101 protein-coding genes and 1 pseudogene (2 of these 102 cut by a window edge) are annotated in these 115,343 nt (G+C 46.2%); 46 read left to right on the top strand and 56 right to left on the bottom strand.

The features are described 5' to 3' along the window. Positions 1-1,732 carry the 3' portion of an FAD-binding and (Fe-S)-binding domain-containing protein gene (locus tag F3I09_RS18170; protein WP_149696458.1) on the top strand. It extends 1,199 nt beyond the left edge of the window, so only the last 1,732 of its 2,931 coding nucleotides appear in the window; the start codon falls outside the window, past its left edge; its stop codon occupies positions 1,730-1,732. Positions 1,733-1,805: 73 nt separating this feature from the next. On the opposite strand, the gene F3I09_RS18175 is transcribed toward F3I09_RS18170, so the two are convergent. Both F3I09_RS18175 and F3I09_RS18180 read right to left on the bottom strand, forming a co-directional pair. Next, positions 1,806-2,690, bottom strand: coding sequence for an inositol oxygenase family protein (locus tag F3I09_RS18175; RefSeq protein ID WP_149696459.1), 885 nt, complete (start codon positions 2,688-2,690; stop codon positions 1,806-1,808). A 415-nt stretch (positions 2,691-3,105) separates the two neighbouring features. Continuing rightward, a complete protein-coding gene (locus tag F3I09_RS18180) occupies positions 3,106-4,797 on the bottom strand; it encodes a sodium/sugar symporter (protein WP_149696460.1) in 1,692 nt (563 codons plus the stop codon). Between the two features lie 164 nt (positions 4,798-4,961). On the opposite strand from F3I09_RS18180, the gene F3I09_RS18185 reads away from it, so the two are divergent. After that, a complete protein-coding gene (locus F3I09_RS18185; RefSeq protein ID WP_149696461.1) occupies positions 4,962-5,999 on the top strand; it encodes a hypothetical protein in 1,038 nt (345 codons plus the stop codon). A 204-nt stretch (positions 6,000-6,203) separates the two neighbouring features. On the opposite strand, the gene F3I09_RS18190 is transcribed toward F3I09_RS18185, so the two are convergent. Next, positions 6,204-7,169, bottom strand: coding sequence for a (-)-gamma-cadinene synthase (locus F3I09_RS18190; RefSeq protein WP_149696462.1), 966 nt, complete (start codon positions 7,167-7,169; stop codon positions 6,204-6,206). Between the two features lie 30 nt (positions 7,170-7,199). Then, positions 7,200-7,715 carry an isopentenyl-diphosphate Delta-isomerase gene (idi, locus tag F3I09_RS18195; protein WP_149696463.1) on the bottom strand — a complete coding sequence of 172 codons (516 nt, stop codon included), beginning with the start codon at positions 7,713-7,715 and terminating at the stop codon, positions 7,200-7,202. A 309-nt stretch (positions 7,716-8,024) separates the two neighbouring features. On the opposite strand from idi, the gene F3I09_RS18200 reads away from it, so the two are divergent. From F3I09_RS18200 to F3I09_RS18215, 4 genes are all read left to right on the top strand, one after another. After that, positions 8,025-8,504 carry a GAF domain-containing protein gene (locus F3I09_RS18200; protein ID WP_149696464.1) on the top strand — a complete coding sequence of 160 codons (480 nt, stop codon included), beginning with the start codon at positions 8,025-8,027 and terminating at the stop codon, positions 8,502-8,504. A gap of 24 nt (positions 8,505-8,528) precedes the next feature. Further along, complete coding sequence (locus F3I09_RS18205; protein ID WP_149696465.1) at positions 8,529-9,296, top strand: tyrosine-protein phosphatase; 768 nt, start codon at positions 8,529-8,531, stop codon at positions 9,294-9,296. Between the two features lie 10 nt (positions 9,297-9,306). Then, a complete protein-coding gene (locus F3I09_RS18210; protein ID WP_149696466.1) occupies positions 9,307-10,587 on the top strand; it encodes a nucleotide sugar dehydrogenase in 1,281 nt (426 codons plus the stop codon). Between the two features lie 318 nt (positions 10,588-10,905). Then, complete coding sequence (locus F3I09_RS18215) at positions 10,906-11,598, top strand: response regulator transcription factor (protein ID WP_188133857.1); 693 nt, start codon at positions 10,906-10,908, stop codon at positions 11,596-11,598. A 1,226-nt stretch (positions 11,599-12,824) separates the two neighbouring features. Here the strand turns inward: F3I09_RS18215 and F3I09_RS18220 are convergent. After that, on the bottom strand, positions 12,825-13,667 hold the full coding sequence (locus tag F3I09_RS18220) for a ThuA domain-containing protein (protein WP_223233287.1): 843 nt from the start codon (positions 13,665-13,667) through the stop codon (positions 12,825-12,827). 111 nt (positions 13,668-13,778) lie between these two features. Between F3I09_RS18220 and F3I09_RS18225 the strand changes: the two genes are divergently transcribed. The 3 genes from F3I09_RS18225 to F3I09_RS18235 all read left to right on the top strand — a co-directional run bounded on the left by F3I09_RS18225 (position 13,779) and on the right by F3I09_RS18235 (position 16,109). Beyond that, complete coding sequence (locus F3I09_RS18225) at positions 13,779-14,126, top strand: SWIB/MDM2 domain-containing protein (RefSeq protein WP_149696468.1); 348 nt, start codon at positions 13,779-13,781, stop codon at positions 14,124-14,126. 482 nt (positions 14,127-14,608) lie between these two features. Continuing rightward, positions 14,609-15,526: a polysaccharide deacetylase family protein gene (locus F3I09_RS18230; RefSeq protein WP_149696469.1), complete on the top strand. Its 918-nt coding sequence runs from the start codon at positions 14,609-14,611 to the stop codon at positions 15,524-15,526. Next, complete coding sequence (locus F3I09_RS18235) at positions 15,477-16,109, top strand: class I SAM-dependent methyltransferase (RefSeq protein WP_149696470.1); 633 nt, start codon at positions 15,477-15,479, stop codon at positions 16,107-16,109. Before F3I09_RS18230 ends, F3I09_RS18235 begins: the two co-directional genes overlap by 50 nt. A 71-nt stretch (positions 16,110-16,180) precedes the next feature. On the opposite strand, the gene F3I09_RS18240 is transcribed toward F3I09_RS18235, so the two are convergent. From F3I09_RS18240 to F3I09_RS18360, 25 genes are all read right to left on the bottom strand, one after another. Then, on the bottom strand, positions 16,181-17,062 hold the full coding sequence (locus tag F3I09_RS18240; protein ID WP_149696471.1) for an FkbM family methyltransferase: 882 nt from the start codon (positions 17,060-17,062) through the stop codon (positions 16,181-16,183). Between the two features lie 186 nt (positions 17,063-17,248). Continuing rightward, positions 17,249-18,883 (bottom strand): gliding motility-associated C-terminal domain-containing protein, encoded by a 1,635-nt coding sequence (locus F3I09_RS18245; RefSeq protein ID WP_149696472.1) that lies wholly within the window; start codon positions 18,881-18,883, stop codon positions 17,249-17,251. 177 nt (positions 18,884-19,060) lie between these two features. Then, entirely contained in the window at positions 19,061-20,824 is a 1,764-nt protein-coding gene (locus F3I09_RS18250; protein ID WP_188133858.1) for a DUF4838 domain-containing protein, read from the bottom strand. A 52-nt stretch (positions 20,825-20,876) separates the two neighbouring features. Continuing rightward, complete coding sequence (locus F3I09_RS18255; protein WP_149696474.1) at positions 20,877-22,019, bottom strand: DegT/DnrJ/EryC1/StrS aminotransferase family protein; 1,143 nt, start codon at positions 22,017-22,019, stop codon at positions 20,877-20,879. Between the two features lie 36 nt (positions 22,020-22,055). Beyond that, complete coding sequence (locus tag F3I09_RS18260) at positions 22,056-22,673, bottom strand: sugar transferase (protein ID WP_149696475.1); 618 nt, start codon at positions 22,671-22,673, stop codon at positions 22,056-22,058. Then, complete coding sequence (locus tag F3I09_RS18265) at positions 22,660-23,925, bottom strand: glycosyltransferase family 4 protein (protein WP_149696476.1); 1,266 nt, start codon at positions 23,923-23,925, stop codon at positions 22,660-22,662. Before F3I09_RS18265 ends, F3I09_RS18260 begins: the two co-directional genes overlap by 14 nt. 2 nt (positions 23,926-23,927) lie before the next feature. Then, positions 23,928-25,823 (bottom strand): alginate lyase family protein, encoded by a 1,896-nt coding sequence (locus F3I09_RS18270; protein WP_149696477.1) that lies wholly within the window; start codon positions 25,821-25,823, stop codon positions 23,928-23,930. Then, the gene (wecB, locus tag F3I09_RS18275; protein ID WP_149696478.1) at positions 25,820-26,938 is read right to left on the bottom strand and encodes a non-hydrolyzing UDP-N-acetylglucosamine 2-epimerase; all 1,119 of its coding nucleotides are present in this window, start codon (positions 26,936-26,938) and stop codon (positions 25,820-25,822) included. Before wecB (F3I09_RS18275) ends, F3I09_RS18270 begins: the two co-directional genes overlap by 4 nt. A gap of 36 nt (positions 26,939-26,974) precedes the next feature. Next, on the bottom strand, positions 26,975-29,140 hold the full coding sequence (locus F3I09_RS18280; protein WP_149696479.1) for a bi-domain-containing oxidoreductase: 2,166 nt from the start codon (positions 29,138-29,140) through the stop codon (positions 26,975-26,977). Between the two features lie 3 nt (positions 29,141-29,143). Continuing rightward, the gene (locus tag F3I09_RS18285) at positions 29,144-30,136 is read right to left on the bottom strand and encodes a glycosyltransferase (protein ID WP_149696480.1); all 993 of its coding nucleotides are present in this window, start codon (positions 30,134-30,136) and stop codon (positions 29,144-29,146) included. A 15-nt stretch (positions 30,137-30,151) separates the two neighbouring features. Further along, positions 30,152-31,294, bottom strand: a complete 1,143-nt coding sequence (locus F3I09_RS18290; RefSeq protein WP_188133859.1) for a glycosyltransferase — start codon at positions 31,292-31,294, stop codon at positions 30,152-30,154. After that, complete coding sequence (locus F3I09_RS18295; protein ID WP_188133860.1) at positions 31,281-32,501, bottom strand: O-antigen ligase; 1,221 nt, start codon at positions 32,499-32,501, stop codon at positions 31,281-31,283. The genes F3I09_RS18290 and F3I09_RS18295 overlap by 14 nt, the downstream gene beginning before the upstream one ends. After that, complete coding sequence (locus F3I09_RS18300; protein WP_149696483.1) at positions 32,498-33,031, bottom strand: acyltransferase; 534 nt, start codon at positions 33,029-33,031, stop codon at positions 32,498-32,500. The genes F3I09_RS18295 and F3I09_RS18300 overlap by 4 nt, the downstream gene beginning before the upstream one ends. Beyond that, positions 33,028-34,134 (bottom strand): glycosyltransferase, encoded by a 1,107-nt coding sequence (locus F3I09_RS18305; RefSeq protein WP_149696484.1) that lies wholly within the window; start codon positions 34,132-34,134, stop codon positions 33,028-33,030. Before F3I09_RS18305 ends, F3I09_RS18300 begins: the two co-directional genes overlap by 4 nt. A gap of 55 nt (positions 34,135-34,189) precedes the next feature. Next, complete coding sequence (locus tag F3I09_RS18310) at positions 34,190-35,317, bottom strand: polysaccharide pyruvyl transferase family protein (RefSeq protein WP_149696485.1); 1,128 nt, start codon at positions 35,315-35,317, stop codon at positions 34,190-34,192. A gap of 157 nt (positions 35,318-35,474) precedes the next feature. Then, positions 35,475-36,992 (bottom strand): oligosaccharide flippase family protein, encoded by a 1,518-nt coding sequence (locus tag F3I09_RS18315; RefSeq protein WP_149696486.1) that lies wholly within the window; start codon positions 36,990-36,992, stop codon positions 35,475-35,477. Then, positions 36,989-38,179 carry a non-hydrolyzing UDP-N-acetylglucosamine 2-epimerase gene (gene wecB, locus F3I09_RS18320; RefSeq protein WP_149696487.1) on the bottom strand — a complete coding sequence of 397 codons (1,191 nt, stop codon included), beginning with the start codon at positions 38,177-38,179 and terminating at the stop codon, positions 36,989-36,991. The genes F3I09_RS18315 and wecB (F3I09_RS18320) overlap by 4 nt, the downstream gene beginning before the upstream one ends. Positions 38,180-38,186: 7 nt before the next feature. Then, entirely contained in the window at positions 38,187-39,542 is a 1,356-nt protein-coding gene (locus F3I09_RS18325) for a nucleotide sugar dehydrogenase (RefSeq protein WP_149696488.1), read from the bottom strand. Between the two features lie 52 nt (positions 39,543-39,594). After that, positions 39,595-41,988, bottom strand: coding sequence for a polysaccharide biosynthesis tyrosine autokinase (locus F3I09_RS18330; protein ID WP_149696489.1), 2,394 nt, complete (start codon positions 41,986-41,988; stop codon positions 39,595-39,597). A 13-nt stretch (positions 41,989-42,001) separates the two neighbouring features. Continuing rightward, positions 42,002-42,856: a polysaccharide biosynthesis/export family protein gene (locus tag F3I09_RS18335; protein ID WP_149696490.1), complete on the bottom strand. Its 855-nt coding sequence runs from the start codon at positions 42,854-42,856 to the stop codon at positions 42,002-42,004. Between the two features lie 77 nt (positions 42,857-42,933). Then, entirely contained in the window at positions 42,934-44,658 is a 1,725-nt protein-coding gene (locus tag F3I09_RS18340) for a nucleoside-diphosphate sugar epimerase/dehydratase (protein ID WP_223233288.1), read from the bottom strand. Between the two features lie 1,037 nt (positions 44,659-45,695). Further along, positions 45,696-45,968: a hypothetical protein gene (locus F3I09_RS18345; RefSeq protein ID WP_149696492.1), complete on the bottom strand. Its 273-nt coding sequence runs from the start codon at positions 45,966-45,968 to the stop codon at positions 45,696-45,698. Between the two features lie 223 nt (positions 45,969-46,191). After that, on the bottom strand, positions 46,192-46,521 hold the full coding sequence (locus tag F3I09_RS18350) for a hypothetical protein (RefSeq protein ID WP_149696493.1): 330 nt from the start codon (positions 46,519-46,521) through the stop codon (positions 46,192-46,194). Positions 46,522-46,689: 168 nt separating this feature from the next. Continuing rightward, positions 46,690-47,262 (bottom strand): hypothetical protein, encoded by a 573-nt coding sequence (locus tag F3I09_RS18355; RefSeq protein ID WP_149696494.1) that lies wholly within the window; start codon positions 47,260-47,262, stop codon positions 46,690-46,692. A 211-nt stretch (positions 47,263-47,473) separates the two neighbouring features. Continuing rightward, entirely contained in the window at positions 47,474-47,836 is a 363-nt protein-coding gene (locus F3I09_RS18360; RefSeq protein ID WP_149696495.1) for a LytTR family DNA-binding domain-containing protein, read from the bottom strand. 24 nt (positions 47,837-47,860) lie between these two features. Here F3I09_RS18360 and F3I09_RS34605 point away from each other — a divergent pair, with 24 nt between their 5' ends. Both F3I09_RS34605 and F3I09_RS18365 read left to right on the top strand, forming a co-directional pair. Beyond that, entirely contained in the window at positions 47,861-47,992 is a 132-nt protein-coding gene (locus F3I09_RS34605; RefSeq protein ID WP_255479770.1) for a hypothetical protein, read from the top strand. Positions 47,993-48,398: 406 nt separating this feature from the next. Next, entirely contained in the window at positions 48,399-49,415 is a 1,017-nt protein-coding gene (locus tag F3I09_RS18365; RefSeq protein WP_149696496.1) for a GntR family transcriptional regulator, read from the top strand. Between the two features lie 7 nt (positions 49,416-49,422). On the opposite strand, the gene F3I09_RS18370 is transcribed toward F3I09_RS18365, so the two are convergent. Continuing rightward, positions 49,423-49,713 carry a hypothetical protein gene (locus F3I09_RS18370; protein ID WP_149696497.1) on the bottom strand — a complete coding sequence of 97 codons (291 nt, stop codon included), beginning with the start codon at positions 49,711-49,713 and terminating at the stop codon, positions 49,423-49,425. A 206-nt stretch (positions 49,714-49,919) separates the two neighbouring features. Between F3I09_RS18370 and F3I09_RS18375 the strand changes: the two genes are divergently transcribed. From F3I09_RS18375 to F3I09_RS18385, 3 genes are all read left to right on the top strand, one after another. Next, positions 49,920-50,240, top strand: coding sequence for a helix-turn-helix transcriptional regulator (locus F3I09_RS18375; RefSeq protein WP_149696498.1), 321 nt, complete (start codon positions 49,920-49,922; stop codon positions 50,238-50,240). Further along, entirely contained in the window at positions 50,237-50,740 is a 504-nt protein-coding gene (locus tag F3I09_RS18380) for an SRPBCC domain-containing protein (RefSeq protein ID WP_149696499.1), read from the top strand. The genes F3I09_RS18375 and F3I09_RS18380 overlap by 4 nt, the downstream gene beginning before the upstream one ends. Before the next feature lie 62 nt (positions 50,741-50,802). Continuing rightward, on the top strand, positions 50,803-51,180 hold the full coding sequence (locus tag F3I09_RS18385) for a DoxX family protein (protein WP_149696500.1): 378 nt from the start codon (positions 50,803-50,805) through the stop codon (positions 51,178-51,180). A gap of 214 nt (positions 51,181-51,394) precedes the next feature. On the opposite strand, the gene F3I09_RS18390 is transcribed toward F3I09_RS18385, so the two are convergent. The 4 genes from F3I09_RS18390 to F3I09_RS18405 all read right to left on the bottom strand — a co-directional run bounded on the left by F3I09_RS18390 (position 51,395) and on the right by F3I09_RS18405 (position 55,155). Beyond that, complete coding sequence (locus F3I09_RS18390; RefSeq protein WP_149696501.1) at positions 51,395-52,117, bottom strand: superoxide dismutase; 723 nt, start codon at positions 52,115-52,117, stop codon at positions 51,395-51,397. A gap of 21 nt (positions 52,118-52,138) precedes the next feature. Then, positions 52,139-53,296, bottom strand: a complete 1,158-nt coding sequence (locus F3I09_RS18395; protein ID WP_149696502.1) for a chromate transporter — start codon at positions 53,294-53,296, stop codon at positions 52,139-52,141. A gap of 108 nt (positions 53,297-53,404) precedes the next feature. Further along, a complete protein-coding gene (locus F3I09_RS18400) occupies positions 53,405-54,244 on the bottom strand; it encodes a chromate resistance protein ChrB domain-containing protein (RefSeq protein ID WP_149696503.1) in 840 nt (279 codons plus the stop codon). 287 nt (positions 54,245-54,531) lie between these two features. Next, on the bottom strand, positions 54,532-55,155 hold the full coding sequence (locus tag F3I09_RS18405; protein ID WP_149696504.1) for a DUF4142 domain-containing protein: 624 nt from the start codon (positions 55,153-55,155) through the stop codon (positions 54,532-54,534). A gap of 278 nt (positions 55,156-55,433) precedes the next feature. On the opposite strand from F3I09_RS18405, the gene F3I09_RS18410 reads away from it, so the two are divergent. After that, complete coding sequence (locus tag F3I09_RS18410; protein ID WP_149696505.1) at positions 55,434-55,655, top strand: dodecin family protein; 222 nt, start codon at positions 55,434-55,436, stop codon at positions 55,653-55,655. An 86-nt stretch (positions 55,656-55,741) separates the two neighbouring features. Here the strand turns inward: F3I09_RS18410 and F3I09_RS18415 are convergent, their stop codons facing one another. Beyond that, complete coding sequence (locus tag F3I09_RS18415; protein WP_149696506.1) at positions 55,742-56,389, bottom strand: YdcF family protein; 648 nt, start codon at positions 56,387-56,389, stop codon at positions 55,742-55,744. A gap of 181 nt (positions 56,390-56,570) precedes the next feature. Here F3I09_RS18415 and F3I09_RS18420 point away from each other — a divergent pair, with 181 nt between their 5' ends. Then, entirely contained in the window at positions 56,571-57,494 is a 924-nt protein-coding gene (locus F3I09_RS18420; RefSeq protein ID WP_149696507.1) for a 1-phosphofructokinase family hexose kinase, read from the top strand. A 285-nt stretch (positions 57,495-57,779) separates the two neighbouring features. On the opposite strand, the gene F3I09_RS34610 is transcribed toward F3I09_RS18420, so the two are convergent. Next, a complete protein-coding gene (locus tag F3I09_RS34610; RefSeq protein WP_255479771.1) occupies positions 57,780-57,914 on the bottom strand; it encodes a hypothetical protein in 135 nt (44 codons plus the stop codon). A gap of 51 nt (positions 57,915-57,965) precedes the next feature. Here F3I09_RS34610 and F3I09_RS18425 point away from each other — a divergent pair, with 51 nt between their 5' ends. The 4 genes from F3I09_RS18425 to F3I09_RS18440 all read left to right on the top strand — a co-directional run bounded on the left by F3I09_RS18425 (position 57,966) and on the right by F3I09_RS18440 (position 61,856). After that, positions 57,966-58,802 carry a hypothetical protein gene (locus F3I09_RS18425; protein WP_149696508.1) on the top strand — a complete coding sequence of 279 codons (837 nt, stop codon included), beginning with the start codon at positions 57,966-57,968 and terminating at the stop codon, positions 58,800-58,802. Positions 58,803-59,007: 205 nt separating this feature from the next. Further along, positions 59,008-60,444, top strand: coding sequence for a L,D-transpeptidase family protein (locus F3I09_RS18430; RefSeq protein WP_188133861.1), 1,437 nt, complete (start codon positions 59,008-59,010; stop codon positions 60,442-60,444). A 180-nt stretch (positions 60,445-60,624) separates the two neighbouring features. Further along, a complete protein-coding gene (locus F3I09_RS18435; protein ID WP_149696510.1) occupies positions 60,625-61,656 on the top strand; it encodes a hypothetical protein in 1,032 nt (343 codons plus the stop codon). 11 nt (positions 61,657-61,667) lie between these two features. Then, positions 61,668-61,856 (top strand): hypothetical protein, encoded by a 189-nt coding sequence (locus F3I09_RS18440; RefSeq protein ID WP_149696511.1) that lies wholly within the window; start codon positions 61,668-61,670, stop codon positions 61,854-61,856. Here the strand turns inward: F3I09_RS18440 and F3I09_RS18445 are convergent. After that, complete coding sequence (locus F3I09_RS18445) at positions 61,853-62,956, bottom strand: site-2 protease family protein (RefSeq protein WP_188133862.1); 1,104 nt, start codon at positions 62,954-62,956, stop codon at positions 61,853-61,855. The two genes, F3I09_RS18440 and F3I09_RS18445, sit on opposite strands and share 4 nt — an antisense overlap. A gap of 174 nt (positions 62,957-63,130) precedes the next feature. Here F3I09_RS18445 and F3I09_RS18450 point away from each other — a divergent pair, with 174 nt between their 5' ends. From F3I09_RS18450 to F3I09_RS18465, 4 genes are all read left to right on the top strand, one after another. Continuing rightward, positions 63,131-63,784: a BON domain-containing protein gene (locus F3I09_RS18450; protein ID WP_149696513.1), complete on the top strand. Its 654-nt coding sequence runs from the start codon at positions 63,131-63,133 to the stop codon at positions 63,782-63,784. A gap of 11 nt (positions 63,785-63,795) precedes the next feature. Then, a complete protein-coding gene (locus F3I09_RS18455) occupies positions 63,796-65,763 on the top strand; it encodes an amylo-alpha-1,6-glucosidase (RefSeq protein ID WP_188133863.1) in 1,968 nt (655 codons plus the stop codon). Continuing rightward, positions 65,760-69,977 carry an alpha-glucan family phosphorylase gene (glgP, locus tag F3I09_RS18460; protein WP_149696515.1) on the top strand — a complete coding sequence of 1,406 codons (4,218 nt, stop codon included), beginning with the start codon at positions 65,760-65,762 and terminating at the stop codon, positions 69,975-69,977. Before F3I09_RS18455 ends, glgP begins: the two co-directional genes overlap by 4 nt. 108 nt (positions 69,978-70,085) lie before the next feature. After that, on the top strand, positions 70,086-70,922 hold the full coding sequence (locus F3I09_RS18465) for a universal stress protein (RefSeq protein ID WP_149696516.1): 837 nt from the start codon (positions 70,086-70,088) through the stop codon (positions 70,920-70,922). A gap of 139 nt (positions 70,923-71,061) precedes the next feature. On the opposite strand, the gene F3I09_RS18470 is transcribed toward F3I09_RS18465, so the two are convergent. Then, positions 71,062-71,505 (bottom strand): Hsp20/alpha crystallin family protein, encoded by a 444-nt coding sequence (locus F3I09_RS18470; RefSeq protein ID WP_149696517.1) that lies wholly within the window; start codon positions 71,503-71,505, stop codon positions 71,062-71,064. Positions 71,506-71,745: 240 nt separating this feature from the next. Here F3I09_RS18470 and F3I09_RS18475 point away from each other — a divergent pair, with 240 nt between their 5' ends. Next, positions 71,746-72,804, top strand: coding sequence for a response regulator (locus F3I09_RS18475; protein ID WP_149696518.1), 1,059 nt, complete (start codon positions 71,746-71,748; stop codon positions 72,802-72,804). A gap of 2 nt (positions 72,805-72,806) precedes the next feature. Here F3I09_RS18475 and F3I09_RS18480 read toward each other — a convergent pair whose 3' ends face one another. From F3I09_RS18480 to F3I09_RS18505, 6 genes are read right to left on the bottom strand one after another with little or no spacing between them, the layout of a single operon-like run. Further along, positions 72,807-75,458 (bottom strand): cation-transporting P-type ATPase, encoded by a 2,652-nt coding sequence (locus tag F3I09_RS18480; RefSeq protein WP_149696519.1) that lies wholly within the window; start codon positions 75,456-75,458, stop codon positions 72,807-72,809. Continuing rightward, complete coding sequence (gene ppsA / locus F3I09_RS18485; protein ID WP_149696520.1) at positions 75,448-77,859, bottom strand: phosphoenolpyruvate synthase; 2,412 nt, start codon at positions 77,857-77,859, stop codon at positions 75,448-75,450. Before ppsA ends, F3I09_RS18480 begins: the two co-directional genes overlap by 11 nt. 10 nt (positions 77,860-77,869) lie before the next feature. Next, the gene (locus F3I09_RS18490; protein ID WP_149696521.1) at positions 77,870-78,709 is read right to left on the bottom strand and encodes a universal stress protein; all 840 of its coding nucleotides are present in this window, start codon (positions 78,707-78,709) and stop codon (positions 77,870-77,872) included. A gap of 16 nt (positions 78,710-78,725) precedes the next feature. Then, on the bottom strand, positions 78,726-79,565 hold the full coding sequence (locus F3I09_RS18495; RefSeq protein WP_149696522.1) for a universal stress protein: 840 nt from the start codon (positions 79,563-79,565) through the stop codon (positions 78,726-78,728). A 52-nt stretch (positions 79,566-79,617) separates the two neighbouring features. After that, positions 79,618-81,366, bottom strand: a complete 1,749-nt coding sequence (locus tag F3I09_RS18500; RefSeq protein WP_149696523.1) for a DNA polymerase III — start codon at positions 81,364-81,366, stop codon at positions 79,618-79,620. Further along, positions 81,353-81,880: a hypothetical protein gene (locus F3I09_RS18505; protein ID WP_149696524.1), complete on the bottom strand. Its 528-nt coding sequence runs from the start codon at positions 81,878-81,880 to the stop codon at positions 81,353-81,355. The genes F3I09_RS18500 and F3I09_RS18505 overlap by 14 nt, the downstream gene beginning before the upstream one ends. Before the next feature lie 182 nt (positions 81,881-82,062). On the opposite strand from F3I09_RS18505, the gene F3I09_RS18510 reads away from it, so the two are divergent. After that, entirely contained in the window at positions 82,063-82,278 is a 216-nt protein-coding gene (locus tag F3I09_RS18510) for a DUF2892 domain-containing protein (RefSeq protein WP_149696525.1), read from the top strand. 44 nt (positions 82,279-82,322) lie between these two features. After that, on the top strand, positions 82,323-83,144 hold the full coding sequence (locus F3I09_RS18515) for a universal stress protein (RefSeq protein WP_149696526.1): 822 nt from the start codon (positions 82,323-82,325) through the stop codon (positions 83,142-83,144). Positions 83,145-83,240: 96 nt separating this feature from the next. Here the strand turns inward: F3I09_RS18515 and F3I09_RS18520 are convergent, their stop codons facing one another. Beyond that, the gene (locus tag F3I09_RS18520) at positions 83,241-83,702 is read right to left on the bottom strand and encodes a pyridoxamine 5'-phosphate oxidase family protein (RefSeq protein WP_188133864.1); all 462 of its coding nucleotides are present in this window, start codon (positions 83,700-83,702) and stop codon (positions 83,241-83,243) included. A 149-nt stretch (positions 83,703-83,851) separates the two neighbouring features. Here F3I09_RS18520 and F3I09_RS18525 point away from each other — a divergent pair, with 149 nt between their 5' ends. The 5 genes from F3I09_RS18525 to F3I09_RS18545 are packed head-to-tail and all read left to right on the top strand — an operon-like array spanning position 83,852 to position 90,051. Continuing rightward, complete coding sequence (locus F3I09_RS18525; protein ID WP_149696528.1) at positions 83,852-84,892, top strand: zinc-dependent alcohol dehydrogenase family protein; 1,041 nt, start codon at positions 83,852-83,854, stop codon at positions 84,890-84,892. After that, a complete protein-coding gene (locus F3I09_RS18530; RefSeq protein ID WP_223233289.1) occupies positions 84,885-85,904 on the top strand; it encodes a zinc-dependent alcohol dehydrogenase family protein in 1,020 nt (339 codons plus the stop codon). The genes F3I09_RS18525 and F3I09_RS18530 overlap by 8 nt, the downstream gene beginning before the upstream one ends. A gap of 10 nt (positions 85,905-85,914) precedes the next feature. Then, a complete protein-coding gene (locus F3I09_RS18535; protein ID WP_149696529.1) occupies positions 85,915-86,796 on the top strand; it encodes a DUF6544 family protein in 882 nt (293 codons plus the stop codon). Further along, the gene (locus F3I09_RS18540) at positions 86,783-87,556 is read left to right on the top strand and encodes a TIGR00730 family Rossman fold protein (RefSeq protein ID WP_149696530.1); all 774 of its coding nucleotides are present in this window, start codon (positions 86,783-86,785) and stop codon (positions 87,554-87,556) included. Before F3I09_RS18535 ends, F3I09_RS18540 begins: the two co-directional genes overlap by 14 nt. Positions 87,557-87,558: 2 nt before the next feature. Beyond that, on the top strand, positions 87,559-90,051 hold the full coding sequence (locus F3I09_RS18545; RefSeq protein ID WP_149696531.1) for a cation-translocating P-type ATPase: 2,493 nt from the start codon (positions 87,559-87,561) through the stop codon (positions 90,049-90,051). Positions 90,052-90,060: 9 nt separating this feature from the next. On the opposite strand, the gene F3I09_RS18550 is transcribed toward F3I09_RS18545, so the two are convergent. Next, positions 90,061-92,148 (bottom strand): LTA synthase family protein, encoded by a 2,088-nt coding sequence (locus F3I09_RS18550; protein ID WP_149696532.1) that lies wholly within the window; start codon positions 92,146-92,148, stop codon positions 90,061-90,063. Positions 92,149-92,277: 129 nt separating this feature from the next. Between F3I09_RS18550 and F3I09_RS18555 the strand changes: the two genes are divergently transcribed. The 6 genes and pseudogenes from F3I09_RS18555 (at position 92,278) to F3I09_RS34790 (ending at position 101,570) form a co-directional block, all read left to right on the top strand. Then, positions 92,278-92,952 carry a response regulator transcription factor gene (locus tag F3I09_RS18555; protein WP_149696533.1) on the top strand — a complete coding sequence of 225 codons (675 nt, stop codon included), beginning with the start codon at positions 92,278-92,280 and terminating at the stop codon, positions 92,950-92,952. Beyond that, entirely contained in the window at positions 92,949-93,995 is a 1,047-nt protein-coding gene (locus tag F3I09_RS18560; protein ID WP_149696534.1) for a HAMP domain-containing sensor histidine kinase, read from the top strand. Before F3I09_RS18555 ends, F3I09_RS18560 begins: the two co-directional genes overlap by 4 nt. Positions 93,996-94,047: 52 nt before the next feature. After that, complete coding sequence (locus tag F3I09_RS18565; protein WP_149696535.1) at positions 94,048-96,447, top strand: outer membrane beta-barrel family protein; 2,400 nt, start codon at positions 94,048-94,050, stop codon at positions 96,445-96,447. Between the two features lie 139 nt (positions 96,448-96,586). Next, positions 96,587-97,831, top strand: coding sequence for an exonuclease SbcCD subunit D C-terminal domain-containing protein (locus F3I09_RS18570; protein ID WP_149696536.1), 1,245 nt, complete (start codon positions 96,587-96,589; stop codon positions 97,829-97,831). A gap of 4 nt (positions 97,832-97,835) precedes the next feature. After that, positions 97,836-98,582: pseudogene (locus F3I09_RS34785) on the top strand (AAA family ATPase); the annotation flags it as partial. Positions 98,583-101,252: 2,670 nt separating this feature from the next. Continuing rightward, positions 101,253-101,570, top strand: coding sequence for an SbcC/MukB-like Walker B domain-containing protein (locus tag F3I09_RS34790; protein WP_370512664.1), 318 nt, complete (start codon positions 101,253-101,255; stop codon positions 101,568-101,570). Here the strand turns inward: F3I09_RS34790 and F3I09_RS18580 are convergent. After that, a complete protein-coding gene (locus F3I09_RS18580; protein ID WP_223233290.1) occupies positions 101,567-102,511 on the bottom strand; it encodes a lysophospholipid acyltransferase family protein in 945 nt (314 codons plus the stop codon). The two genes, F3I09_RS34790 and F3I09_RS18580, sit on opposite strands and share 4 nt — an antisense overlap. Positions 102,512-102,869: 358 nt before the next feature. Between F3I09_RS18580 and F3I09_RS18585 the strand changes: the two genes are divergently transcribed. Then, a complete protein-coding gene (locus F3I09_RS18585) occupies positions 102,870-103,238 on the top strand; it encodes a hypothetical protein (protein ID WP_149696538.1) in 369 nt (122 codons plus the stop codon). 8 nt (positions 103,239-103,246) lie between these two features. On the opposite strand, the gene F3I09_RS18590 is transcribed toward F3I09_RS18585, so the two are convergent. From F3I09_RS18590 to F3I09_RS18600, 3 genes are all read right to left on the bottom strand, one after another. Further along, entirely contained in the window at positions 103,247-103,666 is a 420-nt protein-coding gene (locus F3I09_RS18590) for a response regulator (RefSeq protein ID WP_188133865.1), read from the bottom strand. Between the two features lie 127 nt (positions 103,667-103,793). Next, positions 103,794-105,593, bottom strand: coding sequence for a hypothetical protein (locus tag F3I09_RS18595; RefSeq protein WP_149696540.1), 1,800 nt, complete (start codon positions 105,591-105,593; stop codon positions 103,794-103,796). 33 nt (positions 105,594-105,626) lie between these two features. Next, positions 105,627-106,034 carry a hypothetical protein gene (locus F3I09_RS18600; RefSeq protein ID WP_149696541.1) on the bottom strand — a complete coding sequence of 136 codons (408 nt, stop codon included), beginning with the start codon at positions 106,032-106,034 and terminating at the stop codon, positions 105,627-105,629. A 109-nt stretch (positions 106,035-106,143) separates the two neighbouring features. Here F3I09_RS18600 and F3I09_RS18605 point away from each other — a divergent pair, with 109 nt between their 5' ends. After that, complete coding sequence (locus F3I09_RS18605; protein WP_149696542.1) at positions 106,144-106,662, top strand: DinB family protein; 519 nt, start codon at positions 106,144-106,146, stop codon at positions 106,660-106,662. On the opposite strand, the gene F3I09_RS18610 is transcribed toward F3I09_RS18605, so the two are convergent. Beyond that, on the bottom strand, positions 106,613-107,746 hold the full coding sequence (locus tag F3I09_RS18610) for a hypothetical protein (RefSeq protein WP_149696543.1): 1,134 nt from the start codon (positions 107,744-107,746) through the stop codon (positions 106,613-106,615). The two genes, F3I09_RS18605 and F3I09_RS18610, sit on opposite strands and share 50 nt — an antisense overlap. Positions 107,747-107,871: 125 nt before the next feature. Between F3I09_RS18610 and F3I09_RS18615 the strand changes: the two genes are divergently transcribed. Together F3I09_RS18615 and F3I09_RS18620 are read left to right on the top strand one after the other, a co-directional pair. Continuing rightward, entirely contained in the window at positions 107,872-109,332 is a 1,461-nt protein-coding gene (locus tag F3I09_RS18615; protein WP_149696544.1) for a hypothetical protein, read from the top strand. 237 nt (positions 109,333-109,569) lie between these two features. Next, on the top strand, positions 109,570-110,013 hold the full coding sequence (locus F3I09_RS18620; protein ID WP_149696545.1) for a hypothetical protein: 444 nt from the start codon (positions 109,570-109,572) through the stop codon (positions 110,011-110,013). A gap of 12 nt (positions 110,014-110,025) precedes the next feature. On the opposite strand, the gene F3I09_RS18625 is transcribed toward F3I09_RS18620, so the two are convergent. After that, on the bottom strand, positions 110,026-110,514 hold the full coding sequence (locus F3I09_RS18625) for a hypothetical protein (protein WP_149696546.1): 489 nt from the start codon (positions 110,512-110,514) through the stop codon (positions 110,026-110,028). Between the two features lie 303 nt (positions 110,515-110,817). Between F3I09_RS18625 and F3I09_RS18630 the strand changes: the two genes are divergently transcribed. From F3I09_RS18630 to F3I09_RS18645, 4 genes are read left to right on the top strand one after another with little or no spacing between them, the layout of a single operon-like run. Beyond that, positions 110,818-111,372, top strand: coding sequence for a phage tail protein (locus tag F3I09_RS18630; protein WP_149696547.1), 555 nt, complete (start codon positions 110,818-110,820; stop codon positions 111,370-111,372). A gap of 42 nt (positions 111,373-111,414) precedes the next feature. Further along, complete coding sequence (locus F3I09_RS18635) at positions 111,415-111,966, top strand: phage tail protein (RefSeq protein WP_223233291.1); 552 nt, start codon at positions 111,415-111,417, stop codon at positions 111,964-111,966. A gap of 32 nt (positions 111,967-111,998) precedes the next feature. Then, complete coding sequence (locus tag F3I09_RS18640; RefSeq protein WP_149696549.1) at positions 111,999-112,580, top strand: phage tail protein; 582 nt, start codon at positions 111,999-112,001, stop codon at positions 112,578-112,580. Between the two features lie 10 nt (positions 112,581-112,590). Continuing rightward, the gene (locus F3I09_RS18645) at positions 112,591-113,499 is read left to right on the top strand and encodes a methionyl-tRNA formyltransferase (protein ID WP_149696550.1); all 909 of its coding nucleotides are present in this window, start codon (positions 112,591-112,593) and stop codon (positions 113,497-113,499) included. On the opposite strand, the gene F3I09_RS34615 is transcribed toward F3I09_RS18645, so the two are convergent. The 3 genes from F3I09_RS34615 to F3I09_RS18650 form a co-directional block, all read right to left on the bottom strand. Further along, on the bottom strand, positions 113,500-113,631 hold the full coding sequence (locus F3I09_RS34615; RefSeq protein ID WP_255479776.1) for a hypothetical protein: 132 nt from the start codon (positions 113,629-113,631) through the stop codon (positions 113,500-113,502). It abuts the gene before it with no gap. Positions 113,632-113,718: 87 nt separating this feature from the next. Then, positions 113,719-113,847 carry a hypothetical protein gene (locus tag F3I09_RS34620; RefSeq protein WP_255479778.1) on the bottom strand — a complete coding sequence of 43 codons (129 nt, stop codon included), beginning with the start codon at positions 113,845-113,847 and terminating at the stop codon, positions 113,719-113,721. Positions 113,848-113,900: 53 nt separating this feature from the next. Further along, positions 113,901-115,343, bottom strand: partial view of an asparagine synthase-related protein gene (locus F3I09_RS18650; RefSeq protein ID WP_149696551.1) — the 3' portion only. It continues 396 nt past the right edge of the window; the window shows 1,443 of its 1,839 coding nt (coding positions 397-1,839); its start codon lies off the right edge, out of view; the stop codon is at positions 113,901-113,903.

Consider the following 115,343-nt stretch of genomic DNA (forward strand, 5'->3'; position numbering starts at 1 on the left):
AAAAGCCGTTCCTGTCATCGAGGATACCGCTATCGATATCGATGACCTCCCGGCTTATATCCGCGATTTCAACGATATCCTGAAGCAATATGGCCTCTACGCCGTCCATTATGCACATGCCGGTAGCGGCGAAATTCACCTCCGTCCTATCATCAACCTGAAAACGGAAGAAGGTAATCTCCTGTTCAGGAAGATCGCGGAAGAAATAGCCACCCTGGTAAAGAAATATAAAGGCTCCCTCAGTGGAGAACATGGCGACGGCCGTCTGCGTGGTGAATTCATCCGCCAGATGATCGGTGAGAAAAACTATACCCTCTTACGTGAGCTGAAATACACCTGGGACCCCGAGAATATCTTCAATCCAAATAAGATCGTTGATACCCCCAGCATGAACAGCATGCTGCGGTATGAACCCGGACAGAAAGTTCCTCAGCTGAAGACCGTATTCCACTTCCCGCAACAGACCGTTCTCCAGCATGCGGAACAATGTAATGGCTCCGGCGACTGCCGTAAAACAGAAAAAAGCGGTGGTACCATGTGCCCCAGCTACATGGCTACCCGCAATGAAAAAGACACTACCCGTGCCAGGGCGAACATCCTCCGGGAATTCCTGACGCATTCCAATAAAGAGAACCGTTTCGATCATAAAGAGATCTATGAAGTACTGGACCTCTGCCTGGCTTGTAAAGGCTGTAAGTCAGAATGTCCTTCTAACGTAGATATGGCCAAACTGAAAATGGAGTTCCTCCAGCATTATCACGATGCCAATGGTGTTCCGTTCAGGGCAAAACTGATCAGCAATTTCAACCGCATGAATGGCCTGGCCGCTATAGCGCCGGGTATTTATAACTGGATGGTGAATACGCCGCTTACCGGTAACCTGATTAAGAAAACTTCCGGCTTTGCACAGAAACGCTCCCTGCCGGAACTGCAATCCACTACGCTCAGAAGCTGGTTCAAAAAACAGTGGCCCCGTGAAAAGACGCCGCTATCTGCCGTTAAGAAAAAGGTATACCTGTTCTGCGATGAATTTACCAATTTCAACGACACGCATATCGGTATTAAGGCCGTTAAACTGTTGCACCGCCTGGGCTATGATGTAGAAATGATCGAACATCCTGAAAGCGCCCGCGCCTGGATGTCAAAAGGATTGCTGCGTAAGGCCCGCAACTTCGCAGAGGAAAACGTACGCATCTTCAGTGAGATCATTAATAACGATGTGCCATTACTGGGCGTAGAGCCTTCAGCCATCCTCAGCTTCCGGGACGAATATCCTGACCTGGTAAGGGAAGAACTGAGAGAAAAGGCTAAGAAACTTTCTCCGGATGTATTCCTGATAGATGAATTCCTGAGTAAAGAAGCTGCTGCCGGCAATCTCCCTGCCACGCTCTTTACCAGTGAGAAAAAGCAGATCAAACTGCATGGTCACTGTCAGCAGAAGGCATTGTCCACCCCACTGCACAGTAAAAATATCCTGTCACTGCCCGCTAACTATTCCGTGGAGATCATTCCTTCCGGCTGTTGCGGTATGGCCGGTTCTTTTGGATATGAGAAAGAGCATTATGACCTTTCTATGCAGATCGGTGAGCTGGTATTATTCCCGGCGGTGCGTAATGCAGCGGAGGAAACGATCATTGCAGCCCCCGGCACCAGCTGCAGGCACCAGGTAAAAGACGGCACCGGCCGTAAATCCATGCACCCGGTGGAGATCCTGTATGATGCATTAGTATAACAGCACTTTGTTACAACATAAAAGGCAGACCCATCACAGGTCTGCCTTTCCGTTTTTAAACACAAATGGCAATTTATAACCTGATTGTAACAGGTAAATATTTTGCTATAAGATCCTCATAGTATGGCTTTAATTCGCTTATTACAGGAGGTTTAGGACTCTTTGAATAGAGGTCGTACGGATTGAATTTCTTCACCCATTCAAACATTTCATAGTCATGCTCATTCATCAGATGCGCGTAGGCGTCCTCACGATGCTGTGCGTAGAAAGAGTGATAACGGATCATGTATAACGCCGGTTCAGGCAGATAATCCTTCATCATCTGGTAAAGATATTCGTCATGTCCCCATGACATGTCCACTTGATTCAGTCCGCAGTTGGGGCTATATACCCCGTATTTGGTATTATAACGTTCATCCTTTGCATCAGGATTGTCGGCAAAGAATTCAGGATATACTATTTTATCGGAGTGCTGGCAGCCTACCGGGAAGGTATCTCCCACTACGGCCCATTGCGGTTCCCCAAAAAGGCAAAGCACCTTGCCCATATCATGGATGAAGCCGGTCAGTACGAACCAGTCAGGATGACCGTCGGCCCTGATCGCTTCCGCCGTCTGCAACAGGTGTTGTAACTGATCCAGTTCAATGTCCGGATCAGAATCGTCCACGAGGGTGTTCAGGAACTCCATTGCACCCCAAACCGGCATTTCCTTTCTGCTGAAAGCCAGGAACTCTTTCTTCTTCTCCTGCACGAAATCGTAAGTCTGATATTTATGATTCAGGCGGTAGAACTCGCGCACGGTGTCCCTGCCCGGATTGTCATAATTCCTGTATTCCTCTTTGGATCTGGCCGTTTCTGCAACCCCTGGCTCGGGATAGCGCAATACCACATCATCTTCCCATTGTTCTATACTCTGCAATGGATTTAATTCTTCACCAGAAAAGTTGTTTGCATTCATAATTCGTGGATAATTGAAATGTTGGAGAATAGATCGTCTGCACTTCTAATTTACATATTTCAATCGATTTCCACAAATAATATATGCGGGTAAATATGCTCTCAGGTGGATGACCATTGTGGCCTCCGGAGAGGGTCTGTATTCGGTATGTATTCGGTAGAGATCCGGTGGAGACCATAGCCTACAGGCTCCTTACTATAGCTTTACAGGCACTGTTCTATAGCGTTCGCTATAGAACAGCAGGTGTAATGCATGACTATAGCGCCTATAGCTAGGGCGTCGCAGTATAGTCGAAGCGAATCTCATGCGAAGTCTGACCGGATTTGTACCACGGGAGTAGATCATGTCTTACAAAAAAGGCGTCCTGATACAGTTATCAGAACGCCTTTTTATAAACATATAGTCTGTTTAACGGCTACCAGAATACAGTATACAAAGCTGCCAATACACCCATGATGATCACGCTTCCTACAATAAAGCCCGGAGAGCTCTTGAACAAAGACCGGTCAATCTCTATCACACGTTTCTGCAACTTGCTCCTGCTGTCTACCAATGTGATGATGATCATCAGCGACACAAGCACTACAAACACCATGGTCATACGGTCGAGGAACGGAATTTCATATACGCCGTTTTCATTAGGCACCGCCAGCCCCAGGTTATACAAGGGAGACAGGTCCATCCATAAAGGCAGGAACTTCAGCAGGGTAGATAATGGTATGGTCAGCACTGCCGCTGCCAGGGCAGCTTTCGAAGTGGTCCGTTTCCAAAAGAAGCCCAACAGGAAGATCGCCAGTACCCCCGGGGAAATAAAGCCCACATAGTCCTGTATAAACTGGTAGGCCTGATCCAGCGTGGTTAAGGCCGGAGCCACCAGGCTGGCTATCACCATGGCTACGATCACCGTGATACGGCCCACTTTCACCAGCTGCTTTTCAGAAGCCTCTTTGTTGAAATAACGGTGATAAATATCCAGCGAGAAAATAGTAGAGATACTGTTTGCCTTACCCGCCAATGATGCAACGATTGCAGCTGTTAATGCGGCAAAGGCCAGTCCTTTCAGTCCTTCCGGCAGCAGGTTCATTAAGGTCGGATACGCCTGATCCGGTTTTATCACGCCTGCAGCGTTGCGAAGTTCCTCGTTGAACACACCTTCCTGGAACAGCACATAAGCGGTAATACCCGGCAGTACGGCTATCACAGGGATCAACAGTTTCAGGAATGCAGCAAACAGAATACCGCTGCGGGCTGTTTTGAGATCAGCTCCGAGGGCACGCTGAATGATGTACTGGTTACATCCCCAGTAATTCAGGTTATTGATCCACATACCGCCTATCAGTACAGACAGACCTGGCAGGTCCTTATAATAGTTATGTTCTTTCGAGAAGATCATGTGGAAATGGGAATCTGCCTTTTCACGCACCAGTGATAATCCTTTCAGGATATTCTCACCATACCCGAAATGAGTGGATACCATGCGTAAAGCCAGGTAGGTAGTAGCCAGTCCGCCGACGATCAGTACAAACACCTGTATCACGTCTGTATAACCGATCACCTTCATCCCTCCCAGCGTCACAATCACGGCAAAAACAGACAGGCCGACGATACACCAGAGGAATGGTATACCGGAAATAGCAGTGATGGCCAGCGCACCCAGGTAAATAATGGATGTCAGGTTCACAAATACGTATACCAGCAACCAGAAAATGGCCATTATAGTGCTCACAGTGGAATTATAACGTTCCAGCAGAAACTGTGGCATGGTGTAGATCTTATTCTTCAGATACACCGGGATAAAAAATACCGCCACAATAATGAGCGTGGCGGCAGCCATCCATTCATAGGTGGAAATAGCCAGTCCGAGGGCAAACCCCGATCCCGACTGTCCTATAAAGTGCTCCGCCGAAATATTGGAGGCGATCAGGGAGGCCCCTATCGCCCACCAGGTAAGAGAACCTTCGGCCAGGAAAAAGTCTTTGGTACTGGTTGTTTTTGCCCGCTTACGCTGGTAGATATAGTAACCATACCCGGCCACAATAACGAAATAGACTAAGAATACCAGGTAGTCCCAGTACTTTAAGTGGTGTGTATCAGTCAATTGATTCATATCTGGAAATTAAAATCCGCAGATAGCTGTCTGCAGACCGTGGCATTAAGTTAGATAGTATTAAAAGCTGGGCAAGATACTCAAATAAGCATTATTTCAATAGTCTGCCGATATAAATGACAGTATGCCCTGAACCGGTGGACGATTTTTACATATATTTAGGCATGTTAGAAGTAGATAAAAAGGAAGCACACCTTCTGCAGAAGGCTATCCGCCAGTGGGAATCTGAATCGCTGATCACGCCGGAGCAGGCAGGCAGGCTGAAAGAGACCTGGCAGGTCAGGGAGGGCGACTGGCAGGTAGTGACGCTGTATATCTTCATTGCAGCCATCTCCTGCGCCCTGATGGCCTTCGGGTCGCTGGTGCTGGACGAAAAATGGATAGAGGTTTTACGCCTCAGATTTTCCCTCACAGACGGCATTATCTCCACACTATTTGCGGCACTGACCGTATCCCTTTGTTTTCACGGCTACCGCCGCCAGCATAAACACCCTGAATATTCCCTTAACAGGGAGCTATTCTGGCTGCTACCGGTGCTGAGTGTTGGTGTCAGCGTAGTATACCTGGGAAAGACACTGCTATATCTTAACGGCAACTACGGCGTATTCTGGCTGTTGGCCACCGCCACATACGGCATTCTGGGGATCTTGTTGTCCTCCCGTCTGCTCTGGACGGCCACCCTCATATGCCTGATACCGGCTTATGTAAAACTGACCTACTATATCTCCGGCGGCGACTACTTCCTGGGCATGAACCTCCCCTGCCGGACCATCTTACTGGCATTTATCATGACCGGCCTTCATCAGTTGTTCCGCAATAATCGTTTATACAAACAGGTGAAAGATATCACATGGACCGGCAGCTGGCTGTTGTTGCTCCTTTCCGGCTGGATGATCTCTATTTTTGGTAACTCGGCCTCCTGGGAGGAATGGCAACACGTAAGACAGGTGCAGTTGCTCTGGTGGGTAGCGGCATTTACAGTATTATGTGTACTGGCGCTGATCTGGGGTATTAAAAGACATGATGCCATGGTCAGGGATATAGCAGTGTTATTTTTGTTGCTGGACCTGTATACACGGTATTTTGAATACCTCTGGGACCGTACGCACAAAGGCGTGTTCTTCACTATTCTGGCCTTGTCTTTCTGGTGGATTGGCAAGCTGCTGGAAAAGAGAATGAGAAAAGCGAAGAACCAGGGATGAAAATCAACCCAGGCCTGGCCCGGGGCTACAAACACGCAGCCCGTCTGAAGCGGACTGATTGCATCATGCACCACCTCCGCAGGAGGCCCATGTTTGTAACCCCGGGTTCGTAACCCCGGGGTCGGGATGCCAGATTTTTACACCATCGCGACGCACGTTGGTACGTGGGTCTCACATCCCGACAATTCCAATCTCTGATCTGATTTATTTCCCTATCAGGACTTCCACTTCTCTCACCTGATACCTGCCGGTATCATGAAAGCTCCAGTCATAATTTGCCGTAATCCAGGAACGTAGTACAGACAGGAACCTTTCCAGTTCCTGATCCAGTTCAGCGCCAAAGGAAGGCAGCAATTTCTCCAGGGCGGTAAACAGTTTCACTTCTTCATTGTGCATCCGCACAGTTTCATCTACGGCTTCCTGTAAGGAGATATTACGTTCATGCCTGAGTACTAAAACGAGATTGTGTACGTCTCCCTGCCGGGCTTCTTTGGCGCAGGAGAAGATATCGTTGGCCCAGCATACAATGTTATTGCAGGCCAATACGAGACGTTGTACGATAAAATGTTGCAGGATGTGAGCGGGTAGATATACTTTTTCAATGATCTCTATCGCTTCCACATCGGCGAACAATGCTCCGGTATAAGGGCGCATGGTGACGTATTCCGCAACGGTAGGAGTAACGCCTGCAGCCCTGTTACCTGCTTCCCAGTGGCAGGAGGTAAAGTATTCTTCCATACTGCGGATAAATCTTGCCTGCCATGCGGCGTCTCCAATGGCTTGCATACGATCCCATATGTCGGTGAAACTCCTGCCCAGAATAGTGTCAATAGGTGTATTATGTCTCAGAATGTTCATGAAGCCGTCTGTCACCTGTTCCAGTGAAACTGCTTTCCTGCCCAGTTGTGCTTCATCGCACTGATCGTCCAGCATGAACAACCAGGTGTTGAAGTTGGCAATGATACACAGTTCATGAAAGTCGGCATGCGGAAAGGCGCGGGCGGCAAGCCAGGCGAAGCGTGATCTGTCGAACCGGGCTAAAGCTTCAGGGCTTGTAATAAATCCGAAGGATTGTACCCATTGGCGGTTCTGTTCGTGAGCTGCTGTTACAAATTGGTTAATAGAAGAGGGAAACGGATAGGCTATCCGTGGCAAGGTGATCGTTGGCATAGTAAAATGGTTAAGAGGTGAATAGGGCCATCAGACCCTTAATTGGTCAATAACTCTTGGAAAAGCCAGCCTGAACCAGCTGGTAAACTGCTCCGGCACCTCTGCCATTAACCGGATAATTTCGTTTACGGGTAAATAACTATATGCATGCACTTCCCTGGGATCGGGGTTGATAGCACCGTTGTAAGTGCCTGCCCATACATGGTCATACTCATGTTCAATAAGACCATTGTCAAATTCTGTGCGGTAAGTAAATTGGAATAGTTCGCGTAAGGGACAGTCAAATCCCATTTCTTCTGAAAGACGCCGGTGAGCCGCGGCTTCCACAGTTTCACCTGGTAACGGGTGACTACAGCAGGCATTCGTCCATAAGCCGCCGGAATGATACTTATCAAGTGCACGCTGCTGTAACAGCATGTCGCCCTGATCATTCAAAATAAACACGGAAAAAGCCCTGTGAAGTAAGCCTTTCTCGTGAGCCTCCATTTTTTCCATCAATCCTGTTTCCTGATCCAGCTCATTCACCAATATAACCTGTGCTTTCATACAATGACAAATATATGGTTCATAATTTATGTAAACGAATTCCGGCTGGCATAAGTACACTTATAGCAGCAACATACCGTTGCCCGGCGGGGAGTGGATGCTCATCATAAGAGGTGTCTTTTAAGGTGACGTTTGAATTTTGGTTGCTGGATTTTCAATAGGGATATTGCTGACGGCAGCGGTGGGTTAAAACTTACAGTTTCAAATTACGCATTTATTTGTTCATTTTATCTTTTCCGTTTGTTCATTTTATCTCAGGGCTGCTGCCCTTTTGCATCGCTCCCTGCAAGTTTCATTATATTTGCATCTATGGCAGAAGATCTGAGCATAGTAAAAGGAGATAAAACAGCAGAATATAAGTCTATTATTCCGCAGATAGACGCATTGATAACCGGTGAACCGGACCTGGTGGCCAACCTGGCTAATACAGCCGCCGCATTAAAAGAGCAATTCGGCTGGTTCTGGGTAGGTTTCTACCTTGTAAAAGGCGATGAACTGGTGCTTGGCCCCTTCCAGGGTCCTGTGGCCTGTACGCGTATCAAAAAAGGGCGTGGCGTATGTGGCACCAGTTGGGCAGAAGCCAGAACCCTTGTTGTACCCGATGTGGAAGCTTTTCCAGGTCACATTGCCTGCAGCAGCCTGTCAAGATCGGAGATCGTGGTGCCCATCATCCGCAATGGCCAGGTAATTGGCGTACTGGATGTAGACAGTGAGCACCTGAATCATTTTGATGAAACTGACCGCGTCTTCCTGGAAGAGATAGTCGCATCCCTCAACTTTGAAGTGTAACTTAGCAGACCAGATCCACTGATTATGTTCTTTTTCCGTAAAAAAACTGATAGCGCAACTGCACATATTCCATTCCTGGCAGGAATAGAAACCGATATACACTCACACCTCGTACCGGCTGTGGACGATGGCGTGCAGGATGTGGAAACGGCTGTCCAGTTCATTGATGCATTACATGAACTGGGTATCAAAAAGGTCATTACTACTCCACATATCATTGTAGACCGCTATCCCAACTCGGCAGAGACCCTTGCGGCTCCTTTCCGGGAAGTAAAAGAGGCCCTCAAAGCCAAAGACAGCCCTGTGAGCTATCACCATGCTGCAGAATACTACATGGATGAATATTTCGAGGAGCTGATGAAATCCTCCCGCCTGCTTACTCTCAACGGAGAGTTGCTGCTGGTAGAAATATCTTTCATGTGTGCGCCGCCTCAACTGCACCAATGGCTGTTTGAGCTGTCGGCACAAGGCTACCGCCCTATACTCGCCCATCCTGAGCGGTATAACTATTACCACCAGCAAACAGACGAATACCTGACCTTCAAACAAAGAGGCTGCTACCTGCAGGTAAATCTTTTGTCGCTGGCGGGCTATTACGGTAAACATATCCAGAAAGCTGCCGAGTGGATGATCGAAAACCAGCTGGTGGACTTCATCGGAACAGATCTGCATCACGATAAGCACCTCCAGGCTATCAGAGCCATTGCTAAAGACAAAAAACTGGTGAAACTACTGGAAACCTATCCGTTTAAAAATAATACACTCACGACAACGGCTCAGGCTATAAAATAATCTACTCTACATGATAGCAGTTATTGGTCTTGGCTACGTTGGTCTGCCGCTGGCCATCGAGTTTGCCAAACAATACGACGTGCTGGGATTTGATATCAATGAAACCCGTGTGCAGGAACTCAGCAATGGCCAGGACAAAACCCGCGAAGCCAGCATAGAAGACCTGAAAGCCGTCATCCGGCAGAGACAACAACCGCATACCACTACCGGGCTGCGCTTCTCTTCGGATAAAAATGACCTGAAGGCCCATCAGGTCTTTATCGTTACCGTTCCCACTCCTATTGATGAATTTAAGTCGCCCGACCTGACCTTCCTGCTCACCGCATCAGCTATGCTGGGCAGCATCCTCAAGCCAGGCGATATCGTGATATATGAGTCTACCGTTTACCCCGGTTGTACAGAAGAAGACTGTGTGCCCGTACTGGAAAAATCGTCCGGACTGCGCTATAACCGGGATTTCTTTGTAGGCTATTCTCCCGAACGCATCAATCCGGGCGATAAGGTCAATACCCTGACGAAGATCAAAAAGGTAACCAGCGGTTCCACACCGGAGATCGCCACCCGTATAGACGAACTATACGCCTCTATCATAACGGCAGGTACGCACAAGGCGCCCAGCATCAAAGTGGCGGAAGCCTCCAAAGCAATAGAGAACGCACAACGCGATATCAATATTTCCTTTGTGAATGAACTGGCCCTGATCTTTGACCGTATTGGTATTGATACCAATGATGTAATAGAAGCGGCAGCCACCAAATGGAATTTCCTGCGTTATAAACCCGGCCTGGTGGGCGGGCATTGCATAGGCGTAGATCCTTATTACCTGGCGCATAAAGCAGAGTCCCTGGGCTACCATCCACAGGTGATACTGTCCGGCAGAAGGGTCAATGACCAGATGGGCTATTTTGTAGCCAATAAGATCGTTAAACTGATGATCGAAAAAGACCATAAGATCAAAGGCGCCAAAGCCCTGATCATGGGCATCACCTTTAAAGAAAACTGCCCTGATGTACGTAATACCCGTGTAGTGGACATCTATCATGAGCTAAAACAATACGGGCTGGACATTACAGTATATGATCCATGGGCCGATCCGGAGGAAGTAAAACGGGAATACGGTGTGCAGATCACGACACAGTTACATGGCAATGAAGTGTATGACGGTATAGTCATAGCAGTGGCACACCGGGAATTCCTGGAATTTGACTTCAAAAAACACGCCCGCAACAATGCAGTTATTTTCGATACAAAAGCCTGTATAGACCGCGATCTCGTAGATGCAAGACTGTAATACGGTCGCAGTCATCACTATATGAAAAAAGGCAATATCTGGGTGGTATTGCCTTTTTTGTATACTAAATCAATCAGTTGTAAAAAGATTTCTTTAACTTTACTTACGTCCCACTGCTTTTATCCAGGGGCTTAAAAAATCCCGTATCTTTTTTCCAAAGCCTCAATCAGATTGTTATTATTACTATTCGACCTTATCATGCAAGGCTTAAAGAGCTAGCCAATTTTTTAAACCATTAGAAGACGAGTCATTAACCTAATAAAGCATTCCCGCAGAATGGCCTTTTGCAGCTGTTTTACCGGGGATAAACCATGTACCATGAATACACCTTACCCAGCAGCCTCCGGCACACATGAGGCTCCCCCATCGAAAATCCTGTTGGTAACAGGAGATGCAGCTATTTTGCGCAAATTCCGTCAGCAGTTAATGCCAATTTATGATGTGATAACGGCCAACACCGTTGCAGAAGGCGTCCAACTGACTAACAAACAACGACCAGATCTAATCCTGTGTGACGTATTGGTAACCGATACCTCCGGTTATCAGTTTCTTATTACCCTCAGAGATGATCCAAGCCTGAAACATCTGCCTTTTATTCTCTTTAACCGGCTCAATGTCTCTCCTAATGTGAGAAAGGGCATGAACCTGGGTGCGGATGATTACCTGGTATATCCATTCAGCGGCGAAGAACTACTTAAAAGCATTCAATCCCGTCTGAGCAGGTATCATCATATCAGGGAGACCCTCGGCCCCGTTAAAGAGGCGATAATACCCCCTATTCATGCCGATGGCAGAGGTACCGTCATCAATGAACGATTAAGTAAAACAGAAGCCAAAATCCTGGATATGATAGCACGGGGCATGAGCAGCAGGGACATTGCGTCCTTTAAATGCATCAGTGTACGCACCGTGGATAATCACAGGCATAATATCACCAAGAAATTACAACTCTCAGGTCCCAACGCCCTTGTCAAATTTGCGATCGGCTACGGGGGAACACATTCCCGGTAAATTCTGCAACAATACGAATGTAAACCTTCCGTCGTCCCGGGTTGATACCGGGGGATTTCGTCGTTCCCGGGGTTGCCACCCCGGGAACAAACACACGGCGGGTACAAACACACGGCGGGTACAAACACACCCGGGCACAAACACACCCCGGGGTTACCACCCCGGGCTACAAACACGCGGCACCTGACGGAGCCGAATGCAGCGGATTTCCCGTCCCCGGGGTTACCACCCTAGGCTACAAACACGGCATCTAACGGAGCCGAATGTGCGGATTTCCCGTCCCCGGGGTTGCCACCCCGGGCTACAAACACGCGGCACCTGACGGAACCGAATGTAGCGGATTTTCCGTCCCCGGGGTTACCACCCCGCGCTACAAACACACGGCACCTAACGGAGCCGAATGTAGCGGATTTCCCGTCCCCGGGGTTACCACCCCGGGCTACAAACACACGGCACCTGACGGAGCCGAATGTAGCGGATTTCCCTGCCTTTACTATGCCTCTACCATGCCTTTAAAAACTTGATATAACTTTAAAAGTAAAAGAGCGTTCCGCAGAACGCTCTTTTTTATGCAGAGGAATATTAAGAATGGTCGCATAGATCAGCTCCGTCAGGAGCTGCGTGTTTGTAGCCCGGGGTGCAACCCCGGGGTGTGTTTGTAACCGGTTTCAACCCGGGGGGGATATATAAAAAAAAACGGCCAACCATGAATGGAAAGCCGGTCTTTCATCCATTGTTTGTTAACCCCAGTTATCGAATCCTATTTGGTATCTGGTAACTGGGGCTACCCTCACAAGGATTGTTAATGCAATATTAAGACTTTGTTAATTAGAAAGTTGTTAATCCTTGGTTAACGAAAATTTATTCTTGCATCATCTTCATAATACGAGCTGACACGTTTGTTGGATAGTGGAAATCCCTGGTAAATGACTGCGTGATTATGCATGATGGTTTTTTGCCAGATTCACAGCATTTTTTCACTTTTTCCATTTATTACGACTAACGGTTCCCGCAATCGTCAATACATTCTTAGTTTGATTTTTCAGCTCAGGCAAATCATCGTTTTTGCGTAAATAATGTTCGGAAAAACGTAAAAACTTACAATACACTGACAGAACAAAGGACATATCCGGGTTATAAAATGTACATATCTGTTGTACTGCAGCCATATTGGCCTTTACAGCATGGCTTTCCGGCCCCTGGATAGTCATCTCCGCGGCATCCTGCTACTTCCCCGCCGCCCAGAAAATGGCATTACGGAATAAAGTAAGGTAAGCCCCGTTCTCAAACAGGTCAGGTGAATGCCCCATGAAAATATAGACATTGCGGGCTTTGTAAGCTGTATTTGTCCATATAACAGGGTGATCGCCCATTTTCTTTTCAGAAGCGGGTTTATACGAGCTTTCGTCCACGCGGGCCAATACATGCACGTTGGGACGTGGGCTTCTGTCGTAGGTATACCATTCCTCCGTCTTTACATTAAACACTGCGGGTACACCTTTCAGCACAGGATGCGCAGCATCTTCCACATGTACATCCCCTGCCGCAAAATCAGCGATGTAATCTTTGAAGCGGATCTTTCCCATAAATTCATAAAACCAGGGCCATAAGCCATATCCGTCAAACTCTCCCAGCAATGTGGCATGATGAAATCCTATCCAGCCACCCTTTCCCTCAGATATATACTGTTCAAATGCTTTCACCGCCGCTGGCTTCCAGGCATAGGGAGGATAGTCCAGCTGGATGAACAACTGATATTGCGCCAGGAAAGCACTATCTATCTTATCACTGTTATTAATGTAATCAATGGCAAAGCCACTGTCGGCCGCCAGCTTGTCCAGCCATCCCTTTGCGGCCTTTGAATAAGCAATATGATGCCCACCGTTTTCCGCCAGTGCCAGCACACGGAAACGGGGTTTAACGGGTTGCATGGCCAGCAAAGAACACAGGACGGCCATAACGGGAATGAAGAGGATCTTCCGGAAAACAGGTTGAAACATGGTTATTGTGATGAATGTGATCTTTACAAAATAACACATCCGGCCCAATAATGCTATACCCGCGAGCATATCCTCATACGCTGTTTAGCGCCTTCATCCGGCGGAACATATCTCAGGCCTGCCAATTGGGGCATAATTTTTGGGCTCCTTGATTATTACAATCATAAAAAAGGTTTACAAATGCCTACTTCAAAACAAACAACAGCAAAGCAAACAGCAAAAAGCACTACAAAGGCAGCTCCGGCTAAGGAATCTGCGGAAAAGAAACCAGCCAAAGATGCCGGTGGCAAAGGGCTCAAAGCACCGTTGACACCTAGTCCGGAGTTAGCAGCTGTTATTGGCAGCAATCCGCTGCCCAGAACTGAAATGACTAAAAAGATCTGGGATTATATTAAGGAACATAATCTGCAGGATACTCAGAACAAACGTATGATCAATGCTGACGAGAAACTGAAGAAGGTTTTCAACGGTAAGAGTCAGATCTCAATGTTTGAACTGGCCAAGGAAATGAATCAACACGTGAAATAATTGTCAACCCCTTATCTCATTAATACGAGGGTTCCTTGTTGTATTATGGGTTGTTACTTACACACCAGTGCAGGTAACAACCCATCAATAAGTTGTTGTTTGTACCTCTCTTGTCGTTATACATTGCGCTTTAAGCGCCTGCCCGAATTTCCCGTTACCACTACATTATCGGGCACCCTCCTTACACAACTATTCAGGCGCCTGTCACAGACCTTCATTCCCTGTTTTTACAGCTGAGCCTATATCAATATGCGTTCCCTCTCCTGCAGTACATGGCCTGCTAAAGCATTCTATCCTACGCATTAACATGGCGTTAACTAATTTCTAAGAAAAAAAAATTTCCTTTGTAAGCATCAACCTTATCGCGAATTATCAGCACCTTATTTGTAACACCAGAACATAAGAACCAAAGCTAAGTATCATTATCACCGTATCCTGAATCAGCGTGTAATATCTATAATTCCAACAAGCCTCAAAATATTATGAAACACAGCTATACCCCCACGTTTACGCTTTCCATTGACTGGGAGGATTTTGGTCAGCTATTATGCAGAGATCATTGCGCCATGATCACGCAACCACTTAAAACGATTGACAGGCAAACCAACATTATTCTCGACATTTTATCCCAGACAAACCAGAAGGCTACTTTCTTTATCCTGGGTATGCTGGCGCAATACCGCCCAGACCTGGTAATGAAGATTGCCAGCCAGGGACACGAAATTGCCATGCATGGCCAGCATCACTTAAACATGCGGAGCCTCAGCAAAAGGGATGCGTACAAAGACCTGTCAGATTCCTATAAACTGATCACCGATATTATAGGAGCGCCTGTCTATGGTTACCGGGCCCCCTATTTTTCTATTGATGAAAGTAATATGTATGTGCTGGAAATACTGTCTGAACTTGGGCTTATCTACGACAGCAGTATCTTCCCGATTAAGCTTAAACGGTATGGCATCGCCAATTTTAATACAAACGATATGCTGTATGAATTACCTAATGGCAGATCAATCGTTGAACTTCCATTGACGGTAATAGAAAAGAACCGCAAGAAGATACCGGTAGCCGGTGGTGGTTATATGAGGATCTTTCCCAAGTTTTATTTAGATCGTGTTTTCAGGGAACTGAACAACAGGCAACAGAATGTAATGCTGTATCTGCATCCTTATGAATTCGACACACGGCATATCAATTGCAGGGAAAATTATCCTCCAGGCACCAGCTACTCCAAAACCAAAACTTTTCTTACCAATGTGCGCTGGAACCTGTTCAGAAGTTCCATCCTGCCTAAAATAAGTTCTTTACTTGAAAGTTATAATTTCATTACCTGTTTAAAAAAAGCTGAGAATGTCAAAAAACGTACACACAGCCCAACAGTACTGGGATGTCCGCAGTGACTTGTTTGCCAATTATTACAAAAAACCCTCTTTCTTCGACAAACTATTCAGGCAGGCTGTTTACACACGTACGGCTGTTGCACTGAAAACAATACAGGAATACAATCGCCCCACTGTGTTGGATATAGGTTCCGGACCGGGAGTAAACAGTGTTACCTGGCTAAAGAACTCAGATGCTTCTTTCCTGCTGGGAATTGATTTTGCAGAATCGATGAATGAATATGCAAGAAGACATGCTGCCGCTGAAGGCGTTGCCGATCGTTGCAAATTCATTGAGGGAGATTTCATGAAGCATGATCTGGACCGCAAAACTTTTGATGTATCTGTAGCGGCAGGTGTATTGGATTATATTGAAGATGCCCGTTCATTCATCAAGAGAATGGATGCTGTTACTAACAAAGCGTTTGTCGTGTCCTGGCCAAAAAATGGGCTCAGAATGGCGCTTCGCCGGTATCGCTATACCTGTTCTGTTTATCATTACAGTGAAAAAAGCATACGGGACCTTCACGCCAGCTGTAACATTAAAAACATCGAAGTAGTAACTACCGGCGCAGGTTGGGTAACCATTGCGAGGAAAAAATAAATTACGTTATGCAATATTAAGCCCGCCAGGTATTTGACCAGGCGGGCTTTAATGCTATTTGCCTCAGCGTCTCAGATCACCTGATTCCTGAGATATACCTTATCTGCAGTTGCTAATCTGTCTTTCACAAAACTTATATCCCTGATGTAGATGGTATTAAAATCACCAAAGGTTTTGCATCTGCACAACTCCTTCTTAAACGGATCATAAGTATAAGGAAGAAATCCATATTCCAACAGCGCCTCATGATTCTTTCTGTTCTCCACACCATACCGCTCACTCAGACCGTTTAGTTCGATAATGATCGCTTTCAGACTTTCATTCTGCAATGTATGTTTCGCGCCTCTCAACACTTCCGTTTCAAATCCCTCCACATCAATTTTTAATAGTATAGGGGAGTGATTTTCCAGTACATTGTCAAGTGTGTCTATATTGATCTCTACTGTATCTGCGGCCTCCTCTCCCACTACCACGTGATTGGTAGTATCCAGGGAGGTTGTAAAATTCACTACACCGGCAGCAGATCCCAATGCGATATTTAAGGCATGGACCCTATCCCCCATATCATTAATGCGGATATTCGCCAGCAACTTTGCATAAGTGGACGGAGCAGGTTCAATGGCAATCGTATCCGCTTCTACATGCCCGGAAGCCAATACTGTATATCCGCCTACATTTGCCCCTACGTCAACAAAAAGGTCTCCTGACCGCAATAAGTGCAGTAAAAAGGCCATGTCATGGAATTCATGAAGACCACAATATAAATTGCCTGTAGCACCGGACATTCCCTTTTGTACAATCAATTTCGACTTTACAGTGAAGGGATAAATGACCGGATACGGCGTCAGTCTGGAGGAAATCTGCCAGCCAATAAAACGGCAGATGGTCTGGAACTTGCGATCTGTACTTAACGGATGTTTTGCCAGAAATTTTAAAGTAGTAAGAAGACTCATGGGATTGGTTTCTAATATGGAATTTAAACGGGGTAAAAAGACAAAATATAACAATCCTCTCGCGTGGTTTACGTATCAGAAGATATTCCTTAATTTCTGAGAAAAATTTGCATTCCTACTTCAAACTACGATAAATTTCCGAACCGGAAAACTTTTTTCCAGCCCGGAAATACTTCCGTTCAGTGCCTATCTGATCAATACAAGCGTACCCTGTTGCTTTACCGCTTGCTTCTTACTATCAGTATACGTCAGCGCCCACACATAACTGCCTGCCGGTAAAAAGCTCCCTTTCTGTGCACCATCCCAGCCTGTCTCCGGATCATTTGTTTCAAATATAAGATTCCCCCATCGTCCGTAAACAGCCAGTCTGAATGCTGTTACCGCATCATTTACCTTCACCCTGAACACATCATTGACCCCATCTCTGTTCGGACTAAAAGCAGTGGGAATATACACGGCGCAATCCCTCGATTCCATTGCAATACCGGCCTGACCTTCCACTGTGCAGCCATGACTGTCAGATATTGTAAAATTATACCAGCCTGCTCCCAGTTGGTGCAGTGTACTGTCGGATTGCGTAATATTCCTTGCAGGAATACTATACACATAAGGAGGTGTTCCACCTGTAGCCGTCAGGATGATCCGGCCGTCCTGCACGCTGCTGCAGCTGGTATTCTTTATCGAAATCTCTTGCAGGGAAAGTGCGGGGGGCTCAGTAATGCGGATATCTTCTATCCTGTTGTAACAGCCATTCTCATCTTCTACTTTCATAGTATAATTGCCTGCCCGCAAATGATAAAATACAGGTGTGCTGACGCTCTGCTCAGCGTTGTTCAGATAATAACGGTATGGCGGCTGTCCGCCCGTTGTATGGATCTGCAAACGGTTCTGATCATCTCCATTGCATAAAGCGCCCGTCGCCGTAAAGGAACTTGTCAGATCGGACTCCGCTATTTGCACTTTTCCTGAGATCTTCAGACCATTTTTTGCCGTTACCTTCACCTGGTACTCCCCGGCAGCAAGATGTGACAGCTGATTGGTCGTTTCCCCGCCCGGCAGCCACTCATATGTAAAAGGCCCTGTCCCGGCAGTTACCTTCACTGATATATTCCCTGTATTGCCACCCTTACAGGTATTCGTTGCGGCAATAGTAATCTGTGGCCCCTCTGTCAATTGTGGAGATAAATTATCTATCAGCGCCACCACTCCATACTTACTATTACATTGCGCGGAAGATACCGTGGCGTAAATAGCCAGGTATTTGTAATCTGCCGACGGATTCAGATTAGCTGAATAACGCTTCCATGCGGTATGATAGAACTCGCGGGAATTCCATAACAGCTCAGCTGTATCTCCGGGCGCATTTCCCCCGTAAACCGAGACGTTACCATAACATCCTTTGTAAACATAAGCAGCATAATAAGCAAAATCGAATGACATATTATAAGACCTGCCTCCCCGCATTACAGTTGTCAGTGCCTGCGCAATACCTTCCAGATAGCCGGGTCCGCTGTGCAAGCCTACATAAGACTTACCATCTGTGGGCGGCACATATACTTTATACATACCCGGTTGCACATCCGGTGTCTGTGCGGCAATGACCCAGCCCGCGGGCGCTTTATTATCCTTGGGCTTATCTTCCAGCGAAGGATTGACCAGTGGTATATCCTGTGCTGCAACAGGACGGACTGACACGCCGGCAATAAATAAACAAAAGAGAAACTTCAGGCCGGTACAGGTTATTTGAGTTCCTCCAACAAGGAATGAGTTACGTCTGCGCACGGCTTCCCATCGCCGGGACAGACGGACAATGATTTTCATAGGTTCATAGGATAGGTCTCTTACTACTTCACATCCATAGTAAGAAGGATTAATTAGTCTGGAACAATCGTATTAATCAAATATACAAAAGTTATTATATAACTCTTTCCCCAGACAATTAATATTTTAAATTTTACAATACATGAACAATGGAGTCTCAGCTTCTTTTGGGAGGCATCACCAGTCATTACCTGCCACTGTGGCCCTGGAAAGAATAGAATTGGCCGGTAGGGAATAGAGGAGGTCGCTCTTTAATGATTGCAGTAATTCCAGTCTTTGCCTGCCTTCCGGAGAGTTCCCTCTCCCTTGCTGATATTTCTTATACGCTACCACAGACAACCTGTAGACAGTCCACATCTGGGTCAACCTGGTCACCAGCTGTTTTTGCTGATCTGTTTCTGCCAGTTTATAAGCGTCGGCAAGCAATTTATCGGATTGAGTAAGGTAATCATCCGGCACTGACTGTAAATAAGACGGATTAAAGAAAGTGATCCTGCTTTTGGTGTCGGAGTTACCACCATTGGCGAATACGTCCTGCGACCAGAACTTTTCCCATATTGCATAATAAGCCTTCAGCTTAGGGCCGCCCTGTTTGCCGGCAGCATTCCTGCACCAGTCGTCCAGCAGCGCGTCTACATCCTGGTTAGGATTCCATAACAACTTTCCTATTATCCAGCCTTTAGGCCCCTCTCCCCAATTCGGGTACAGCTCACCGTAATAGTACTTTACTTTGTGTGCGCTACCCCATGCGAGGTATTCTTTCATAGAATGAAACAAAACCCTCGGCAGCAGATATGTAAGACCATAAATATAGTCATACCAACCCAGTGACTCCGCTGCCTGCGCCCAACGCTGTGTTAAATCCTGATCCGTCTGTCTCAGTGCCCTGGCGCCCCAGCGCGCCCTTTCATAAGCAATAAAAGGAATGATATCCTTATCAACTTTTTTATCTGAAGGAGGTTCTGCTACCGACGTATATGCGAGTACGGGGTATTTTTTCCCGGGATATACCTTCCTGACCTTACTCACCACATCATTTGCCCAGGCATAATACCCGTCGGAAAAATTAGTAAAACCCATCACATTCTTCTGTCCCAGGCCCCGGGCATTGGAATTGCCTGATTCATTGAAATTGCCGGAATCGTTAATGCCGAGGGAATAATTCGTCGCATCCTTATGCTGATCAAACCAATTGATAATTTCTTTTGACGCGGCATCCGCAATACCGGCGGCACCAAAATCAGGCTGCCAGGATTGGTCGCTATTGGTTGTAGGTAAAACCTTCTTTCCCTTTACCATCGGATAAAATTCAGGATGGGACCTGGAAAACTTCTCCGGCGGAAACAGGTTCTTCAGGTTATGCGAGGCATCTAACCTGCTTCTCAGCCTGTTGAACCTACCCCATTGATTCATCGGAACAGTATTTTTATCTATCCAGATGGGAGAAATTGCGCGCGACAAAAAGACGGGGTTTTCGACAATCTTAACAGCAGGGATCTGCAGTGTATTCAGTTTAGGTATCACCGTTCCCAGATCCGTTGGCAGCAACCATCTTACGCCTACGAATCTTTCCAGGAAATCATATACCCCAAATTCTGTCCCCCAGTCACTGCCACCAAGGATAACAAAATTATTCCCATCAACTGATTGCAGAAGGAAACCATCGTCATCCAGGTCAACATTACCGATGCGGGTATAAGCACCTTTACCAATATACAGATTGGAAGTTCCCTGCCCCGGGTTTCTGATAGGCAGGGTAGCGCCGGTACTTTTTTGCAGATACTGCTGTAGCGTCTTCGCCGCAGTCCGCACCTGGTCGCTGGCGTCTTTTGCCACAACGATCCCAGATACGGCCACATTGTTTTTTACAAGAATAAGCCCCTGTGCGCAGCTCATAAAAGCGCCTGACAATACTGCCAGTAATAAAAATGCTTTTTTCATGTTCACGTTTTTTTTACGCAACCACATCTTTATCATACCGGCATCTATCCGCCTATACCTTCTGCGGCTGCATTACTTCATTGAATACATTAATTACCCTGTTCAGGTCATTCTGAGTAAGGTTTGATCCGCTGGGCAAACAAAGCCCCTGGTCAAACAGTCTTTCTGAGGTCCCGTTCGTATAAGCAGGTGCGGTTTCAAATACCGGCTGCAGGTGCATCGGTTTCCACAGTGGTCTTGACTCAATATTCTCCTTTTCCAACGCAATTCTCAGTTCCTCCCTGGTCACACCGTTACTTTCGGCAGGATTGACCAGTATTGTAGTCAGCCACCTGTTGGAATAAAATCCTTCCGGTTCCATAACAAAAGTAATGCCCGGAAAATCAGATAGTTGGTTTAAGTAATATTCATGATTAGCTCTTCTTTGCGCTACCCGCTCGCTGAGCACTTCCATCTGCCCCCTGCCGATGCCTGCGCATACATTACTCATCCGGTAATTGTATCCTATCTGGCTATGCTGGTAATGTGGTGCGGCATCCTTGGCCTGTGTGGACAGGAACCTGGCCTTTTTGATAAGTTCTTCATCATCTCCTGTAAGCGCTCCACCACCACTGGTGGTGATGATCTTATTGCCGTTAAAACTGAGTATCCCTAAGCGGCCGAATGTGCCACAGGCTTTCCCCTGGAAAGAAGCACCCAGCGCTTCCGCTGCATCTTCCACCACCGGGATGTCGTATGCAGCTGCAATGGCCAGTATTTCGTCCATTTTTACAGGCATACCGTATAAGTGTACAGGAATGATCGCCTTAGGCTTTTTACCGTTGGCAATCCTGTCTTTAATGGCTTCTTCCAGCAGTGCAGGGTCCATTCCCCAGGTATCTTCCTCACTGTCTACAAACACAGGTATGGCCCCCTGATAAACAATAGGATTGGCGGAAGCAGCAAATGTCATGCTCTGGCAGATCACTTCATCCCCTCTTTCCACGCCCAGTAAAATAAGTGCCAGGTGTAAAGCCGCTGTCCCGGAAGATAATGCCGCCACATGACCTGCACCTGTATAAGCTGCCAGATCGCGTTCAAACCCGTCCACATGAGGTCCTAAAGGGGCTATCCAGTTGGTTCTAAAAGCCTCCTGTACATATTCGAGTTCCTTATTTCCCATATGGGGAGATGAAAGCCAGATTTTTGTATTCACAAGTGTAATGTTTAAAGTCTTCGTATCGTTTTTCAACTATTGTGCATCATTCCCGGTAAACTTCTCCATAGAGACTGATGATGCGGAGCTTATGCCTTCGGATTGTATTACCTTCTGTACCGTCATCCGCAGGATCTTTACATCCAACGCAAAACTGACATTATCTACGTACCAGGCATCATACGCAAAGCGCTCAGACCAGCTGATGGCATTCCTGCCATTCACCTGCGCCCAGCCGGTAATACCGGGCTTCACATTATGCCTTTTCCGCTGTACATCATTATACAATGGCAAATATTCTACCAATAAGGGGCGTGGGCCTACCAGGCTCATATCTCCCTTCAAAACATTCAACAGCTGGGGGAGTTCATCCAGGGAGGTTTTTCTTATAAACTTCCCTACCGGGGTCAGCCTCGCTTCATCGGGCAGCAATTGCCCGTCGGCCGCCCGCTTATCATTCATGGTTTTAAATTTCACCACTTTGAATACCCGCCCGTTCCTGCCGGGCCTGGCCTGAAAAAAGAAAGGCTTTCCTTCATTCGCCAACCAGAGGAACACGGTAAGCAAAACAAGCAAGGGAGATAGCGCCAATAGCGTGATAAACGCTATTGCAGCATCCAGCAAAGGCTTTATCATCTTACTATACAACTGCATTACTCAGACTACCGTTTTTTAATATTTTCTGTTGTATGAAATCTATATACCGCAATGCCAGCACCTGCCTGTCAAAATTCTGCTTTGCATAAGCAAAACCGCTTTCTCCTTCTCTCTTAATCCTGTCAGGCTGTAACAGGTATTCCCGGATGATGCGATTGTACTCAGCAATATTTTCAGGCTCTACATAAGCGCCCGCTCCTGCTGTTTCCACCAGCCCCCTGGATACGCCATCAATAGCCATCAGGATAGGTTTTTTACAGGCCATATAATCAAACGTTTTATTGGAGTAAACTGTTTTGAAGGTATCTGCTTTCTTCAGAACGGAAGTACCCATTTCAGACGCCAGTATGTATTTAAACACATCCCGTTTAGGAACCGGATCCAGGAAGCGTACATTCTTTACCTTCATCTCATCGGCTACCTGCTGCAGGCGTTTTTTATCCATTCCCTGCCCTATCAGCAGGAACAGTACAGGCGTATCTTCCAGTTGTTTGCCCGCTTTCAGCAGCTGTTCCAGGTCATTGGCTACCCCGTGTGCACCCACATAAGTGATCACAAAATGACCATTTAACCGATGCTCTTCCCGGAACGCATCCCTGTCAAAAGTATCCAGCAGATTGTCTGACAAGGTGAAGTCTGCTGCATTGGGAATAAAGATCAACTTGTTCTCCGGTACGTTCTTTTTATCCCTCAGGGTATTGTAAAACGCAGGGGTCAGTACATTGATCAGCGCCGCCTTCCGGTAGATGAAACTTTCAAACCAGTAGGCCAGCTTAATGATCATTTTATTTTTAAGCACGCCCGAATCAATAGCCGATTCCGGCCAAAGGTCTCTTACTTCAAACAGGAAAGGCACTCTTTTGGCCCTGGACAGCACATACCCGGAGAATCCCACAAACAAAGGCGGCGAAGTAACGATCGCCACATCAAATTCTCCTTTTACTTTAAATAATCCTGCCCACATAGAAGAGAACATAAAACAGAAATAACCCCATAAACGTCCCAGGAAGTTACGGTTGTAGGACTCAGATACATGACACCTCCATACCGTCACATCTCCCTGCTGTTTCTTCACGAAATATTTCTTCTTGTACTCCGCACGTTTCTCCGATCCGTTGGCATGCATCATTCCGGCCAGCACCGTTACGCTATGTCCCTGATCAGTCCATGTCTTTGTTATTTCATTCCACCGGGAGCCTCCGGGATCGTCTTCCTCTAAAAAATACTGGTGAATCAGTAAAACCTTCATAACTATCTATTTAAACTTATATCTGTGATGATTGCATACTGGTCTGTGGTAAATATAAGCTCCCGGCTTTCTTCCCTCACGCCATACAGCGAAGAATAAGCCCCTTTTCTCTCCTCTGCCTTCAGTATATTTCCCTGCTTGTCCCCGGCCTTCCAGGTAATTGCTTCCGGCAACACAGTATGCCATAGCTGACGCATTGCCAAATGTGCCGGCTTGTTCGTGATGTAGTCTTCCACCCGCCAGAGCGGCGCGCCTTTTTTTTTCTTCACCACACGCCTGTGTGTAATATCCGGTCCGGCATGCTGAAAGGCAGAGATAGTTCCGTCCCAGATATACTCTTCCTTCGTTTCATACAGCACCGCATTCCTGCATTGCGTCCAGTTATACCAGATAAACCGCGCACCTTTCTCCATCTGGTCATAGTCTTCCAGCATCACCGTGTTATGGGAAGCAGTCCCCATGAAATACCGCAACGTCTGTTCATTGGTGTTGTACTTATAACTACCGGCGTCCATCAGGATGTTCTCTCCCTTATACCAGATATCCAGATGAAGGTTATCTGCCTGGGAAGGCCGGTCACGGTGACTGCCGCAACGCAGGAACGTGACAGTATCCTGTTCCCGGCAAACGTAATAACCACCGTCAGGATAGCTGAACAAGCCCTTATACTCCTTCGGCGTCACTTCTTTTTCAGCAGGCACTTTACCATACCAGTATACATCCTCATATGTTTCCGGGAATGCCGCATCAACGTCCAGCAATACCGCTAATGCCTGTAACTGCGGCCGGTAATCGCGGTACTGCCGGCTATTCAGCCGGAAGAAAAGCGCGCCGTCATTAGCGCCGTAGTTAGGTAACCAGCCATTGCTGTCGTTCATACATGAACGCAGGAACTGCAGCGATTTCTCTGCCCTTTCTGCTACCACAGCAGGAAAGGCTTCATCATTCAGCTCCGCCAGGCGGATGGCCCACGTTAACAACTGAACTACCACCCGGTGATAGTTCATTGAGAACTGCAGGTAGCTGCCATCAGGATAGATCTGGTACCCTATCTCCTGTATGAACCATTTCCGGCCCTTTTCTTTCCAGTTCGCAGCGCCCGGGAATGCGGGATATAACAGGCCTCCCAGGTAAAGGGCAAGCGTTTCCGTGATCGCGTGATTATTTCTTACGGCAATCCGGGAGAAGTTGATATTCTCATACACATGATGCAGCTGCCAGTAAATAGCATGCTGGATCTCTTCAAACACCTGTTCTGTGAGGTGTGCTGAATTGCGGTAATAATACAATGCAAAGGTCCAGTTCAGCACCCGCAGGCTTATTTCCTGACTACATTTATAATGAGGCCCGCAATTGACTTTATTTGCCTTTATCCAGGATAGGATATGCTGCAGCACAAAAGCGGCGCAATCGTCCTTAAAATGATAATCATAGCGGATAATATCATACAGATAAGCGAACCTCGCCTTTTCCCATACAAACTTGATATCGCCAGCCTCCTTTGAGTAATCTTCTATCTCTGTCCAGTGTTTATCGCGCTCATACACAAAACCACTATCCGGGTTCCTCATCCAGTCACTGTCAATACCCAGGTCTATCACCTTCCCATTGAAGAAAGGCAGTTTACCGGCCTTAATATCCTGGTAACGGGTAGCTAGTTCCGCCTCCGGATTACGGGGAATGGCCAGCTCTTCCCTGCTGCCGAAAAAGAATTGTACGGTCTGATTCTTCCAGCTGTCCAGTGACAGGTATTTAACTTTAGCCGGAGTGCCCGGAAAGCGCTTTTTAAGCCGTCCGGTTCTCCTGTTAAGTTCATAGACGGACCGGAATGCAATATACCTCCAGCCCATGTTGTGCACCACCCTCATACCTTTCTGCAAGGTCTTCCAACTACTCATATCGCACGGCTATATTTTTCAGTGTCAGCAAATATTTCCATCAGGCTTCCGATAATCCGCTCAGCGGCATGCCCATCCCATAAAGGAGGTATGCTTCCCTTTTTCCACTCGCCCCTGAATAATCTTTCCATCGCAGGTTTGATAGCACGGGGATCTGTACCCAGCAATTCATTGGTACCCAGCGTACACGTCTCCGGCCGTTCGGTAGTATCTCTTAAGGTCATACAGGGTACGCCCATCACCGTTGTCTCTTCTGTGATGCCACCGGAATCGGTGATAACAACTTTTGCATTTTCCACCAGGTAGTTAAACTCCAGGTACCCCAAGGGTTCCACCAGGTGGAGATTAGGATATGTCAGCCGGCTGTTCTCCAGGTTCCTGGCTGTACGGGGATGAACAGGGAAGATCACGGGCAGTCCGTTGCTATTGTTCATGATCTCGCTGATCAGTAGCGACAGGTTTTCCTGCACGTCCACATTGGCAGGACGGTGCAGGGTCATCACCAGGTAGCCCTGCGGCTTTAATCCTGCCGTTTCGAAGATGGCGGGAGGTGCAAACCGGCTACGCTGTTTCAGTAGGGTATCGATCATCGTATTGCCTACAAAAATGATCTGCTCATCCAGCTTCCCTTCCCTCCGCAGATTAGCGTTTGCTATGTCGGATGTTGTAAAGAAATAGTCAGTGATCGCGTCCGTTACCATACGGTTGATCTCTTCCGGCATGGTGATATCCCCCGATCTTATCCCGGCTTCCACATGGGCCACCTTTACCATCAGCTTTTTGGCAACGATGGAGCAGGCCAGTGTTGAGGTAACATCGCCTACCACCAGCACAAGGTCTACGCGGTGTTCCATCAGTTCCTTTTCAAAACGCACCATGATATTGGCCGTCTGCTCTGCCTGGGAACCGCCCCCTGCTTCCAGGTTCGCATGCGGTTCCGGTATGTTGAGCTGTTCGAAAAAAGACTGGCTCATGTTCTTGTCATAATGCTGACCTGTATGTACCAGCCGGTAATTGATATCCTCTCCCTGTTGCTGCCTGTCCCTGATGGCGGCAATGATGGGGGCTATCTTCATGAAATTGGGCCTGGCTCCGGCAATAAGAGTTATTTTCATTCAGTAATGTTTATTGACAGATGAACAACGTGCTGTTTATTGAAGTGCTTCCGCCGGTTCTGTGGCAACGGGTGCGGCGACTTTGACCTGGTCCAGTCTCACCCATCCGCTCTGTTGCAGGCTTCTTACAGCCGCAAAACTGGCGCGTGTAGTATTCACGATCTCATCAAACGGGATCAGGGGCGCTCCGCCATTTCTGATACTGTTGATCAAAGCCTGGAACTGCGCTTTATGCCCCTTGTCCAGCGTTGTCTTTAGTTTGGAGAAACCTCTGAAGCCGTAGCCGGTAGTCTGCTTATAATTATCGATAACGGCAGTCCTGTCCTGTGAATAGACTTCGATCCTTTCCTTAGGATAAGCTTTTGACCCGTTTGAGAAATAGTTGATCACACCTGTAGACCCGTTCTCATACTGCAGCAGTATGGAGGCGTTATCCGTATTCTCTGCAGGATGTATCCCCATAGCGTTCATACAGACCGCCGTGATCTTACTGCCGGTCAGGTAGGTAATGAGATCAATAAAATGGCAGGCTTCGCCGATAATGCGGCCGCCACCCACCTTCATATCATGTACCCATACATTCGAAGGAATAGCGCCTGCATTCATGGTAGCAATAACATTCATGGGTGTATTCCCTACCAGCTGTTTTACCTTCTGTACATGGGGGGAAAACCGGCGGTTAAAACCTACAGTCAATGTCACCGAGCCATCGTATGCATCGATGACCTGGTCCAGCTCATCTTCATTCAGTGCCAGGGGCTTCTCTACAAACACATGTTTTCCTGCCGCCAGGGCTTTCAGCACCATCGCAGCATGTGTATTATGACGTGTTGTGATCATCACGCCGTCTGTTTCCCTGTCTCTCAATATCTCCTGGTAATCCGTCGTACTGAGCGCTATTTTATATTTCTTCGCCAGCGCGGTTCCTGTAATACCGCCTGCACTTGCGATATACTTGATATCCGCTTTCGCCTTTTCCAGCGCCGGCAGCATGGTCATTTTCGTAAAGTTGCCCGCACCAATAATGCCCCATACTCCTTTCTTTCCTGCAAAAGAAATAGCAGGCAACACATACACCGTATGCCGGGGATCTGCATCTTCACTGTATACAAGGATCGATGCAATAGCACGGCTTTTACCGATACTGCCATATACCCTGTCATATTCATCCAGCGGTACTCTTTCCGTGATCAGCGAAGCCACATCCAGTTTACGGGAAGAAACTGCCTGTAAAATGGCTTCAAAGTTTCTCTTCTCTGTCCATCTCACAAAAGGCAGCGGATAATCTACTCCCCGCTGTTCATACTCTTCGTCATATCGTCCCGGACCATACGAACACGATACCTGGAAAGTGAGCTCTTTTTCATAAAACTCAGCCCGGCTGATGTTCAGTCCTATAACACCTACCAATATGATCCTTCCGCGTTTGCGGCTCATCCTGGCCGCCTGAGATATGATCTCGTCTGTTTTTGCAGAAGCAGTGATGATCACACCGTCTGCGCCGCGTCCCTGTGTCTCATCAAGTACTGATTTCACTACATCTGCGCCTTCCGCAGGATTGATACCTATAATCCCTTTCTTCCTCGCCAGCGCGATCTTCTCAGCATCCAGGTCAATGCCTATTACCCGGCAGCCGTTGGCCAGCAGCAATTCGGCGGTGATCATCCCTATCAGCCCGAGCCCTGTTACCACAATGGTTTCTCCCAGTGTAGGATTACAAAGCCGGATGCCCTGCAGTCCGATGGAGCCGATAACAGTAAATACCGCTTCATCGTCAGATACATTTGCAGGTATAGCGGCTACCAGGTTCTGTGGCACACATACGATCTCGGCATGCGGACCATTGGATGCCACCCTGTCGCCTACTTTAAATTCGCTGACGCCTTCTCCCACCGCTATCACTTTCCCCACATTACAATATCCCAGCGGTAGCGGCTGCGCCAGTTTGTTAAATACCGCCTCCAGCGTCGGCATCAGTCCTTCCGTCTTTATCTTCTCCAGCACCTGCTTTACCTTATCAGGTTGCTGCCGCGCTTTCTGGACAAGGTTCGCCTTGCCAAATTCCACCAGCATTCTTTCCGTACCAAGTGAAACAAGACTTCTTGTTGTCCTCACCAATACCTGTCCTCTGGCTACCTGTGGCGCAGGTACTTCTTCCAGGATGGTTTCACCTGTCTTGAAGGATTGAATCAGTTGCTTCATATGCTATTTTAAATAGTCTACAATTTCTTTGATCTTATTTTCTACTACGAGTGTTGTCGATTTAAGATGATCGCCTTTCAGTATCTGCTCTATGCTATCGGCTATTGAACGTGGCTCCATGGGATCGAATACGAGCGTCGGATTAACTACTTCAAAAACGTAGGGCAAATCAGATGCTACAACATCACAACCACATTTCACGGCTTCAATCAACCCTAATCCGAAACTTTCGCAAAGAGAAGGATACACCAGGTACTTATGCTGGCTGTACAGATCATAAGCATTTACAAACCCATGATTAACCAGCTTCAATCCCATATTCCTGTACGCTTCAATTGTATTGACCAACTCACTGTAATTGCCGGTAACCGTTAAATGCAGCTCGGGGAACATACTCCTCTCTGCCAGCATACGCCAGGCCTGCAGCAGGTTCTTATGATTCTTGTGCGTATTACCGTTGCTGATGAACACAAAAGATTCCTGTCTGCTGCCGTTCCCATTACACTGTGCTACATAATAGAATGGCGCTACGATCACCTTGTCAGCCTTCACACCTTTCTGCGCGAGTAACGCTTTCACTTCATTCGTCTGAACGATGAAATAATCCGTATTCCGGCTTAAAAAAGTGATCAGTCTTCCTTTGATCGTTTTCAGCACTTTCTCTTTCAGCCCATAAGTGGACGGATAACTGAGCAGGGAAACATTATGGAAATAAGTAAAGACCTTTGCTTTCAATCGTAAAGTTGGCGGCAGGTTACCAAAGCAAAACACCTTATCGAATTGCTTACCGCGTTGCCTGTAAAACCGGTGCCTTTCTGCCAGCGATCCTTTCATAAAAATCTTACGGTCCGCTGCAATAAATTCATAGTCTCCTTTGCACCTGGCATCGAATAGATAAAAACAGTCCAGCCCTGCACTGTTGATCTCAGATACGAGATAATCCAGTAAGACCTTTCCACCACTATTATTAATAAACACCGCGTCTAATAATATCATTTGCGTCTTTTATTTTTAACCGTCAACAAACGTTCCTCTCTTCTTTCCTTTTCTCCAGGGCGCCTGTGGGGCAGCCCCATTCCCATACACGCAATGGATGATATCCAGGAAATAATCGGCTGCATGCCCGCCCGACAAACATTCAGACCAGCGCCTGATCTTTTCCCTGGCGCCGGCGGGTACTTTTCCGGCGCTGATCCGTTTATTCATCTCTTCCGATAGCCGGTTGACATCGCCTGCCCGGATGACTGTACTGAAATTGTGATCTCCCAGTAATACAGAAGCACCACAATGGTCTGTACAGATAACAGGAGTACCTTGTTGCAGCGCCTCATTAATCACTGCGCCCCAGCCCTCTTTCAGTATACTGGGCAGCACAAACAGATCATGTTGCCCCATCAGCTTTATAACCGTACCATTCTCCTGGAAACCGGAGAATTTCACATTAGACAGGGACAGCTCATCCACCAGGCTTTTTAACATGGGCGCTTCCGGACCATCTCCTATTATATTCAGTTCACCATTACTGTTCTTTACGTTCGACCAGGCCTTTATAAGGGTATGCACTCCCTTGTTAGGCACCAGTCCTCCTGCGTACATCACCCTGAAAGCTGTATCTTCTGCTGCCGTTACAGGAGGCGTAGCCTGTACAAAATATCCCCATTCAAAGAGCTTATCTTTTTTATACCCGGCTTTGCTATACACTTCCATTCCTTTGCTGCCTATGGCAAGAATGAAATCAAACCTTCTTCCATATCGCAGCCGGTGATAGATGCTGCGCAGATACCTGATTTTACCTTTCAGTCCCAGCCAACTATATGGCTCAGCCATAATACCCACATTATGCCGGTGGCCTGTCAGATAGGCAAAGGCATTGCTGAAAAGCGGTTCACTATCAAAACCACTGAAAATATGATAGGTGTTTTTGTCTGACGACGCTACAATCTCATCGATCACTGTCTGCTCCGGCGATACGATCAGTTTCACCCGGCCCATATCAGGAATTGTCCAACCCATTCTTTTCCGCTTCTCTTCTATAGCAACAACTGTCACCAGTACCACCTCCACATTCACCTTCAATGAAAGGCAATGCAGGAAGCAAGACTGGTGTACACTCACCATATTCTGCCAGAAAACAAACTTTCTATTCATAGACATGCGCATAACTATTTTCTCCGGTATGCAATTCAACACGCGATTTTATATAGTAATCGAACTGAATATTGGCTACACAACACCAAAACAGGCTTGTCATCAATTCATTGATCCCGATCAGATAGGACTCTACAAAAGCCGTGATAAGAATACTGATAACAATAAACAGATAGGTACGCAGCTCTTCCCTTTTATTCCTGAAGAAGTCAATCGCATACTTCACACAGTTCCAGAACAGTATAAAAATGAAAATGGCCCCGAATACCACTCCCATCATGATGCCCAGCCCCAGGTAGCCATTATGCGGATTACTGGTAATGTTATTATTGCTGAACTTAGGGTCTGTCCAGCCATATCTTGCAAGACCGTGTCCTCTCATCAGTTCATCCTCAAAGGTTTTCAGTCCCCATCCATACGCATACTCCCTGTTACGGAATATGTTCTCCTTTCCACTAATGCTTGCCATCAACCTTGAGATGGAGTTATTGGCATCCATCGAGCCGATATAGGAAATGAAGTAGGGCAACAGCAACAACAAGGGTAACAGCAGCAGCAAATACTTATATGCCGGTATCTTTCTGAGATCAGAGAAGAACCAGGCCACTACATATACAATAAGGGCCGCCCTTGATCCGGTCATCAACACAACATAGGTCAGATAGATCATCGCAGGTATGGCAATGATCTTTCTGAAGAACTTATTTTGCAGTATGATACCAAACGCAATAGCGGCAAGTGTACCTGCACTGTTTGCATTCATGAATCCAAAACTCAGCCTGAAGGTTTCTGAATCCACCGTCTGTGAAAAAGAGCCGTACACCAGGCCAATGAGGATCAATATTGCCAGCCCCTTTAAACACTTCCGTTTATATTCATCTGTGTTAAGCGCCATAAACAGCGCGAACATCATGAACAACAGTGTTTTGGATACCAGGTACACCAATGACTCATCTTTCAGCGGGTCCAGGAAGATGTAGTACACGATAAAAAGCAAGGTCAGCGCTGTAAACAGCCTGAACTGAACAAACAATGAGAACAACTTTTCCCTTTTCAGAAAGAACAGGAAGAACACCAATCCGGCAATTACGGGCACGAAAAGGACATCCCCATCCAGAAAGCTGAGATGGGCGTACTTTAACGCGAAATTTAAGATGATGAATACGATACAGACGATGTTTATACCGCTCTTCACAAAGTTTCGTATACTCATGCCTTTTCCCATATCTTCAGAACGTTATCATATTTTTTAATAATCTTTGCAGGATTACCTGCTACTACACAATAATCAGGAACATCTTTCGTCACCACAGACCCCGCGCCGATAATAGCGCGGTTACCAATGGTAACACCTCCCAGTATAATAGACCCGATGCCCACCCATACACCATTGCCGATCACAATGTCCTTACCAAATCCTTCTCCTGCCATTTTATCCCCATCAGGGGTCAGTTCGTGCGTACCGGTAACGATCGTCACCCTGGAGGAAATATCACAGTCCCGTCCTATCCTGATGTGGCTGTCGATAGCACCCACCAGGAAAGTATCTTCACCGATGAAGGTATTGTCGCCTACCTGCAGTTCAAATGGCCCTGATACTTTCAGTCCCATGACCCTTACGTTGATGCCCAGCTTAGCACCTGCAAACGCCAGCAGCTTTCTCTTCAGACTGAACATCCGCGTACCGGGCAAGGCGCGTACCACCTTGTTGATAATAAACAATCTGCCGGGTCTCAGACTCATCTTACAATGTTTTTTATGATTGAATCCAGATCTACGCTGTTATAGAATGTCGCAGCATTTGAAGCATACTCACCATAATCAGAAAAGATCTTTCCCATTGTATCCTTCACGGAGTCCACACAGTTGAAATCCGTACAAAGGCCCGCCCTGTAATGTTCCACCGTGTATTTTAATCCAGGTATGTCATTACACAGCATGGGTTTTGAAAACATCGCATATTCCCATATCTTATTAGGTGCGCAGTAGATGTTATTCAGATCAATAAAATCATATACTACGATACCTATATCCGCCAGTTTCGTGATTTCCAGGTGCAAAGGCGCATCTATGAAAGGAATATGGATGATATTGGGATTGATCTCCTTTAAGGTATCTATATAGTCAAAGTCCTTTCCTACGATGAGGAACACAAACTTCGAATCATTCTCAAATGTGGCTTTGGCAATGGTATCCAGCCTGCGGTAATGTGTAATGATTCCCTGGTAAAGAATGATTTTCTTTCCCTTGCTGATCTCCTCTTTTACTTTCTGCACCAGCGGGCCGTTAGTCCCATTAATACTGCCTCCTTCCACTGGCTTGAAGTACGGCTTATTAGGCAATACATAAGGCGTATTCTTCAGCTTCCACCTTACCCTCAGAATAGCAGACCTGTTATATTCTGCTGTTACAATCTTATATGCATATTGAGAGAGACGTCTCAGCAGAAAATTATAGACAGGCACCGCATCATACAGTTCCAGCAGGCACATCACAAACTGGTAGCCTTTCAGTTTAGTACCAAGGCTCACCGCTGTATCTCCTGTGGCGATCCACAAAAGATCATGCGGTGTGCCGTTAATAAGCTGAAATACTTTCTTCCTGAAGTAATAAACGGATAAGATCTTTGATGTTCCTCTGTTCTGCAGCCGTAGATTCTCTATGGAAAGATGTTTACATTCTCCCAGGAGAAAAGCCTCACTTTCCTTACTGATATCACCGCAGATTAACTTTACGCTTTCATACAATTTTGAGAGCCCGAGCACCACATTTAAAACGGGTGCGATAAACGATGGATTACCCTTACATACGATAACAGCCGATTTGTATGACGTCTCTACTTTCATTTATTATGGTTAGTTTATATCACTTTATTACTGCAGGTTTTTCATTTAAAGACGTTTACAGCTCACATAAATACTGATGTAATGAGTCGAACATTTCGTCCGCCTTTCTCCGTAACGAATTCACGGAAGGGGAACAATCAAAGTTCTGCTCATCAAATACCCTCATCGCCTGCTTCAGATCGTCTGCTCTGAACGGCATATCCCACAACCTGAAGCCTTTCACCTGTTCTGCCAGTATGCCCAGCTTCGGTTCTATACCGATACAAACAACAGGCTTATTCAGTACAGCAGCCATTACTCCTCCGTGATAACGCGCCGTAATAAAGCCATCAAAAGCATTCAGCCTGTCCATGAACTGCTCTATACGGTTCTGGAACGGGTCCCATTCCAGGCAGGGATACCCATTTTCGCTGATGATTTTCTTCCATTCCACATCGCGCAAACTGGAAAAAATGATGAACGTGAATTCGTAACCGGCATTCTTCTGCTCATCAACCATCCTCAGTAATGCATTCTGGTACTCATTACCTCCATTTTCATATTTCCAGTCCCTTACTATCACACCTATCTTCCTGCGCTTTTGTCCTGCATGATTGTCCTTTCCATTTTTGCGAATAACTTTATCATAATTCAGAAAGCTCGAATAGCATATGTCTGCTCCTTCATTCACATTGTATCCCCAATCCTTACAATAAGACGCCGATGTAGCATCTCTTACATATAACATGTCCATCTGCCCTACCAACGTTTTCACTTCCTCTATCTTACCATTCTCCGGGTTGAACGGACCAAGCCCCAACCCAAGTCCCACGGACTTCTTTGCAGGCACCGTTTCTTTCCGTGAAAATTTGCTCCTGATCTTTTTTATCAGTAGTCCCGGATTATCCGTCAGCAACTTCCAAAAGAGTCTCAAATAAAATCCTCCTTTATTGGAATGGAATAAAAAGAACTGCGTACCTCCTCCATAGATCAATACGTCAGCCGTCGCCTTTTTGTTATCATTTGCATCCACATATCCAGACTTCCTCAATAACCGATGGCAGTAGTCGCTTGAGCTGCCGCAAAAATCAACATTCAGCCCCAGGCCATTCGTCAAAAAAAAATTCTCAATAGTACACATCAAAGCATCATCTCCAAAATTCGCTTCACCGTATGCACCTTTTACTACTACATTTTTTCTCATGGTATAATAATTAACAAACTGCGTTTAATAATAGTATTTCGCCAATCAGGCATTCGCGAATACAGGTTTATATTAAACACAATTTGTCTTTAAAAAACTTTAGTTCGCTTTAGACTCTGTTGATTGGCATTAACGTTACCCCTCACGACACGTTTACTCACTGAACAGTGTGACGTTTAAATGTCCTGATCAGCAAAAAAACTATTGCTCCCAGCACAGATAGTAATATGAAAATTCTAAGTGCGATCCCGATCTCGGTAAAGATCATCAGCGCTGCCGATAACAGGATCAGCAGCCATATTGATATACTTTCGAACGACCAGACAAAGTCCTTCTCGCACAACTTTCTTGAGGTATAAAACGGGATGAACACAAGCGTGTTCAGAAAATAGGCAATTGCATAGGCGCCGGAACGTCCGATAGCACCATAGTGTTTCAAAAAGTGCATACTGACCAGGGCCATTATACCCCACACTACATTTGTTATCAGGCTCCACCACATGTATCCCCTCGCGGTAAAGTTCCGCGCAATACCCTGTCGGTGTGCAACAATCACAGTGGTGAACATCACCAGTACGATAGAGCTTTTCAACATATCTCCGGCGTAATCACGGCCGAACAGCAGGTTACCCAATTCAGGAATATACATGAACGGAAGTGATATAAAAATCCCAACAATCCAGGGCAGGTAGTTGTTCGCCATCTCAAACTTCTTGTTCGTATTCTCCAGGTTCTTGACCACATAAGGTAAAAAGGCCTGCCCTATCATGCCATTGATCACCGTTACTACCAGCATAATATTTAAGGCCGCGTTATAGATACCCAGTTGCTGATAACCTTCGGGAAGCTCCACCAGGAATGCATTACAAAACCAGTTCACCGGTAGTACCAGCCCGCCGCTCAACACTGCCGGCAAACTATAGGAGAACAGGACGTTTAGCTCCTTTGTAAAACCACGCTCATTTACATTTATGCCATAATCACCCGCTGCCTTTCTCACTTCAAAAAAGCCAATGATGCAGATCACAATGGCATTGCTGGCTAAAGCAATCACCGCGCCTGCCACACCGAAGGTCAGGGAAAGTACAATAGCCACAGGGATGTTAATCAATCCTCCTACCAGGTTGATCCTGGAAATGCTCTTAAACTTCTCCAATCCCAGTAGTATGCCATTCTGTACCCCATTTACAGAGTAGAACAGAATAGCAAGCCCTCCCAATTGCAGATCCCTTATGAGTTCTGTCGATTTCAAAGAAACTGATGCCAGCGGCTTTGCATAAATAAAGATCAGCCCAGCCACTACTATACCTGTTACCCAGGATATCAGATATGACATCCTGATAATACGCCCGGCCTTGATCTTATCTTTCACGCTGAATTCTGAAACAAATTTCGTCGCCGTTACGCCAAGCCCCAACCCGGCAAACGTAGAGAACATATCTACCGTAGACCGGATCATTCCCAGCTCCCCAAAGCCCTGCTTCTTCAATATCCTGGCTATTGCCACATATGTCAGAAAGATCAGTAACCTGGACCCGATAGTTCCGATAAAACTCCAAATGATGCCCGAAGACACCTTCCTGGCAAGGTCTGAGCTCAGGTTCCCTCTGATGAAGCCAGTAGCTTTCTCTGGTAGGATACCTGCCACTCTTGAAATTAGCACGCTGCGGTTCATAATGCCTGCAATTCATTTATATGCGCTACAATCCTTTCACACGATCTTCCATCCCCGTAGGGATTTACCGCATTCGACATACTCTCATATGCCTGACGGTCAGTAAGAAGGCTATTCACGTACTCGTATATTTTCGTCTTGTCTGTCCCTACCAGCGACACTGTTCCCGCTGCCACAGCTTCCGGCCGTTCGGTGGTATGTCTCATCACGAGAACCGGTTTTCCCAGTCCCGGCGCCTCTTCCTGGATGCCTCCGCTATCTGTAAGAATAAGATAGCTGCGGTTCATCAGGTAAATAAAAGGCAGGTATTCCAAAGGCTCGATAATAAACACATTGGGCAATTGCTCATTCATCAGTATATCCGCCACCGGTTTCCTTACATTCGGATTAAGATGTACAGGATAGATGAAGTCAACATTGCTGTGTTTCTCCGCCAGCTCTTTGATAGCGCCGCAGATATTGAGGAATCCGTCTCCGAAATTCTCCCGGCGGTGCCCGGTTATCAGGATCATCCGTCTACCTGCAGTACCATTCTTCAGCTGCCATTCATTTATCAACTCCACTGAAATACCCATCTTCCCCAGCTCACATTCTGTCTCCTGTTTCAGCTGCTCGTCGGTCAGCACCCTGTGCAGCACCAGGTACAGGGCATCGATCACCGTATTACCGGTTACATATATCCTGTCATCCGGTACCCCTTCTCTCAGGAGGTTTTGCCTCGCGGTTTCCGTTGGTGCGAAATGACAGGTCGCCAGCCGTCCCGTTAAACTCCGGTTCATTTCCTCAGGCCATGGACTGTAGATATTATGTGTTCTCAGCCCTGCCTCCACATGTGCCACAGGGATCTGCCTGTAAAAGGCAGCCAGTGCGGCAGCGGTGGACGTTGTTGTATCGCCATGCACCAGCACCAGGTCTGGCGTCACTTCATTCAGCACGTTTCTCATGCCTTCGAGCACCCTGATGGTTACATCCGTCAGGTCCTGGCCCTGTTTCATGATATTCAGATCATAATCCGGCGAGATGTCAAATATCTTCAGTACCTGATCAAGCATCTCACGATGCTGGCCTGTCACACAAACAATCGCCTCAAACTCTTCCGGTTGGCTCATCAGTTTTTTTACCAGGGGCGCCATTTTAATGGCTTCGGGCCTTGTGCCAAAAACAATCAATACTTTTTTCTTCATCATACTTGCTTTACAACCTTGCATCCACAAGATCCCTGTTAAGACAGGCTTTTGTATCGAAAATGACACCGTTATTCCTGATGATTTTCTTATAGTCCAGCTCTAAAAACTCCTGGTGAGCTACCGCTACGATAATAGCATCATAAACAACAGAACTGCCTAACTTCTTAATAATGTCTACGCCGTATTCATGATATACAGTTTCTTCATTCGCCCATGGATCGTATATGTCCACATCCAGTCCGAACTGCTCCAGTTCATGGTAGATGTCTACCACTCTTGTATTCCTTACGTCAGGACAATTCTCCTTGAAAGTGATACCCAGTATCAGGGCCTTGGAGCCTTTTATTTTGTGATCCTTTTCGATCATCAGTTTCACCACCTTGTTGGCCACAAACTGTCCCATCGTATCATTCACTCTTCTTCCGGACAGGATGACCTGCGGATGATAGCCCAGTGATTCCGCCTTATGCGCCAGGTAGTAAGGGTCCACACCAATACAGTGACCTCCCACCAGTCCCGGTTTATACTTCAGGAAATTCCATTTGGTGCCGGCAGCTTCAATAACATCATTGGTATCTATTCCTATTTTGTCAAAGATCAGGGCCAGTTCATTGACGAATGAGATGTTGAGGTCACGCTGTGCGTTCTCAATCGCCTTGGAGGCTTCCGCCACTTTGATGCTCGGCGCTTTATGGGTGCCGGCTTTAATGATAGAGCCATAGAGGGCGTCTACAACAGTGGCAATCTCGGGGGTGGAACCGCTGGTGACTTTCTTTATTTTAGTCAGTGTATTGACCTTGTCGCCGGGGTTGATCCTTTCAGGGGAATATCCAACAAAGAAATCCTTATTGAGTTTTAAGCCCGAAACTCTTTCCAGTACAGGCACACAATCTTCCTCTGTACAGCCGGGGTATACTGTAGATTCATAGATGACGATATCGCCTGGTTTCAGGGCTGCACCGATCATTTCTGAAGCCTTCAGCAATGGCTTCAGGTCGGGCGCCTTAAACTGGTCAATAGGTGTAGGTACTGTAACGATAAATGTATTGTAGTCCCTGAGCTCTTCTCTATTGAAAGAAAAACATAATCCTTTGCGGGACTTTCCACTTTTTTTCTTCAGGTTCATCGCTTCCAGCAACTCTTCCATATCCGCCTCTTTCGTGCGATCATGGCCTTCACTCAACTCTGCAATGCGTTCCTGGTTGATATCAAATCCCATTACATTATAATGCTTCCCAAACTCAATTGCCAGGGGCAGTCCAACATATCCTAACCCTATTATGGCAATGCTGCGTTGTGCTATTTTTGTTTCTGTCTCCACAGCTATCTGAAGCTGATTAATTTCTTCTACAACATTGTTCATAAAAAACAGATTAATAAAGATTTTTAGAAAAAATTTCCGTTGACATAGACTTCTATTTTTTTGCCAGCGAACGTTTCACCTTGGATATTAAACCATTGGTAGAGCGTGCTGTATCCGAATAACCATAGCCGTAACCATACCCATATCCATAACCATAACCGTATCCGTAACCGCTACCGATCTTCACATCGTTCACAATGATGTTCATCTTAGGCAGTTTGCCGTTGAGGTGAAGATCCCTGGAGAGCAGCATCTGCTGCTTGAAGGTATATCCTTGTCTTACCAGGTACAGCGTTGCATCAGCAAAACGTCCCAGTAGCTGAGCATCCGTTACAAGGCCTACAGGTGCAGTATCCACAACGATGTAGTCAAAACGCTGTCTCAGCTCGCGAAACAACTTTTCTGTAGCAGGCAGCAGCAGCAATTCTGCAGGATTTGGCGGAATAGGACCGGAAGAAACGATGTAACAGTTCTCATGAAAGCCGGAAGGCTTGATCAGTTCTTCCATATTTGTTTTCCCGATCACGTAGGTACTGAAGCCGAACTGGTTCACCAATCCCAGCTGCTCTGAGATCTTCGGTTTACGAAGGTCCATTTCCATGAGTACGACCGACTTTCCGGAAAGTGCCAGTACAGAGGCGATATTGGTCGCCACAAAAGATTTTCCCTCGCCACTCATACTGGAAGTAAGCAGGATCACCTGTCCCTTGTCGCCCAGTATAAACTGAAGGTTTGTCCTGATAGCCCTGAACTGTTCCACCACCGGCGCAACAGATCCTTTACGTACCACTACCAGTTCCTTATGATCGGAGTGTCCGACCTCAGCCAGGATAGGAACAGGGGTATTGTTGACAATATCTTCCCGGCTTCCAATTCTGCGGTTGAAGAGATCTTTGAGATATAATGCAATGGCAGGGATCGCCAATCCTCCTATCAGGGCGAACAGATAGATCATAGTCCTCTTCGGGGCAAATGGAGCAGACTCGCTCTTAGCCGGGTCTATGATCCTTGCCATAGCCAGGTTGGACGATTTGGAGATGGCTGACTCTTCGCGTTTCTTCAGCAGGAACAGGTACAGTTCCTGTTTTACAGCCTGTTGTCTTGAAAAGTCCAGGAACACTCTTTCTTTGCCCGGCACCTGTTTGATCTGGCTGTTGATGCCGCCCATACGGGCTTTCAGCTGATTAATACTGATCACGACACCGCTTTTCAGAGAAGCGACATTAGAGCTCAGGTCAGCCCTCAGGGAAGCCAGTTGCTCATCTAAATTCTTTATAAAAGGGTTTGTTTCTGTAGTGGTCATCAGGCTGCGCTGCCTGTCCAGCTGCATGGCATTATATTTCTCCACAATGGAAAGGAAGGTAGGATCCTGCACTACCAGGGAAGAGGGTACGATGCGTTTATTATTACTCTGGTCTTTGATATACTGTTCAATAGATTCTACTATACTCAGCCTCACCTCCTGTTCTGTGAGCTGCTTGGTAATGTCTTCCGTACCGGATACCAATACTTTAGCCTGCTCTCCCAGGTCAGCCAGATCGTTCTCCTGTTTGAACTGCTGGATCTGTTTTTCGACGCCCGACAGTTCACTGCTCACCAGCACCAGGCGGTTATCTACGAACGCGATAGTGCTGTCCACAATCCTGTTCTTGTCCTCCACACTGGCCTGCAGGTATTTCTCAATCAGCTTGTTGAGGATGATCTCCCCTTTCCTGGGTATAGTAGCCTCTATGCCGAGATTGATCACACTTACCTGTTTATTCGGTATTTCCACGTTGATCTTCTTCTGGAAGGCGGCCACTGCATTATCGAATGAGGTAACGTTGATGACATATTCTTCACCCACCAGATCGAACTGTTTGTTCCTTGTGATACATAAGATGCCTTCAGCGAGCTGGATGGTATCGCCCCAGCTCAGGGACTTTTCAGTATCGCCGTTCCTGAAGAGGAATTTATTTTCATCGACCGGTTTTAAAATATACCGCACATTTTTGAGGGTATCTTTCAGATATATCCAGTTAGCGGTAAACGGCACATCCAGCACTTCTGCTTTCTTGAGATGACCTTCTACTACATAGGTAACATTCAGTTTCAGATCCCTTACTACCTTTTCAATGATAGATCTTGATTTCAGGATTTCCACTTCATTGTCGACGTTACTTTTTGTACTGAACAATTCCAGCTGATCCAGTATTTCCTGGCCCTGTATGTCGCCGCCCTTCTTGTCGTCTTTCACCAGGATCTTTGCATTGACATTAAACCTGGACGTTGCATATCTCAGGTATGCCCATGCCAGCGTACAGGTCAGTAACAGGCATACTACGAACCAATACCATCTGTTGCGGAGCTTTTCCAGGATGTTTTGTACATCAAGCGTATTGTCAGGTAAAAGCTCTGCTTCTATCTTATTATTTACTGCACCGTTAATGTGATTCCTACCACTCATATTATGGGATTAATTATAATTTAAGTCTGGTTGCAAGAACAACTATGAGAGACAACAGAGACACTGCAATTGTGAAATTCCTTGTTTTTGCAACATCTGTAGACTCAACTTTTGTTTTGTTCGGCTCAACGTATATAACATCTCCCTGGCGTAAATAGAAATACGGGGAAGTGAACATTTTGCTATCGTTGAGATTAAAACGTATGAATTCTTTTTTCACGCCTGCATCTCTTATCAGCAGGATATTCTCTCTCCTTCCATAGATGGTGAGATCTCCCGCCATCCCGAGCGCATCGAGCAGCGTTACTTTTTCATTGGGCATGATGTAAGAAGATGGTTTTGTCACTTCACCCAATACAGTGATCTTAAAATTGACGAAGCGGACGTTTACGACAGGATCTTTATAGTATTCAGCAGCTTTGCCCCTGACCTCGTCTCGTACAACGTCAGTGGTCTTTCCTTTTACGAATACTTTCCCGATCAGTGGCAGCACCACATATCCGTCTTTGTCAACGAGGTATCCGCTGATGGAGGAATTAGAAGAACCAGTGCCTGTTGCACTGCCCGGCGATAGCGGGCTTCCGTCTATAGGCCAGGTAGCGGTATTCTGCTGATTCAGCAAAGCTGTTGCAGAAGGATCGAGTGTTTGTATGCTTACCTGTAAAATATCGTCGGGTTGTATGGGAGGTGTGTAAAAAGTAGCCTGATCAATGGCTGTCTTTCTTACTGAATCAGGAATATCTTTGAAATAAGCAATATTCTTAGGGCTGGAACAAGATGTAAAATATAAAGACATAGCGCCTGCCATCAGTAGAAGCAGGTAAACTCCAGGTTTTGTAGTGCGACTCCCGCGGTTAATAATCCTCATTATAAAATTAACTGTTTAAAAAAGGTCTACCACCGGCATACCATTGGGTATGCGGATAATAATGTATTGATTGATTACTATAGTTTTATCTTATCCTTATCCAGTTGTTCGAACGCAGAATTTCTACTGATAAATTCCGGTACGAGTTGTTTCATCAGAACTACTGTAGGGGTGATGTAATGCTTCTGAGCAGAAGCAATTAATTTTTCGATGTGCTCATTCACTTCAACAAAATCGTATTCACGAACGCGGGCTATCATGATTTTCTCATGATAGGTACTGAGTGTATTTTCTGCATTGTTCAACAGTTCTTCATATAGTTTTTCCCCCGGGCGTAATCCTGTAAACACTACCTGTATATCTCTGCCAGGCTCTCTGCCGCTCATGCGGATCATCTTATTGGCCAGATCAGCTATTTTCACCGGCTGCCCCATATCGAATACAAATATCTCGCCACCTTGTCCCATTGCTCCAGCTTCCAGCACCAGCTGGCAGGCTTCGGGAATGGTCATGAAGTAGCGGGTGATGTCCGGATGTGTAACAGTAAGCGGACCTCCTTTCTCCAGTTGCTGTTTGAATCGCGGTATAACTGATCCGTTAGATCCTAATACATTACCGAACCGTGTTGTGATAAACCGTGTGGGCGGCATACCATATATCGGACCTGACTTTTTATATTGACGGTTAACGTGGTTATTGTAAGACTGTGTAAATATCTCGGCTATCCGTTTGGAAGCGCCCATGACATTGGTAGGATTCACTGCTTTATCAGTAGAGACCATTACAAATTTCTCCACCCCAAATTCGACTGATAATTCCGCCAGCGCCTTCGTACCCATTACATTGTTCAGCACGGCCACAGAGGGGTTCTTTTCCATCATAGGCACGTGTTTATAGGCGGCAGCATGATATACCACAGAGGGTTCATATACTTCAAACAACTGCTGCATACGGATGCGGTCGCAGATATTTGCGATATAAGGTACAACCGGTATATTAGGCGCCATCTCTCCTATTTCCAGTTCGAGTTCATGCAGGGGTGATTCTGCTTTATCGCACATCACAAGCACAGCGGGCTCCAGTTTAACCAGCTGTCTCACCAGTTCACTACCAATAGAGCCGGCAGCTCCTGTTACGAGAATCGCTTTGCCTCTTGCTTCACGGCTGACCTGTTCGTTATTGATACTGATAACGGATCTGTCCAGCAGGTCTTCAATTCTGATGTCCTGCAATTTGGCGGGACTCCATTCAGCGTTTATCCATTTATGAACAGGTAATACCTTCTGCACTTTAATGTTCAGCGCGATGCAATTATCGACAATATCGCTGAGTATCTGTGCATCAGGAGCTTCTTCTGCAACGATGAGCAAGCGGACTTTTTCCTGCCTCATCAGTCTTTCGAGCGAGCTTCTGGAAGTGCCGTAGATAGCCAGTCCATCCAATCGTTTACCCGTACGGGTGAGTTTATCGTCCAGGAATCCGGCAACGCGTATACAGCCTGTTTGATCTTCACTGATAGCCTTCCGCACCATCAACCCGGAATGGCCTGCGTTATATATAACAGCTTTGGTTTTATTGATAGTGCCGTACCTGTTATAATAGTGGAAAGCCCATTTTACAAAGAGCCTGTACGATAGCAGGAAGAAGGTGTTGATGAAGAAATTGATAGTGATAACAGATAGGGGAATCATGTTCACCTCGGTGTACGTAAATGCTGCAACGTTTATATAGTAATAAATAACAGCACTAACGAGGCTCACACATGAAATGCGCCCTATATCAGCCATACTCGTATATCTCACAATGCCTGTGTAAGTACGAAACAATAGCGATAACAATAAATTCACACTCACAATAACCAATACAATATCCTGCATGGGGTATCGACCAAAGTCTTCGAGGTTAAAGTTAAGCCTGAGTAAAAAAGACAAGCTCATTGCAACAATCGAACACCCGAGGTCTAATAACAAAATCAGCCAGGATGGGGTAATCCATGATCTCTTAGTCATCGGTTTAATTAGATAAGGTTAAAACTGTATCAGTATTTCTTTTTTCAATAACTCGGAATCTCTTAAAACAGTGTGTTTTTCAGTATTTTATGTTCTAACCTGTGTGCAAAATAAATACATAATGTTAAATTTTGTCCAGTTTATAGATGAGTTTGACCACATGTTTTTATCTCTAATATTTATATTCTATAATATTAAAAACACATTGATTCATACAATTCTTCTATACTGTTTGCTATCGGGCTTTTATTTACAGAACGTCATTTCAATCTTTCGGAACTAACAAATACGCCTAATTTAATATTCCGTATTAATACGTACCATTAAACCGACATAATCGCCGGTTCACGTATATCCAAGGGCAAAACATATCCAGATGGCGTATGCCACCTTACATAGGTCCTTACCCTTAAGAATATGGTATTACCGTGAAGCAATGAGTTTTCCATGGCACGCTAGTTAAGTTGACTAATTGGTTATGTACTAGCACTCTAAAGGCGTTATGAGCAGACTTTAAAGTAATGCTTGCTATTCAAGTGATTTGGTGAGACAGTTGAAACAAACACTATACCAAAAAGCAGCCATGCCAATTCTTTCTCAAGGCTACACTTGATAACAACTATTAAGGAGTGTTTGTTTTGGAGAATAAAAAAACCGTTAGCTCATCCGTTGTCTTTAAACAAAAAGGATTAACGAATAAAGAAATAAACAAATTCAAATTATTGCTTGTATAAACACCTGGGGCTATCTGAAAAAAAATTACCCGGTGCGTTTTACGCTCCGGGTAAAGTTTACTACAAAAAAATATATGTCTTAACGTTATTCCACAGTTAGTGTGCCGGTATAGCCACAGGTTTTGTCCTGATAACTGGAATAGCGTCGTTGGCGATTATCTGTTTGTTCTGAGGTTTATGCCATACATAACTTCTCTTCAGACAGGAGTAGCAGATATATCTGCGGATAGGGAATACACCCAACACATATTTAACAAAGAAACCACGGGGTACCCTGTCTTCAAGAACACCGTGTTTACATTTAGGGCAATCATGCAATTCAATACGCTCCACGTTGGAAGATGAGCCCTGTAGCAAAATGTAACTCATAGGTAATTAATTAGTCTGGTAAGGGATGGTAGTCAGTTCACGAACTACTTCACAAAAGTACGAATAATATTATTATTGAATTAATTTAATTTCTACTTTGAGAAGTACTTTATATGCATAAAGTTCGAAATTAGTTGCCACGGTCAATTGTTCATTCTCAAGGAAATTCTCCTGCTGGAGCCGCAGGTTTTGGGGGTATTTTAAAGAAATGAGTATGAACTGCTTAGGATACGGATATAGAAAGATAAATGTCTCTCAGCGCCAGGGCGTAAGCGCCGGTTCCATTCCGGGTCTTTTTTGCCTCATAGAAGGCTTTTCGGGCCGGATCTACTAATACGAGTAGTGCCTGCTGGCTCGCCATTTTAAACCTTTCCCTTACCGCTATCTGCTTTTCTGTGGGCGGCGTTGTGCCCGGTCCTCTTTTCCGGCCGGCAACCGTTTTACCGTTCCGTTGGCTGAAGGTGATATTTCCAACACTACCGGATGCACCCTCAAATATCAGGCTGTACAGAGGCACGCCGTTCAGTGATAAGTTTGATCTGTTTACTAACATGATTTACAATTTTAGTGTCATAAAATGCGCCCCGGCCGAAACCGGGACGCTGTTTTAATAATGCACACATTTAAACCTCTGGCGGACGAATTACCAGGTAAAAGGGGCGTGTTGATTACCGGACGGCATACGCGCCCTGTCTTCTATTACCTCGTCACGCCTTTACGATTACGGAATAGTAAACTCACGCGTGGTCTGATTGCCGGGCATATCTGTGGCCGTAATGGTGATACGGGTACCTGTAACCGCCGGATTCGCGACAGTGGCAGTGTATTTCCAGTCTTTGCTGTTACCGCCCGCCGCTGTAGCCTCTCCTTCTTCAAGCAGGACATTGGCGGCAGATCTGATTTCGACCCAGACCTTATCGAGTGTGAAAACGTCTTTCGCCTTGATCGTGATAACATCTCCAACGAGGCCTTTGTATTTGCCAGTTACCACGCGGCGTACTTCCGGGAAAGAATGGGCATCTTTTAATGCCAGGGCATAAGCACTCATGCCGAGTTTTACAGCGGCTTCATTGTAAGCTGCTTTTTTTGCCGGATCCTGCAATACGCCTAAAGCGTAATTTGCGGCATCTTCAAACTTTTCCCTGACTGCAATCTGCTCTTCAGTCGGCGGCAGGGAACTTCCCTTTGATTTTCTGCTGATGATCGTTTTACCGTTGCGCTGACGCAAGGTCATCTGTTTTGCGATTGTACCTGATACTCCTTCGATGAAGAAGTTTGTTTTATTGATTGCCATGTTATTTCATTTTTATTGTTACGAAAATGGATTGCCAGGCAAGCACTGCGAACGGGTGAAACAACAGGCGTCTCTCTGTCGTTTCAGACGCAGCCCCGTTTTGCGGTGATTGCTGATGCAATGTTAGGAAGGATTTCGACACGGTTTTAAACCATGTATATAAGAGCCTTTAATCCCGATATAAGACCCCTTTATCACGACATAAAGGCCTTTAATCCCAGGAGGAATTTGAATCGGTATCATCATCACAAGCCTGTAATGTCCTGAACCTTCTAAAAAAATCCTTTTTATAATTTTCGCCAAAAGGAACTTCGACGTTTCCCATTACTATTAAGTCTACGCATACCTTCTCCACATGCTCCAGGGAGATAATGTAGCTTCTATGTACACGGCAGAACATGTCTTCAGGCAATTGTTCCTCAACCTGCTTCAGGCTTTGTCTTAGGAGTATTTTCCGGTTATCGGAGAGTTTTATGGTACAATAATTAAGTTTTACTGAAATGTAGAGGATATTCCTGGTGAGGATCACCTCATGATTATCAGCGTCGCAGGTTATCAGTATGCGGTCTTTCATAAGTGTTGTTAATAGAGGTGATGAATGCAAGGGAAGAATGAGAAGAAAGGATGGTGCGTGGAGATAGTCGTAGTCGTAGTCGTAGTAGGGGTAGTTGTAGTAGAGGTAGCAGGCTTAGGTTGGTTAGGGAATACAGCAGGGTTTGAGGGTTCATAATGGATTTAGCAACTGGGGTGTGTTTTGCTGTACGTGTCATGATTTTGAAGTTTTAATTTTTTAATGATTTAAATAACTATAAGAGCTTCATCAGAAAGGAATTTTGAATTAGGTTGATATCCAAAAATAATGGAAATAATAATCTGAAGATCAATTTCATATATATTTTTTACACCACATAATTATGTGGGCTTGAATTTTATGTGGCCCAAAATTGGTCTGCATGTAACCCGGATACAACTAGCATATGACCTGCATCTTCCTCCGTCTTTCTTCCGTTAAAGACGGAGGAAGAACGGAGGAAGAACGGAGGAAGATGCAAGTTTGATGTAAGTTTGATGCAAGTTTGATACACTTCTGATACATCCCATTTTTACAATTCCGATTTCTTTGCTATTTTACCATAATGAAAGGCTTGCAAATAGATACCAGCAGCAAAATTCCCGTTTACATGCAGATCGCGGATTCCATTATGGCAGCAGTTCGCGATGGTATTCTGACCCGGGATCAACAGATCCCTTCCATTAACGAGTTAAGTGAACAATATTTGCTTTCGCGTGGCACGGTAGAGAAGGCTTATAAAGAGCTGCGGGATAAGAAGGTTATTATCTCAGTAAAAGGTAAAGGATATTTTATCAACCGGACAGACGTTGTCATCCCGCTTCGTATATTATTAATCTTCAACAAGATCAGCAATTACAAAAAGCAGGTTTACAATTCTTTTGTAAAGGCATTAGGTGATAACGTATTTGTAGACCTTCATATCCACCACCATAGTGTTCCGTTATTCGAGAACCTTATCAACAATCATCTGGGGGATTATGATTACTACGTGATCATGCCACACTTTTACGAACAGCCGGGAAAAGTTTTGGAAATATTGCGGAAGATACCTGCAGAACAATTAATCCTGCTTGATAAAGATCTGCAGGAACTAACAGGTAACTATGGCACGGTATACCAGAATTTTGAGAAGGATATATACGAAGCATTGCATGAGGCGCTACCAGCGTTGAAGAAGTATGATAATCTGGTATTTGTAAATCCGGGAATTACGCCCTACCCGATGGAGATTGAAAAAGGATTCCGATACTTCTGCCGTATGCAGGATTTTAATTTTTCGGTTATTGAAGGCATAGAAATGCATACTCCGATCAGCAAAGGTCAGGCATACATTATTATCGAGGAAACTGACCTGGTGAATCTTGTAAAGATATGCAGGAACGAGCAGCTTACCATTGGAAAAGATATTGGTATAGTATCGTATAATGAAACACTATTAAAAGAAATTCTGCTCGATGGTATAACAGTTATCTCCACAGACCACGAGCAGATGGGCGCCTCTGCTGCCAGAATGATTACAGAAAAGAAACAGGAGCGGATAAAAAATCCCTTTAAACTAATTCTGAGAAATTCTTTGTGATACATTGCTAGTGATGCTCCATGTAATCTTTAATAGCTGAGTGATAGACACTCTTACCCTTTCTTACCTTGTAGTTTGCCTTCTTCAAAGGGTCTGCGATGATACTCTTTGCGTAATCTACCGCATCCGCAAACTTATCATTAGACTCCAATTGTGATTCCGACAGCACCACGTTGCTCATGTCCGGATATTTACATACATAGTCCTTCCCCGCGACATTTCTTATTACGAATTGCTTGTTATTACGGCCCCGACTGATTTTCCAGCCCTTCCATAATCGATTGTTTGTTCTTGCCATAGTTTTTTACATCGAAATTAGAGAATTATCTATTGCGGGTTTTACGGATTCCACTCCATATAACCTATAGTAAATCAACACATTACCCCACTCCCTGATTTTCTCCAACTTTCCAAGATTCAAAAAAACAGTGGGAACGATCATCCGCAACCGATTATTTGCATATATTTGCAACCGAACGGTTTCAATAACTAATTATTTGACCAATGAGAAGGGATGTTTTTCAAGCCATCGCTGACCCAACCAGGCGGGCAATTATCCTATTGATCGCATCACAAGCGATGACGCCCAATGCCATTGCGGAACACTTCAATACCACCCGGCAGGCGGTGTCCAAGCATCTGCGCATATTGGCGGAATGCCAGCTGGTAACACAGGAGCAGTCTGGCAGGGAAATTTTTTATCAACTTAATGGTGACAAAATGAAAGAGATCGACAAATGGCTCGACCAATTCAGAAAAATATGGGAGAGCCGTTTTAACGAGCTCGATAAAATATTATTAACGCTTAAAAACGATAAAAAATGAACGTCAACTTAGCCTTTGATTTTTCCGTTGATAAGGAAAACAAAACCATCACCGTAAAAAGAGAATTTGATGCAGCAATTGCCCTCGTATGGGACGCCTATACCAAAAGCGAGATCCTTGACCAGTGGTGGGCACCAAAACCATGGAAAGCAAGAACTAAAACCATGGACTTCAGAGAAGGCGGATACTGGCACTATGCCATGGTAGGACCGGAAGGTGAAGAACACTGGGCACTGGCTAACTACCAAAAGATTCAGCCTCAGCAATCATTCACCGGGCTTGATGCCTTTGCAGATGCTGAAGGTAACGTGAACAAACAACTGCCCCAGTCAAAATGGGAGATCTCTTTTACTGATAAAGGACAGGTTACACTTGTACAGATACACATCTCCTACGATGACCTTGCTCAACTGGAAACTACTATTCAGATGGGCTTCAGGGAAGGATTAGCAATGGCAATGGAAGGACTGGACGAATTGTTGCCTTCATTAAAAAAATAGATTAAATTTAGACTATCTCACCACGTAAACACGAAAAACTACATTCAGGAAAAAAGAACACTATGAAGAAAAAAATTCTATTTGTTGTTAGTCTGCTGTTTGGACTGATGTTCATTAATGCAGGATTGAACAAGTTCCTCAATTACATGCCACCGCCGAAAGACATGCCTGAAAAAATGATGAAGGTAATGGGCGCTATTATGGAGATCACCTGGCTGATGCCTCTTGTCGGAATTGCTGAAATCGTAGGCGGCATACTTTTCATTTTCCCTAAAACCAGGGCGCTTGGTGCAATCATCATTTTGCCGGTAATGGTAGGGGTTATGCTGACTACTATCACAGTGGCGCCTTCAGCATTATCTATCGCGCTTCCATTATTCCTGATAAACCTCTGGGTGATCATTGAGAACCGGGAAAAATATCTCCCGATGGTAAAATAGAAAACAGCTTTACCGTCATAACTACAGAACCATTCAGGACTACAAAGTATCTGGACAAGGGCATCTTCATCGGAGGGTGCCTTTGTCATTTCAAAAAGCGTATGTTATCAATTACCAACACGCACCCTGTTATCCTCTTTCGCCAATAATTTCAGGGAGAGGTCGGCTGGCCTCTCCCCTGCTGATATTCAGATGTTTTGTCCCCGCTAAATGACTATACTAATTTCGTAGCTGTATTCAGCCTGCCAGCCACATCATCCCAGTTGATGATCTGCAACATATTATCAACGAAATCGGTTCTTTTATTTTTATACTTCAGGTAGTAGGCATGCTCCCATACATCGACCACCAGTAATGGTATGACACCCCATTGAGTTAACTTTTCATGATTCTCACATTGCAGGATGGTGAGTTTATCACTATACGGCTGATAACCCAGAATTCCCCAACCGTTACCATCCACATCTTTGGATGTTTTAGCCAGGTAGGTTTTCAGCTTATCATAACTGCCAAAATCCTTCTCAATCCGCTTTAAAAGATCACCTTTCGGTTCAGTCTTCTTATTCGTCAGGTTTGTCCAGAAGATAGTATGCAGCACATGAGACGAGAAATGGTAAGATAACTTCTTCGTCCAGTAATCTACCGTTTCCAGGCTGTTGTCGTCCAGCGCCTTCCTGATCTTCTGCAGATCGCCATTTGCTGCTTTTACGGCACCTCCATGGTGAAACGTGTGATGGAGGTAGACAGTTTCCTCATCCATGTATGGCTCCAGAAAATTTTTGTTGTACGGTAAGGGCAGGTGCTGAAAGTTACCTGCGGCATCCGTTAGCTTGTCCAATCCATTAGTGCGGTAATTTTCTGCTAACACGGAATTGGCGGGTAGTAACGCCGTCAGCGAGAGGATACCAGTTGCAGAAAGAAAATCCTTACGGTCCATTTATTTTTCTTTAAACGTTAATTAAATCAGATCTGGAATAAATTTTATCAGTAACCCGATTATAGCGGCCAGCGCAATAATGAGCAGTTCAGATACTCTTTTAAAGTTGAGTAGGATGAGTATTGTTCCCAGTGCAATGATGACGGAGGTGATATCAGTAAACTGACGTTTTGCAAGCACCAGTACCGCCCCTGCAATAGCGCCTATAGCAGCAGCCGTTACTCCATCAATAAACGCCCTGATAGTGGCATGCTTTCCGTATTTCTTAAAGTAGGGCGCTGGTAATACTGTAAACAAGTAACAGGGCAGAAAGGTTGCCAGTGCCGCTACGCAGGCACCCGGCAATCCCGCTACGAGATAACCAATAAAGCCCACAGTGATCACTACCGGTCCGGGGGTGATCATGGCCACGGCCACGGCGTCCAGGAACTGCTGTTCATTCAGCCATTGATATTCTTTCACGACGCCACCGTACAAAAAGGGAACAATGGCCAGTCCGCTACCAAAAACAAAAGCCCCGGCTTTCAGGAAGAACCATCCTGTTTGCACCAGTTTTTCATCCGCAGATAACTGACCAGTTATTTGCAGGAGTGCAGGAGCATACAAAACTGACTGCATTGTATTGGGCAAACGGGGACGGATCTTCCATAACCAGACAGCAATGCCGCCTAACAGCATCAGCCAGATCAGCTCCTTCTCATAGATGAAGGTAGATATGGTCAATACCAGGAAAATGATCCATAAGAGCCGGTCCTTTCCCAAACTCTTTTTTGTGAGTTTATAACTGCTGACAGCTATAATGCCTATTACCGCCGCTCCAATACCATAAAACAGGGCCTGCATCCAGGGCAGGCCGCCAAATTGTACATAAGCCATCCCCAATGCCACCACCATCAAAAATGAGGGCAACACAAAGGCCAAACCCACCAATGTGGCCCCCAGGATCTTATAATCAACGTATCCGATATAAATGGCTAACTGAGCGGCTAATGGCCCCGGCGCTAATTGTGCCAGCGCCAGTCCCTCTTTATAGTCCTCTTCCGTGATCCACCCGCGTTTCTCCACCAGGTCGCGGTTCATATACCCAACCAAAGCCACCGGTCCACCAAAACCAATGGTCCCCAATTTCAGAAAATACTTCACCAGGCCTGCCAGTGTGTAAGATTGCTTCTCACTCATACAAGTAATTTATAAGCTACGCCTTACCGCAGTGCGGCGATAACTATTGCAATGCTACTGCCTGTCGCAGGCAAAAAATAGAACGGAAATGACCTGTTTGTATGGAAATTACTTTTTACCCGGCTTTTTTCTATAATCCGATGGGTTCTTGCCAGTGTGTTTCTTGAAAATGCGTGTAAAATGACTTTGATCCGAAAACCCTGTCAGATAGGCAATTTCTGTTAGTGAATAAGTCGAAGTCTGCATCAGCGTTATAGCTTTCTCTATGCGCTGTTTACGGATATACTCACCAAAAGACAGGTCTTCAAAATACTTTGAGAACTCCCGTGAGAGATATGAAGGACTGATCTCAAGTCCTTTCGAGATTTCCTTCAGACTTAAATTGGTATCAATATGATCTTGTATGATTTCTTTCAATTCCTTCGCCCAGGCAGGGGTTCTCTTCTTAGTACCTGGTGTTGATCTCAGATAAGTATTGAACACATTCAACAACAGGTTTTCAAACGGCTGCTGCGTATGTTTTTCTTTCTGCAGATGCTTTGCCCAACTATACAAGCCGTCATATATGATCATGCCTTTTTCAAGCAGGTCCTGGTCGTCCGGATAGTTAAAGGCAAGTCCGGCTGAAATCGCCCACAGACCTGATGACTGAGCTGCCAGTTCATGATGATCCGTATCAGCGCCGCGTACTATGACGGCGAGCGTGCGTATGGCAGGGTCTTCTATCTGGTACTTTTGTACGAAGTAGTCGAATGTGCAATAGTCACCGTAATGGGTAAACTCCACACCCGGTATGTCAAAAGGAGTAGCGTTCAGTTGTTTTGCCTTTTCTGTTACCTGATCGAACGGAACGTAGATGATCTCTGCGTCTTTGTCGATGAATCTTTTAATAAGCCAGGGACAGGCAAGGCGGTCGATCTTAGGCCGTTCACGGGTGATCCATTTCATGATGAGAAGTAAATGGCGGCAAAGTACGGTTTTTGAGGGGAAGTCGGGATACTACCTTAATTATTAGGCTGCCACGGCTTGCAAATATTTTCGGTGATTAACATGCCGTTAACGCTAAGGCCAAAAAGTGTTTTGTTACATCACCGCAGGAGATAAATTGCAAAAAAGCATTCAAAATCTGGCAGCATTATCCGATAGCGGCACAAAGATGCTAATGCGTTACGCAAGGGATAAGCGCAACGGCGTACCTGTTAGAGTAGATTTTGGGGCTATTAACGCAATACCTCCTACTTCGGCATCGGCGTACTAATCTCTATCTTCCTTTTCATCACTTTCTGCAAACTTCTGGCAGAATCAAGATGTGTGTACAGCAACGGCAGACTATTACTGGCAAAAGTCTTCACATCAGGATCTGTGGCATATTTTGCCGCTTTTCCGAAATCCTTAATGTCTTTGTTATAGTCATTCACCGTAAGGTCAACATATGACCTGTCGAACTCAATGCCGTTCTTCTTGAGGAGATTTTCTTTCTCCTTCTGCTGATGGTTGGATATATCCGCAGGAAGTGTCACGTTTTTGGCGGCAGCCAGTTTCTTCAACTTTGCTTCCGCTTCTTTATGATCCCGGGCGATCATTTCACCGAGATCTTTTACCCGCTGATTGCCGGATCTATCCCTGGCCATCTGCCCCATTTGAGATTCCAGCATCACCCCGCTGGCTGTATTCACAAGGAAATCAGCATCATCCTTTGTCAATGCAATCGCCGATGAATCGTCCGGACGGCTCTCCGTATCAATTCTTTTGGCATTTACTTCTTTAGCACTTTTTACACTATCGGGATTTCTGCTGTTGCAGCTGAGAAAGATGGAAATAACTATAAGACCCGAAGATAATCTGACGAAATTTTTCATGGTCTTTTCCTATAACCGGCTCAAAATGTATGCCATGAGAACAGGACAATATGATTTACTATCCCCTTTAGAACGATTTCTACAACAGTTCAATAAACATTACATACCAAACGGATATGTTTCCGGTATCTTTTCATCAGGTTTTAATGCAATAACAATATTGAAATGTCCACAATAATTATACCCCTCCGAACCGCTTCCTGCTTATGTCCTGCCTGGTGGAAGCAGGTATGGTAATTGTGCTAACATAATATCGTTTCACCTATAAAACTATCGTTATGTCCATCGTAAAAGTAATTGAGATCATCTCCTCTTCTGAAAAGAGTATAGAAGACGCTATTCAAAACGCAGTGACAGAAGCGTCAAAGACCATACACAACATAGATTCAGTGTTCATAAAAGATATTAAGGTACATGTGCAGGACGGGAAAATAACCACTTATGGACTGATCTGTAAAGTATCTTTCAGAATTGACGAAAAAGTGAAGGAACACGTATAAACTTTGACAATGCATTAACGGCAGCCGGCAGATTACCGGCTGCCGCTTAAAGACATTATACACCCGGGATGGTGTCACAATAAAAATCAGTTGATACGCTTGTCAAATCCTAGTTCCACCAGCTCAGTATAGGCTTTCCATACATCCTCCGGTATTTCCTGAGGTATCTGAAATCCTTTACTGCTATATGTTTTTATCCTGTACAGATCACCCACCAGCGTATTGAGAAAAGTTTCATAAGAAATACTGCCACGAGAGAAATAATCCGACATTGATATTTTAGGGGATGTTACTGATATGGGCACTTCTTTAAAATGATTTCTGAAAGTGGCATAAGTACGCCGTTCCATATAAGGCTTATGCACAAGAATAAAGCTTGAGGGGTTAATATTACGTTCTTTCAATAACTGCATGCTAAAAACGACGTTTTCCCCGGTATTGGTCGATTTGTTTTCCAGGATGATGGCAGATTCCGGGACCCCTCTTTTTATCGCTAATTCCGCAAATGTTTCAGCTTCGCTTACTTTCCAGGTCTCCTGTGTCAGATATCCGAAACCACCGGAGAATACGATCAGCGGAGCAAATCCTTCCAGGAAAATATCCGCAGCTCTTTCAGCAACGCTGGTATCATGGCTCCCTAATACCAATATACAATCTGATACTTTAATCTCCTGATGCAGGCATAGATAGTCCCATAATTTCCGGGCCAGCTGAAACGTCTTGTCGTCTTGCATAAATTATTTCCGTTGAAAATAGTGATCTACAATATCGTATCCTAATAATACTAATTATACCGTTTATATGCAACCCTGGAGAACAATCATATCACTAAATGCCGGGTTTTCAAAAACACTGACGATGATCATACCGGTGCATTTTTTAATGAAATATCTTTGAATTGAAAAACCAGATCTCATGATACTGACTATAACAATGAACCCGGCACTCGACAAAAGCACTACCGTAGAGAAAATGTTTCCTGAGAAAAAGCTTCGTTGCGCGCAGCCGGTCACAGAAGCCGGCGGTGGCGGTATTAACGCCAGTAAAGCCATTAAAGAGCTGGGCGGAGAGAGCCTGGCACTCTACCCTGCCGGAGGCGCGAACGGCACAAGGCTGCAGGAATTGCTGATGTCATTGGGCATCAATAGTATAGTCGTGCCACTGAAGGGAGAAACGAGAGAGAACATCACGGTTACTGAGCTCAGTCATAATCAGCAATTCCGGTTTGTGATGCCGGGGCCTGCACTGGACGAAGAAGATGTGGAAAGATGTCTTGCAGCTGTCGAAGCCATACAACCGGTACCCAACATTATTGTGGCCAGTGGCAGCCTGCCTCCCGGTGTACCTAACGATTTCCTTGCACGGCTGGCGCTTTTATGCAAACGTACGGGCTCAAAGCTAATCGCAGACACATCCGGAGAACCACTATTACAGGCTGCCGGGAAAGGCATATACCTCTTGAAACCCAACATGTCGGAACTATGCAGCCTGGCGGGTAAAGAATACCTGGAACTGGACAATGTAACGGAAGAGGCCAGGAAGGTCATTGAAAAAGGTTATTGTGAAGTGCTGGTAATATCTATGGGACCTGCAGGCGCATTACTCATCACCAAAGATCTGAGTGAACGGATCAGTGCGCCCGCTGTAAAAAAGAGAACGGCTGTCGGTGCAGGCGACAGTATGGTGGGGGGTATGGCCTGGATGCTGGACAAGGGCGAGCCTTTACTGGCGGTGGCAAAATTTGGTGTAGCCTGCGGTACCGCTGCCACTATGAATGCAGGCACACAACTATTCAAAAAAGAAGATGTATACCGGCTGTACGAATGGATCAACCGATAATATCCGGCGGCTACACACGCTTACCCAACAGGCCATCACAGCTCATTACAAGGTGCTATAACGATGTACGAAGCCAGCTCGGATAACAGTTTATGTATGCAGATCATTCAAACATTAGGGCGTTGATAAGTGTTATCAATTATAACAAAGCTCCGTGGACCGGACCAATATGCCAGCTACTACTTATGTGTGATGATGCGGTCATCAGACTGCCGGGATAGTATCTTTTTTCCACGGAGGGACGTCAGCTAACTTCTGAAAACAACTATGCATGCTATCACTGTTCTACAGGTCAGCAGCATTCATGTGCATTTCAGGTTTTGTATTTGCCTGTGCCCGACCAATGCCGGAAGGCTGTTGCCATACCACTGACAAAATGAACTGATTGATGCTGATGTTCACATCAGAAGGAATCAACACACGGCTAAGGTGGTAATTTTTTGTATTACCCGCCACTGAAAAAAAAGAACCATGAAAAAGATACTTGCTGTTATTGATGCTCTTAATTACAAAGAAGAGCAACTGGATGTGATAGCATATATTTCCGATTTGTTAAAAAGTAATTTAACCATTGTGATGGCGGAAGATATGGACAGTATCCCCACCTTTATAGGCCCTGATTTTGCGGCAGGTGTACCCGAACGCTATTATGAGATCGTTGTAAAAGCCTGCGAGGAAAAAGGTAGCATTATCAAAAATAATATAGAAGCCATGCGGATGGCATGCCAGTCACGCAACCTGTTCTGCGCCGCACAGAGTAACAGGGGATCTACTACAGAAGAGATCATTCTCGAAAGCCGCTTTGCCCACCTGGTACTGCTGGAAAAAAACCTGTCCTTTCCTCTCCTGTTTGACGCAACCCCAACAAAATTTACCAAAAATGTGTTGGTCAATGCACAATGCCCGGTGCTTGTAATATCGGAAGATATGTCTGTAGTAAAGGGCGTTGTTTTCACTTACAATGGTGCATTTTCTTCCATGTACGCCATAAAGACATTTGCTGGCATGTTCCCTGAAATCGTAGCCAAAGAAGCAACAGTGATCTATGTATGTGAAAATGGGAGCAACACCATACCTCATGAAAAACTGCTGAGGGAGTGCCTGGGCTGTTACAACAGGAACATTTTCTACAAGACACTGACAGGCAAAGCCGACACAGTAATACAGTCTTACCTGCAACAGAAGCAACATTACATCAGCACCTTCGGGGCCTATGGCAGAAGCAGGTTATCCCGTTTCTTTAATAGCAGCAGTGCAGAAAATGTACTTCGCATGACGAAAGGACCACTATTCATTACCCATCCATAACATATGCCAATTTCACATCAGGGGAACAATGAGCCGGTACCACCACCTTTCCGGGAGCATCGCAGATTCCGCCGCCCCTTCATTTTATCACTAATTCGCAAATCTTTCCATCTCAGACATCCAAAGATGATCATAAACATCTTTCAGGGCAACCATGATCATTTTCCCCTCTTTTCTGCCATGGTACATTTATAGCAAAAAATGTATGCAGAAAACAACCTGCCTGTTGTTACTACTCTTAATGCAGTATTGCAATGTTGCAGCCGGACAACCAATGTGCTGGCTACCTGCGGATTGTGCAGGAAACAGACAGACCCTTTTTAATTATTTCGACCAGTCCGCATTGCTCGGACTCGATGCACATGATTATGCATATACGCTGGTACAGCAACTGAAAGCCGGTACAGGGCCTGCAGATTCCGCTGAAACAGATAAACAGCTGTCTCAGGCCGCTATTGCATTCTTTACCGACGTGGCATACGGCACTAAGGCAGCCAGAGTGGGATATGACGGTTTGAAATATACGCCGGACTGCATAGACATACCCAATATGTTGTACCGTGCCCTTTCCGATAATACCCTCGGAGAGCTGCTCGGTAAACTCGAACCTACCTGCCCCGAATACCTTTCTCTCAAAAATATGATTGCCGCATATACGCAACGTTTACAGCATAACAGTTACCATCCCGTAAAGATCAGTAGCGACATCGTAGACAGCACCAATCATCCCCTGATAGATAAACTGTACCAGCTGGGTTATCTGGATACTGCCAGCTACAACATACAGGAAGACACCTTAAGGATCAGGGTCCGGGCAGCACAGCACCTGTTTGAATTCCTGGAAGACGGTGCGCTGAAACGCGGTGTGCTTGAAGAATTGAATATTCCGCTTGAAAAAAGATTATCCGAGTTAAAACATGCGCTGAATACATACCGTTGGCTGAACTGTGTACGCCAATACCAGTCAGTCATTGTTGTGAACATCCCGGCAGCGGGGCTCTATCTTTACCAGGGCGACAGCCTGCTCCTGTATTCCCGTACGATTGTAGGAAAAGAAAGTACGCCTACTTCTCCCCTCACCAGCAGGATAGATGAGATCATTATGTATCCTTACTGGACGGTACCCTACAATATTGCTACCAGAGAGCTGCTGCCAGGCATAAAAGGTAATCCGGCGGCATACCTGGACGCGGGCAATTACCAGGTACTAGACAAATCCGGCAGAATACTGGATCCTTCCACTATCAGCTGGCAGGCACTCAGCAAGACAAATTTTCCCTATACCATCCGGCAGATGAACGGGTGTGACAATTCGCTGGGTATTATCAAGCTGAATTTCTTCAATCCTTACAGCACTTATCTGCATGACACGCCAGGTAAAAGCTATTTTATGTTCAACAAACGGTATTTCAGTCATGGGTGTATCCGGGTGGAAGACGCGATCCCACTGGCAAGGCTACTGCTGCCGGAGGAAACGCAACGTATAGACAGCCTTGTCAAAGTGGCCGCTGCCCCTCAGAAAGGGCCTGTTGTCATTCCCGTGAAGCAGAAAACACCAGTGTTCATACTGTACGAGGTAGCCTGGCCGGATCAACAGGGAAATATCAGGTTCTATGACGATGTATATAACAAGTTCAGATAACAGTTTATGCAGATTATTCAAACATTAGCGCTTTTATAAGTGTTATTAGATGTATCAATACTCTGTGGACCGGGTCAATATGCCAGCTACTACTTTTGGGTGATAATGCGGTCATCCGACTGTCGGGATGTATCTTTTTTCCACTGAGAGCGTCGCCTAACTTCGGAAAAACAACTATGTATGCTATCACTGTTCTACAGGTCAGCAGCGTTCATGTGCATTTTGGTTTTCATGTTTGCCTGTACCAGGCCAACGCCGGAAGACCGTCACGCAACATCGCGGGATAGTCTGGCACAATCATCTACAGCGTTTTCAGATGTGTTATCAGATGAAATAAAGGATACCGGACGTTATCAGCGTTTCCTTCTTCATCTTGTACATAACAATCCATCGGAGAAGTGGCCTGTGTATGGAGCAGTTCCTCCGGAGGGGGCACTGCTTCCATATCACAGGATCGTTGCCTATTATGGCAACCTCTATACGCCGGCAATGGGAATACTGGGCATGCAGCCTGAAGAGGAAATGCTGACCAGATTGAAAGATGAAACAGCCAGCTGGCAGCAGGCAGACACAATGCTCCCCGTATTGCCTGCCCTGCATTACATTGCTGTTACAGCCCAGGAAAATCCGGGGCCTTCGGGTAAATACCGCCTGCGTATGCCACAGGAACAACTCGAAAAAGTGGTTGCGCTGGCGTATCAGGAAAAGACCCTGCTATTCCTGGACGTACAGGTGGGCCTAAGTACCCTGCAGGATGAACTGCCACTACTGGAAACATATCTGCGCCTACCGGAAACGCACCTGGGAATAGATCCTGAATATTCCATGAAAAATCTGCAGGTGCCCTGTTCCAGTATAGGCACCTTCGATGCGGCAGATATCAACTATGCCATTACTTTCTTGTCGGACATTGTGAAGAAATATAATCTGCCACCCAAAATACTGGTGGTACACCGCTTTACGCAGGCGATGGTGACCAACTATAAGAATATTAAGACGGTGCCCGAAGTACAGGTGGTGATCAATATGGATGGCTTTGGCTCACCCGCCAAAAAGATCGATAGCTATACCGGCTTCGTTGCGCGGGAACCGGTGCAGTATACCGGCTTCAAATTATTTTACAAAGTAGACCCGAAAACAGGCAAACGGTTGATGCAGCCGGAGGAAGTACTGGCCTTGTATCCCAGTCCTGTTTATATTCAGTACCAGTAAATCTCATTGTTATGTATACGCAACTCACTCCCCTCCCCGTAAAAGGTATTATTCATGGCCAATGGCATGCACAGATTGAAAAGATCTTTGCCTGGCTGACAGCATTGTTACTTGCGGGAATGACTTTCCCTTTATGGAAAAGTATTGTCATAGTGGTATTCGAAAAGCTTTATGAAGTGCTGATTATGCAGCATTATTAACTGAATACTTCCTGAATAGCGTTGCTATGTTTATGCAGGGCAAGGTATTCGATGATCGCATCGCGGCTGATAACGCCCACGAGCGCTCCATTGCTTGTCACAGGAATGATCATATCTGTTTCAGGAGGCAGGTTTTCCCAGGCGCTGAGCGCAGTTATACCGATATCAAAAGAGGGATGTTCTTCCGTAATCAGATCAGCTACAGGATCATCGATATGCTTTTTATCAAGGCTCCGGATAAGCGTACCTCTGCTGATAATTCCCACCGGGTATGTACCCGCGGTGATCACAAAATAGGGTTGACGGTAATCGGTCAGGAAAGGCAATGCCTCTCTTAATGTCAATGAAGATGATATGGTACGATAGTCTGTTACCAGAATGTCCCTGAGCGTTACATTCTTCAGGGCATCCCGCACCAGGGCATTGTGCTTCTCCATGGTTCCCTGTAACAGCAACACCACTCCGGCAATAACAAGCAGCAGGTTCATATTCAGCAAACCTGAGATCACAAACAGTGATGATATAAAACGGCCGACCCATATTGCGATATTAGTTGCGTTCAGCGGTGTGGTAAATAGTTCCATCATCCCTCTCAGCACCCTGCCGCCGTCCATGGGGAATGCGGGAATAAGATTGATCACTCCCAACAGAACATTAATAGCGTGTAAAAAGAAGATGAGGTTCAGCCGGTCAATGCTAATGAAAAAAGGTATCGATCTCCACAACGGAGCGTGTCCGGCAAGAAATGGTATCAGCAAAAAGGCTATCGAAAGATTTACCAGCGGGCCGCTCAGGCTGATCATTATTTCCTGTCCCGGTGTTTCCGGCTGACGTTTCAGCTGTGTCATTCCTCCTATAGGTAATAACAGGATCTCTTTAGCCGGTATTCCGAAGTAGCGGGCGGCGAACATATGGCCCAGTTCATGTAGTACAACAGAAATGAAAGCTGCCATAACGGCTACCAGTTTCCACAGGGATTCTGCCGGTGTTCTACCCGTAAGCCCGTCAGCAATCAATATCCAGCTGATCAGCAGGATAAATGTCCAGTGGATGCCTATTTTGGTGCCTTTAAGCGTAAACAGGGTGAATGTTGCTTTCATGAGAGATGATTTGAGCATTAAAGTTCCGAAACCAATGCTCCGCGAGCAATGATGACTGTCATCCAAACAGATGGGTAAACGTCATTATCCATTGAAATGAGCATCATTGAACAGATATGTGATGTACACTAATTTCGATATCAGTCAATTTTTTTACTCGACAATTCTTCAATTATGAAAACAGACCTTCAATTACAACAAGACGTCATGGACGAACTGCTATGGGAGCCTTCCCTGGAATCTGCCGAAATAGGAGTTTCCGTCAATGATGGCGTAATAACCCTGAGTGGTACAGTAAACAGTTACACTAAAAAATTAGCGGCTGAAAAAGCAGCCAAAAGGGTAAAAGACGTAAGGGCTGTAGCTATGGACATCGAAGTGCACTTTCTTAACGGCGAAAGCAGGTCAGATACCGACGTTGCACATGCGGGCCTGAATGCGTTATCATGGAGTACTGTGGTGCCGAAGGACAGTGTTACCATGAAAGTAGAAGACGGCTGGCTGACACTGGATGGAGAAGTGGAATGGCAATACCAGAAACAAGCCGCAGAAAACCTGGTAAAAGACCTGCAAGGCGTAAAGGGAGTAACTAACCTGATCCGGTTACGTCCTGTACCTACCCGGTCGATCGTTAAAGATAATATCAGAAAGGCCCTGGAACGTAGTGCAGACGTAGAAGCGGATTCCATTAATATCGTAGCGGAGGGTCACAACATCATCCTCCAGGGTAAAGTGCGTTCATGGGGTGAAAGAAATGAGGTCGAAAAAGCCGCATGGGCCACTCCCGGCGTGGTCAACGTCAAGGACGACCTGATCATTGCTCCTTAATTCCTGCAACTATGCTCTACAATTGTTTTCACAGCCCACTCATGCAGGACCTGAACTTCTCGGCATCCAGGGAATACCTGGTTGCCGGAACTTCAGCAACCTGGAGCGCCAGTACGATATCGGGCTGTCATACCCGTAAATATCATGGTCTGCTGGTAGCGCCTCAGGCATTTCCGGGTGAAGATAACTACGTTATACTATCATCCCTGGATGAGACCTACATTTCTGGCGACAAGTCCATTCAGCTTTATCTTCACCGCTATACCGGATCCGATACGCCATCCGCCCAGCAAGGCATTCTCGCATTTGAAGCTAATCCGCTGCCCCGGTGGTGGTATCAGGTGGATGAAGATCTGCTGCTGAAAGAAATTGTACCGGACGCCCACGGTGGCATAATGGTCAGGTACACCTTGCTGACCGGTAAAAAGCCCATTAAACTTCAATTACGGCCATTGGTAGCATTTCGCAATATGCATTCGCTTACACGGGCCAATACCGCTGCAAACACTGCTACCCGTGCCATTAAACAGGGCATCAGTATCAATCTTTACCCGGGGTATAACGACCTTTTTCTACAGCTCAAAAACGGATCATTCCAGCCTGACAGTCACTGGTATTACAATATTGAATACAATTGGGAAAAAGAACGGGGTTATGACTACCAGGAGGACTTGTATTCACCCGGTTATTTTGAAGTGCAAATGGCACCTGGAGAGTCTGTTATTTTCTACGGAGGGCTGTCTCCTGCAAACACCGGCAATCTGGAAGAAACGTTCACCAAATGCACAGCGGGGGTCCGGAAACCGGAAACACTGAAAGATCATCTCCTGCTGGCAGCAGAACAATTCCTGATGCCCGACCGCATAAAAGCCGGCTTTTACTGGTTTGGCAGCTGGGGACGGGATACCTGTATCTCCCTGCCGGGACTAACATTACTTACCGGAAAGATCAACCTCTTCAAGAGTATTGTACGGCACCAATTACAACAGATAAAGAATGGCTTGCTGCCGAACGCAGGAACAGGTACATATGCACACTATAATACCGTGGATGCTTCTTTGTGGCTGATATGGGCCTTACAGCAGTATGTAGAAAAAACACATTCGTGGAAAGAGATCTGGCATGAATATGGCAAACCGCTGAAAAGCATACTAACAGCCTACAGAGACGGTACCTTATTCAATATACACATGGAAGAAGACGGCCTGATATACGCAGGAGGCCCCGGGCTGGCCTTAACCTGGATGGATGCAATAGCACCTGAAGGCCCTGTTACACCCCGCACCGGAAAAGCCGTAGAGGTGAACGCCCTTTGGTATAATGCGGTCTGCTTCTGTCTCAATGCCGCCACAGAGGCTAATGATCATGCTTTCATTCAAAGCTGGGAAACATACCCGGAAAAAATTGCAAAATCTTTTATCGCCTGTTTCTGGAGCGATGAAAAAAAATACCTGGCTGACTGTGTAAATGGAGATATACGAGACTGGTCTGTCAGGCCTAACCAGTTATTTGCTGTATCACTGCCTTCTTCACCATTGTTGCCCATACAACAAAGGGCAGTCATGGAAAAAGTAAAAGAAGATCTCGTCACGCCAAGGGGATTAAGAACCCTCTCTCCTTCCGACCCGCAGTACCTGCCGGTATATGGCGGAGATCAACCCACCCGCGACAGAGCCTATCACCAGGGAACTGTATGGCCGTGGCTGCTGGGCCATTTTACCGAGGCACTCTTAAAAGCCGAAGGCCCCGTGGCATTGCCCTTCCTCGAAAAGATCTATGACGGTTTTAAATATGTACTGGACGAATACTGTCTCAATAACATCCCGGAATTATTTGACGGCGACTTTCCTCACTGTGCCCGGGGCGCGGTAGCGCAGGCATGGAGTGTGGCTGAACTGATCAGGATGGAACATATTATATCCGGATTCAAGGCACAACAACTAACCACCACCATTAACACAGTAAATCAGCAAATATGAGCCCTGCAGGTAATGAGTACTTATCCCCCGACTATATATTCGAAATAAGCTGGGAGATATGTAATAAAGTAGGCGGTATCCATACGGTACTGAGTACAAAAGCCAGATTGCTGCAGGAGAAACTGAAAGATCATTACATCATGATCGGTCCGGATCTCACTAAAACGGGTGGTCAGCTGCCCGTATTCCTCGAAGACAGGTCCCTCTTTCCCTTATGGCAGGAGCAGGCAGGAAAGGAAGGCTTACGGATCAGAACAGGGCGCTGGGATATACCAGGCAGACCAATTACCATTCTTGTTGATTTCAGCCCCTTATACAGCCGTAAAAACGAAATTTTCGGCGATCTGTGGAACAGGTTCAGGCTGGACTCACTCACAGGACAGTGGGACTATATAGACCCCGCCTTATTCGGATATGCTGCAGGAGAAGTGATCGCCAGTTTTTACAGCCTGCACCTCAATGCCACCGACAGCATCATTGCCCAGTTCCATGAATGGATGACGGGCGCAGGCATCCTGTACCTCGAAAGGAATGTGCCACAGGTAGCAACCGTATTTACAACACATGCAACAGTGCTGGGCCGGACGCTGGCAGGCAGCGGACAGCCCTTCTATAATATAGCTGACAAGGTCGATGCCGCCACACAGGCGAGGAATTTCCAGATAACTGCCAAATACTCCCTGGAAAAAACTTCTGCCGCCACGGCAGACTGTTTTACCTGCGTCAGCGAAACAACAGCCCGGGAGTGCCGCAGCTTCCTGGAAAAGTATCCGGATTATGTCACCCCAAATGGTTTCGATACCGGTATAGTGCCTGTAAAGGATTATGAAGACAAAAGAAAACAGGCCAGGGCCACGGTGCTGAAGGTGGCCGGCGCATTGCTAAAGGAGAAACTTCCGGAAGACAGCCTGCTGATTATCAAAAGCGGCCGTTACGAATTCCACAATAAAGGTATTGACGTCTTCATTGACGCATTGTCACTGTTGCAAAAGGAAGCACTCCCAAAGACCATATTGGCAGTACTGTTTGTCCCGGCTGCCCATACAGGCCCCAGGGAAGCATTGCTGGAACATACACACCAGCCCTCTTCCCATATGCCGGAAGACAACATACTGACACATAACCTGTATGCCCCCGACAAAGACGCCATCATCCGCCGCATCAAAGAACGCGGCCTCAATAATGCGACCGGAGCAAGCGTAAAAGTAATCTATGCACCAGTATATCTTAACGGGCAGGACGGTATTTTTAATCTCACCTACTATGATATGCTCACGGGCTTTGACCTTGCTGTATTTCCCTCTTATTATGAGCCCTGGGGTTACACACCAATGGAAAGCCTGGCATTCCATATCCCCTCCCTGACAACTTCATTGTCTGGTTTCGGCATTGCAGCAAAAACACTCCCCGAAAGCGAGCGCAATGGCGTCACTGTCATAGACAGGCGTGATGCAGACATGCAGGAAGCACCGAAAGCCATTGCCATGTTCATCCGTTCCTTTCTGCAACTGACACCTGCAGCTGTTACCGGGATGCGCAACAGCGCAACAGCGATAAGCCTGCATTTCACATGGGAAAAATTGATTGGAAAATATTATGAGGCCTATAACCTCGTATTACATAAAAGCAGGCAACGGGAAGGATTGTTTCGTGATAAACCCCAAACATTGCCTGCAGAAGCCGCTGTTGCCCTGAGCCAGCAACCGGTATGGCGCGAAATAAACATTTCCCCCTCATTTCCACCGGGGCTTGAAGCACTCCGGCAGCTCAGTCAAAACGTGTGGTGGAGCTGGACACCGGCTGCCAGAGAGTTGTTCCGCAGTATTGACCCGGACCTTTGGTATGATTGCCATGAAGACGCTATCCGGATGCTGAGCTACCTCAATTATGAAAAGCTGGACGCGTTGATAAAGAAGCCTGATTTCATACAGCGTTTACACACACTCGAAGAACAGTTTGACCTGTATAAACACCTGCCCGTAGAGGCTAGTCCTTCGGTAGCTTACTTCTGTATGGAATACGCATTGCTACCTGCCTTCAGGATCTATTCCGGCGGATTGGGTGTGCTGGCGGGCGACTTCCTCAAAACTGCAAGTGACATGCAGCTCAGGCTGACAGCCGTCGGACTTTTTTACCGGGAAGGTTATTTCAGGCAACAGTTTTCTGATGATGGCAGACAGGTGGCGGTGGCGGAGCACCTGGATCCCTCACTGCTTCCATTCGAAGATGTCAGAGATTGTAAAGGCAATCCCTTGCAGATCTCCCTGGCCTTCCCCGGGAGAAAAGTTTTCGCAAAAGCCTGGAAGGTACAGGTGGGCAGAACCAGCCTGTACCTGCTTGATACGGACATACCTGAAAATAGTCCCGGAGACCGCAGGATCACTTCCAGGCTTTATCCTTCAGAAAAAGAGCTGCGACTGCAACAGGAAATACTATTAGGCATCGGCGGCATAAAACTAATCCAGGCACTCAGCCTGACCATTGATGTATATCACTGTAATGAAGGACATGCCGCTTTTCTCGTGCTGGAAAGAATAAGGGAGCTTATTTACCGGGATCATCTTTCTTTTGAAGATGCCTTTGAAGTTGTAAAGGCCTCGCTCCTATTCACAACTCATACCTCGGCACCGGCGGCAATGGACACATTCGATGAAACACTGTTACGTACCTATTTTTCCGGACTGGCAGAAGACTGTTATATTGGCTGGCAACAGCTGATGGCTTTGGGAAGAATGGACGAACAAGATACAAAGGCAGATTTTTCCATGTTCCACCTTGCCGCAAAGTCGGCGCAGGAGATCAATGCCGTCAGCCGCATCCATCGTGGTGTGTCAGCAAAATTGCTACAGCCGCTCTGGAGGGACTATCAGCCCGAAGAACTACCAGTCAGGTATATCACGAATGGCGTACATTATCCTACCTGGGCTGCGCCCGAATGGCAGGAGCTATTCCGGGAATACAATATTGATCTGCAATCAGGGAAAGGGCACTGGGAAAGCATTGCAGAAGTACCCGACGCCCGTATCTGGGAGATCAGGAACAAACTGAAACGGGCTATGACTGAACGGCTACGGCGATTGTTACAACAGCAGCTACTCCAACATCATAATGCCCCGGAGCAGATTGCCGCCTTATTAGCCGGATTACATCCGCAAACAATGTACATCGGGTTTGCAAGACGGTTCACACCCTATAAAAGGGCGAGCCTGTTATTCCATGATCCGGAACAACTAAAAAAAATTATCAGCGATGAGCAGCAACCTGTGACCTTTATTTTTTCAGGTAAAGCCCATCCTGCAGACATAGAGGGCCTCGGGATGCTACAACAGGTTATCAGCAACGCTGCAGGCGCTGCAACAAATACTCATATTGTTTTCCTGGAAGATTACGATACAGATATTGCCCGCCTGCTCGTACAGGGAGTAGATCTTTGGCTGAACTTCCCCGTAAGGGGAAAAGAAGCATCAGGCACCAGCGGTATGAAGGCCCTTATCAACGGTGTACTTAACTTTAGTACACAGGACGGCTGGTGGGCAGAACAATACCATCCTGAAAGCGGCTGGGCACTGACAACAAAGCATCTCTATACCGAAGAAAACAAACAGTATGCATTGGATGCCGCAGAGGTATACAGCATGTTGCAACATGAAATTATCCCTATGTATTTCAGAAGAAATCAACAGGGTGTTCCTGTAGACTGGGTTGCAAAGATCAAAAAGGCTATCACGTCATCTGCACACCCCGTATCCATGAACAGGATGATGAGTGAATATACTACATGTTACAACAAACTGTCTGAACGGCTAACCTCGCTCAGAGAGAACAACTATACGCTGGCCAGGGAATTGGTGGCCTGGAAAGAGAAGATAAGGAGCTGTTGGGATAGCATAGGGATCATTGCTGTTACCCCGGCAAAAAGCCTGCTGACCGTAAAGGTGGCAGGAGAAAACCTGGAAGCTGCGGTAACGCTCAATCCCGGTATACTGACTGCCGATGATATCGGTGTAGAGATCATTTTTACAGACAAACAAAGGAATGAAAGCCTGATGTTTAAACATGAATTACAACTTTGCTATCAGCGGGCAAATGAAATAGTATATGCCGCAAACGTCCCGTTGTTGCACAGCGGAGAGTATACTTACACATTCAGGATATTCCCGAAAAATCACTTTCTGTACCACCGCACAGACATCCCGCTGGTAAAATGGACATGACCATGGTCATTCCGGTTACTGACGATATTCAAGCCGGAAAAAACCGACGTCATAGGTCCAGCCCGGCCAGGGAGTTAGTTTTGTCATATCACCCGTAAACAAGAAACTATGAAAAAGATACTTGCTGTTATTGATGCCACTAATTATAAAGAGGAACAACTGGACGCTATAGAATATGTGTCCGGTATATTAAAAGGCAATCTCACTATCGTTATGTTGGAAGATGTAAACAGTATTACTCCCCTGATGGCCCCGGATTTTGCGACAGGCGTACCCGCACGGTATTATGAGATCGTCATAAAAGCATCCGAAGAAAAAGGCAGGATCATCAAAGAAAATACTGCAGCGCTGCGTAAGATATGTACAGAACGTGGCCTTACCTGTGCTATACATAGCGACAGAGGATCCGCTGCAGAAGAAATTATTCTGGAAAGCCGGTTTGCCGACCTGCTGTTGCTGGGAAAAGAACTGTCCTTTCCCTTCCTGTTTGATACCGAACCGACAGGGTTCGTCAAAAATGTACTTGCCAATGCACAATGCCCTGTATTTGTAATACCCGAAAATATGTCTGTAGTCAACGGTGTTATTTTTTCCTATAACGGTACATTCTCGTCCATGTACGCTATAAAGGCATTTGCAGGTATATTCCCCGAACTGGTTGCGAAAAACGCGACTGTAGTTTATGTATGCGAAAAAGGGCATGATACTATTCCGCATGAAAAACTGCTGAAAGAATACCTGGACAGCTATAACAAAAATATCACCTACAAAATACTGTCAGACAAAGCAGATATTGCACTTCAGGCTTACCTGGAACAAAAACAGGACCACATCACTACCTTCGGAGCTTATGGCCGCAGCAGGTTATCACGCTTTTTCAACAGCAGCAGTGCAGAGAATATACTTCGCATGATGCAAGGCCCCCTGTTCATTACTCATCCATAGTATATATATGCCGATCATAACAGACGCCATTTAGAAAATAAAAAAAGATAGCGACCGCAATCGCTATCTTTTTTTACTCACAAAGCAAAGCCGCCGGACAGCAGGTTTTCAAATGCTGTCCGGCGGCTTTTACTCGCTATTAACTGATCTCTATCTTTTTTGCCTGGCCGCTGTTTTTGTTTTCTTCCCTTTTCGGGAGCGTTAGTTTCAGTACTCCATCCTGATAAACAGCGGAAATGCTTTCTTTCTTCACACCTTCAGGCAAACGGAAACTGCGGGAGAAGCTGGAATAGTTATATTCTTCCCGGCTGATCTTTTCATTTTTACTTTCCGTTTTTTCTTCTTTCTCTGCGCTGATGGTCAGGGTATCACCGTCAACATCAACATTAAAATCTGCTTTACTCATCCCAGGAACAGCCAATGACAATTTGAAAGCATCTTTCTCTTCACTGATATTAACTGCCGGGACAGTAGCGGTCCAGGTACGGCTTCCGTTCATATCAAACATGTCTTTCCAGGGTTTGAACATATCATCAAAAAATGCGGGCAGCATTGGGGTTGCCCTTAGTAAGCTCGTAGACATAATAACCTCCTTGTTTTATTATTGTGACAATGATTATTAACGGCACTAAATTACTTACAGTATTACCGGAAAAAAATGATGCTTCTCAACACATTCAATGATTATTATCAATTCCCTGCATAGGTGATATAACACATTATTCATTCATATCTTCCGGGGTTGGGGATTTATGTGTAAATTTGAATACACGGCGAACTAACGACTGTTGTCGTCACACCATTTTCTGCAAAGCAATTCTTTATGGCAACAATATTATTAATTGAAGATAATGCCGAGGTGCGTGAAAATACTGCCGAAATACTTGAGCTGGCGAACTATAAAGTATTAACTGCTCCCGACGGGAAGGTGGGTGTACAACTGGCAGAAGAGTATCATCCAGACCTGATCGTATGTGATCTTACCATGCCTGTTCTGGATGGTTATGGCGTACTACATATGCTGAACAAGAAAAACGCAGCCCACCATATCCCGTTCATTTTTCTGACTGCCAAAACGGAAAGGGCTGATGTACGCAAGGGAATGGATATGGGCGCGGATGATTATATCACCAAGCCATTCAATCCTCTGGAACTGCTCAACTCTGTGGAGTCCAGGTTAAAAAGGGCTGTCAGTATCAAAGAGATGGCTTTAAGCGGCATTAACGGGGTAGATTCCCTGTTGGAAATGGTATCCACCGATCAGGCCATGAAGAACCTGCGGGAAGGGCGTAATATCAACAGGTATAAAAAGAAGCAATGCATTTACCAGGAAGGGAATCACCCCTCCTGTCTTTTTTATGTAATTAAAGGTAAAGTAAAAACCTATAAAAGGAATGACGATGGCAAAGAGCTGATCACGGGATTATATAATGAAGGTGATTTCCTCGGATATTCTCCATTACTTGAAGGCAGTACCTATAAGGACAATGCAGAAACCATGGAAGACAGTGAACTGGCTATAATTCCCCGTAATGACTTTGAGGAACTTACAAATGTTAATCTACAGGTAATGCAGCGTTTTATCCGGTTGCTGGCTAACAATATTGCGGAAAGGGAAATCCAGCTGCTTGGACTTGCTTACAACTCATTGCGTAAAAAAGTAGCAGAAGCGCTCCTGGTGGTTAGCAAAAAATATAACCCCTCCTCTTCAGACTGCTTTGGCATTGACATCAGTCGTGAGAATCTTGCCGCTATAGCCGGTGTTGCAAAGGAATCCCTGATCCGGACGGTGGGCGATTTCAGGGATGAAAAGCTGATTGATATAAGAGAAGGATGTATTTTCATTACCAATGCAAAAAAGCTCGCTGAATTATCGAATTAAAGCTATCTGCCTGCCAGAAAGAACTTTACCCCAAGCTTCTTGATCACTCTGATCGTCAGCATTGAGCCGAGACTGCACGACAGTACTATTATCCAATCAATAATATTCAAAGGTTGAAGCCTGAAGGGAGCGGCCAGCACCGGAATAACCGTGATCAATAACATGACTGCCGTAGTGCCGGCCAAAGCCATCCATATGTACTTACTTCTTACTACGTGGTTGTCATGAAAAGTATCCTGTGCATTGACCATATTTAACACATGCATCAGCTGTGAAAATGTGAGTGTAAAGAACAATACATTATTGGCATTGGTGAACCTGGATTCTGCGATTTTACCGCTAAGCAACGTAAATGCGGCTATGATCACCGCATAAATACCTATTGCCCTCCATTTGGCTTTTGAGATGATCGGCGCGTTCAGAGCCTGGGGCTTTTGTACCATTTCAGTACCGTCTCCGTTTGTAATTCCCAGCGCCAACGCCGGCAAAACATCCGTTACCAGGTTAATCAGCAGGATCTGCAGTGGTAAAAGCCGGAATGAAAAACCGGCAACAGCGATAGCACCTACTACCAGCAGTTCACTCAGATTACAGGAAAGCAGATAGATAATGAACCTCCTGATATTTTTGAAAATGATCCTTCCTTCACGGATGGCCAACACGAGGGATGAAAATGCGTCATCCTGCAAGATCATATCTGCCGCTTCCCGGGAGATCTGTGAGCCTCTTATTCCCATCGCTATGCCGATGTCAGCCTTACGTAAGGCAGGTGCATCATTCACCCCGTCTCCTGTCATGGCAACGACCTCATGATTTTCCTGCAACACTTTTATCAGTTCCAGTTTCTGAGCAGGAGATACCCGCGCGAAAATATCCGTGTCGGCCCACTTTGTTTTCTCCTCCACACCCAATGTTTCATAAGCTCGCATTTCCCTGCCCGTGATAATCGCAGGACGAGGGGAAAGCTTCAGCTTTTCAGCAATATAACCGGCAGTAGAAGGATGATCACCCGTCAACATTACTATCCTGATTCCCGCCTGCTGACAGAGGCTGACAGCTTTTGCTACATCCTTGCGGGGAGGATCCAGGAAACCAGCCAGACCGATAAAAGTAAGATCATGGAGAAAATCTTTACCTGCTTTTATTGTTTCCCGGTAGGCAAAGGCCAATGGCTTCAGCCCTTCTCCTGCCAGTTGCCCGTTACGCGACAGCCATTTCTTCCTGTCATCGTCTGTCATAGGCCTTGCCATGTTATTTTCAAGGATATATGCACAATGAGGCAATAGGTTCTCCATAGCTCCTTTTGCAGTTATCAGCAGGTTTCTGCCCCCCTGATGCATCATTCCCATGATACGTGTTTCAGAAGAAAAAGGTTGTTCACTGACTTTTATATAACCGGCATTTCCATTATTGATATCGCTGCCTTTATCCATAATAAATCTCTGCAAAGCTATTTCCAGCGGGTCTCCGGCAACCTTCAGCGTTCCGTTCTCTTCCCGCTGTACCATGGAGGTATTACATAAAACAGCCACCTGGAAAAACCGCTTATAGCTTTCTCCATACCGGACGATAGTTGGATCACTTTTCTGCCATTGATATGCCGGCGGGAATTCCAGCTGCACCAGCTCAAGCTGGTTCTCTGTCAACGTGCCCGTTTTATCTGTACAGATCACGGTGGTAAGTCCAAGTGTTTCTACAGCCGCAAGCTGTTTTACAATAATATGCTTCCGGCCCATCCGCAGCATGCCTTTGGCCAGGGCCAGGGTGGCTACAATCGGTAACCCTTCGGGGATGGCGGCCACGCTTAAAGCAATACCCGTTCTGATAATATCCGCCAAAGGCAGTTTATGAATTAAACCGGCAACGATCACGATCCCAACAAGCAATAATGAGAACACCAGCAGCTGTCTGCCGAAAACCGCCAGTTTTCTTTCCAGTGGCGCAGCCGTATCCGCTGTCTCGGTAAGTAGTCCCGCTATAGCACCGAATTCAGTCATCATACCTGTGGCAGTACACAATATGCTGGCATTACCTTTCTTCACAGCGGTACCTTTGAAGAGGATATTGGTCTGCTCTGCCAGAACAGTTTCGGTCTCAATATCACCGGCGTTCTTTTCCACCGGCACAGACTCTCCTGTTAATGTGGATTCATCAACCTGTAAGGAGGAAGCAGTAACAATCCTGCCATCAGCAGGCACAATATCCCCTGCCTCCACGTATATAATGTCACCTGGTACTATATCCTGCACCTCAATAAGTGTCATAGCGCCATCCCGCAATACCCTGGCATGTTGCCGGGTAAGGGCCTGCAAAGCGCTCATAGAACGGAATGCCTGCCATTCCATGAAAAAGCCCATCCCCGCATTTATCAGGAGGACCATCACAATGGCAAGTGCGTCGGCCCATTCACGGTAATAGGCAGATATACAGGCGGCCGCCAGCAGCAGCAACATAACAGGACTTTTGAACTGGTGCCATAAGATCTTTAGTATCCTGAAGTTACCAGGCGTGATAATGGCATTGGGGCCAAACATCTCCCTTCGCAGGTTTACCTGTGATGGTGCAAGTCCTTTTCTGATGTCGGTTTCCAGTATCCTTACCAGTTCACCGACACTATGTTTATACGCGCGCAACCTGACATTTCTAATAGCCATCTTTCACCAGTTGTTTACCCGGCTGATCTCTCTTTACAATATTCTCTGCTTCTACAATATTGCCAATTCCCTTCAGCAGCGCATCCGGGTTAAAAGAAATACTGGAAATGCCATTCCTTACAAGAAAGGCAGTGAATGCTGGCAGATCACTGGGCGCCTGGCCACAGAGGCCTACCGGCCTTTTACATTTTATTGCTCTTTTTATTACCTCTGATAGCAGGCTTTCCACCGCCTGATCTTCTTCATTGAATAGTCCTGATACCAGACTGGAATCCCTGTCAATACCCAGGGTCAGTTGCGTAAGATCATTCGATCCTATAGAGAACCCGTCAAATATGGCTGCAAACTTTTCGGCCAGCAGCACGTTGGAAGGTATCTCTGCCATTACGTATACCTCCAGCCCATTTTCCCCTCTCCTAAGGCCATATTCGTCCATAACGGATAAGACCTTGCTGCCTTCGGCCACGGTACGGCAGAAAGGAATCATGACTTTTACATTGGTCAGTCCCATATCATCCCTTACAGTTCTGATAGCAGCGCATTCCAGGCCAAAAGCCTCTTTATAGGCAGGATGATAGTAACGGGATGCTCCCCGGAATCCTAACATGGGGTTCTCTTCTTCCGGTTCAAATTCTTTTCCTCCCAGCAGGGCGGCATATTCGTTTGTCTTAAAGTCACTCATCCTCACAATCACCTCCCTTGGGTAAAAAGCCGCTGCAATAGTGGCGATACCCTGGGAAAGACGTTCAATAAAAAAACGTTTTTTATCATCATAGTCAGCGGTCAGTTCCCCGATCTGCTTTTTGGCCATGTCGTCTTTCAGGGCCGGATAACGTACCAGCGCCATAGGATGTATTCCAATAGTGTGGGTGATGATAAATTCCATCCTGAGCAGTCCTACGCCTTCAGCAGGATAGCCAGAAAGCTTAAAGGCCTGTCCCGGATCACTCATTATAAGCATAGGCTTTACCTTCGCGGGACGTTTGATATTGCTGAAGTCAACCTTTATCTTCTCATAGGGAACGGCCCCCTCATAAACAAAGCCCTCCTTTCCCTGGCAACAGGAAACGGTGATCACCATACCGGTTCTGATCACCTTTGTAGCGTTCCCGCAGCCCACAATAGCCGGAACATGCTGTTCTCTTGCCACAATAGCCGCATGACTGGTCCGGCCGCCGGAATCGGTGATAATAGCTCCGGCCTTTTTAAGCAAGGGGTCCCAATCGGGACTTGTTGTACGGGTAACAATGATTTCACCTTCTTTCAGTTTGTCTCCCTCCGCAGGAGAATTCAACACTCTGGCCATACCGGTAACGACCATATTACCGATGGCCTGTCCCTGCAGAAGGGCATGTCCTTTTTCCTTCAGACGGTATTCAAATTCTTCATGACCCGTTTTGCGGGAGTGGACCGTTTCTGGGCGGGCCTGTACTATATAGAGCTTGCCATCCAGTCCGTCTTTCGCCCACTCAATATCCATCGGGCATTTATAATGCCTTTCTATCAGTATGGCGTTGCCGGCCAGCTGCAAAACTTCCGCATCTGTCAATACCAGCTGGTGTTGCAGTGCGTCCGGAGTACGGACATTGACAATGTCGCCGGAATCATCGGCATACTTCATCGTCAGTTGTTTGCTGCCCAGCTTCTTTTGAATGATGGCCTGTTTACCTTCCTGCAGCGTTGGCTTGAAAACATAATATTCATCAGGCTCAATACTACCCTGTACGATATTCTCTCCAAGCCCCCAGGTACCAGATATAAGCACGAGGTCGCGGAAACCGGATTCCGGTTCCAGTGTAAAGGCTACTCCCGAGCAGGCAAGATCCGATTGCACCATTTTCTGGATACAGGCGCAAAGTGCCACCTTCTTATGTTCTATACCATTGTCTTCCCGGTATTTGATTGCACGGTCCGTATATAAAGAAGAATAACAACGCAACACAGTTTCAACGACCAGGTCCTCCCCTTTCACATTGAGAAAGGATTCGTGCTGTCCGGCAAAGCTGGCATATGGCATGTCTTCAGCAGTGGCACTACTACGCACGGCCACCGGTGCAGGGCCGTTTGTACATAACCTGGAATATTCATCTTTGATCGCCTTCTTTATAAAGTCAGGGATTTCCGCCTGCAGGATCAGTTTCCTGGCAGCAGCGCCTGTGTCTTTCAGATTATTGAACTGACGGCGGTCCAGACCTCTCATCAGTTCCTCCAAGGGCTCCCAAAGGTTGTTGAAGTCCAGGAATGTCCAGTAAGCAAAGGATGTAGTGGCAAAACCATCGGGTATATTAATACCCTGTGGAGTAAGATGCTTCATCATCTCTCCCATAGATGCATTCTTGCCGCCTACAATAGCAACATCCTGTATATTGATATCAGAAAAACTTTTTACCAAAGCTTCCATACTATAGCTTTTACTGGTGAGCAATAAACAGCGGCCATCTTAACTCCCTCATTAGCACATCTACCATGCTATGCCTGAAGAACCTTGATACAACGCCTCTCTTGTATGCGCCTGCAACTATAACGGCCGTGGCATCTTCGCTCCGCAGACGTAAGAGGATCTCTTCCTCAGCATCACCTTTCAAAACGGTATAAGCAGCGTCGGGCTGATGCCGCTTCATAAACTCCTTCATCAACCTGTTATCAGGTAAATGAAGGTCGTCATCGCTGTTCTTCACAGTGATCACCTCAGAAGGCAACGCGTTCAATACAGGAAGCAGATAGCTGAACATCTTGATAGCATAAACTGAAGAGGGCTGTCCATCATACAACAGGATAGATTTTCTGATTGGCACGTAAAACTTAGGCGCCAGCAGCACAGGACATTGAACGCCTGCAAGAAAATCCCTGATAAAACGGGTTGGCAGGTCTTCTGCATATCTGTTGAACGTTTCGTTTGCATCTATAATAACCAGGTCGGCATAAGTACTTTCATGCAATAATTCCATCAGCGCAATGTCTTTGTCTTTATGCACACTGTAATTCAACCCTGCCTCACTACAGGCGGCACTGAACTTCTCCACAGCTTTATTCCTTGTTGCAGCATCTTCTTCTTCCAGCGCGTCCAGTGTAGTATAATTATTATTATCTGCCTCAATCAATATCCTGTAAGGATTACGGCTGTAATAGGTCATATCATTCAGGAAAACACCCACGATATGGCATTTGTTCTCTCTCCCAAATGTAATAGCGTAGGATAATGTGCTGTCAGAAAATTTCAGACCGTCAAATGCAGCAATGATCTTTTTCATATGAATAATTTTGAAATTATTGATGTGCTATAAATACAGGTTGTGCAATCAGTTTTAATATAGGAGCAGCGTGACTTGGTGTAAAAAGTGTAGAAAAAGCATTCCTGCCATAAGCCCCCATTACAATAAAGTCCCTGGTACGCAGCAGCAGGCTATCTAATAACCCCGTTTTCACATTGCCATCCAGGACAATAAAATCTATATCATTGTAATGATCATGCAACCATTCCTTCAGCTTGTAATTCTCTTCAGGGGAAGGCTTATTTTTATCATCCATAACGGTGATGACCACCGCCGGGTGTTCTTTCAGTTCAGGAAACAGGTAGGTGAATTGTTTGATGGCAAATACGGAAGAACTGCGTCCATCATAGGTAAATACGATCTTATTCAGTCCTTCAAAGCTTTCAGGCAAAATGACCACCGGGCATTCCGCATCGGCCAGCACATCTGTCACAAAACGGGTAGGGACGTTTTCTTTAGTTACGGAGAAGGATGTGGAAGCATCTATCAGCAGCAAGTCAGCATACCTGCTTTCGATAACGACATCTTCCAGCGGTACGCCCATATCGCGGTGAACGATACCCGTCACGCCGCTCTTTGCGCAGCTGTCTTTAAACAGCTGAATATTATCTGCCAGGCATTGCTCCTTTAGCTCTTCAACATTCTCCGTCTGCACATTAATGCCTCCTTCCATTGCAGTTTCCTTTAACATCTTTACAGACCTCGACTCATTTGTCAGATTTTCAAGGAAGATGCCTGTCAGTTTTGAATGAGAGAGATTGCACAGGTAGCAGGCAAAATCAAGCGTGGATGGGTCCAGCTTTACCACGTCTGTTACATATAGTATCTTTTTCATGGAAAATATCAGTTTTATAGTGATGAGTAATAATCTTTATCAGGAGCATCTGCTAATGCGGCTTTACCCTCGCATTGACTGCGGACAATTGTTTAAAACGTTGAACTTCGTCCCAGGGCAGTGTGTTCAGCACATTTCCCCTGCTGCACCATCCCCGACGGGCCATGGTGACGCCCATCTGCATATAATCGTAGTGACTGCACAACTGTGCGCAGCTGTTGATGACGATCTTCACTCCTTTTTCAGCGGCCCCCTTGAGGAGATGATCTGAAAGATCGAGGCGCTGTGGCTGTGCGTTAATCTCCAGTGCCGTACCGCTGAGGGAGGCTTTTCTGAAGATCTGTGGCCAGTCCTGCGGTCCCGGCTCGTGCTGCCCGATGATCCTTCCTGTAGGATTGGCGATACAGTTGATATAAGGATGTTCACATGCCTGTACCAGTTTATTCCTGTAACAGTCAGCATCTGTTTCATTAATGACAGCCGTCACCCAGTCTGCCTGTTGCAGTAATTCATCAGGAATACCAGTGCCACCGTCTTCCGCGATGTCTACGACGATCCCTTTTTTCAGAAATGGGAATCCAAGTATGTTGTTTACGCGGTCTATTTCAGCAAACTGTTCAGGATACACCTCGGCGGGCAACTGGTCGGATATGACAATATATTCGTAATGTGGGAAGGCATTCAGCGCATAATGGGCAATGGAAGAGATAGCTTCCTCACCTTTTCCATAAACACTATGGATCCTCATATCACCTTTGATCTGGCTCGCATTGATCAGCTCCGGCAGCATATTGCGTGCTGCTCTGAATATTTCCCGGCCGCCTTCACGCAGTTCGGGAGGAATAGAGGAAAGGCCTAGTCGCCTATATATCTCTTCTTCTGTGCGGCCGGCTACCCAGGCGCCGGTTTCCACATCAAAGAGCCCATCAGCTGTCAGATTAAATCCTTTCTTCTGTGCCCGTTCGCTAAGCTGGACTGCATGTTCCAGGGAACCAGTGTAGTACAACAAGGCAGCTCCATAGGAGCTGTCATCAGCGATTCTTATATCGAGCTGCGTATCGTTATACAACACTGCAGAAACCCTTTTTCTGCCGGCAGCCGCAATGTTCTGCACCTGGGGGACCTGCATTAAATGTTGTAAAAAGCGTTCCCTGTCCTCTTCTGCCACATTTACCACCATATCAATATCACCTACTGTTTCACCACCCCTTCTCAGGCTGCCTGACAGTGATGCAGCCTCCACTTCAGGGATCAGTCTTATGACACGGAGTATTTCATTCCCCTGCAGGATGGCGTCCCATAGCAATAAACGGGTTCCCTTGGATTTATAAAGTTTAAGGCTACGTTTCAGATGATCGATCTTTGCGTTACTGATACCTCTGACCCTTTTGAGTTTACCTGACAAAATAAAATCTTTCAGTTGCTCAATAGTATTAATGTTCAGTTCTTCATACAGCTTTCTGACCAGCTTCGATCCAAATCCGTTTACTTCAAGGATCTCAAGCAGCTCAACAGGGACCTTTTGAATCAGGCGCATATATTTTCTCAATGTACCGGTAGTTGCAAATTCATTGAGGTCTTTCATTACGGTATCCGGCAGGTGAAGCGGGTTTTCCTTCCCGGAAGCGTGCAAATAGTTGCTGATATCATTTTTCAGCTTACTTACCTCGATGGCTATTCTCTCATACGCCCTGGCTACAGTGACACGGCCCTGGTACCTGTAACAGGCAGACATATTATGATAGATCTCGGCTAAGTATTCTTTGCAGTGTGATGATGTTGCAGGACTAATAACGGTCATAAGAAGATATTTTTTTAGATGACTTAATATGCAGTACGGTCATATATAAAATTGCCAATGGCCAGGGACTGATCTTTTTCTCCCGCATCAGGAACAAACAGGCGATAGCTAATATAACGGTGCAGGGGAAAGAAGCACCGGCGCCCAGCGGGGCAATTGCCAGCAGGAAAACAGTAGCTCCCGCCAGGGCAATCTTTTCCAATGGACCTTTCCACAATAGCGCCAGGCCGATCAACACCTGCCCTACAGCTATTAGAAGCACAAAACCGGTAATGTGACTGCCGAAGTATCCGTTAATGAACCGTTCATATGCAGGTAAGGCAGCAACATCAGCGTATGTGGTGTAGATCTGCGGATGAGAGATCGAAATAACCGTATTTACGACAGCGCCGCCAAGGAATAACAGGGACATGCACATCCTGCCAAAAACAGGTTTAATGATGCTGATATACAGGATCAACACTGCAATGAAATTTGATAACATATAAGCTTGTGAAAAAATATTGCCTCTCATAACCGGGATATTTGTATAGTTGGGGAATGTTAAATCTGTTCCAAAGCTATTTCTAATACCCCTACCGTTCAATAACGCCCATTACTCCATTAGCTTATTATAATCATACCCTGGGATGATGGAAGTCACCGCTCCCTGATTTTCTACAACTTATTTTTGATACGTCATTTAAAACTTATGTTATGAAAAAAAATATGGGCCGGTTTGACCGTATGGTAAGGGTTGTACTGGCATTAGCAGCACTCTTCTTTGTTTATAATAAAATGGTGACTGGCACGGCCGCTGTTGTTATTACGATCATTGCAGCTGTATTCATCCTGACAAGTGTTTTGGCAATTTGTCCCTTATATAGCCTGTTGGGGATCAGAACCTGCAGGACAAGCCATTCTCATGCATGATCTTCTTAAATAAATCCCTGTTATCATTAAAAAACTTAATCACTATGAGAAAAATATTATTATCATTTGACGGCACACATTACTCAAAAGGCGCATTTGACTTTGCCAGGAGGATGAACGATGAGGAACCTATCCTGCTCACCGGCGCATTTTTGCCACAGGTAGATTTCGCCAATTCGTGGAGCTACGCAAATGGTGGCGGCTCAGTGTATATACCCCTGATAGAGGGTTACGATGCGGATGTTGTTGCCGCCAATATCGCGAAGTTTGAAGAGGATTGCGTAAGGCATAATATTGAGCATCGCGTACACAGAGATTTTAGCTCCTTTGCATTACCGGAATTGCAGAAGGAAAGCCGGTATGCCGATCTCATGATACTGGGCAGCCAGCGTTTTTATGAAAACCTGGGCCTGGAAAGTCCAAATGAATATCTGCGGGACGCATTGCATGATGCAGAATGTCCCGTGCTCATAACACCTGAAGAATTTGACTATCCTGAAAGCATAGTACTTGCCTTTGATGGCAGCCGTTCATCTGTCTATGCCATCAAGCAGTTTGCCTATCTTTTTCCGGAGCTATGCAGGAACAGATCTATAGTGGTATATGCAACTAAAAAAGAAGGTGGGAACATTCCTGACGAAGATTATATTAAAGAACTGGCGGCCCGGCATTTCAGCAATCTGACCTTTTACGAGCTGGAAGCCAATCCGCGTGACAGCTTCTCTACCTGGATTACAGATCAGGACAGGCCAATACTTGTAAGCGGCGCATTCGGCCGTTCCGGTTTCTCGCAGATATTCAAACGTAGCTTCGCATCCGATGTTATAGCTGAAAATAGATTTCCGGTATTTATCGCACATAGGTAATAATAACAGTATATAATCGTCAACACCAAAAATGAGAAGGTCTGCTTTAAAAGCAGACCTCTTGTATTTAAACATATATTCTTCCAAAATATACCATCACAATGCAGATTCATACCGGCCGGTTACACCGCTCAATCTTATCCGGTACACTATAGGACGTAACTCGGCCGGCACATCCTCATCTCCGGTCCCTTCAAGAGCCATTTGAGGTAGCCGGGCAGTTTCGCTCACTTTCAGATGCTTCAGGCGGCTTACCAGGAATTTCATCGCATAATAACGTTCTCTTTCATCAGTAATTTCTTCATAGGTACCCTGGGCGATTACACTTTTCCAGCTGCCGGGATCATGGATTTCATCCACTTCGAAACACACGTTAGGATTCTTCCGCATCATTTCTATTTTCAGTCCTTCCCTCGAGTGGGCAATGATATATTTTTCATTGTATGCATAACTCACAGGAACGACATAGATGTGATCTCCATCCCGGCAACCAATACGGCCGGTCACGTTCCTGTTCAGTATTTCATCTATCTGTTGTTGTGAGAGTGTGCCCAACATATACATGTGGTTTAAATGTGAACAATAAATAACCGATACAAATAGACTATATTTATAAGTACAGGACAATGATGAAAATCAGTCGTCGCATGGTCTTTCATCATTTTCTGGCGGACGCATCTCTGCTAATTTGGCAAAAAATAAGAGATATGAAAGCACTAGTATATCATGGCCCCGGCCAAAAGTCATTTGAAGAAAAACCCAAACCCGTAATAGCCGACCCTACGGACGCCATCGTAAAGATCCTCAAAACGACCATCTGTGGCACAGATCTACACATCCTGAAAGGCGACGTTCCAGAAGTAACTGAGGGCCGCATACTCGGCCATGAAGGTGTCGGTGTGATAGAAGAAACAGGCAGCAGCGTCACAAACTTTAAGAAGGGCGATCATGTACTGATCTCCTGTATCACCTCCTGTGGCAAATGCGAATATTGCAGGAAAGGCATGTATTCCCATTGTGAAAATGGCGGATGGGTATTGGGGCACCTGATAGATGGGACCCAGGCTGAATATGTCAGAATTCCCTACGCAGATACCAGTCTTTATCATATACCGGAGGGGGCCAATGAGGAAGCCCTGGTAATGCTCAGCGATATACTCCCCACGGGTTATGAATGCGGGGTGCTGAACGGTCGGGTACAGCCTGGTGGTACGGTGGCCATTGTAGGTTCAGGCCCTATCGGCCTGGCATCTTTATTGACCGCACAGTTTTATTCTCCTGCGGCTATTATCATGATAGATCTCGACGACAACCGGCTGGAAGTATCAAAGAAATTTGGCGCCACCCATACTATCAATAGCTCAAAAGAGAACACAGTGGAACGGGTTATGGCAATCACAGGCAACCGTGGCGTAGATACAGCTATTGAAGCAGTAGGCATTCCCGCTACCTTCGAATTGTGTACATCTGTTATCGGTCCCGGCGGTTGTGTAGCCAATGTAGGAGTACATGGGAAACCGGCCACCCTTCACCTGGAAAACCTCTGGGCAAAGAATATCACGATCACCACGAGACTGGTAGATACGGTCACTACTCCTTTGCTGCTGAAAACGGTTATATCTGATAAACTGGACCCATTAAAGCTCATTACGCACCGCTTCAGGCTGACAGATATCATGCAGGCATATGAAACATTCGGACAGGCTGAGAAGGAGAAATCACTTAAAGTAATATTATCCAATGACTAATGGATTGCCCGGCGCCATGCAGGCCATGGTGCTGGAAACACCCCGTTCACCGCTACAGCTGCAGAAATTACCTTTACCGATCCCTGTGTCTGGCCAGGTATTGATCAGGGTAATAGCATGCGGTGTATGCAGGACGGACCTTCATATCGTGGATGGAGAATTACATTCTCCTAAACTACCTCTGATACCGGGGCACGAAATTGTAGGTATGGTAGTGCAAAACGGTCCCCATACAGACCAGTTCAGACCCGGAGATATTGTTGGTGTTCCCTGGCTGGGATATACCTGCGGCAAGTGCAAATACTGCCTGCATGAACAGGAAAATCTTTGTGAGCAGGCTCTCTTCACGGGGTATACTATCAATGGAGGGTATGCAGAATATACAACAGCCTGCGCCCGGTACTGCTTCCTCCTTCCAACTGTTTATGCCTCAGCTGCGGGCGCGCCATTGTTATGCGCAGGAATGATAGGATACCGGTCATGGCAGATGATCAGTCAGCACGCGCAGCACATAGGTATGTATGGGTTTGGCGCGGCGGCTCATATCCTGACACAGATCGCAAAATATAAACATAAGTCTGTTTACGCTTTTACCCGGAGAGACGATACGCTTGCACAGATGTTTGCCATTGAACTGGGGGCTGTCTGGACCGGCAGTTCTGACGAGGCGCCTCCTGTGAAACTGGATGCTGCTATTATTTTCGCACCTGTCGGCTCACTGATCCCCACAGCGCTGTCCCATCTCGACAAGGGCGGACAGATCATATGCGGAGGTATACACATGAGCGATATCCCATCTTTTCCCTACCACCTTCTTTGGGAAGAGCGTTCTATAAGATCTGTCGCGAACCTTACGAGGAAAGATGGTGAACTGCTATTTAAAGCTGCTGCAGAAGCGAAGGTTACAACAACAACAAAACAATACAAACTTTCTGAAGCCAATGATGCGCTGGAAGACCTGCGCAAAGGACTCATAAAGGGAGCAGCTGTACTTGTACCTGACCACGTCTAAAATTACTATCATGTTATCAGGATCGATATGGTTTTCTATAGTCATCATTATTGCCCTTATTCTGCGCTATTATTATGTACGCTTTTATAAAATGCTGGAAGCAGATCGCGGGAAACTACTCCTTCAATGCTGTTCCCGATGCCCTGATATACTAACGGAAGATGCTATACAGCATCTCCCTCGTGTGGTGAAGCGATGGCTGACGCACAGCGGCATATTGAACAAAGCTTTTAGTGGAAGTGTACATCTATGTCAGCAGGGAGAAATGAGGACCGGCAATAATGGTAAGTGGATGCCTGTAAAGGCAGAGCAATGGTTCAGCACTACTGTTCCCGGCTTTCTCTGGACGGCAGCTATAAATATGTTGCCCTTACTGCACCTGGCAGGCAAAGACAGCTACATAAACGGTAAAGGCCATATGCTGATCAGCTTTCTTTCAACAATACCTGTTGTGAACGCCAAAGGGCCCGAAATTGACCAGGGTAGTATGATAAGATACCTCGCCGAAATGGTATGGTTCCCATACGCAACAGTGAGTGATCAGATCAGATGGGAAGAAGTTGATGAATTAACAGCCAGGGCAACCATTACCTACGGTGGTATTTCGGCGTCAGCCCTGTTCCGTTTCAATGAGGAAGGAGATTTCATCAGCCTCACCGCAAAAAGGTATTATGCTGCTAAAGGCCGGTCAACACTGGAAGACTGGCTGGTGGAAACAGAGCCGGGCGCTTACCGGACATTTGAAGGCATACGCGTACCCGATCGGCTTCAGGTGACCTGGTTGCTCAAAAGTGGCAGGTTTACATGGTTCCTGCTGAAGGTGACCGACATAAAGTATCACGAAAACCGGCAATATCAACTTGCTAAATCACCACGGCATGAATACCTCTGAAATAAATAAACAACGACAGAATAAGGCTTTCTCCAGCCCGGGCTTTCCCGCAAACGAAGAAAATTATTTCCTGGAAGGGCCAAGGTCCAGGTTGCGGGAATTTATATTTGTACTGAAAATATTCTTTGAATTCATCCGGGGTTTCAGGGTGCTTCATTTTGTAGGCCCTTGCGTGAGTGTATTTGGCTCGGCCAGAACAAAACCGGGTACTCCTTATTACGATGCTGCCTATAAGATGGGTACGGGGATTGCCGACCTTGGTTTTACCGTCATGACCGGTGGAGGTCCTGGTATTATGGAGGCTGCCAATAAAGGTGCTTACGATGCCAAAGGATATTCCGTAGGCTGCAATATACTGCTGCCAAAGGAACAAAAGCCTAACCCCTATATGCAGAAATATTTCAGCTGCCATTACTTCTTTGTACGCAAGGTCCTGATGTTTAAATACTCCTACGCATTCGTCATCATGCCCGGAGGTATCGGCACCATGGACGAATTTTTTGAAGCGCTTACGCTGATACAGACCAGGAAGATCCTTGACTTCCCGGTTATACTAATGGGTAAAAGTTACTGGGATCCGCTGATGCCACTTTTCCACAAAATGCTGGAAGAAAGAATGATCGATAGCAAGGATCTGAAATATATGTTGTTTACCGACTCTGAAGAAGAAGCACTGCAGCATATAGCTACGTACGCGGTGGAAAAGTACCGCTCCAAACGGAATATATTGTTTAAAAAATTTTTGCTACTGGCCGAATAACGATGAATAACTATCTCTCCGATACAACGGCAATTAAAGGGCTCAGTACTGCGGATGTCGACACCCTTCAGCAACGGTTCGGGAAAAATATTTTCACCCAGCACCAGAAGGGACATCTATGGGCGATACTGAAGAACATTGTAACGGAACCCATGTTTTTACTGCTGCTATTTGCTGCGGGATTATATTTCCTGTTAAACAGCATTACGGAAGGCATGATGATGCTGACTGCTATATTGTTCGTTTCCGCTATTTCATTCTATCAGGAAATGAAAAGTGAGCACGCCCTGGAGGCGCTGAAACAGTATACAGCACCATTAACCACAGTTATCAGGGATGGGAAGGAAATTACTATTGCGACAACAGAACTTGTGCCCGGCGATATTTTACTGCTGCATGAGGGGGATATGGTCCCCACAGACGCGCTCATCCTGAGCGATAACGACCTTTCTGTCAATGACTCCGTGATCACCGGCGAATCTTTCCCGGTTGAAAAGCAGGCAGGCGATAAAACACCGCTCTATCAGGGCAGCACGATCAATTCCGGCGCATGCACAGCGGTTGTTACCTATACGGGGAATAACACTACACTGGGAAAACTAGGCAATGCCATTGCCTCCACACCTGATGAAAAAACCGCACTTCAACGGCAGACACAAGTCTTCGTAAAGCAACTGGCATTCTTCGGCATCGCTGGTTTTGCGGTTGTATTCACTGTCAATTTCATCCGCAGCGGCAACTGGACAGCCAGCCTGCTGCTGGGCCTTACGCTGGCCATGGCTGCCATCCCGGAAGAGATACCGGTATCCTTCTCCTCTTTTATGGCACTGGGCGCCTATTATATGAGCCGCATGGGCATTATCCCCCGGCAGGCACAGATCGTGGAAAACCTGGGTGCGGCAAACGTGTTATGCCTCGACAAAACAGGTACACTGACTGAGAACAAAATGAAGGTGGTAATGCTGTATGACCACATAAACGGGCAATTGTATGATCTGGATGAAAACGATACTCCCGGCAACAATCACTTGCTTTATATTGCAACACTGGCCAGTGAACGGCACCCCTTCGATAACATGGAATGTGCAATTATGGAGTCATTTCTCAGGGACAACAAACAGCATATAGTCCTTCCCGATATGATACATGAATATCCGCTTGAAGGCAAGCCTCCCATGATGACACACGTGTACCCTCAGGGAGAAACGATCCTGGCCGCCTCAAAGGGCGCTGTGGAACGCATCCTGAGAGTATGTCATGTCGACCAGCCAACCAGGGAAAAAATCACGGCTTATGCCGATAACATGGGCAAAAAAGGATTCCGTGTGCTGGGTGTGGCCAGCGCTATCATAAAGAATAATATTATGCCAGCTACGCAGGATGACGCCGACTGGCAGCTGGAAGGCCTGATCGCACTATATGATCCACCAAGAGCTTCCGCCGCCGGGGTAATATCCAAACTGTACGACGCCGGCATCAGGGTGATGCTGTTAACAGGCGATCACCTTAGTACTGCCACATATATTGCGGCAAGGGTGGGTATTTTGGGCTGCCGCCAGGGCATTACAGGAGATGAAGTGATGCAGATGGATGAGAAAACACTCCAGCGTACAGTAAAAGAAGAGGCATTATACATAAGAATGTATCCGGAAGCGAAACAAAAAGTAATAGAAGCTTTGAAGGCAGGCGGCTATACTGTTGCCATGACAGGAGACGGCGTCAACGACGGCCCGGCGCTAAAAGCTTCGCATATCGGCATTGCTATGGGTAAAAAGGGCACTGAAATTGCCAGGCAGGCGGCCGACCTTGTCATTACTGATGATAATCTTGCCATGATCCCGGTTGCTATTGAACAAGGTCGCAGAATCTACAGCAATCTGAAGAAAGCCATACGCTATATTATCTCTATCCACATACCCATCATACTTGTTGCTACTATCCCACTGCTGTTGGGCTGGCGATATCCCAATATCTTTACACCTATACATGTTATCTTCCTGGAACTGATCATGGGCCCCACCTGCTCTTTATTTTATGAAAAAGAACCGGTGGAAGACACTATTATGCAGATGCCACCCAGGCAAAAGACCAGCAGCCTTTTCAGCAAAAAAGAACTTCTTATCAGCATGGTACAGGGCCTGGTCATCACCGCCGGGGTATTGGCATTATACAGTATTTATATGCCGGAGCACAGCCTGGAGAAAACCCGCACCTTCGTCTTTACAACGCTGATCGTCAGCAACATTTCCCTGACATTTGCCAATCGCTCCTTTACCAAAAACTTTACCAAAACAATCCGTTACCACAATCCCCTGACTCCGCTGATCATAGGGCTTTCAGTATTATTTCTTGTCGTAATTCAACTGACACCGGGCATCAGGCAGGCCTTCGGACTCACTGCCATGAACATCAGGGAGTATGGTATTTGCCTGGCAACCGGATTTATCAGTGTTGCCTGGTTCGAAATATATAAGCGGTACCTCCCCGCTGAGTAGTTGCTGCTGCTACTCCATTTGCCGCCTATGCCTTAACAACCAGCTAATACTCTGATAATACGCTATCGCCTCTTTTGCCAGTCCGCTATCCACCTGCACGGCAGTCTCATTGCCACTCTTAAAATCAGGCACGTACTCATGGATACTTTTTACCGGCGACTGTACCAGCAGCTTACCATTCCGTAAATATCCCAGCCCCTGATAGGTACTGATAAACGCCCGCTGCCGGTCGGCCGGCATATGCAGTACATCCTGTCCGAAGAACTTTGAACGGTAATGCAGGTGCATTAGTCCGAGGATGGTAGGCGCCACATCGATCTGTGCGGTCAGCGTATTCACCTCGCGGGGTTCCACTATCTTCGGTGCATAGATCAGCATGGGAATATGATACCCGGTCACCGGCAATTCCACACTACCGGCACTACCCGCACAATGGTCTGCTACAATGACAAAGATAGTACTGTCAAACCAGGGCTTACTCCGGGCATCCTGAATGAATTTATTGATAGCATAGTCTGTATACTTCACAGCCCCTTCCCTTACCTGCCTGGCAGCGGGAATATCGATCCTGCCATCAGGATAGGTGAACGGACGGTGATTGCTGACGGTCATAATATGAGCAAAGAAAGGTTTCCCTGATTTAAAGTCCCGGTCAAGTACACGCAGGGACAGGTCAAACAGATCCTCATCCGCCACACCCCAGATATTCTGATAATGCACCTGGTTGGCCGGTATTGCAGACCTGTCGATCACGCTGTAACCATTATGACCAAAAAACTCCTTCATATTATCAAAATAGCTGTAGCCGCCATAAATGTATTGGGTAGTATAACCGTGGGAACGCAACACACTACCCAAAGAGAACAAATGCCCATTGTCGGGCCGCTTTACAATACTCTGCCCCGGCGTGGGCGGTATAGAGAGCGACAAAGCCTCCAGCCCGCGCACCGTCCTGGTACCCGAGGAATAAAGACTGGTAAATAACAGGCTATGGTGCGCCAGGGAATCCAGGTATGGCGTAATATTCTCATTACCGCCAAAGGCATGCATGAAGCTTGCACTCAGGCTCTCCACACTGATCAGTACCACGTTCAGCTTCCTCTCTGGTTCCGTGTAAGTGATATCCCTTTCAATATTATAGAGATCCGTGCTTACAAAATGACTATTAGGCGTTTCCAGCTGTTTCCTCAACAACCTGAATGCAGTAGCATCGGGAATAGTCTGATAGAATTTATAGTAGTCCAGCTCATTCTGCGTAAAAGCAACAGCAAACTCGTACAGGCCATTACCTGCCAGTGAACTGGCGTATTCGTTACGGCTGAAATGCCGCCATTTCTCCTGCACAGCATAATACGCCAGCAATGGTATCAGTAACAGGCTTATTGCTACCGCAGAACGCTTCAAAAAGGGGAATGGAGTAGTCACACTGGCCCTGATCTGTTTACGCAGCAGGAATACAATTACAATGGCCAATATCCCGACAACACTTAGTATCGGCACCAGTGGATACGACTCGGTAATATTCCCCAGTACCTCTGTAGTATAGACCAGGTAATCCACCGCAATAAAATTATACCGCGTAGAGAACTCCTGCCAGAAGAACCATTCGCTCACTGCGTTGAACAGCAACAGAAAAACCACCAATGCCGTGCTCGCATACAGTATGCCCGTGCGCCAGCGCACACGGAAAGAATAAGGCATAAAGAAGAGAAAGATATAAATGACAAACCGGGCAGCAACATAGTATACCAATACATTATGCAGATCAGTGTTAAAGTCTTTCGGTATAAGATCTGTAAACAATAACAAAGCGAGTACCCCTGCAAAGAACAGGCAGACGAAAGGCATGACGCCTTTCCGGTAAATGAAATCATTCTGCAGCCACAGGTGTAATACAAAAGGTATAATTACAAAAGAAGCTACTGACAGATCATATAATATTCCAATAAAGAGAGCGCCTGTGAATTGCGTTACCGACACACCGGAAGCGTGTGTTCCCAAAAGAAGTATAATGCGGGTAAGAGCAGATAGCGATAAAAGCAATGCTACAATCAATACAATAACTGAGAACCTCCCCTTGTGTTCATCCCTGGCCATAGATTGCTGTTTTAATCCGCCTGCAAATTTAATAAGCAAATCTGTCGTAAATTGGAAGAAATTCTGTCGCAAATTGGAAGAGGACCTTTTCCTTTAGAATCTATTCAGAATGCATCAATACTTTCACGGATGAAAATTTTAATAATAGAGGACGAAACGGCACTGGCAAAAAGCATAGGCGCTTACCTCTCAGACGAGAATTATCTGTGTGAATACGCCACAACCTTTGCACAGGCGTCCGACAAAATCAATATTCATGATTATGACTGCATCCTGCTGGACCTGATGTTACCCGGCGGCGATGGATTAAAGATCCTGGAAGAGATCAAGGAACAGAACAAACAGGATGGGGTTATCATCATCTCTGCCAAAAACTCCCTGGAAGATAAAATAAAAGGATTACAGATCGGTGCGGACGATTACCTGACCAAACCTTTCCACCTTCCCGAACTGGCCGCACGTATTTACTCTATCATCCGCCGCAAACAATTCGGCAATGTCAATATTATAGAGCAAAATGAACTAAGGATCAACCTGCTTGCAAAAACAGTCACCGTGAACGATAAGAATGTCACGCTGACCAGGAAAGAATTCGACCTGCTGCTTTACTTCATCAGCAACAAAAATAAGGTGATCTCTAAAAGTGCATTGGCGGAACATCTCTCCGGAGATGTGGCAGACATGTTCGACAATTACGATTTCATCTATGTACATATCAAGAACCTGAAAAAGAAACTGACGGAGGCCGGTTGTGATAACTACCTGAAAACCCTCTACGGCACCGGTTATAAATGGGAAATATGAGCAAGCTGCTGAACCTTTCTTTAAAACGATTCATGATCTACGCCGGATTAGTACTGATAGGCAGTATCCCGGTCTATTATTTCATCCTCAGTAAGCTATGGCACTATGAACTGGATGAACACCATATTGAGCTCACACCGGCTGCAGGAAGGGAAGACCGTTACCTGATCATCATGATAGTTACTACGCTGACCATGCTATTCTTCCTCTTGCTGATAATGGGTTTTGTGCTGATCAACAGGAGGATCTCCAAACGTCTGTGGCAGCCATTTTACAATAGTCTGTCAAAGATCAAGAGTTTCAACCTCGACCAGCAGCAAACCGTAGTTTTTGAAGATACAGACATCAATGAATTTGCAGAACTGAATCAAAGCCTCAATAAGCTGATTGCAGGCAATATCGCTGTATACAATCAGCAGAAAGAATTCGCCGACAACGCCTCACATGAATTGCAGACGCCATTGGCTATTATACAGTCCAAACTGGACCTCCTGCTCCAAAGCAAACTGCTGACAGATGACCAATATGAACTGATCGAAGACGCTAACAAGGCGCTGTCGAGAGTAGCCCGTATTAACAAGAACCTGCTGCTACTGACTAAAATAGAGAACAGCCAGTTTATGGACCGGGAGATCATAGACCTCTCCAGCTTACTGGAAGCGACATTGACCCTCTTCTCCAATTTCTCTGAAAATAAAGACCTCGTACTGGAAACGAATATTCCACCAGGAATAACAGTAGAGGGCAATAAAATTCTTATCGAGATCCTGCTCAATAACCTGATCACAAATGCTATCAGGTATACAGCTAATAAAGGCACCATATCCGTTACGCTTTCAGATAAGCACCTGTCAGTTGCCAATTCTGCCGTAGAAGCTTTACAACATGACCAGTTGTTTAAACGTTTTGGCACCACTACTTCCTCGATTACACGAGGTACTGGTCTTGGTCTATCGCTGGTGAAACAGATCTGCAGCAGATATGGATGGAAGGTATCGTATGACTTTCACAATATGCATCATATCTTCTCCATACATTTCTAACTTCAGATTTCCTTTCGAATCGGGTAGTAACTATGCAGAAACAAACTACTGCATGAAAGGAAGGCTATTCATCCATATTTTTTTATTGTTTATAGTAGCTGTAGCTAAAGCTCAATCCCCCAAAGTAACTGTAACAGGCGTCATAAAAGATGCCACAGGGAAAAGCCAGCTCTCATTCGTCAGCGTTACACTCAAAACCCGGGATAGCGCCTTTGTAGCGGGTACCATTACCGGTGATGACGGCCGGTTCTCTCTACGGGATATCAACAGTGGAAATTACCTGTTAGTGTTCTCTTATGTCGGCTATCAGCCAAGAATTGAACAATTCAATGTAGGACAGCTGAGTACATTCCTGGACATGGGTAATATTACATTGACACAGGACGCGAAATCTCTTAGTGAAGTGACCGTAACCGGCAGACAGGAAGAGGTCAGAATGGACAAAAAAACTTTCAGTGTTGCTGCTAATATCAGCCAGGCCGGCGGTTCAGTGCTGGAAGCCATGAAAAACCTTCCCGGTGTTACTACCCAGGATGGACAGGTTCTGCTGAGGGGCAGCAATAAAGTGATGATACTGATAGATGGAAGACAAACTGCACTGACTGGCTTCGGAAGCCAGACAAGCCTGGACAACCTCCCCGCTTCCGCTATTGAAAAGATTGAGATCATCAACAACCCTTCTTCAAAATATGATGCCAACGGCAATGCCGGCATTATCAATATTATCTATAAAAAGGAAAAGAAAGAGGGCTTTAACGGTAAGATAGGTCTTAGCGGAGGCCTGGGCGCCCTATGGGTAAAAAAAGAGAACTATCCGACCATCAGACCTCAATATGAGCGTACACCAAAGATCAACCCTTCCCTGTCATTGAACTACCGGAAGAACAGGATCAACTGGTTCCTGCAGGCGGATGATCTTTATACCAAAACGCTGAACAAGAACGAATTTGTGGACAGGTTCTATAATAATGGCGATACTGTAAGACAACAAACCAAGCGGAACAGGACCACCAACTTTTCTACTGTGAAAACAGGACTGGACTGGGCAGTGAGCAGCAATAACATCATTACCGTTTCCGGTATGTTTGGTACCGAAAAGATCCTTGACAGGGGCGATGAACCCTTCTTCAACGGCAGCCTTTCTGAAAGAAAGCGGTTGTGGCAGTTCCTGGAAGATGAGTTAAAAACAACCGCTACATTTTCTGCTAACTGGCAACATAGTTATAAACAGCCCGGAAGAACACTGAACGTGGGCGTTAATGCCACCTTTCACCGGGAGAATGAGAAGTATTTCTTCACTAATATAATGCCCGAATATACAGGCCTGGATTCATTCAAAGTCCTGTCTGACGAGCATGTTACTGACCTGAACGTCGACTATGTACATCCTTTGAAACATGGTCGTTTTGAAGGCGGGCTGAAATTCCGGTACCGGTATATCCCGGTGAATATGGACTTCAAACCTGGCCTCCATTCCGTGCTGGATGTCAGTGCCGGGGGCTGGGCAAAATATAAGGAGGTAATTCCCGCGCTGTATGGCAATTACGTGTACGAGAGCAGCAAGGTTGAAATAGAAGCCGGTCTGCGGATTGAATACGTGAACCTGCAATATGACGTCAATCCTACGCATCCTACGTACAAAAGCGATGGCTACAACTATACACAGCCATTCCCTAACCTGCGACTGGCTTACAAGCTGTCTGGCAATAACAAGTTGTCATTCTTCTACAACCGCAGGGTAGACAGACCTAATGAAGGCGATATCCGCATCTTCCCAAAATATGATGACGCTGAGATCATTAAGGTGGGTAATCCCGCCCTGCGTCCCCAATTCACCAATACCTTCGAACTGGGCGATAAGACCAGCTGGAATAATGGATACCTCTTCTCATCCGTTTATCACAAACGTATGGATGCCACTATCACCAGGATCGCCAGTACCGTTCCGGGCAGTACACTGATCTATAATATCTTCCAGAATGCAGGTAAGAGCTATAGTACTGGTATTGAACTGGTGATCTCCCAGAAGGTCTCTGACTGGGCCACTTTCAACCTGAATCTGAATGGCTACAGGAACATTATTGATTCCTTCTCTGTAGTGAATAAATACCCCGTTGAAAATGTGTTCAGTGCCGCACGGGAAGATCTCTATTCAGGTAATATCAAGCTGAACGGGCAGTTCCATTTCTCCCGGCAGATTGATGCTCAGCTGACAGCGATCTACCAGGCGCCCGACCTGATACCGCAGGGCAAGACCTTCTCACGCTTTTCTGTAGATGCAGGCATTAAAAAGGGTATTCAAAAGGGCAAAGGCGAATTGTTCGTGAACGCGACAGATATAGCCAATACCCTGCGGATAAAAAAAGAGATCAAAGGAACGGATTTCAGGTATACCAGCGTTGACTATAATGAGACACAGGTGATACGCGTGGGGTATAACTATAAGTTCTGATTATTGCCGGTATTCTGCGCTATCTGAGTCGCCGTTGTTATAAAGTGCCGCGATTACTTACTTTTGCAGGGAGGTCAGCTTACGCAGCTCACGAGGGCTGCGTAAGCTGACCATGTTTTATCTTTGCAAAAAATATCTGATGAAAATATTGCATACTGCGGACTGGCATATCGGGCAAACCTTTTATCAGTATGACAGAACGTATGAGCACCAGCAATTTCTGAACTGGCTGGTGGATACCATTAAGGAAAAAGACATTGAGCTGTTGATCATCAGTGGTGACGTGTTCGACGTGGCAAATCCTGCTGCGGGCTCCATCAAACTATTTTACTCCTTTCTGAATAACGCCGTAAAGGCACAACCCGACCTGCAGATCATCGTCACAGCAGGCAATCATGACTCTGCTGCCCGGCTGGAGGCTCCCAAGCCGCTGCTGGAATCATCCAATATCCATATTATCGGTATGATAGAACGCAGGGAAGACGGCAGTATCGACTATGAGAAGATGATCATCCCGGTGAAAGACAAACAGGGGAATATCGTGCTCTGGTGCCTGGCCATTCCATTCCTGCGGATCGGCGACTACCCCGCAGTAGCAGAAAGCGCCGCGCTCTATGCAGACGGTGTATCGGCACTGTACAGGGAAGCTTATGAATATGCACTAACCAAAAAACAGGACGGTCAGGGCATTATTGCGATGGCGCACCTGCATACGCTGGACGCTGAGCTGTCGGACCATGACAAAACCGAAAGAGTAATCATGGGAGGGATAGAGTTTGTACCGGCAAAGGCATTCCATGAAGACATTCTTTATACAGCCTTAGGACACATACATAAAGCCCAGAAGATCGGCGGAAAAGAAAACATACGGTATAGCGGCAGTCCCCTGCCGATGTCATTCTCCGAAATGAATTACAGGCACCAGGTAGTCACCTTCGATATTACGGAAGGTGAGATCAGCGATATAGCGCTGTGTGAAATACCTGTCACTACTGAGCTGCTCCGTGTACCATCCAAACCGCAACCGCTGGCGGAAGTGCTGGAACAGCTGTTGCAATTACCAGCGGCATCGGAAGATATCAATATCGCCCCCTACCTGGAAGTACGTGTGCTGCTGGAAGGCCCGGAGCCAGCCCTGCGTCATAAGGTAGAGACGGCCCTCGCCGGCAGGCATGTGCGGCTGGCCAAAATAGAGGTCAAATACCCTTCCGGTAATACTGAAGATGACACGGAGACCGCCCTCAGCGCCGATCAACTGCAGGAACTGAAGCCGCTGGACGTTTTTAAGCAGTTATACAGGGCTGATTACAACAGCGACACCCCGGAAGAACTGGTTACCCTGTTCAATCAGGTATTACAGGAAATCACTACAAAAGAGCAGTAAGCGCATGAGAATATTAGCCATTCGTTTTAAGAACCTGGCGTCACTGGAAGATACCAACGAAATAGATTTCACAAAAGCACCGCTTAGTCAGGCGGGTATCTTTGCTATTACCGGGCCTACAGGCGCCGGGAAATCCACTTTGCTGGATGCCCTCTGCCTGGCGCTTTACGCAAAGACCCCGCGTTACCAGCAGGCCAAAGAAACCGGTATTGAGATCCAGGACCTGGCAGGCAACAAACTGAACCAGGGCGATATCAGGGGCATCCTGCGCGATGGCACTGCCGACGGATTTGCAGAGGTGGAATTTGCCGGTACGGATGGCAACAACTACAAGGCTACCTGGTCTGTCAAACGGGCCCGTAATAAGATAGACGGAAACCTCCAGACAGACACCGTGGATTTATTCAATCTCACGACCAATATTGCTGTTCCCGGGAAAAAAACAGAAACCCTGAGAGAGATAGAACGATTGGTGGGGCTGAACTTCGAACAGTTCACCCGCTCAGTACTGCTGGCCCAGGGAGATTTTACCGCCTTCCTGAAGGCTGACAAAGACGCCAAAGCGTCTCTGCTGGAAAAACTCACGGGTACTGATATTTATTCTGAGATTTCCAGGACGGTATTTGATAAACATAAACAGGCTGACCAGGACCTCAAGACCCTGAAAATGCAGGTGGCAGGGATTGTCAGCCTCACGGAAGAACAACAGGAGGCGCTGACCACCCAACGGGAGGAACTGCTGAAAAAGACAGAAGAGCAGGAAAAGATCCTCGCGGGGCTAACCAATGAGATCAACTGGCACCAGTCGCTGGTCAGTCTGACGGCCAACAGGGACCATGCCGCGCAGGACCATCAACAGGCATTGACAGCAATGGAAAATGCCGGTGAGAGGATCCGCACCTTTACCCTGGTGGAAAACGTACAACCTGCCAGAGGATTGACAGAAGCGAAAAAAGCATCCGAAGTACAGCTGGCAGATAAAGCAACTGCCTTGCAGGAACTACAGTCCCGGATACAACATACTACAGAAGGTCATCAAACGGCCGTAAAACAGCTGGAAACCGCCAGTCAGGAGGTTCTATCGAGGCAGCAGGAAATGACCCGCTATCAGCCTGATATTAACAGGGCCAAGGAATTGGATACGCTTATCGTTGAAAAGGGCAAACAGGTTACGACAGCGGAAACCGAATCAAAGGCAGCACAGCAAAAACATGATGCACACCTGGAGGCGCTTGTAAAGAAAGAACAGGAGATTAATACGATCAATGCGGCTATTGCCAGACTGGAAGACTGGCAGAAAGAGCATGTGAGCAGGCAGGATATTGCTGAGAATATCATCGAGATTACTACACAGCTGGGACATGCCTCCAAATGGCTGCCCTTGCAGCAACGGCTGACAGATAATCAGCAAAGTGCCATGGTATTTGTTGCTGAAGCAGACAAGACCATCGCAACATTGCATGAGCAGGTATCACAATATCAGCAGCAACGAAGCAGGCTGCATTCGGCTTATGAACAACTGAATAATACGCTGGCTGTTATACCGGTGGAAGATATCAGAACGAAAGAAAGCGGTCTGACAAACAGTATCAGGGAAGCAGAAACTGCCAGGTCTCACTGGACACTGTTATTTACCCAACTGAAAGAAAAAGAGCATACCAACCGCCAGTATGATTCCTGCCGGCAGGAACTCAGCGCAAAGACAGGTACACTGGAGGAGAAGCAGGAGCAACTAAAAGAAGCGCAAACGAAAAAAGAACTGGCAGATAAACTCTTCCATCAGGCAAGATTACAGGTTGCAGAGAACGTGGAATCCCTCCGGGCGCAATTAACACCGGGAGAACCTTGTCCTGTATGCGGCAGCACCGAGCATCCATTTTCCGAAGAGAACCCGCTCGCACATGCCTTACTGAAAGGACTGGAGGATGAGAGTCTGGCAGCCAACCGGGCGTATAATATGCTTTCAGGAGAGATCAGTAGCCTGACACAGCTTATCAGCCGCCTGCAACAGGAAACGGCTACGCACGAAAAGACGCTGGCAGACAGGAATCAATATCTCGCTCAACTGGAACAACAATGGCAGGCATTCCTGCTTGCTACAGCGAGTGCAGCTGCACCTGCAGAAGAACGGGCCGCCTGGCTGGAAACACATGTACAGCAATTATTATCATCACAACGTGAACATCATACGCTGATCGCCTCTTATGAAGATAAAAAACGGGAAGCCGATCAACTGAAACTGCAACTGGATAAGCTGGATAGAAGTCTGCTGGAGGCCAACGAGCAATTGAAAGACAAACAACGGGAGAAGGCCAGCAAACAGGAATCACTCGTGCAGATACAGGAACAGCTGGATAACATCACACAGGACTTAGCAGTGATGACAGAACAGCTGGCGCCGTATTTCAACAATCCGGTGTGGATCACTAACTGGAAGAAAGACCCACAGGTATTTGATAACAGCATCCGCTCATTTGCCAAAAGCTGGAAGGAAAACGTGCAGGCTATTGCCGATAATACCCAGCAGTTAAACGTACAGCGTTCCGCGCTTCAGGAAATGCGCAGACAGGCGCCATCTATTGCCGCTGAGGTAACTGATAAGGTCAGGACACTTACAAGCCTGCAGGGCGAATCACAAACATTTGGCGCTGAAAGGAAAGCACTGCTCAACGGCGAGAATGCCAGCACCTTCGAAAACAGGCTCAGACAGGCTGGCGATACCGCAGCTACCGTAAGGCAAACAGCGCAGGAGGCAGTAACTACATTAAAAGACGAGCTACTTACTTATACCACCACTAAAACACAGACAGAGAAAGATATCGCCTTACTCAGGAGCAATATCGAAAAACAACAGCAGGAGATCGCTGCATGGATCAGTACCTATGTGTCACAACACGACATGGCCTTATCTGAAGATGATCTTGCGCAACTCCTCACCTATTCCACCACATGGATAGATAAGGAAAGAAAGGAAATCAGGGCAATACAGCAGGCTGTTACCACCAGCAGGGCCACCCTCGATGAAAGGACCCTGCAGGTGACCAATCATACCGGCAAACGCATTGCCGACCGCTCACTGGAAGAAGTGATGACACTTTCTGATGATACGCGTAAACTGTTAAGAGATCTTACCAACGACAAGAATAACATTGAATACCAGCTACGGCAGGATGCGGAGAACAAATCAAAGATCGGCGGTTTGCAGGCCGCCATCATTGCTAAGACTGCCGTGCATGAGAACTGGAGCAAACTAAATGAACTGATCGGATCTGCAGACGGTAAGAAGTTCAGGCAGATCGCACAGGAATATACGCTGGACATGCTGTTGGGATATGCCAATATGCATCTGCAGATGCTGACCAGCCGTTATAAACTACTCAGGATACCCGGAAACCTGGGCTTACAGGTACTGGATAAGGATATGGGGAATGAACTGAGAACCGTCTTTTCCCTCTCCGGTGGAGAGTCCTTCCTCGTATCCCTTGCACTGGCACTGGGATTAGCCTCATTATCCTCCAGCAAAATGAAAGTAGAATCCCTCTTTATAGATGAGGGCTTTGGCGCACTTGATCCCGATACGCTAAACGTGGCGGTAGATGCGCTGGAACGCCTGCACAACCAGGGACGTAAAGTAGGCGTGATCTCTCACGTACAGGAGATGACAGAACGTATACCCACGCAGATAAAGGTGATCAGGCTGGCGAATGGAAAGAGCAAAGTGGAAGTAGTGGGTGGTTAACGCCCTCCCCGCTCCCACTGCTTATGACTCCACAGCCAGTATTCAGGAGCATGCATGATATCATGTTCAAGATACCAGGCGAAGGTTTTGGTGATCTCATACGACTCTACATCCACAGGCTCTTCTGTAATAAGGGAGAAGTAAACATTCCAGCCTTTTCCTGCTGTACGTTTCCTTACCGAGGCATAAATGACTACGGCATCCAACGACTTGGCCAATTGTTCTGCACCGGTAAATAACCCTGTCGGCTGATGCAGGAAATCTGTTTCATACTTTGCCCTTACCGAGGGTGACTGATCTGCGATGAAGATATAAGCATTCGGGTGATCGCGCTGCGACAGCATAAAGCGTGCAGTCTCATTGATAGCCAGCAATTTAATTCCAAACCTGGAACGGATACGGTACAACAGTTTGTTAATAAACTGGCTCGGTTCCGGCTTATACACCGCATATACGTCAAAGGAGAGATATTTTGGTAAGATATTCAGGCATTCCCAATTACCATAATGCCCCAGCACAATAATGATATTCCGCCCTTCCTGATTACAATGTTTCAGCACCTCAGGGTTATGTATATGTACCTGTTTACGATGCTCTTTTTCTGACATGGACAACAAGCGTAAGGTCTCGATCAACAGTTCACTTAAATGCCTGTAAAAGAGCCTTGTAATAGCCTGTATTTGTCTATAACTCCTTTTCGGAATGGAACGGGAAAGGTTTTGCACCACTACATCATAGCGGTATCGTATCACTTTGTACAGTGACCAGTAAAGTAATTTCTGTAAAACATTCAATATACCTGCGGGCAATAGGCTTATCAAATACACAAGAACAAATAACAACTCATAAAGCAGATTGCGGCGCCTGACCACTGTTGTCTCTTTCATTTCGTGGCGGGCAAATCCTGCGGGTCTCTTCATAGAATTAGCAGCGTCGTACATAGGCAGTTTCTTTGACCTTGAGAGCTCTATACCGGGCTTCCTCCCCATTAGCGATTATCCGGACTATATCTACAATCCTGATAGCCCTTTAACGCAAATTTAGAACCGATTTATATGAAAGATAAAATCTTAACTTTTCTTTGCATAATGTATGTTTATCCGGCATAGTTATCATATTGAACATCAGGATCAAGAGAAAAAGACGCCGGCTCTTACTATGAAAAAAATGAGTAAGGGATGCTGTAAAAAATACACATAGTGTACCGGGGCTAATTACAGCGTGATGATTCCTGAAGTAAGTATGCAGTAAACACATCCTTTGGCATAGCTGTTCTTTTTTAACAAAAACCAATACTATATGAGCGTATGGAGACGAAAAGCGATTGAATGTCTTCCGGAGAACAGAACCGAATTTGAAGACCCTCAGACATCAATTTACACGGTATTCTCTGCGTTACTACCGGCAACAGTTGCTGCACATAAGGCAGGCGACCGTAACCGGCTGAAGCTATATTATGACTTTGCAGAATGGTGTTCCCGACAAAATGCACAAGAGCTGTGGAATGCCGCTGGTGTGTCCTTTTATGAACACCTGGGAGATTTTCCTGAAACGCTGGCGGCTTTGCCGGCATGGGTAACCCGATCCAGGTATCAGCAGATAAGAGGCTTACTGCAACTACGGCTCACGCAAGAACAAATGCAGGAACCTGACAAGCGGTATAAATAGTCTGTGCGTTATGCATTTGGGTGCTTACAATCCTGCCAGTAATCCAGTATCTGCCTGAACTGTCTTTCAATATCACTTACCAGATACTTTTTAACAAAGTAACCTTGTACAGATAGTTCATATACTTCATCAACCACGTCCTTTGATTCGTTTGTGGTCAGAAAAACAAAGGGAATACTTTTTCTTCTCAGGAGCTCATCGGCATCTATCAGCCGTCTTAATTCCAGCCCGCTCATCCGGGGCAGATTGATATCAGAGATGATAATAAACGGCTGCACGTTTGTTGCCTGTAAATAGCGTAGCAGGTCGTCCCCTCCTTCAAAGAACATGATCTCGTTTTTAACACCCAGCGACGCCATTACCTCACTGTAGATCTCCCGATCATCCTCATCGTCTTCCAGTATAAGAATGGGGCCTGTTTTAGCCATAAGATCGCAGTTTGATAGTGATATGTAAACATCCGCATTAGTCATGCCAATTTCATCAATTGATCTGCTCAAGGCGGTCTTGCTCTTATTGCCCAGGTTCATTATCTCCTGCACCAGGTGCTGAATACTACTTTACGGCAGCGCTGCCACTACTACCGCCTCCCAGGTTCATGGTCGGTATTGGCAGTCTGAAGCCGATGAACACGTAGTTAGCTCCCTGGAAGAGATTATACGCCCAGCCCACCTGCAGGTAATCTTTCAATGTAGACGCCACCACACCAAGTCCTAATTCCGGCACATCATCCTTATCGAAATCAGGTGAAGAGACATGCAGACCGAAGTTCAGGTCCAGCAGGTTATTCGGCAATGAAGAATTCCTTTTCCATTTCTGGCTCATACCAAGAATGCCTTTGAACAACACATTGTAATAAGGCGCCATCTGCACATCCTTTTCTATTTTAGTGGCTGTCAGCGGGTGCGCAAAAATAACCCCTACAGTAGCTTCCAGATGTGGCAGAATGCGGTATAATGTCACACTATGCCTTTCTTCCAGCAGGCTCTTTTTGGAGCTGGTATTGGTAACCAGCATTTTGATAACCACCCTGTCGCCTTCCTGGCGGAAGCCTGAATATAACAGATCAGTGGTTGCTTCGGAAGGTATGCTGCCCAATGCCAGTGAATATACTTTATCTGAGAAGCTCAACGCCAGACTGGCAAGACGTCTTTGTTCCTGGCCGAAACGCAGCAGTTCATCCGGGATTAACAGATTAGCCAGTTCTGTAACCTTACCTCCCGCCATCGTCACAAGATCAGCACATTGCGCTTTCACTTCAGCACTGGCAGCCGGGATATGGGACTGGAAAGTAGTGAGCAGTCCCTTCATTTCATTGAACTTACCGTTGATAGTATTCACGTCGTTCTGCAACTTAGATATAAAAGTAATACCACCTGCAGGCTGCGTATTGTTCAAAAGCGACTGATAATAATTCACCTTCTCTGTCAGCAGTGCCTTTAGTTGATCGCCCTGCGCCAGTATCTGTTTCAGGTCTGTAACGATCTGCTGATCCTGTAAGGTAGCCAGTACCTTCTCCCCTTCTTTTTTAAAGTCTTCAAAATCAGTCTTCAACCTTTGTTGTAAGATACCTGTAAACTGCCTTACATATTCACCACGTAGTATTTCATTGACATTCAATTCCCGTTGCTGGCTGCTCTTCACCCATTTCTGGATATCTTCCAGTTGCGATGCCTGTGCATCTGTAAGTGTAAACTTCCAGCGCTCTACCTCGTAATAGTCTCCCAGCGGATTATCGTCAAGGCCATTGAAGTGCAGCGGAGATGGCTGGTTATTATGCATCAGCCATCCGCCTATCTGGATGCGAACATCATCATAGGCGGGGCTCTGTGACAATTGTTCTTCCAGATCAACGATCCTTTTATTGAGTGCGTATAAAATGCCTCCCCATATATTCTCTTCCGTAAAATCTTCAGGGCCTTTAAAATAGCCTTCATAATAATCACGGGTCAGCTGGTCACGGTCGAAGACCGCCACAATTTCACCTGTAATAGAAGATGTACGTTGCAGGAAAGTAGTCAGACCCGCCTTATCTCCCCTCACATAGTTCCTCACTGCGTCCTCCATTCCTTTTGACCATCCTTCCACTTTCTGCGTAGCATCATAAAGGGTATTAAGAAGGTTTACAGCATCCGGCGGTAAAGGGTTACCGATACCAATGGTATTCACCTTCCTGATGAAAGCCCCGCGGTCAAAGAGCACCGTCAGCCGGCTATTGATGTCGGCATTGTTTTTATTGTCGTAAGGTTTGCTATTCTGATCAATTTCCCTGACCGTAATAATAGATTGGGACCAGGCATGGTGTACGGTACATAACAGGAACAGGATAGCACATGGCAATATAAAAAGTCGCATATTGTATTCGCATTAAGGTAAAACAGGGAGGGATCATCCGTTGGCATATGCCATCATCACAGCAGTGTTCATACTGCCTCTGCCCTTCATAAAACGGGCTTTGGTAACACCTTCAGAAATAATATTCCTGAAAGGAGAGACAGAAAGGAGTACAAAATCATTATAATCTGCGAGCGTTACCCGTTCATGGATCTTCAGTGTTTTCAACAGCGGCAGGATAGTCATTGGGGTAGTTACCTTTACAAACACCACGATGTCAAACATGCTGATACCGTTCTTTCCTATACGGGAACGTATAAAATTGGCGGCGTCCGTGGCCTCATCTGCTACATCATCATCTCCCAGTATCAGTAAGAGCAGCTGATCCGGCTGATCCAGCAGCTCCTGAAGTACTTTCTGTGCCTCAGATTCCTCTGTTGGAAGTGCTACGAAGTTTTGCATTTGCATTCAGTTAAAGTATATCAGAAGTAGGCAGAAAAAGCATGAAAATACTTAATTATAACTGAATTTCAACATTATAACTTAATTTTATTAATATATAATAACTAACATGGATAAAGCATACAGACAAGGAGCAAAAGGTGCATTACTGGATGAATATGAAAAAGCGATCACTGAATTACAAAGCGTTATTGCTGATATTTCAGATAAGGACCTGATCACTATTGCAGATACAGTAACCACCGATGAAAATTGCCGCTCAGTACAAACGATACTTTCACATGTGGTTAGTTCTGCTTACAGTTACGCCATTTACATTATGCATTATTATGGCTACCAGATGGTGCGGCCGGAGCAAAGGTTCTATACTACCGTCAAAGACTATGTCAGGGATCTGACGGAAGCCTTTCAGTTTACAGAGACGGTATTCAGGGATATCAAAGACAGCGAACTGGAACAATTTGACCACGAAAAGAAAATTGCCGCCCGTTGGGGACAGGTGTATGACATAGAGCAGATGATGGAGCATGCTATTGTACACATCCTGCGCCACAGGCGGCAGATAGAAAAATTTAAACTCAATATTCATCCAACCGCGCCACAATCCCCCAGCCAAAAAAGCTGTTAGCCACACCTATCAGCAATTCGTTATCTCCTTCCTTCAGCGGAACGTTGAAAGAAGTATTCTCAATAGAGCAACGGCCATCAGGGAATTTGGACAATGGCAGACCATAGAGGTTCTTATCTACGTAAACATATTTTCCGTTGATGAATACCCATACTTCATCACTGAAACCAAGATTTAATTTACGGGACTGCTCTCTGGCAGTGTGAATGTTCGCCTTCAGCCATACGATACGGCGTTCCTTGCTTGGTCCGAATTTCCTTGTCAGATCCACCAGGCCTCTTCTTTCTGCCCAGATGTCTTCCCAGGTAGCCTCTTTGCCAGGCATAAAAGTATTACTGAAGTCGACATCTTTCGTTTCAATGGGTTGGCTCACCTTCCATTCTCTGAGATAACGGGGATCATTGTCAGTAGGATCAGGACCTTCCAGCGGAGAAAGACCTTCTGTCTGTCCGGGTTTGATCACCAGGTTGGAAAAGATAGCGCCCTTTCCTTCAAAGGCGATACTGCCATGTTCCGTATTACCTTCCAGGCGTGGTATTTTCAATGCCGGGCGGGACATGTCATTGACATATACCCACATCTGTTTACCGGAGATCACCAGTTTAACGTGATTCCATTTTTCACGCTGGAAACTGGCATTTCCCTGGTAATAAGGAAGCATATCCCACATGTTGACGCCACCAAAGTAAGGTGTGTACTGAATGGCGTCTATAGCTGCAGCATTGCCGGCAACGTAGGTACGGAAGTAAAAACACTCCCTTTCCTCAGATGAAGCCTGTCTGAAGAAAATGGTAGCAAAGCCGTTCTCGACAGGCTCCATATCGTATTCGATAGTACCGTCTGTAAAGTCGACATCCTTCAGCACAGCCGAGCCTTTTCCTCCCAGGCCTTTCAATGCCGGAACGGATCGCCAGGTCGTGAGCGCTGCTACATTGGGGGCAATATCCCAGTTATCTGCTGTCATCGCTACATTAATAACCGCCGGGGATGATAAGGGCTTGCCGGGACGTTTTCCGTCTTTCTGCTGTGCCATCATCTGCATGGTGAACAGGAGCAGGGAAAGGAGGCTGAATGTCTTGTACATGGTCTGCTGTTTTAAGTTTTCAATTGATGATGGGGCAAAACTGAATAATAAGTAACTTGATAGCAATTCAGCGGGAGTTCAAGTTTGTGCAAGTCCGTTCAAGGAGATAACAAACTCATTATCAAATGGAAAACAATTTAGAAACAGATTACATACAGCGATGCCTGAAACTGGTGGAGATACGGTTTGACCGTGGTGCCAACAGCGAATGGAGTAGTTATGATTTTGAAAAACTGAGTGATGCTATCCAGGAAGCCACCGGTGTTGTGTTAAGCGTTACAACATTAAAAAGGCTTTGGGGGAAATTGTCTTACACCAATACTCCTGCCATCACTACCCTGAATACCTTGGCCCAATATGCGGGCTATGAAGACTGGGGAATGTTCAGGCGAAAGCTGGCAGCCGGAAATGCTACGCCGGTTACAACAATTTCGGCTGAACAGCAGACCAACGGTATAGCTGGCAGTCCCGGAATAAATAACACCAGCAACAAACAGGATGAGTTGCTGACCGGTTCGCAGCCGGCAGGCGCTTTAACAAGTGGAGAAGACAGTAGTTTGGCCATTACAGCAAGCCTTGCGGAAGTTCCGGGAACCAGACCGGCATCTGGAGCAAAGGAAGTTTCCGGAAGAACAATGCACCGGCCGCGCAGATGGCCTTACTGGGCATTAGGCCTGTTATCCTTAGCAATCATCCTTTATGTAACGTTGTTATCCAATGGGCGGTCAAAACAGGCCTCCGCAGATCCAACAGCCTATCAATTCAGCAGTAATAAAACTGTCCTTGCAGGGGTACCCAATTCCGTGATCTTTAAATACGATGCCAGGGCCGCCGGGGAAGATTCCGTATTTATCTCCCAATCATGGGATGTCAGCCGGAAATTTGCCGTTCCGAAAGACAGGCGGGAATATTCCTCCATCTACTACCTGCCGGGGTATTTCAGGGCGAAACTCATCGTAGGAAAACAGATCGTGAAGGAACATGACCTCATGATCAGTTCTAACGGCTGGCTGGCCGTAATAGAGCAGGACAAGGTACCCGTATATTTCAAACAGAAAGAATTCCTGAAAGGGCATACCGCGGAAGTGGATAAAGCCACCATGGAAGCCTATAATATCTCTTTACAGCCCGTAATTCCAGGCCTGCGATTCTATAACGTACAGGACATGGGCGGCCTGCGGACCGATAATTTCAGTTTTGAAACAGCTGTAAAAAGCAACTTTAACCAGGGTTCGGCTGCCTGCCAGCGCATACAGATCCTGATCCTTTGTAAGGACGATGTGTTTGTTATTCCCTTGTGCGCGAAAGGTTGTGTAGGAGATCTTTCCCTCTATGCCGGCGGAAAATCCCTGCAAAGCAAAGATACCGACCTCTCAAAGTTTGGCCGGGATATGAGTCAGTGGGTACAGTTAAAAATCGAAGCGAAAGACAAGCATATCCGCATACTGGTAGATGGAGAGGAAGCCACTGCCTTTGCCGGGGACTATCAGCCTTCAGATATAGTCGGCGTACAATACCGCTTTGAAGGCCCGGGAGCGGTGAAAGATACCCGGTTTGCAAAAGGGGACAAAGTGATCACATTATAATTTCCGGAACGCTTTATGCGCTGAGAGCATACTTGAGCTCTACTGAAGCATGTTCTCAGGGGATTACGTTATTTTTAAGCATCGCTTATGCGTGTTTGTAGCTCGGGGTGATAACCCCGGGGCTGCATAACGTAATCATTCGCTACAATCAGCCCGCCGGTGGCGCGGCTGTGTGTTTGTAACGCGGGGTGACAACCCCGGGTACCTCATAAATTCACGTTTAAACATTTCTATTCCATGATGACAACCGATGAGATTATCCACGCGCTTTCCTCCTTTGTGCCCACTGAGCGCTCCGACGATGATAACATCTCTTATTTCTACGACCTGATGGAGGACCTGAAACATAACCCAGACAGGGAAAGAGCCATAGAACCCATCTTCCGGCTCATTGAAAAATACCCTCACATTGATTACGGCTCTCCGGGCCCTTTGGCGCACACACTGGAATCCTTTCATGATATCTACCACGATTACCTGTTTGCATCGCTGGAGAGAATGCCCACACCGCTGACGGCATGGATGCTGAACCGGCTCACCAATGCCGACCAGCGTTATCTTGAACACAAGGCACTGACTGAAAAGATGCATGCTTTATTAAAACACCCTTTACTGGATGCAGAAACAAGAGGGGCTATCGAAGATTTTGTAGCTTTCCAGGATCATCCCGGTGAGGAATGAATGCGGAGAAGCTCAGAAAATATAAGGACTGCGTCCCTCCTTTTCCGTTCTGACACCTAAGCTGTTCAGGTGTTGGATAAACTCGTCGACCTTGTCGTATTGAAATTCATAATCCCGCTTCTTACCATTGATGGTGAACACAACACGTGTTTTTGAGGTCTTACGCGTGAACAGGACTTTTTCCAATGTCGAAAGTTCCATTACATCGTCAGTTTTAAAGTTGAAGCCCAAAGGATATTTAATCACTATTTTGTCAGGATACAGATGAAAATAATGATAAATAGAAGGGATCACCAAAATTCCTAATACACCAGCGATGGGTAGCGCCACCTTCAGAACGGGTAAACCGTTCGGCTCAATGAACTGGAGCAACGCAATAACTAGTATTAATAAAACACCAAATAAGTGGATGACAATCATTTCCCACTGTATTCTCGTTTTACAAATGGGCAAGGCTGTATGGTTGCCCTGAAACGGCTGATTATTTGACAGGTTAGGCATAGGATCTCTTATCTGCCATTAAAAGTAATGAAAAATATAACAGTAAGTCTTTCATCCCTAAACTTATATATTACCGAATTTCAGGGACAATAAAAAGACTTTTATTTTTCCCTGCATTTTTATTTTACCCCAATGCTTCCTAATTTAGGTAGCACGAGTCATGTAATACATATCCACTTACTGAATAAAAGAATGTTCCCCTGAATAACGCCAGATTCATGAAAAACTTTTTATACCACTCCTCTTTCCCTTTCCATATTCTCATTTCGTAATGTTTATTATTTCACCCAAAACTCCACACTTATGGCAGATGGTTATATCGGCGAAATCAGAGCCTTTGCTTTTAATTTTACCCCCCGGGGATGGCTGCCCTGTAACGGCGCCGTCTATCCCATTCAGAGCAATTCCGCGTTGTTTGCCATACTGGGCATTCAGTACGGCGGCAACGGCACTACAAACTTTGCAGTACCCGACCTGCGGGGCGTAGCAGCACTGGGCATTAATCTTATGCAGGGCGGCTTTAACACGCCGGGCATTACCGGCGGCTCGGAAACCGTTACATTAACGACGGCCACCATCCCCGCGCACATGCACAATATGGAGGCAGTAGTCCGTACAAGTCAGCCGCAAACAGCTGCAGCTATTTCACAACCTGGCAGCAATGCGTATCTGACCAATGGATATTCTATTGTTGCCAGTAAAGGCATTGTCGTCTATTCCAACAACAAGGGGAATATCACGCTCAATCCGCAAACGATAGGGGTTACCGGGAGCACTACTCCGCATGCGAACATGGACCCTTATCTGGCAATGACCTATTGCGTCTGCTCAGAAGGAATCTTCCCTCAACGGCCCTGATCTTCAACCTTATTCTTTCACCTTATCTTATTTAAAATTGTCATGGAAAATTACCTCGGAGAAATCCGCTTATTTCCTTATACTCAGATTCCCAGGGGATGGGTACTCTGCAGTGGGCAAACATTGCCTATAGCCCAGAACCAGGCTTTGTTCTCCCTCCTAGGCGTAAACTATGGCGGCAACGGCACTACTACTTTCATGCTCCCGAACCTGAACGGCAGAACGATCATCGGTACAGGCACCAGCAAAAGCGGCACCAGCTACCAGATTGCCCAGGCAGCCGGTACTGAAACGGTAACGCTGACAACAGCCAATCTGCCTGCACACACCCATCTTGTGAGTGCGAATGTGTCGTACGACACAGGTAGCCCCAATACCAATTATTTCGCCAATCCGAACACCCCTACCAGTCCGTCGCAACCAGGTCAGAATACAGGTACTGTCAACCTCTTCGCACCTGCCGGAGGCCCATTGGCGAACATGGCCCCTTGTATTACCAATACCGGCGGCAGCCAGCCCCACACCAACAGGATGCCTTACCTGGCAATGAACTATTGCATCGCAACGCAGGGCATATACCCATCAAGATCATAAACACTATTTGAAAACATCTAACTGATTTATATATGGATAATTACTTAGGCGAGATCAGGATATTTGCCGGCAACTTTGCGCCTGTAGGATGGCAGTTGTGCAACGGCGCCCTCCTGCCTATCAGCCAGTATGAGGCACTGTTTACATTGCTGGGCACCCTATATGGCGGCGATGGACAGACCACTTTTGCCTTGCCCGACCTGCGGCAGAGAATTGCAATAAGCACGGGGCAGATCTCCCCCTCCGGAGGTTCGCAGACTTACCTGCTGGGACAAGCTGCAGGTACACCGAATGTGACGCTGCTGCAAACCAATATACCAGCACACACCCACAACCTTGTTGCTACCAATACGACCGCCACTACCGGCGATCCTACCAATAACCTGCTCGGCATTTCCAATGGTAATAACAACACAGGGCCTACCGCATACCCCGACGTGAACCTATACACCACGCTGCCATTACCGGCGGGAGGAACCTCCACTCCTAACGCCTTACTGGACCCGGGAACAATAAATCCAACCGGAGGAACACAGCCACACGACAACTCGATGCCCTACGTGGTCATCAATTTTATCATCGCTACAGAAGGTATTTATCCTTCTTCATTTTGAGTAAACAGACATGCGTATAGGTATCATCTCCAATTGCGATCAGTTTATTCCAATGGCATACACACTTGCAAACCAGGGTTTGCAGGTGTGTATCTTTTATGCGCCTTCAGCGGATGTGATCGTTCATCAGAAAGTGACGGGGTTCATACAGGCCACCAGTTTACCTTTCAGACAGGAATTGAATCAGGCAGACGATGTGTATCAATGGCTGGAAGATGTAAAACCTGAAACGGTATTTGTGTATGGCTACCGGCATTTATTGGATGTAACCCGCTTTCACGGCATACGGGCTTATAATATTCATCCCGGCCCGCTTCCCTCCTTCCGCGGCCCCTCACCTGCTTTCTGGCAGTTGAAAACGGGGCAACCTACACTGGGATTTACCATTCATGAGCTATCGTCCCGCTTTGATGCAGGAAAGGTGGTATGGACAAGAAGTATTGCCAATCTTCCGCAATATCATTACGGTATGGTAAATCAACTCTGCAGCCAGTTATGTGTGGAAGGCGTGGCGATTATCTTAAATGCTATACAAGGGCTGGCGCCATTTCCCGAAATAGCAGCAACGGGTACTGTTGCTGCTTACCATAAACGACCGCAGCTGAAAGATGTACTGATAGACTGGGATAAGATGGATGCAGTAGAAATATGTGACCTTATCAGGGCTTGTAATCCCTGGAACAAAGGTGCCCTGACTGTCTTTCAGGGACAGGAAGTAAAGCTGATGGATGGCATGGTGACTGAATTGCAGACAGCCCATCCTCCAGGAACCATGATGGTCCGGGGAGATGGGTTGTACATTGCCTGTGCCGGCGGCAAAAGTATCAGGTCTAATATGCTATATATGCATGACGGCTACTTACCATCCTATCATACAAGCATATACGGACTGAACCATGGCGCCAGACTGGGAGCATGATCAGGGAGCGCTGATTTCAGAGCCAAAGTCTGTACCTGCGGCGCCACCGCCTAAAGTAACTTCGTTCACTGCAAGAACTGTCATACCTGGAGTTTCCCATTGGGGTTTGGATTGCATTTGCTCGTTTTTCATAATTGGATATTTGTGTTTGAAAATCTATGTTTGGAGTTCGCGTGTTGATTTTTGCTTTTGGAGTTTAAATATTTAAGCAAATGGAAGCTAAGAAAGCACCTGGGGATCAAAATCTATACCTGCAGCGCCATCGCCCAACGTAACTTCATTCATTGCAAGAATCATCATACCCGGAGTTTCCCATTGGAGTTTTGATTGCATTTTCTCGTTTTCCATAATCGGATATTTAATCCTGGATACAGGAGCATGGATATTTGAGTAGCTGTAAGTTAAGAAAAATTATCTTCAAAAACATAGCCCTTTTTTTGCAAAGCGGTCACTACCATACTACTGATCACTCCCTGTGTCATTCTGATCATAGCCAGTTCATCTTTACTAACGCAAGCCTGTAAATTATCTCTGGACAGATAATATCTAAAGCCTGCGTCATAGTCATCTGCTGTAAGCATCGCTGTTATATTTTCCCTGTTATCTTCAATACGGTTAAAAAAATCAGGGGAATACATACCCTTATCCGTTCTCCACTGTACTTCCGGCGGCAATACGCCCTGCATGGCATGTCGCAGTATACTTCGCTTATAACCTCCATGCACAAACAATTCCGGCGGTACATCCATCATAAATTCCAGCACTTGTTTATTCAGTAAGGGAACGGCTGAACGCATGCCATATGCTTCATTACGATTAGCCAGCATGGCGGGGAACAGTCCCGTACGACCACTACTGATATTTTCAAGCATAGATGCAGTGATGTTCCGTATAGGCCCAAAAGTAAGCGCATCACGGTACTTCCCGTAAAAATCATCCTGCAGGCCAAGACCGATATGATTGGATTTGGGCTTGTTCATCTTTTTGTACCAGGACGTATGCCTGATGTATTCTCTTTTCAGAATAGGCCAGAATCGCTTCCTTTCGGTCTTTGAAAAGGTCTTTAATAAGCGCCATGCACTTCCGAATGCACCTTTGCTGATCAGGTTGTAAATAACAGGATTACCTTTCCAGGACACCCAGTGATCGCCCCCGTAACCGGTAAAGAGCACGCCGATACCTTTATTACGGGCTGCCGCCAGGATGGCATGGTCCATATAGTAAAACACATTGGGAAACACTTCGTCCTTTTCAAAAGCAAGCACGGTGTTCTGAAAAGGTCCGCTATCTTCCGCGTGTATATAAGTCTGTATGATGTTAGGGCAAGCTTTCCCGATGATATCAATATACTTCCTTTCGTCTTCTCCCTGAGCATCTTCCCGCAATACTGAAGAAAAGGCATACAACGGCTTATTCATCTCTGCCAGCAGCGGGGCAAGTATACATGCAACAGAAGAAGAATCAAGTCCACCGCTCAGCGTAATACCCACCGGCCTGTCTGTCCGGATCCTGTTCCTGACAGCGGTCTTTAACAACTCTCGCAAACACCCGGTCCATTCACTGAATTTCTTAAAATGATATTTTCCGGGAACAGGCGTCCAGTATTTTTTTAAATGAACAGTATACCTGTCCAACATGAGCATATTACCTGCACATAAAGCATGTACGTCTTTAGTGTAAGTACCTGCCGGATCTGACTGACGGAAATAATATTCGATCAGGCTGACCTCATTAAACACATGCGGGCCGGGTTTCACTGCCAGGATGCCTTTCTGTTCAGAACTGAAGATGAACACCTCCGGGGAATCATAATAATACAATGCCCTGCATCCCATCTGATCTGT

The sequence above is a fragment of the Chitinophaga sp. CF418 genome (genome assembly GCF_900142925.1).
Lineage (GTDB): Bacteria > Bacteroidota > Bacteroidia > Chitinophagales > Chitinophagaceae > Chitinophaga.

Bases quoted from the DNA above. Each gene is read 5' to 3' on its own strand.
- F3I09_RS18175 (WP_149696459.1), bottom strand. From the start codon at position 2,690: ATGAATGCAAACAACTTTTCTGGTGAAGAATTAAATCCATTGCAGAGT.
- F3I09_RS18180 (WP_149696460.1), bottom strand. From the start codon at position 4,797: ATGAATCAATTGACTGATACACACCACTTAAAGTACTGGGACTACCTG.
- F3I09_RS18185 (WP_149696461.1), top strand. From the start codon at position 4,962: ATGTTAGAAGTAGATAAAAAGGAAGCACACCTTCTGCAGAAGGCTATC.
- F3I09_RS18190 (WP_149696462.1), bottom strand. From the start codon at position 7,169: ATGCCAACGATCACCTTGCCACGGATAGCCTATCCGTTTCCCTCTTCT.
- idi (WP_149696463.1), bottom strand. From the start codon at position 7,715: ATGAAAGCACAGGTTATATTGGTGAATGAGCTGGATCAGGAAACAGGA.
- F3I09_RS18200 (WP_149696464.1), top strand. From the start codon at position 8,025: ATGGCAGAAGATCTGAGCATAGTAAAAGGAGATAAAACAGCAGAATAT.
- F3I09_RS18205 (WP_149696465.1), top strand. From the start codon at position 8,529: ATGTTCTTTTTCCGTAAAAAAACTGATAGCGCAACTGCACATATTCCA.
- F3I09_RS18210 (WP_149696466.1), top strand. From the start codon at position 9,307: ATGATAGCAGTTATTGGTCTTGGCTACGTTGGTCTGCCGCTGGCCATC.
- F3I09_RS18215 (WP_188133857.1), top strand. From the start codon at position 10,906: ATGAATACACCTTACCCAGCAGCCTCCGGCACACATGAGGCTCCCCCA.
- F3I09_RS18220 (WP_223233287.1), bottom strand. From the start codon at position 13,667: ATGCTCGCGGGTATAGCATTATTGGGCCGGATGTGTTATTTTGTAAAG.
- F3I09_RS18225 (WP_149696468.1), top strand. From the start codon at position 13,779: ATGCCTACTTCAAAACAAACAACAGCAAAGCAAACAGCAAAAAGCACT.
- F3I09_RS18230 (WP_149696469.1), top strand. From the start codon at position 14,609: ATGAAACACAGCTATACCCCCACGTTTACGCTTTCCATTGACTGGGAG.
- F3I09_RS18235 (WP_149696470.1), top strand. From the start codon at position 15,477: ATGTCAAAAAACGTACACACAGCCCAACAGTACTGGGATGTCCGCAGT.
- F3I09_RS18240 (WP_149696471.1), bottom strand. From the start codon at position 17,062: ATGAGTCTTCTTACTACTTTAAAATTTCTGGCAAAACATCCGTTAAGT.
- F3I09_RS18245 (WP_149696472.1), bottom strand. From the start codon at position 18,883: ATGAAAATCATTGTCCGTCTGTCCCGGCGATGGGAAGCCGTGCGCAGA.
- F3I09_RS18250 (WP_188133858.1), bottom strand. From the start codon at position 20,824: ATGAAAAAAGCATTTTTATTACTGGCAGTATTGTCAGGCGCTTTTATG.
- F3I09_RS18260 (WP_149696475.1), bottom strand. From the start codon at position 22,673: ATGCAGTTGTATAGTAAGATGATAAAGCCTTTGCTGGATGCTGCAATA.
- F3I09_RS18265 (WP_149696476.1), bottom strand. From the start codon at position 23,925: ATGAAGGTTTTACTGATTCACCAGTATTTTTTAGAGGAAGACGATCCC.
- F3I09_RS18270 (WP_149696477.1), bottom strand. From the start codon at position 25,823: ATGAGTAGTTGGAAGACCTTGCAGAAAGGTATGAGGGTGGTGCACAAC.
- wecB (WP_149696478.1), bottom strand. From the start codon at position 26,938: ATGAAAATAACTCTTATTGCCGGAGCCAGGCCCAATTTCATGAAGATA.
- F3I09_RS18280 (WP_149696479.1), bottom strand. From the start codon at position 29,140: ATGAAGCAACTGATTCAATCCTTCAAGACAGGTGAAACCATCCTGGAA.
- F3I09_RS18285 (WP_149696480.1), bottom strand. From the start codon at position 30,136: ATGATATTATTAGACGCGGTGTTTATTAATAATAGTGGTGGAAAGGTC.
- F3I09_RS18290 (WP_188133859.1), bottom strand. From the start codon at position 31,294: ATGTCTATGAATAGAAAGTTTGTTTTCTGGCAGAATATGGTGAGTGTA.
- F3I09_RS18295 (WP_188133860.1), bottom strand. From the start codon at position 32,501: ATGAGTATACGAAACTTTGTGAAGAGCGGTATAAACATCGTCTGTATC.
- F3I09_RS18300 (WP_149696483.1), bottom strand. From the start codon at position 33,031: ATGAGTCTGAGACCCGGCAGATTGTTTATTATCAACAAGGTGGTACGC.
- F3I09_RS18305 (WP_149696484.1), bottom strand. From the start codon at position 34,134: ATGAAAGTAGAGACGTCATACAAATCGGCTGTTATCGTATGTAAGGGT.
- F3I09_RS18310 (WP_149696485.1), bottom strand. From the start codon at position 35,317: ATGAGAAAAAATGTAGTAGTAAAAGGTGCATACGGTGAAGCGAATTTT.
- F3I09_RS18315 (WP_149696486.1), bottom strand. From the start codon at position 36,992: ATGAACCGCAGCGTGCTAATTTCAAGAGTGGCAGGTATCCTACCAGAG.
- wecB (WP_149696487.1), bottom strand. From the start codon at position 38,179: ATGATGAAGAAAAAAGTATTGATTGTTTTTGGCACAAGGCCCGAAGCC.
- F3I09_RS18325 (WP_149696488.1), bottom strand. From the start codon at position 39,542: ATGAACAATGTTGTAGAAGAAATTAATCAGCTTCAGATAGCTGTGGAG.
- F3I09_RS18330 (WP_149696489.1), bottom strand. From the start codon at position 41,988: ATGAGTGGTAGGAATCACATTAACGGTGCAGTAAATAATAAGATAGAA.
- F3I09_RS18335 (WP_149696490.1), bottom strand. From the start codon at position 42,856: ATGAGGATTATTAACCGCGGGAGTCGCACTACAAAACCTGGAGTTTAC.
- F3I09_RS18345 (WP_149696492.1), bottom strand. From the start codon at position 45,968: ATGAGTTACATTTTGCTACAGGGCTCATCTTCCAACGTGGAGCGTATT.
- F3I09_RS18350 (WP_149696493.1), bottom strand. From the start codon at position 46,521: ATGTTAGTAAACAGATCAAACTTATCACTGAACGGCGTGCCTCTGTAC.
- F3I09_RS18355 (WP_149696494.1), bottom strand. From the start codon at position 47,262: ATGGCAATCAATAAAACAAACTTCTTCATCGAAGGAGTATCAGGTACA.
- F3I09_RS18360 (WP_149696495.1), bottom strand. From the start codon at position 47,836: ATGAAAGACCGCATACTGATAACCTGCGACGCTGATAATCATGAGGTG.
- F3I09_RS34605 (WP_255479770.1), top strand. From the start codon at position 47,861: ATGCAAGGGAAGAATGAGAAGAAAGGATGGTGCGTGGAGATAGTCGTA.
- F3I09_RS18365 (WP_149696496.1), top strand. From the start codon at position 48,399: ATGAAAGGCTTGCAAATAGATACCAGCAGCAAAATTCCCGTTTACATG.
- F3I09_RS18370 (WP_149696497.1), bottom strand. From the start codon at position 49,713: ATGGCAAGAACAAACAATCGATTATGGAAGGGCTGGAAAATCAGTCGG.
- F3I09_RS18375 (WP_149696498.1), top strand. From the start codon at position 49,920: ATGAGAAGGGATGTTTTTCAAGCCATCGCTGACCCAACCAGGCGGGCA.
- F3I09_RS18380 (WP_149696499.1), top strand. From the start codon at position 50,237: ATGAACGTCAACTTAGCCTTTGATTTTTCCGTTGATAAGGAAAACAAA.
- F3I09_RS18385 (WP_149696500.1), top strand. From the start codon at position 50,803: ATGAAGAAAAAAATTCTATTTGTTGTTAGTCTGCTGTTTGGACTGATG.
- F3I09_RS18390 (WP_149696501.1), bottom strand. From the start codon at position 52,117: ATGGACCGTAAGGATTTTCTTTCTGCAACTGGTATCCTCTCGCTGACG.
- F3I09_RS18395 (WP_149696502.1), bottom strand. From the start codon at position 53,296: ATGAGTGAGAAGCAATCTTACACACTGGCAGGCCTGGTGAAGTATTTT.
- F3I09_RS18400 (WP_149696503.1), bottom strand. From the start codon at position 54,244: ATGAAATGGATCACCCGTGAACGGCCTAAGATCGACCGCCTTGCCTGT.
- F3I09_RS18405 (WP_149696504.1), bottom strand. From the start codon at position 55,155: ATGAAAAATTTCGTCAGATTATCTTCGGGTCTTATAGTTATTTCCATC.
- F3I09_RS18410 (WP_149696505.1), top strand. From the start codon at position 55,434: ATGTCCATCGTAAAAGTAATTGAGATCATCTCCTCTTCTGAAAAGAGT.
- F3I09_RS18415 (WP_149696506.1), bottom strand. From the start codon at position 56,389: ATGCAAGACGACAAGACGTTTCAGCTGGCCCGGAAATTATGGGACTAT.
- F3I09_RS18420 (WP_149696507.1), top strand. From the start codon at position 56,571: ATGATACTGACTATAACAATGAACCCGGCACTCGACAAAAGCACTACC.
- F3I09_RS18425 (WP_149696508.1), top strand. From the start codon at position 57,966: ATGAAAAAGATACTTGCTGTTATTGATGCTCTTAATTACAAAGAAGAG.
- F3I09_RS18430 (WP_188133861.1), top strand. From the start codon at position 59,008: ATGCAGAAAACAACCTGCCTGTTGTTACTACTCTTAATGCAGTATTGC.
- F3I09_RS18435 (WP_149696510.1), top strand. From the start codon at position 60,625: ATGCTATCACTGTTCTACAGGTCAGCAGCGTTCATGTGCATTTTGGTT.
- F3I09_RS18440 (WP_149696511.1), top strand. From the start codon at position 61,668: ATGTATACGCAACTCACTCCCCTCCCCGTAAAAGGTATTATTCATGGC.
- F3I09_RS18445 (WP_188133862.1), bottom strand. From the start codon at position 62,956: ATGAAAGCAACATTCACCCTGTTTACGCTTAAAGGCACCAAAATAGGC.
- F3I09_RS18450 (WP_149696513.1), top strand. From the start codon at position 63,131: ATGAAAACAGACCTTCAATTACAACAAGACGTCATGGACGAACTGCTA.
- F3I09_RS18455 (WP_188133863.1), top strand. From the start codon at position 63,796: ATGCTCTACAATTGTTTTCACAGCCCACTCATGCAGGACCTGAACTTC.
- glgP (WP_149696515.1), top strand. From the start codon at position 65,760: ATGAGCCCTGCAGGTAATGAGTACTTATCCCCCGACTATATATTCGAA.
- F3I09_RS18465 (WP_149696516.1), top strand. From the start codon at position 70,086: ATGAAAAAGATACTTGCTGTTATTGATGCCACTAATTATAAAGAGGAA.
- F3I09_RS18470 (WP_149696517.1), bottom strand. From the start codon at position 71,505: ATGTCTACGAGCTTACTAAGGGCAACCCCAATGCTGCCCGCATTTTTT.
- F3I09_RS18475 (WP_149696518.1), top strand. From the start codon at position 71,746: ATGGCAACAATATTATTAATTGAAGATAATGCCGAGGTGCGTGAAAAT.
- F3I09_RS18480 (WP_149696519.1), bottom strand. From the start codon at position 75,458: ATGGCTATTAGAAATGTCAGGTTGCGCGCGTATAAACATAGTGTCGGT.
- ppsA (WP_149696520.1), bottom strand. From the start codon at position 77,859: ATGGAAGCTTTGGTAAAAAGTTTTTCTGATATCAATATACAGGATGTT.
- F3I09_RS18490 (WP_149696521.1), bottom strand. From the start codon at position 78,709: ATGAAAAAGATCATTGCTGCATTTGACGGTCTGAAATTTTCTGACAGC.
- F3I09_RS18495 (WP_149696522.1), bottom strand. From the start codon at position 79,565: ATGAAAAAGATACTATATGTAACAGACGTGGTAAAGCTGGACCCATCC.
- F3I09_RS18500 (WP_149696523.1), bottom strand. From the start codon at position 81,366: ATGACCGTTATTAGTCCTGCAACATCATCACACTGCAAAGAATACTTA.
- F3I09_RS18505 (WP_149696524.1), bottom strand. From the start codon at position 81,880: ATGAGAGGCAATATTTTTTCACAAGCTTATATGTTATCAAATTTCATT.
- F3I09_RS18510 (WP_149696525.1), top strand. From the start codon at position 82,063: ATGAAAAAAAATATGGGCCGGTTTGACCGTATGGTAAGGGTTGTACTG.
- F3I09_RS18515 (WP_149696526.1), top strand. From the start codon at position 82,323: ATGAGAAAAATATTATTATCATTTGACGGCACACATTACTCAAAAGGC.
- F3I09_RS18520 (WP_188133864.1), bottom strand. From the start codon at position 83,702: ATGTTGGGCACACTCTCACAACAACAGATAGATGAAATACTGAACAGG.
- F3I09_RS18525 (WP_149696528.1), top strand. From the start codon at position 83,852: ATGAAAGCACTAGTATATCATGGCCCCGGCCAAAAGTCATTTGAAGAA.
- F3I09_RS18530 (WP_223233289.1), top strand. From the start codon at position 84,885: ATGACTAATGGATTGCCCGGCGCCATGCAGGCCATGGTGCTGGAAACA.
- F3I09_RS18535 (WP_149696529.1), top strand. From the start codon at position 85,915: ATGTTATCAGGATCGATATGGTTTTCTATAGTCATCATTATTGCCCTT.
- F3I09_RS18540 (WP_149696530.1), top strand. From the start codon at position 86,783: ATGAATACCTCTGAAATAAATAAACAACGACAGAATAAGGCTTTCTCC.
- F3I09_RS18545 (WP_149696531.1), top strand. From the start codon at position 87,559: ATGAATAACTATCTCTCCGATACAACGGCAATTAAAGGGCTCAGTACT.
- F3I09_RS18550 (WP_149696532.1), bottom strand. From the start codon at position 92,148: ATGGCCAGGGATGAACACAAGGGGAGGTTCTCAGTTATTGTATTGATT.
- F3I09_RS18555 (WP_149696533.1), top strand. From the start codon at position 92,278: ATGAAAATTTTAATAATAGAGGACGAAACGGCACTGGCAAAAAGCATA.
- F3I09_RS18560 (WP_149696534.1), top strand. From the start codon at position 92,949: ATGAGCAAGCTGCTGAACCTTTCTTTAAAACGATTCATGATCTACGCC.
- F3I09_RS18565 (WP_149696535.1), top strand. From the start codon at position 94,048: ATGAAAGGAAGGCTATTCATCCATATTTTTTTATTGTTTATAGTAGCT.
- F3I09_RS18570 (WP_149696536.1), top strand. From the start codon at position 96,587: ATGAAAATATTGCATACTGCGGACTGGCATATCGGGCAAACCTTTTAT.
- F3I09_RS34790 (WP_370512664.1), top strand. From the start codon at position 101,253: ATGGGGAATGAACTGAGAACCGTCTTTTCCCTCTCCGGTGGAGAGTCC.
- F3I09_RS18580 (WP_223233290.1), bottom strand. From the start codon at position 102,511: ATGTACGACGCTGCTAATTCTATGAAGAGACCCGCAGGATTTGCCCGC.
- F3I09_RS18585 (WP_149696538.1), top strand. From the start codon at position 102,870: ATGAGCGTATGGAGACGAAAAGCGATTGAATGTCTTCCGGAGAACAGA.
- F3I09_RS18590 (WP_188133865.1), bottom strand. From the start codon at position 103,666: ATGGCTAAAACAGGCCCCATTCTTATACTGGAAGACGATGAGGATGAT.
- F3I09_RS18595 (WP_149696540.1), bottom strand. From the start codon at position 105,593: ATGCGACTTTTTATATTGCCATGTGCTATCCTGTTCCTGTTATGTACC.
- F3I09_RS18600 (WP_149696541.1), bottom strand. From the start codon at position 106,034: ATGCAAAACTTCGTAGCACTTCCAACAGAGGAATCTGAGGCACAGAAA.
- F3I09_RS18605 (WP_149696542.1), top strand. From the start codon at position 106,144: ATGGATAAAGCATACAGACAAGGAGCAAAAGGTGCATTACTGGATGAA.
- F3I09_RS18610 (WP_149696543.1), bottom strand. From the start codon at position 107,746: ATGTACAAGACATTCAGCCTCCTTTCCCTGCTCCTGTTCACCATGCAG.
- F3I09_RS18615 (WP_149696544.1), top strand. From the start codon at position 107,872: ATGGAAAACAATTTAGAAACAGATTACATACAGCGATGCCTGAAACTG.
- F3I09_RS18620 (WP_149696545.1), top strand. From the start codon at position 109,570: ATGATGACAACCGATGAGATTATCCACGCGCTTTCCTCCTTTGTGCCC.
- F3I09_RS18625 (WP_149696546.1), bottom strand. From the start codon at position 110,514: ATGCCTAACCTGTCAAATAATCAGCCGTTTCAGGGCAACCATACAGCC.
- F3I09_RS18630 (WP_149696547.1), top strand. From the start codon at position 110,818: ATGGCAGATGGTTATATCGGCGAAATCAGAGCCTTTGCTTTTAATTTT.
- F3I09_RS18635 (WP_223233291.1), top strand. From the start codon at position 111,415: ATGGAAAATTACCTCGGAGAAATCCGCTTATTTCCTTATACTCAGATT.
- F3I09_RS18640 (WP_149696549.1), top strand. From the start codon at position 111,999: ATGGATAATTACTTAGGCGAGATCAGGATATTTGCCGGCAACTTTGCG.
- F3I09_RS18645 (WP_149696550.1), top strand. From the start codon at position 112,591: ATGCGTATAGGTATCATCTCCAATTGCGATCAGTTTATTCCAATGGCA.
- F3I09_RS34615 (WP_255479776.1), bottom strand. From the start codon at position 113,631: ATGAAAAACGAGCAAATGCAATCCAAACCCCAATGGGAAACTCCAGGT.
- F3I09_RS34620 (WP_255479778.1), bottom strand. From the start codon at position 113,847: ATGGAAAACGAGAAAATGCAATCAAAACTCCAATGGGAAACTCCGGGT.